Consider the following 115,343-nt stretch of genomic DNA (forward strand, 5'->3'; position numbering starts at 1 on the left):
TGAAAAACGTTTTCCAAAAAAAGGATCTAAAATGGATAAAACAATCAATAAATGCTTTTTGCCATCGTATGCGTTGCTTGATAAAATCCTTCCAGTTTTCAGGTAATTCTGTATAACAAACAGCTTCTGGTACAAAAACAATCTTCTTTTTTTTCTGTCCAGATATGTACCTATGAATGCGCAGTGTTATATCAATATCTTCTCCTATTGTTGTTCGATAACCTCCTACATCAACAAGAGCTTGTTTTGTAAAAATACCAAATGCTCCGGATATGATGGCTAATGCATGAAAGCGTGCAAGAGATACTTTTGTAATATAGAATGCTTTTAGGAAATCCAACATTTGGACACGAACTAGCATATTTGTATGAAGTAAAGACAAATATCTCAAAGGATTAGATGTTTTCGTTTGCAAAACATGCACCATACCACCTGCAGCCACTACATCCTTATCCTCAAATGTGTTGTTAACAATTGATAAGGCCCGCTCTGTCAAAATGGTGTCAGCATCTAATGTTACAATCAAACCTTGACTGGAATATTCAATACCTGCATTTAAGGAATCAGCTTTTCCCCCATTCTTTTTATCTATAACGTAGATATTGGGATAAAGTTTGGATTGATAAAAATTTTCTACTTTCTTATGGGAAAGCTTTCTAAGTGCAGATTTTGAACATGGCTTTAACTTTAGAAATTTATGGAAGAGAATCATAGTCTTATCATCTGAACCATCATTGATATAAATGACCTCAAACTGTGAATAAGCTAATGATTTCATACTCTTAATGGAGGTTTCTATAATTCCCTGCTCATTGTAACAAGGAACTAGAATACTAATTCCTTTTTCCTTTGCAAGATTTTGTTTAATCCCTTCGCTTTGTTCACGAAACCAAGGTAAACAATGGAACAAATGAAGTAAAGAAAAAACAATAGATAAACAGAACAAAATTACGATAAAAATACCCAATAAAACAATCCTCCTTAAAAGAATAGCAAAATAATATTGCTTTCTCTCAATATAATTCAAGAGGAATGTAGCTTTTTTGAGGGTAAATAAGAAAATGGATATATACTCCACGTATTTCAGGGAAATCCAAAAACACGTAATGGATTCTTTTATAGATACTAGAACTGTATTTGCGGTACCCCTATAAGAAAATTCCTGTCCTGGTATTTTCATAAAATAAAATAATTGCACACCTATTAGTCATGTATAATAAACTTGTTTTTATCCTTCTACACCTGTTACTTTTAAATTTTGATATAACTGCTTGAATAAACAAAAAAGCCATACCTTTTAAGGCATAGCTCTCATTTAAAAGAAAATAAGGTAGTCCTGCCTGCTATTTCTTTTAAATCTATTTCGCTATAATCGACTGAACCCCATTATGCACCATTGCATAATTTGTTACGCATTTAAGCATATTTGTTTGTTATTCTGGATCAGTGAAGATGATTTCACCGTCCATGATGGTCATTTTCACTTTCGTATCAGGACATCGTAACCATTCTCATTCCGTTACTGATTTAATTCTGCAGCCCTTCCTCCGCTCTCTTTTTATCATTCTTATTGTCCGACTGAACCGTTTTTTTCGGATATCTAAAAATAAAGAAACATTCAATGCAAAGGTAGCAGAGCCGGTTATTATTTTACTAATGAATTCCCCTGAACATAAACTACGTGTCCATCAACAATCGTTTTATTAATCTATCCTTCTTTTAAATTGGCTGTTTTCGCTTACTTTGTTGCTATTTTCCAAGTAAAGCGGTGCGGTTGATTTCCCCTCCAGATACTCGCTTTCCGTGGGGCGGGCGGTGAGCCTCCTCGGCGTAAACGCCTGTGGGGTCTCACCTGTCCCGCTGCTCCCGCAGGAGTCTCGCACTTGCGCTCCAATCAACCTTAAATCGTTTCGTTTTAAAAACAACAATCTTTACGAAAAGAGCCTTTAAATTTCAGGCCAAGTTGAGAAGAAGGATTGCGTAAGCCTTAATTACGATGTGGTAAGCCTAAAATAAGACAGCAATCCCTACTTTAAAAACAAATTCAGCTTGCATGTGATGCGACCTGATAAGAGAAATTACCTGCTTTATTTTTAATGATTAACGGAACAGCGCTTTGTTTGTTCCCTTTTTTGAAGGGGATGGGGTCGGGAGTATTTCTTTTTGCAATATAGGGCCGTATGTATCGACACGACGGTCTCTAAAGAATTGCAGGATTTTTCTAGTCTCTTCTATTTCTTTTAAATCAATCTCTTGTACGATAATCCCTTCTTCCTCATCAAGTGAAGCTAAAATATTCCCGAATGTATCGCTAATGAATGAACCGCCGTAAAAATTCATGTCCTTTTCCTGGCCCACTCGATTTGTCGCAGCAACAAATACACCATTCGAAATGCCATGAGCGGAAATTGCCTTTTCCCAGGATGATCTTGTCGATATCTCGGGATGATCTGGCTCTGAACCAATGGCGGAAGGATAGAATAATATCTCTGCACCTTGTAAACTCAAAATTCGGGCAACTTCTGGATACCACTCGTCCCAACAAATCCCGACTCCTATTTTTCCATAAGCCGTTTCATAGACTGGATATCCAGTATTGCCTGGAACGAAATAGTATTTTTCATGATACTGGGGACCATCCGGAATATGATTTTTTCTAGTGATCCCTAAACATTCTCCATCAGCATCAAATACAGCTGCACTATTGAAATAAATGCCAGCACCTGCTCTTTCGTAAAAAGGCACAATCAAGACAATGGCCAATTCCTTTGCTAATTCGCCCATTTCCGCTAATGTACCGCTATCTGCATCTTCAGCTAAATCATAATTTTTCACACTGACCGTTTGCGGAAAATATTGCGAAGAAAATAATTCCTGCAGGCAAACGATTTGTGCACCTTGACTTACTGTTTCTTTTATTTTCTCTATCGTTTTTTGAATATTTTGCTCAATGAATTCCCCACAATGAATTTGAATAAGACCAACTTTCACTTTTGACATTTTCTCACTACCTGCCTTTTTATATTTTTTTATCTTATACAGTTGTGACGACCTGGTTCTCATAAATGATCTTTCCATCCATGATCGTCATCTGCACTTCTGTTTCAAGAATTTCCTCTGTTGATATGCTAAATAAATTTTTATTCAAGACTGCGATATCCGCTATCTTCCCTTCTTCCAATGTGCCTAATTCTTTTTCTCTAAAAGACCCGAATGCCGGTGTAGCCGTGTAGTACTTTAACGCCTGTGCCAATGTTACTCCTTCCGACTCTTGCCACGCCTTCCCGGTTAAATCTTTTCTGGTGATCGCCTGATAAATGCCCATCATGGGATTTAGGGGCACTACAGGAAAATCTGTACCAAAGGCGATTTTAGAACCAGTATCCACTAGTGTTTTGATAGGATAATAGAGAGGTTGTTGTGTTTCACTGATTCTGGCTGTATATGCCTCACTTTCCATCAATTCAATATGTTTAGGCTGAAAGGAAGCGATTACATCTAATTCCTTAAAGCGGTGAACATCGTCCGGATGCAATACCTCTACATGTTCTATGACATGTCTAGCATCTCTTTCTCCATTTTCGCTTCTCGCCTCTTCAAATGCATCCAATGCTAAGCGGACAGCACCGTTACCTATAGCATGGAAACGAATTTGAAATTTTTCCTTATCTGCCTTTTTTACTAATTGTTTAATTGTTTCAGTTGGATAAGTAGTTCCGCCTTTTGTTTCAGGACGGTCTTTGTAATGATCCAATAAAAAAGCAGTATGACTTGTCACAACACCATCTATAAATTGTTTTAATCCAGAAAAGGTGAGCCTGTCTGACTGATAATTTCTTTGTAATTCCTTTGCGGCAGCTAAATCCATTTTTAACTCCGGCGAAAAGTGAATTCTGGTTGTAAGTAATCCTTCTCTCTCAAACTCCTTGAAAATTTCAAGATCGTCTAATGGATTTGGCGCAATTTTAGCTCCGTATAAATCATTAACGGATGTGATTCCCAATCTTTTTGTTTCATTAAGAAAACCTTGGAATAGGTTTACACGTTTATCTTTCGGTAATTTATATGCATGTTCTGATGCATACCCAATTGCCTGTTCAAATAGAAGGCCTGTCAGTTCCCCATTTTCATCTTTTCCAATTTCTCCATAGTCCGGATCTTCGGTATCCTTCGTTAATTGAATCACTTCCATTGCTTTACTATTGATCCAAGCGTAATGCACTTCTGCATTGAATAATAAAACAGGACGATCACTAATATATTCATCTAGTGTTTTTCTATGTGGCAGAACTTTGTCCTTCCAATTGGTATGATCCCAACCAACACCGAATATCCACTCATCATTTGGTCTCGTTTCAGCAAATTCACCCACTATTTTGGCTGCATCTTCTGCTGAAGCTGCATCAAATAATTTGGCACTATCCTTCTGTAAAATGCTTCCCATCATAATGTGCATATGAAAATCATGAAATCCCGGAATGATTAGTCCGTCTTCCATGTCATACACCTTTGTTTGATCTCCTAGGAATGACATTATCTCTTCTTTAGAACCGATTTTAATAATTTTATTATCTTTAATGGCGATAGCTGCTTTTATTGGCTCATCTTGCAGCCCAGTAAAAACATGTTGACCAGAAAGAACGATATCTGCACTTACCATTTTTATCCTCCTTGATGATGGCTTTTATGCCTGAATTTCTTTTTCAATCGCACTATCAATAGAAAGCTCTGGCGGCCGCTTGCTAAACAATTTCGTATTTGAAAGCAGCATGATGAAACCAATCCCAAACCATCCTAGTCCGAGTAAGAGTGCCTTGGAATCAAGGCTAGTCCATAACCAAATTGTGAAACTAGTGCCAATCAGCGGCAGTATTAAGTATTTTAGTGCATTAATTCCGTTGCGCCGTTTTTCTCTAATAAAATAATGCGAAATAACCGATAGATTAACAAATGTAAATGCAACGAGCGCCCCGAAGTTAATAAAGGATGAGGCTGTCACTAAATCAACAAATAAAGCAGACAAAGCAAAAATACCCACTAAGGTGATGTTGTGTGTTGGAGTTTGAAATTTTGGATGAATATAACCAAATATTTTCTTTGGAAGAACTCCATCCCTCCCCATCGCATACAAAAGTCGCGAAACACTTGCATGAGCTGATAAACCAGATGCCAGCCCCCCCGTAATATAACCTGCTAGAAAAATAGATTGAAATAAATTTCCCCCGATGTACAGAGCAATTTCCAAGGAAGCGGAATCCGGATCTTTAAAGGCTTGGAAATTTGGGTAAACAAGGTGACTGATATATGAGATGGTGACGAACAGACCTCCTCCTATTAATGCGACGAGGAATATGGCCTTGGGTATTATTTTTTTCGGATTGATGGTCTCCTCCGAAAATGTGGTAACAGCATCAAATCCTAAAAAGGATAGACATAAAACAGAAGATCCTGCTAGTACCAAAGATAGCGGTATATCTCCATTCATGAATGGAGAACTCATGAATAATGTTCCTGAACCCATTCCGTTAAGTAACCCTTTAATTGAGAGGAATGTAAATATAACTATTATTAAGAATTGACAGGCAACTAATAAAAGATTTATTTTTGTTGCTATTTTTACTCCAATTATATTTACAATGGTGATTGAAATGACAAAGGCAATTAGCCAGGCGGAAAAAGGAACGGAAGGAAAATATGCGTTTAAGTAGATAGCGATAAGTAATCCATTGATCATTGGCAAAAATAAATAGTCCAATAGGATAACCCAGCCCACTAAGAATCCAAGGTGAGGATTAAATGCCTTTTGAGTGAATGTATATGCAGAACCGGCAACAGGGTAGGCCTTGACCATTTGACCATAACTGTAGGCTGTAAATAACATACCAACCAAAGCTATGATATAAGCAGCAGGCACCATCCCTTTCGTTATTTCCGCAACAACCCCATATGTAGAAAAAACTGTTGTAGGTGCCATATAAGCCAATCCAAATAGCACTAAAGGAAACACTGTTAACGAACGTCTTAATTTTGCATTCTCCATGTATCACTCCACCCTTATTCGTGATTAATTAACTAATATGCAAATACCATACCAAGTGGGGATTAATGTTATTTTCCCAACATTTTCAATATGCAGATAATTCAATAAATTTAGCGAGTTTATGCAATCTTACATTAATTATTTAAAATTGCATAATTAGTCTTTAGTCGAGTTGTCTCACCGCGTATACCGGTTGATCAGAATAAGGTACGAAATAAGCTATGAGCCGTAATCGCGACAGAGTTCCATTTCAATTCATGCCCCTAAGAAAGGCGGTTCATCTATTGGATTATAATTTCCCGAATTCCCTTTCCAATTTCCTTTGGGGGTTCATTAAATAGTACCCTGCGCTCATTCAGATAGTGATAATGTTGTCTGCTCTCATGAACAAGCGACATGTTTATAGATGCTGATAACACCTCTTCTTCACGTCCCGCTTCAGCAATTACCCTTCCATATGGATCAACAACAACGCTCTCTCCACAAAACGCAGTTCCCCCTTGCTGCCCAACTAGGTTTGCCATGACGACAAACATTTGATTCTCTTGTGCTCTGGCTTTAATGGCAAGGCGGTGTACCGGACCATCCCAATTTCCATCTGTCAACACCAATAGCTCTGTTCCCATACTGGCAACTGCACGTGCTGTTTCTGGAAATTCGATATCGTAGCAAATGAGCAGTCCGATCTTTGTTCCTTGCCAGCTGCAGCTCCGATAATAATTTCCGGCTTTAACGGCTGAAGATTCACCTGCCCACAAATGGGTTTTACGATAAGTGAGCAATAATCCTGTCGGACCAACCAGAACAGTTGTGTTATAAAGGTTTTCTCCCTCCAATTCGTATAAACCAACAACAATTGAGGTATTAGCTTTCCTCGCTTGGCGTTCTAAATGTTTAACAATTGGTCCATTTAATGGCTCGGCTAATGTACGGCAAACCTCCGGTGAAAGAAATCCCGTGATAAATGTCTCAGGAAACACAATGAGATCATGAGAATGACCATATTCATCAACGACATTATCTAAACGAGTAAGATTGTTCTCAACTTCCCCTACTTCACAACTAAGTTGTGCCAAAGCAATATTTACCTTCTTCATAATAAAAGCCTCTCCTTTATTCGATGATAAAACCTAAAAATAATACAATTATTGTGCCAATTGAAAAATCAAATAAGGAAAAAAGGCATTCCTTTAAGATGCGCCTGGTCATGGCTATTAATCGAGATAGAAGCATTTTTCCCTTTCAAATGTGTCGATCCTTTGTAAGCTGCAGCTCCCCCGCCACTGCCAACGTAAATAATCTATTCTTCACCAGCCGTGTAAACGCTACCATTATTAAAGATAATTCGCCATTTGAATCGAGTCCCTTTTAGAAAAAGTCAATCCATCACCCGATTATTTGATTTTCTTTATCCTTTTCGTCCATCGTCCCATTTTCAGAGAAAGGAATACTTGTACTTTGACTATTTCGGACAAAAAATACTGAGATAAGAGATGCAATACAAAGAAATACTAAAAATGATGATAGTGGAATCCAAGAATTATTGTAAGCGCCGACTAATATGGTCGCAATCATTGGAGCAGTTCCGCCAAATAATGCCGAGCCTGTTTGATAACCAAGTGTTATTCCTGTATAACCAACATTCGTACTAAACATTTCAGTAAACATTGTACCAATAGTCGCCGCTATTGGAGGCCATAGAACTCCTAAGCCTACTATTGAAATAACGTATAACAAAGGGGTAGATTGTAAGGACAATAAATAAAAGTATGGAAAGGCAAAAAGAGTTATTCCGATTGTACCAATAAGAAAAACACGTTTACGGCCAATTTTATCAGATAACATTCCCATAAACGGCATGCAAATCGCAGTAACAATTGTTGCTGCAGTAACTACATTTAAAGCCGTAGTCCTTGAAAAACCATGTGTTTCCGTAGCATATGATATAAAAAATGTGGAAAATAAGTAGAATGGGCCCACTTCAACACATTTTGCACCTAAAGAAATCAATACCGCTTTCCAATGAAATCGCAATGTCTCAAAAAGTGGGATCTTTACGACATTTCCCTTTTCTTTCTCTTCCTTGAATGCTGATGTTTCCTCAATCCCTTTTCGTATCCAAATACCGATAACAACCAAAATGGCACTTAGGATAAATGGCACTCTCCAGCCCCATGAAAGAAATTGAGATTCAGGAAGTAGACTCATTAATGAAATAGAGAATGTCCCAAGTAACATCCCAAGAGGGATTCCCATTGCGGGAAAACTTCCAAAAAAGCCACGTCTTTCTTTAGGTGCGGATTCAACCGCTAAGAGGATTGCCCCTCCCCATTCTCCACCAAGTCCGATACCTTGAACAAGACGAAAAAAAACAAGGAGGATTGGTGCCCAAAGCCCTATCATGTTATATGTTGGAAGGAGTCCGATACAAACTGTAGAAACTCCCATTAATAAAAGTGAAAGCACGAGAGTATTTTTCCTGCCAAACTTGTCACCCAAATGACTAAAAACAAGCCCGCCAAGAGGCCGTATAAAAAATGTAATTCCAAATGATGCATAAGCAAGCAATAAACTTACAAACGGATCGTCACTGGGAAAATACAATTTATTAAATACAAGTGCAGCAACGGTTCCATAAAGAAAGAAATCATAAAATTCAATAGTACTGCCAAGTAAACTCGCAAATAATATCTTTCTTGATTTCTTGTCCAGTTTCTTTTTCCCACTCAATTAACACACCTCCAAATTAGTTACATTTCTGGATGTGCTTTCTTAGATGCTGAAGAATTATCATTCTCTACATTTTCTTTAAAAGAAGATAATGACGAATGAGCTTTTAATTCCATAGGTATTGTGTATAATGCATTGTGTATACACAATACATTATACAATTACCTTCAAAAAGACAAAAATCGTTCTGGTGAAAAAGCCGTCGCAATTTGTTCTCAAGCGTGGACATATTGATATATCAGCCTAAGCAAAGATGTTTATCGGTATATCCATATTTCCGTGAAATTTCGAGTGCTGCACCCTGAATCTTTTCAACCAATGGAGGCAACATCTCCTTTCGGAAATTCACCTCAAGACCTGCAACACTAATCCCCGCTATGATATAACCTTTGTAATCAAAAATAGGGGCGGCTACCGCAGATATATACTTTTCAAGTTCTGAGTGACTGACCGCAAATCCCGTTTTTCGAGACTCCTCTAGAAGTATACGAAGTCTCTCTTTACCTGTAACCGTTCCAGATGCGATCGACTTCAGTTCGGATTGTTCCAAATATTGTTCCTGCTCATCATGTGGCAGAAAAGCGAGAATAACACGTGAACACGCTCCGGCATATAGCGGCATTCTCCGGCCGATAGCCGTATAATGCCTCACATGCTGTTCTTTATCCAGCTTTTCGATGCAGATTGCTTCTTTTCCATCTTGTACGATGAGATTAACAGATTCCCCTACCTTATCATGAAGTTTTTGCATAATCGGCAAAGCTACCTTCCGAATATCGAGGCGTTCAGCTACTAAATGGCCAAACCGAAGAAATAACAGGCCAAGTGAATACTTTCCATCTTTATCTTTATCGAGCAGGCCCATCTCTTCAAGTGACATTACCATTCGAAAAACGGATGTTTTCGGTATCCCTGAAAAATGTACGATTTCATTGAAACTTATCTTTGAATGAGTTAAGAAGAGAGTAAGGATATCCATTGATCTGACGACTGTCTTATTTTTGCTTTGCATGAGTTTCTCCTCCTTAACCACAATAAAAGCACTTTTTTGAAAGCTCACGCAGCTTTACCTATCAAACTTAAAGAATATTCCAGCCATAAGTTTAGCTGAGTATTTTGCCATACTTCCCTTCATAAAAGGCTAGTGGTGCCCCTTCCTCAATGACGATATCAGTTACTTCCCCAATAAAAAGTGTATGGTCCCCAGCTATTTGTTTACTATGGACCTTACATACGATGTTTGCTAGAGCATTTTTTATTACGGGCAGTTCATTTATCCAGCCAAATTCAATCTGACGGTTATCTTTAATCTGCCCCGCAAAATGCATGGATAACTCTTTTTGAGCATCAGACAATATATTTACAGCAAATTTTCCAGACTCATTAATTTTATCTAGCATTTTTGCTTTTTCGCCTATGGATATTAAGACCAATCTTGGATGAAGGGAAACTGACATAAATGCATTAGCCGTCATACCGTGTGCTTCATCTTCTAAAAGTGATGTAATGACTGTTACTCCTGTAGCAAATTTCCCCATCGCATTTCTAAAATTTCTATCATCCATCAGTTTGTAACCTCCTTAAAATTTGAACGATACTGGGACAATGACTCAAAAGGTAATTGTTTTAAGAATTTGACTGTCAATTCTTCCACAACACCTCCCTTCAGCCCTTCTGTAATTTGACCGCTAATTTCATCATTTCCCTTGCTGGACCCATATCTTATAAATAACCCCTGACAAGTTTTGTTCTCATTTTTGATTTCTACACTATATACACCTGGTTTTGGCAGGATATACTTATTTTCGATATGAATTCCCACATTTTCCCCATTCTCATGTTTATGTCTATTTGAACTATAAACGATCCCTTTAATTTCAAAATGATGTCCCAAATAGTAAGGTACAAGGTGGACATCTCCATCCGTTACTATTTTTCTAATTAAAGTTGAACTTATTTTTTCGTCATTATGTACCTGCTTTGAAATGACGGTTACATCAAAGGGGTTATTTTTGCTCACTTTTTGCAAATAATCAACCGTACCCTGAGCTTTATTACCAAAGGTGAAATCAAATCCCACAACTAAGTGTTTAGCTTGAAGACCTATAACATATTGATTAATAAAGTCAGAAGGCTGAAGGGAAGCAAATGATGAATTAAACTTTATGACAAAGAGTTTATCCACTCCAATAGCAGTCATTCTTTCAATCTTTAAAGCTAGAGGAGTTAAATACCTCAAATCTTTCTCCAATTTGATTACTTCATTTGGATGTGGATCGAAGGTCATCGCCGTGAATTTAAGATTTTTCTTTTCGGCTATTTTCTTGGTTTGCATCAACAGTGATTGATGACCTAAATGAACACCGTCAAAAAAACCTAATGCCATTACGTGAGGTTCCCTTGGATATATGGATCCCTTTAGTGGATTTGTTAAATGGTAAACTTCCAACTTGCTTCACCTTCTCCGTCATCAAGATAATAATTTTTGTCAAAGGGGAATAATTGTGTTGTCGATTTATTTAATGTAATATTGGACTTCAAAAACCTTGCATCCGTTTGGTCGCCAAGTTTCGTTTCCGGTGACGGGCATCAACCATTCATGTGGTACATTTTCCAAGTCAGCAAAATAACTTTCCAAAAATCTTGATTGTGCACTCATTGTTTAACGATTAAGGGTTTCTGTGTAATGAATTGTGTATACATCATTCATTACACGGAAAATTCAGATAACCACACCCTGAGATAATCCAATTATCAATTTTAGCAATCAGAACTTGGTTCCTGAGTAAGACTGTACCGGAGATAAAAGGCTCCTCGTTGTTTGATGTCACGAGAAGCCATTTGATAGATTACCATATTCGTATAGGAATGCAGGAGCTTATTCGTTTCAAAACATATCTGTTCATTGTTCGTTGGAGTAGTAACGGACCTCGAAGATCTTACAGCCATCTGGCGATTTCCATGGTCCATGTTCCATTCCTGGAGGACGGCAAGCAACCATTCCTGCTGTAAATTCCTCATTTAGACGTAAATCGATTAAAGATCCTTCAATAATATATAATTCTTCCCAAAAATCATGGACTTGCACTCCATTAGGAGAAGTATCTGTCCCTGGTCCGTTATGAAGAATTCTTGTAGCGACTCCAGTAGTAGGGTCAGAAGCAATGATTCTTTCAGAAAGGCTCTTAACCTTACTGAAAGGCTGCGCTTCAAAAGTGTTATGATCGACAAATTCATGCTCTTCTTTTTTCTGATCTGCATAATAGCGAACTTCAAAAATCCTGCAACCATTAGGTGATTTCCATGGTCCATGCTCCATCCCAGGTGGACGGCAAGCAACCATTCCTGCTGTAAATTCCTCATTTAGACGTAAATCGATCAAGGATCCTTCAATAATATATAATTCTTCCCAAAAATCATGGACTTGTATTCCATCCGGGGATGTATCAGTACCTGCCTCCAGTTCAAGAATGCGGGTTGCTACATTGGTATCTGGAATCTGTGCTATAATTCGTTGGGATGCACCTTCTACAGTTTTTGAAGGAACAGCTTCAAAAGCTTTATACTCAATAAATTCAATTTCCGGTTTTCTAACAATTTTCATTTCTGATTTTTCCATGTCATACTACCTCCGCATCCATTAAAATATGAACCTGATAATTTAATTGAATTTTATTATCTGTTAAACGATCATATAATTCTGCTGAAAAAGCTTCCCCAAAAATAAATTCACCATTTTTAATCGGTAATGTTCCGCAAAACACAATCATATCCTCACTATCATATCCGCGTTCCTCTATGATTTTGAGCAATTCTTTAGGATGCAGGAATTCTCCCAGTTTGCCTGTTTGGTACTCCTTTTTCACCCCATCTACAACCATCCAGCTTCTCATTTCAATGTCATCCCATCGATCCTTTACATCATCCAAGGACCAAAATTGTGTTGAAACAGGCTTGCTGCACACTTGTTTGGATTTCTGAATAGACACTTTTTCAAGCCCGCGGTCGGTGTGATCACTACCTAGTCCTAAATACCATTTCCCATCAATTTTCATGATGACCACTTCCGCTTCTCCGCTGCTGCTTTCTTGTATAACTGAAATTGACTTATTTGTCGTAATAAGATTTGTTGAAAGATCATAAATCATCGGGACTTGAGGAGGAGCTGGAACGCCTATCTCCTTCAATTCATCAATATGTTTTTTTACAGATTCCTGGTCTTTTCCCGTATAGCCGGCTATAAGCAATCGTTTAGGGTCTGCGACAATATTTCTTCCACGAACATTAATATTTATCAACTGAATTCCTCCTGTCCATCTAAGACTCTGTGCTTCAAATTAGGGAATACATCACGAATTTTAGTAACCTGGGATGGATCAATCTCTGTTTTTATAATCGTTTCTTCATCTCCTCCAGCAGCCACAACAATCCCCCATGGATCAACCACTTGACTATGACCAGCTAAAAGGACGTCATTAGTATTACCAACACAATTACTCGAAATCAAGAAACACTGGTTTTCTAATGCCCGAACTGAATTGAATAATTTCCAATGCTCCAGCCTTCTATGTGGCCAAGCAGATGTAACAAGAAGGAATTCTGCTCCTAAATTCACTTCTGCACGGTACAATTCAGGAAATCGCAAATCATAGCAAGTGGATAAGCCTACTTTCCCGAATTCTGTATCCGCTACAGTTGTTTCATTTCCTCTCGTCAATATTTGACCTTCTTTTGAACCATAACGAAATAAATGCATTTTTCGATAGGTTCCTATAAGGGTCCCATCTGGAGAAAATAGAACACTTGTGTTGTAGTATTTTCCATTATTCTTTTCTATAAAACTACCTGCGAATATATATGAATGAACTTCTTTCGCCTTTGAGGAGAAACGTTGTACAAAATTCCCATTCAATTCTTCCGATTCTTCAATATAACGATCAAAAGAAAAGTACCCCGTTGCCCACGTTTCCGGTAAAACTATTAAATCTTGTCCTTTTAATCCGTCAATCATTGACTCCACACGATCTATGCGAGCATTTTTAGATTCACTATCTTTAATCTCTAACTGTATTGATGCAATTTTCATTTCTTCTACCATCCTTTTATTTATTTTCCCTATATTAGTTCTTTCACCTGAGTTGGAAGAGAATAGCTTTCTAAAAATTTATCCACCATTTGAACCGGCTCATCATATCCGTAATTTCTAAATGAAAAGCCTTTCGTGACGAAAGGTGCACCATTATAGAACATTTCATACTGTTGATGCCTGCCGCCGAATTCTGAACCAATGATATCCCACACTAACTTAAATAATTTAACTTTTTCCTCAGCCCCAACCCCCGTAGAACGTATATATTGATACATATCATCTTTCGTTTCAGGATTGATGAGTTCTTTATATGATGATGGTAATTGTAAAACACCTCCACCGCATAACTCCCTTAAAATTTTTATAGTGGAAGCATAAATAGTTTCCTGTTGACCTACTACACCATAAAGAAAACGTGGATTCGGTCGTGCCACACCGTTTTTGTCCATGATACAATTATATTCAGAAGCTAAAAGATTACCTTCCACAGAAGCCGCAATAGAAGCAAGTTCCCCTAGCTTCTCTTGGACTGAAGGGATTTTATCGATTCCATTCATCGCAGTAACTTTTCTAGCAGCACCAATCAAAAATTTCAATTTATTGCTAAACCTTATTTGTGCTTGATTATTGCCCAAGATATGGGCTGGTGTTTCATGGAACTGAGCTCTCACGATGTCAATATTTTTGTAAACAAAGATATCTTTCCAAGGAATAAATACATCGTCAAAAACAACTAATGAATCACTTTCATCAAAACGAGAGGATAATGGGTAATCAAATGTGCTTGGTGATTTTTCAGCATAACCAGGTCTTGCATAAAATTTTAATCCTTTTGCATGAATCGGCAGTACAAAAGACAAAGCATAATCTTCATCACCAGGTCTGAGTGGTGTAAGGCAACTTACAAATAAGTAATCCGATACTGCTGAGGCGGTCCCGAGCATCTGGGAACCTCGAACAATAATTCCATCGGCTCTTTCTTCGTACACTCCAACTGGGAGAAATTTATCTTCCTGCTCATGGGCTGCTTTACTTCGATCAATCTGTGGCGGAATAATAACGTATGTTACATATAGATCCCCATCCCGTACATGTTTATAAAAATTCAAAACATTATTCCCATAACCTTCTCCTCCACGATCAAACACTTCGGGGGAACTGGCAAAGGCAGCTAAAAAGCTGGCGACGTGATCAGGGCTTCTTCCGACAAAACCACAAGTTGCTTCAGACCATTTAGAAATCGCCAATCTTCTCTCTTCAAGTTCTTCCCGACTCCTTGGAATCATATAAATTTTATTTGCCAGTGTACCGTCCTCAGTTTTGTATGTCATATTCTGAGATTCATCTGATGCTAAATCGTATAAGCCTGCAATGGTATCCGTAATTCCTGTAAAAGCTGGGTGGGTCGTCACATCCTGTACTCGTTCCCCATTTATGTAGATCGCCCGATCATCTTTCAATGTCTGTAGATATTCTTTACCTGTTCTAACCATACCTGATTCCTCCCTATGTTTGAATAAGTACATGTTTTAAAAATAAGAAACAATTTAACAGCTTAACAGCGACCCTTAATTGTGTTATGTGTGGTGTATTATGTATTATGTATTATGTATACATTAAAAGTCCTGGATTGCCATTCATGTAATTAAGGTAATGACATTACCTTTTAATTTCATGTTTATATCCTTTTACTTGATGGATGCTACCTTAAGCTTTTTAATGAATTGTGATTTGCGCTCAAAACTAAATGTCATGAAGCTTTTCCACCACTCCTTCAATAAGGTGGAAATACCCTTCGAGCCAGCGGGTAAACGCTTTCATTTCCAATAAGTTATAAACTTACCTCTAATTGATCTCTCATTGTTTCAACAACAATACTTACAATTAAGCAAAAACTCAGGTAAAGGCTTTCGAAAGAATGTTTCCAAGACTTTTGCCATAAACGTGACAAAAGACTTGGTTTGACCTTGCAGTATATCTTCTATTTCATAGGCTGAAGTTGATTCTAAACCCTTAGTTTTTGTCCTTGGAGATGCAGTAAACTACCTTTTGCTAGGAGCAATCCCCCCCCTTCAAGCATTTGATAGAAAATCAGGAATTATCAACAATGATTAAGGTTTCTTTTGTTTTTTCTAAATGATTTAAAATAGCCTGTGAAGCTAGTTCGGGATTTTTTTCTTCTAAAGCCTGGATAATCTGATTATGTTCCATCAAAACTTTCTTCATTCTCCCATGTTTACTGACTGCTTTTAAACCCATAAGCTGAGTAAGGTTGTGCAGATTGTTTAAAACTTGCTCTATTATGGTGAAGTTCGCTAGTCTTGTCAGCGAGAGATGAAACTCATGGTCTAGACTTATAAAACTAATGGCATCATCATTTTGCAATGCTTCTTCTTGTTGCTTCAGAATTAATTTAAGTACCTTCAGTTGTTCAGGTGATGTAATTTCTTCTGTTAGCTTTTTGACCGATTCAACCTCAATAGCACTTCTTAGTAAAAAGATTTCATCTTGTTCCTCTGGTGTAATCTTTCTTACCGTTAATCCCTTCCTTGGAATAGAAACAAGTAATCCTTCCTTCACCAAATCTTGAATAGCTGCCCTTACCGGCGTTCTTGAAGTATTTAACCTTTCCGCTAATTGAACTTCTGTAAATATTTCATCACCGGTAATACCACCAAATAAAATCGCCTTTTTAATTTGCTTATACACTTTATCTTGCGTTGTTCTTTCCTTTTCGATTGGTTTTAAATGGATTCCTGCCATGTTAATCCGTCCTTTTTGATAAGTCTTTTCATATGAATCATCGGAATCTATATGATTGGTTAAAACTCAATATGTGTTATGTATACATAATACATAAAACTCAAAACATAAGTCAATAATATTTTTTATATTTTTCTGAATTTTAAAAACCACCCTATATCAAGAATCAAATGCTGCCTATCGACGGCCATCATTTGGGACAACTCAAGGCTCTAAGTTTGATCAATTAATGCAAATGCCCTTGATAAATATATTGAAAGAGCAAACAGACCATTATGTCATCTATCCAATTAACCTATTTGTTAGCAATAAATTTCCAAACGGTTAATACTGCAAAATATATGAAGGGAAATCTGATGCTTTGCTGAAACATTATATCACCGACTTCAACTAACCTGGCCGATAGTTCTGAAAAAGAGCTGCCAATTTCAATAATATGATATTTTTAAGAAAACTTGGAATTTGAGTTGTTGTATATTAAGATAGTGTATGATCAATATTTTCCATATATAGGAGGAGACATATGAAAAAGAAAATTCTACATACGGTACTTTCTATCGCAGTAGGAGCAGGGATTTTGTCCGTTGGTGGTGTTCCTATCCAAGCTAAGAGTCAAAATCAGGAGATGAATGACACATACGCAATAGCTTTTAAAAGTGGATTACCGGAGAATTATCAAGAAGTAATACGGAAAGCTGGTGGTACAGTAACCAAAGTACTTCCCGAAGTTGGAGGAATAGAAGCTCAATCTGACGATCCTTCTTTTCTAAAAAAACTAAAAGGTAATTCTTCAATAGAAGCTGCTAACAGAGAAATTCCCCTAACCTTGGACAAAACAGCAGTCAGCCCTTATAACTATGAGTCTAGTATCATCAGCCAGCAAAATTCAGAGAGTTATTGGGACTCCCAATGGGATATTCAAAGGGTGACCAACGACGGGAAATCATATGATATAGAAACAGGCGGATATAAAAATAAAGATGGCAGTATTACTCATAAAGCAGTGGTGGGAGTGATCGATACCGGAATTGATGTGTCTCATCCTGACTTAAAAAATAATATAATAGGTGGTCGTAATCTTGTTCCTGCTGGAATGGATGAATCTGAAACAGGTGACCCTACTGATATAAAAGATCGCAATGGGCACGGTACTCACGTTGCCGGGATCATTGGAGCAAATGGTAAAGTAACCGGTGTAGGACCAGATTTAGGAATCCGATCCTATCGCGTATTATACTCAGAGCAAGCCATTGGATTACCAGCTTGGATCATAGATGGAATTATTGCAGCAACAAATGACAAGGTAGATGTTATTAATATGTCTCTTCGTTTCTATAATAATACCAAAATGACAATCGAGGGAGAAAGTTATAAATCAGTCGCTGAAACGTTACTTTGGAAGAGAGCCATTCAATATGCAGTAAAGAATGGAGTAACTGTAGTAGCCGGTAGTGGTAATGAAAGTTTGAATTTAGATGACAAGAAGGAAGTAAACGAATTTTTAAATAAATTGTATGAACCATATGGAATGAACGTGAATGGGCCTGCAACTGTAGTACCAGCACAAATGCCAGGAGTCATTAATGTGTCTGCCTCCACAAGCTGGTCAACTCAACAGCTTGCTTTCTACTCTAATTATGGAAACAGTGCTATTGACGTGGCAGCTCCCGGTGGAGATTTTGGGCCTAAATATGCAGAAACCAATGATCCTGCGACGGCTGATCCAAGTAACTTGATCCTAAGTACTTGGCCTACCTATTTAGGTACTTCATATGAGTATAATGCTGGTACTTCTATGGCCACTCCTCAAGTAGCTGGAATTGCAGGAGTTATTAAGGCAGCTCATCCGGAGTATAAACCCGCCCAAGTCTCAGCACGTATTAAGCAAACAGCTCTTGACTATGGAAAGAAAGGACAAGATGCTTTATATGGTTCAGGAGAAGCAAATGCTTATAGAGCATTAGAAAATATTAAGAAGTAGCTAATGTTTCTAAATAAGATGAAATATTGAAAGTACAAGAAAAGGAAATTATCTTTTCAAAATAAAGATGGAGGCTACTGAATAGGTGAGTAGCCTCCATCTTTAACTCTTTCTTCCGTTAGTTCAATGCTATATTCTTTCATTTCCCAAGACAAACATCCATTTCCGGACGACTAAAAAATTTTTCATCCCACCTTTCCCCAAAACATTCTTCAATTTATTCTTGTTATATCATAATCCTTTAATATCTTTTTCTTATTCAACTATCCTTCTCCTCTAGTTCCATTAGAAAAGAGCTGCCTTAAAGACAGCCCCGATCTTCTATGTATCTTTAGTGTGGGCTATATTACCTAAAAGGAGATTATTTATAAAATATTTACACAATTGATAATGAAAATCGTTTTCAACCATGTTATTATATCTCCTAGTCATTATTTTTTAATTATAGGGAGGAAAAGTATGTTTATTGATCTTTTAAAGCGTAACAAAAATGTCTCCATTCTTTTGGCTGTGTTGCGTGTGTATCTCGGATATACGTGGATTATGGCTGGCCTGGGGAAGTTAACAGGCGGACAATTTGATGCTTCTGGATTCTTACAGGGTGCGTTGGCAAATTCAACTGGAGAGCATCCGGCTGTTCAGGGATGGTGGGTTGCATTCCTTGAAAATGTAGCCATTCCTAATGTCGAGATATTCAATACGTTAGTACCTTGGGGAGAGCTCCTCGTCGGGATAGGATTATTGCTGGGTTGTTTCACTAAAACAGCTGTCTTTTTTGGTCTAGTTATGAACTTCTCTTATCTGTTTAGTGGGACGACAAGTACCAATCCACAACTTGTTCTATTATCTATGTTTATCCTTGTTTCTGCTATGAATGCAGGAAGGTATGGGGTGGATGGTATGATTTTACCCACTCTTAAAGAAAAACTGTTTACAAACAGAACAATAGAGGAAAAAAATGTAGCTTAACAAAAAGTAGAGTATAAAAAAAGAGGTTGGGATAAATGATCCCGCCCTCTTTTTTGCCGATAATCGTGATTTTGTAAAGTATTTCTGCATCCCACATTAATATCTCTTTAATAAATGTGATAATTATTTTGGATGGTATTCAGCCTAGTCTTTCATAAACTCTCCTGAACCTTTAGTTGCATATGAAAAAGCTATCTTAAAGACAGCTCTGAATTTAGCTTAAGCACCCGTTAGCTGAAGTACAGTTCTTCACAAACTTGTACTTTTACACACTTGTTTCACCATTATCCGCTTAGGATAAAAGAATCAATTCCTACCCTCTCTAAATTTGACCAAGTTATACCAGCTTGCTCCACCATGTTTTGATTCAGACATGCCATGGCTAACAAATCCAAATTTTCCATAAAAAGAAACTAATTCCTGTTTACATGTTAAAGTGATTCCTTCTCTTTCATTTTCTTCTACAAGTTCTTCCATTTTCTCAATTAAAATCTTTGCAATTCCTTGATTTCTAGCATGTTTGGACACTGCTAACCCTAAAATACTCTGATATCCTCCTCTTTTCGGATTCTCTTTGATTTCCTCAAAAAGATCATCAGTTATATAAGGCTGATTAATAATAGGACCATTAATATAACCAAGTATTTCACCTTCCTTTTCTGCCACAATAAAGGTATCGGCTATCAACTGAATCCTCTCCAAAAAAGCTTCTTTTGTGGCAGCTTCTTCTATTGAAAAGCCTTCATTCTCAATAAATAACAGCTGTTCTAAATCTGTAGTTTGAACATTTCTTAAAGAAATCATCCTGACTAAAACCCCTTTCCTAACTGGATTGACCTAAAAACATGAGTCAGTAATAATTTTATGTACTTAACTATTAGTGCAAAAAAATGTTTAGATTCTAAACAATAAATAGTTTAGTACCTAAACGATAACTTGTCAAGAAAGCTTTAATTTATGACTTACTTCTACATCTTTTTTATTTTATATCAGGCTTATCCAACAACTCGGTATACCTTTGCATAACTTTATAAAATAGATTAATTTCTTCAGGAGTAAAACTCTTACGCAATGTTTTATCTGCCCAAGTGAGTTCTTTAATATCATAATCTTTATGTGCTTTACTTAGAAGTCTTCCTTTATCAGTGACATACAAATGTACATTCTTGGCATTCCCAGCTTCTTTTTTTCGTATAATCAAACCTCGCTTTTCTAATTTAGTAATAATCTGTGAAACAGCACCTTTTGTTCGATTCCACTCCAACGCTACCTCGGTAACAGTGATTCCCGGATTCTCTTCAATGACAGTAAGAGTATGTACTTCAACCATATTAATGATTTCCCCTGTACCATAATCACGAGCTGTTTTTATATAATCATTGTAATTCATAACAAATTTATAGATAATATTCGCCTTTGCATCTAATTCATGATATTTAGCATTTGTTTGGATCACATTTTCAGTATCTTTCATTTCGCCTCACAACCTTTCGACTATAACAGTAAATTACACAGTAATAGTTTATTTATTATATCATTATGTATTAATGTATTAATCTTTTAGTATTTCTACTTTATCCTCTATGTGGTCTTAATTTAACTTCATCATTTTTTGACCAAGTTCATTTAATCACTAGACTGGATAATCAAAGGTTCTTCTCCATTGAAATTTCCTTCTAAAGCCAACCTGCCCCGTTATTTTAAGTATTTTCCTTTAAATTCTAATACCTATTATTAATCAAATTCGGCTACCTAATGACTTTCTTCGAATACAGTACCACTATTGAAACGCACACACAAAGCATAAAACCAATAATGAGGAGTCTTATGCTTAGTTTTGTAATATACGTTGACCGACCCAGCTCCTTGCAATCGAATGACCTCCTAAGAATCCAGACACCGGTCAATAAGCTAATGAATAATATTTTTTGCTTACCGTGTGGAACTCCCTTTTCTTCCATAAGAAAAGGAGCTGCAAGTCAGCTCCTCAAGCAAAGTACCTTTTAGGTAAAGATCGGTTATTTATACAAGATATCATCTCTTAATGAAGCAACTTTAGCTAAAGCTGTATCTATGTCTGCTTCATTCACTCCAAAGTGAGCAAGTGCATCGTTTAGATGTTTTACAATGGCATCAAAATGAGCTGGCTGCAAATTCAATCCATGGTGAGCTTTTGCCATGGATTGTCCAGAATATTGTTTTGGGCCACCTAATGCAAAACTAATAAATTTCGTCTGATGACGGCGTTGTTTTTCCATATCCGTCTTTTCAAAAAAATGTTTAACTGTATCATCCTTAAGAACCAACTCGGAGTAAAAATAGTCCACAACTTTTGCTATCGCTTCTTCTCCGCCAACTTTTTCATAAAGTGTTTGTTCCATATATACACTCCTATTTTGTAGTTAATAGAAGTATTTTCTGTAGATTATTACGTTTTTATTCCTTATCTTTCATCAAATCCCTTTAATTGAAAAAATGGGCCGCTCAGCCATCCTGACCCTTTTCCTGAATAAAAACTCGGTTATATTCAACATGTTGCCACTAAGTTGTTGAAAATGCATAATTGATTTAGTGAATTCCATTTATTACATTAACTGTTTACTTCATTTTACCTATTTAAATGGTAATGTGACAAAATTGTAATCTTACTTCCTGTTACATCTATGGTGGGGAAAGGGATGAATTTTATAGTATGTAACATGAGGAGGAGATTTACGTTGAAAAAGGTATTACAAACGAAAAACTTATCTAAATCCTATGGAAAGACACAGGTTTTAAAGAATATTGATTTGACTGTAACCTCGGGTGAATTTACGGCCATAATGGGGCCTTCCGGTTCAGGAAAAACAACACTGATGAATGTGTTATCGACGATTGATAAATTTTCCGCCGGGGAAGTCTGGCTTGAAGAACAGGCTTTGTTGGATTTAAACAAAAAAGCATTGCGCACATTCCGCCAAGAACGGATGGGTTTCATCTTTCAAGATTACAACTTGCTTGATACGCTAACGATTAAAGAGAATATTCTTCTGCCCCTTTCATTAAGGAAATTTTCTGCGGATGAGATGGAAAGACGTTTAAGACCAATCATCCAGGCATTGAATATTGAAGAAATTCAGGATAAATACCCCACAGAAGTTTCTGGTGGCCAGAAACAACGGGCCTCATCTGCGCGTGCCATCATTACAAATCCTGCGATTGTCTTTGCAGATGAACCTACAGGCGCTCTTGATTCCAGATCAGCAACACAATTATTGGAACAGTTAGCGAGCTTAAATGAAACGTTTCAAACGACCATTCTTATGATTACACACGACTCCTATGCAGCAAGCTTTTGTAAAAGGGTGATCTTCTTGCGTGATGGGGGAATCGTAAACGAGCTTTATAAAGGCGACCAAAGTCAAAGCGACTTCTTTGATCGAATCCTTCACATCCAGAGTGCCATGGGAGGGAATCAAAGGTGAACTTACTGAATATCACGTTGCGGAACGTTCAGCGTAATTTCCGTGTTTATACGATTTATCTGTTCGCCATGATTACTGGTGTCATGATCCATTTCACCTTCTCATCACTGATGTATAACCAGGATATATTGGATGTACTCAAAAATAAGGAGAGTTTTCAAACGGGGGTGTCGATTGCCTCAGTGGTCATCTTCCTCTTTATCATCTTCTTTATTCTTTATGCTAACTCTTTCTTCATGAAGCAAAGAAAAAAGGAGTTTGGTCTCTATTTGCTTCTTGGCATGAAAGAAAGCCAGATTACACGAATGGTTTTCGTTGAAAATTTGATCATTGGATCATTCTCGCTTGTAATTGGAATACTTCTCGGCGGTCTACTTTCCAAGTTTTTCGGTATGGCATTAATGAACTTAATGCAATACGACAATGTCATTTCGCTAAATTTTCCATATCAAGCGATCGGCTCGACAATCATCCTATTTCTCTTGTTAGCGATCATTGCAAGTATCCAAAGTTTCTTCATGATCGGTCGCGTACAACTCGTGGAGTTGTTTCATGCCAAAGAAAAAATGGAAAAACCCATACCTTCTTCGTTCATTATGGCAGGTTTGTCGTTAGTGTTATTAGCAACGGAATTCTTTCTGATCAGCCGGGGCAAAGAATCAAGCATATGGCAAGAACATACAACTTTTGCCTTTATTTCTGTTACAGTCGGCATGATCGGTGGAACGTATTTGTTCTTCCGTCAGTTTTCCGGCTGGCTGCTGCAAAAGATCAGCCAGAAGCATAATTTCCATGAAGACAATCGGGTATTGTGGATTTCGTCATTGCGCTTCCAAATAAGGTCGAATACGTTAAACCTTACCTTCATCTCTTTGTTCAGTGCGACCATTATTTTCTTGATAGGATTCGTTTCGATCAATTACGCTGTCCAGTTTGAAGCTGTCGGCAGGAATTTACCCAATGATATTGCATTCCAGTCATTGGATAAGGAAACAAACGATAAAATTGATGCGAAGATAAAAAACTCCAATCACTCAATAGAGTATCACAAAACTTTAGTAGCCTTAGTAGGTAAGCCAAATACAAACATGGACCTTGCTTTTGAGAACCCTGAGTATTTTTCAAGGGACGTTTTTCTTTTCCCAGAAAACGCATATAACGAAATCATCTCATTGCGTGGAAATCAGGAGGAAATCCATTTAGAAGATATGGAAGCTGTATCCCTGTCACAAGGAACGGATTACCCAAAATCTTTCCCCTCTGATCAAATGCCACGTTTTAAAGTGAATGTAAATGAAGATATCACGCTAAAACTGGTAGAGAAGAAAGATTACGCATTAATAGGCTGGGCCAGCGACCCTGTTCAATCCATGTTATTAAAGCCCGCAGTCCTGATTATTTCAGATGAGGCTTATCAAAACTTAAAAAGCACAGCCAAATCGATCCCTTTTGAAATTTATGAAATCGAAAATGAGAAGCAAGCTGACTCCTTATCAAGTGAAATACATGCCATTGTCACGAAGGAACCAGATACTTACTATTCTTCGTTTGCTGATGTGTATTCAAAGCAAATAGAAGGTTCTTCTTTAATGTTATTTGCAGCTGCTTTCCTGGCTGTGATTGCACTGTTTGCATTGGCTAGCGTTATTTACTTTAAACAATTGCGGGAAGCGACGGAAGATCAGAGACAGTATTCCATTTTGCGAAAGATTGGTACCGCAGACCGTGAATTGAAAAGCGTGATTCGTAAACAACTTCTCTTTGTTTTCTTCCCTCCGCTAGTTTTAGGCATTTTGCACAGCTGGATCATCTTAAAATACTATATCCTTGATTCAGTACAAGATTTTCCGCAGCTCACTTCGATGCTCTGGTTCATCTTTGCTGTATACTTTGTGATTTATGTATTGTTTTATCTGTCTTCTGCGAATCTCTACTACAAAATCGTAAATCAGAAATATTAATAAAAAAACGCAATGGCCTTCATCAAGGTCTCATTGCGTTTTTTTGCATAATGAAATAGGGATCGACATTTTTGGGGAAGTGCATGACAAATTCAGTATACAATCCTGTTTCAGAGGTGCATGTGATATAGTGACCGAGTTTATTGGATAATTGCTGTGCTAAATATAACCCCATCCCTGTAGATTTTGTGTAGGTACGCCCATTGGATCCTGTAAAACCCCTATTGAATATCCGTGGTAAATCAGTCTTTTCTATCCCAATTCCATTATCTCTAATAATCAGCTGCTTTTCTTTTAAATCAGAAACTGTCTCAATCTTTATTTCCCCTTCTTCTTCCGTATACTTCAAACAATTTGAAATTAATTGATTCAGGATGAATTGCAGCCATTTGGGATCACTTTGGATGAAGGTAGGCTCTATCTGTAAAGACAGGTGGATTTTCTTGGAAATAAACGTTTTGGAATGGTTTTTTATGACCTCTTTCACCAATTGGCCCAAATCACAATTCTTGATGTCATAGTCTTGATTGAAGTTATCCAACTTTGCATAATAAAGTGCCTGATCCACATAATGCTCTATCCTTGATACCTCATCATGAAGGCTCTTGGCATCGACCTCAGTCTGCTGCATCAATCGCAGCACCGAGATTGGTGTTTTAATTTCATGAAACCACGATACAATAAAATCGTAATACTCATTTTGTTTCTCTTGAATCCGATTGAGGGACCTTATTTGCTCTCTTTCCTTCTCTTCTATCAACTGCTGTAAGGAGGCTGCCTCTAAAGAAAGGTTTTCATGATCTTCGTCATCCCTGGCCCGGATTGCGCGTAAATTTTGCTGATACCGATACAAAAAGAAAATAATCAATACGAAAAGAGTCAATACCCCAGCATATAGAAAAGTGTCCAAGTTCCATGTCATATTGGGATCAGTGTAAAACACGGCAGAAACCATACAATAGACAAAAACGACTAAAAAAATATAAGGCCTCTCATGTTTTAAAAATCGCATGAACCTCATTCGATCAAATACCCCATTCCTTTACGTGTCACAATAAAGTCTTCCAAGCCAATTCCAGAGATTTTACGCCTTAAACGATTTACATTAACAGTCAGTGTATTATCATCGACAAACTGTTCATCATTCCAAAGAGCTTGCATCAAGTCATCTCTGGATACAATATTCCCTATTTTGCGCATCATCAATTGCAAAATGATAAACTCATTACGTGAAAGTTCAATGGACCGTTCTTCAAATTGAATGGTTGAGTTCGTTACATTCAAAGACAAGTTCCGGTGCGTTAACTTTAGGTTATGCCCATTTTGATACGTATAATTCCGGCGTAACAATGCACTGATTTTTGCCACAAGAACATCTAAATCAAATGGCTTCTGGATAAAATCATCCCCTCCCATATTAATGGCCATGATGATGTCCATGTTTTGATTTCGGGAGGAAAGGAACAGTATCGGGACACTTGAGAGTGCACGAATTTGCTGACACCAATAAAAGCCATCAAAGGTTGGCAAGTTTATATCCAATAGTACTAAATCAGGCTGGTATTTCTCAAAATCATCTAAAATGTGGTCAAACTCCATAACCTCCACAACTTCATATCTCCACTTTGTTAGGGTATCAGCCACTATATTTCTAATTTTTTCATCATCTTCAATTATCATAATTTTAAACATAACAATCTCCTATTCATGGACTGAATCAATAAAGGCTCAATTGTTCTTTAATATCATTATGCTAATTATTCCAAACTCCTGTCATTTGTACAACACATCACTCCAGAATATGTCCCAATGAAACAAACTCGAAAATTCAGAAGAAAGGTTATGGATTTCTACAAAAAAGGAATGTGGACTACGCCTTTCATCGCTTCCCTCTCCTTTTCTACGCAAAGAATCCTAACTTGAACAATGGATATTCATTTTAAGATAAAAAGTTACCAGCTTGTCCAAAAAATAAGTATAAGAATGTAATAGATTGGATAAACTAATAAAAAAGGAGTGGGAGAATATGGAGACTAAGATTAAAGAAGGAACAAAAGAAATGTGGAGCGAAATTAATGAATGTATAACTCGGAAAATTAATGAAAAACATGATTTATCTTTTCAAAAAAAGAGCAATGATAATTATATGAATCTATACATTCAAACGGCAGTATTACACACCTTATTTGAACTATCAGATGAATTCAGGAAAATCGAACGAAAATATAACGGATTGTGATGCTACTGGAAAGGTCATGCCCTAAAAAATTCAAGTTAATGGTGGATTAGGATTAAACTCTTAAAGGGAGCCTTTTAATCTTAATCCACGTTTTTTCTTTAACATCATTCCTGCACCATTTGCTTCCCTTCCCTATAAATCCCTCTTTTCATTCCAACTGGAATCCATTTTTCAATTCTACATTAAAATAAATGCAAAGATTATTCGTCAACCAAGACAGTTCACGAAAGCTTAAACATGATAAAACCCCACCTTTTCCTTTAGCAAACGGTGGGGTTTTTCTACATCTACTTCAACCGGGAGGTCCCTCTTTTGCAAACACGCCTGATAAATTGGCTTCAATATGTAAAGTGTTTTTATGTACAAACTTCCTTGATTTTCAACGGAGTGTTTTCCAATCATACGCTATGTCAAAACTATTATTTGTTGTTTTATAAATAACTAAAATCTTGTATATTTAATATAACTTACTGATTATTGAATCGAATGATCGGTTACAGCTTAGAATAGCTTGATAATTAACTAAAATCATTAAAACCAATATTTTTGAAAGAGAGCTGAAAGCTGATGTTGCGGTCACCGCTATTCGAAAATGATGTACCTGCAGTTATTCTTCCTTAACGGTAGAAAATTGCATCTCCGTTAAGGACTGGGAATGTTTAGTTAAAACGGAGGGTACAAAATGAAAAACACTATATTAGGTTCTTTATATTTATCACTCGCCGCTAGCATTTGGGGCGGGATGTATGTTGTGGTAAAAGTTGTGGTAGACGTTGTTCCACCACTTGAATTAGTATTATTACGATATGTAATCGCGATTTTAGCTTTGCTGACAATTGGTGTTATAACAAAACAATCTTGGCGGATTGAAAAACGAGACTGGCTTTTGGTTTTCATTATAGGACTTGTTGGAAACACAATTTCAATCGTAACCCAGGAAGTCGGTACGCTGCTATCCACTGCACAAATGGGGGCCATCATTACTTCGACGACACCTGCATTTATGGTGATATTTGCACGTATCGTTTTAAAAGAAAAGATCACTTTTAAAAAATCAATTTCTGTTATTTTAGCGACGATCGGTGTAGGCATCATTGTCGGAAATGCACATATCGGATCATCTCACCAACTTGGGGGCTTATCACTGCTTATTGCTGCATTAACTTGGGCACTTATGTCAGTTCTAATTAAACGTATACCTGGGCAATATTCACAAATTGTTATAACGACCTATGCAGTGCTTGTGGCAATTGTCTTTTTAACACCTGTTACGATTGGTCGATTAGATGAGCTTGATTTTCAAGCGGTCATGCATCCATCCATATGGGGCGGCCTTTTATACTTGGGCGTCATTTCCACAGCATGTGCCTTTTTATTGTGGAATCGCGGACTGCAAATGCTTACCGCATCAAGTGGCGGATTATTTTTCTTTTTACAACCTATAGTGGGTACTTTTTTAGGTTGGTTAATACTAGGTGAACAAATCGGCTTGTCTTTTTGGATAGGTACAATATTAATTTTTATTGGTGTGTTATTAGTCATTCGGGAAGAATAACCCACATTAAAAGGTTTGTTAAAGTTATCTTTTAAAAAGTACCCTATAGAGCAGCCACTTTAAGAAGGTCTGCCTATAGGGTACTTTTTATATTTTTCTTGCTTGTTTTTCTTGCGTATTCCCATTTCTATTCCTTAAGACAAAAAGATGTTTTTTTTATTTTTCTTCAACCTATTGCATTGAAAAATACCTTTTATACATTCATTACGTAATTATCATCATAATTTCATATACATTTCGAAAGTGCATTTGTTATCATTAATTCATAATCATGGAAAATAATTCTAAAACCTAGGAGGAATCGTTCTTGAAAAATCCATATACGGAATTGACGATCGGGATGATGAGAACGGGGATTTTAGGTTTCGGCGGCGGACCATCTGTCATCCCGCTCATCCGCCACGAAGCAGTATCCCGTTATCACTGGCTCGACGATGATGAATTTGGGGACACTTTGGCGATTGCCAATACACTCCCAGGACCTATTGCCACTAAGATGGCAGCATATCTTGGTTATAAATTAAAAGGCTGGCCTGGCGCCATCGTCAGCGTGGCCGCTCACGTTTTACCCTCATGCATTGCAATGGTTTTCTTGATTGCATTCATTAATGTATTAAGTAATTCGGCAAGGATCAGTAATATGATCGCTGCTGTATTACCGGTTGTCGCTGTCATGCTTGGTCAAATGGCTTATGAGTTTGGCGAGAAGGCGGTAAAAGGGTTAGGAAAGGTGCTCGGAATCACCTTTTTTGCGATTTCCTTTTTGCTTTTGCAGGTCATTTCCCTGCATCCGGGTATCGTCATTATGATTTTCCTTTTATATGGGGCGTTCCATTTTAAATTAAAGGATCGATTGAAAGATAAAAAGGTTAATAGGAAGGAGGAATCCGGTTAATGGGTCTTATTATCCCAATAGGAATGGCTGTTTTTCTGGCGTTTTTCATTGCCAATATTCTTGGTTACGGCGGAGGTCCAGCCTCGATTCCGCTTATGTATGATCAAATCGTCACCCGTTATGGCTGGCTTGATAATGCCGAGTTCTCACAAATGCTTGCGTTAGGAAATTCACTCCCAGGACCTATCGCCACGAAAATAGCCGCATATGTCGGATATGATGTATATGGCTGGCCAGGATTTATAGCCGCATTGGCAGGTACGATCATCCCTTCAGCCGTGGCTTTGATATATTTATTAAAAATCCTGCGAAAATACAAGCAATCGCCTATCGTAAAAGGCATGTCCCTGCTAGTACAGCCTGTGATTGCGATCATGATGTTATTGCTCACCTGGAATATGGCCGAAGATGCCGTCAGTTCCATCGGCTACATCCATTCAATCATCATCGCTGGATTAGCCTTTTTGGCCCTAGGTAAATTCAAGATTCACCCCGCCTTCGTAATCATTCTTGCCTTTGCGTACGGCGGCTTTATCATCCCGCTCACATAATAAGAAAAATCCACCTATATAGGGGGATTTTTTCATTTAAAGCTTCATGCCCATCCGGCTTTTATAACGTTTAATGAGAATTTGGCAATCAACGCTGACAACACCGACGACCGCATACAGCTTCTCATTGAGAAATCGTTCCATCTCCTGGTTATCAATAAAGATTCCGTGCATATGGAGTTTACTCGGACCGGTCATATGATATAAACTCGTTACTGCCGGTTCACTTTCTAATTGCTGTGCGACTGATTCCAGATATTTAGGCTCAACCTCAACGTTAAAGAATGCCGAAACGTGGATGCCGACCTTAGCTGGATTTATGACCGCAGTGAACCTCTCGATCACACCGTTTTCAACAAGATGATTGATTCTCATCTGAACAGCAACCCTGGAGAGCTCCACTTTCTTCGCTAAGTCGGTATACGAAATTCGCGCATCTTCATGTAAAACCGATATGATTTTCCTATCGATCCCATCAACTTTCAAGCTGGGAATCTTAAAGTCCTCTGCCATCCTGCGTAACTCCTTTTCGATTTCTTTACTCCATTATCGCAGAGAACACCAGCGGATCACAACAATCTTCCTTTTCACTTTTTAACCTTAAAAACGGCAGGAATTAAGCGATAGCCAAAATATATGGCCTGTCGGTTTTCAATAGTTACCCTCCAATTTGCGCATGATCGTCCATCATATATGTAGTTTTTAAACTTAGGTTACATCATTTCATCCAGCTGTATAATTAAAAACGAAACCGTCAAACAGATGAAATCCGATATCTGGGCGGGACAAATGGACGGCATCGGCGACATCCCCTTGAGAGACAATAAGGGAAACTATCCTCCTCCGTAATTAATGGGAGCAAAAGAGTTCCTGCCAGACTGGAATCCCCCCTCCTAAAAAAATTGAAAGGCGGGGGTTTTACAGACCGTTTAATGCAGGATGAAAGTTTATGAATTGATTCAATGGGCACTTCCTCAATCCTTTGTTTGAAAAGTCTTTGCGATGTTTTTATATTCCTCATCATTGAGAATGCCCATTTTTTTAAATAATGCGGAATAAGCGATTATTTTTTTCTGTGTACGGTTTGTACAATTCATTTGGTTCAGCTCCTTTTTTTACATAGTATTCACTTACGACAAAATGTTTCCTTAATACAAAACATTTCGAATGAACTAAATCAAAAAACTACCCAATTTCCTGGCAGTTTCATATTGTTATAGCTGATTAAAAAAAGATCAGTATACCTACATTCAAGTAAATGAATAAGCATCTATTTTTTTGCTGACAACGGGATGCAAATTGAAACATCTTGAATTGATTGGCAGTTTTATACGTTAATGAACACGTAACCGCTCACTCCAGCTTTAAACTGATGACCTCGCCAATTTATTGGCTTGTTCCGTTTGAAAACCGTATTATTGATTAAGAAGCTGCGAAGAAATTGAAAAAACTGCATACTTTCTTCATATTTTCTCGCTAAACTGTCTTTATTCTATAAGAAGGTGAATGCTCCTGAAAATCTCATTTAAGCTCGGACTATCTATATTTGTTTGCATTTTTTTGATGGAAACCGTTTCCATGGTTTACTTGCATAATAAAGTGATCCATTCCCGTGTCAATCAGGAATTGGATTCACTGAAGGCCCGTGGCAATAGTCATCGTGATGTATTGGAAATTACGTATTCCGGCTCAACCCTTCAGCATATCGGGCTGATGGAATCACATACCGATACAGATGTCGTGATTACCGATACAAGAGGAGATATTCTGCTATCTTCCGAAAAGGTAAATGGGGGAATGGAAAAGATCCTAGCAAAAAACCTACCGCAGGTACCCCGAAAAGGTCTGATCATCCAATCGAGATGGAAGGATGAAAGATATATAGCCACCGTTACGCCATTTATCAGCGATGAAGAAAACAAAGGCTTTGTTTATATGTTCAAAAATACAAGAGATGTGGAGGATTTAATCGCACAATTGAATAAGCATTTCCTTCTTGCGACTGCTTTGCTCCTTTTCTTCATGCTTGTCACCATTTATTTTCTATCGAAGGCTTTGACTAGACCACTGATAGCGATGAAGGAAGCGACAACCAAGCTCAGCAATGGGAATTTTTCAGTTGCTTTGCCAGTACGGTCTCATGATGAACTAGGGGAGCTTGCCCAATCCATTCAAAGCTTGGCTGATGAATTGAACTATTTAAAAAAGGAACGCAATGAATTCTTGGCAAGTATCTCTCATGAACTGCGCACGCCCCTCACTTATATAAAGGGATATGCTGATGTTGCCCGGCGGAAAGATTTGGATGAATCCGAACGATCAAGATACTTAGAAATCATCCATGATGAATCCGAACGATTAAACAGATTATTGGACGAACTATTCAATATGGCTAGAATGGATCTAAATACATTCACCATATCAAAAGAAACCGTCCAGCTCTCTTCATTCCTGCGGAACATTCACGAAAAAGTTTTACCGGCTTTTACAAATGAAAGAATTCAATTGAATCTGGAATGTAAGGATGATTTATTTATAGATATAGATCCCTCTAGGTTTGAGCAAGTCATTCTTAACCTGCTGGATAATGCGCTGAAGTACTCGAATGAATATACAGTCACCACCATCAAGGCCACTGAATGCCTTGGCAGGATTTCCATCTCCATAATCGATCAAGGGGTTGGCATCCCCCCTGAAGATATCCCCCATATCTTTGATCGTTTATATCGTGTCGAGAAATCACGCGCCAGAGATACCGGTGGATTCGGATTGGGACTTTCGATCGTCAAGCAATTAGTGGAGATACAAGGAGGAACCATTTCGGTTATAAGCAACTTGAAGCAAGGAACGTGCTTCACTATCACATTTAAGGAGATAACAAATGAAGACAGTAGTTCTGGTTGATGATGAACTGAGAATGCTTGATTTATTAGAGCTATACATTAAACCTCACGGATATACATGCATGAAGATTGAATCTGGATATGAAGCCATACAGTTCTTAAAGAATAAACATGCGGACATGGTACTTCTTGATGTAATGATGCCTGGGATGGATGGGTGGGAAACGTGCGAAAGGATCCGTGCGTTTTCCAATATTCCAATAATCATGCTAACCGCCCGGGATGCTGCACAAGAAATGGTGAAAGGGTTGAAAAAGGGCGCAGACGATTATATTACGAAACCCTTTAATGAAGATGTTTTACTTGCCAGGATCGAAGCGGTCACACGGCGGGTGCATAAACAGGATGATCATGTGTTCTTTAGGGGGTTAAAATTAAATGAATCTGCTTATGAAGCACATTATGATACGAAAACAATCCCATTAACACCAAAAGAGTTCTCACTGTTGTCCTTGTTTTTAAAATCCCCAGATCAAGTGTACTCCAGAGACCACCTCCTTTCGACCATATGGGGATTTAAAACGGATACGGAAGATCGGACAATCGATTCCCATATTCGAAATATTAGAGAGAAATTGCGTCATGCCGGTTTTCCAGCAGATCAACATTTGAAAACGGTCTGGGGCATCGGATATAAATGGAGTTCCGTAAATTGATATGAATTTCATTTCTGAGGCATTACTATCGAGCGGCCCTTTTTCCATTGCTGTAAGTGTAGCATTCAATATATTGATTAGCGTGCTTGGTTTTATTCCAAGCGTATTCATCACGGCTGCCAATATCACCGTATTTGGATTTGAAAAGGGATTGATCCTTTCTTATGTGGGGGAGATTGCCGGCGCAGCGGTCAGCTTTTGGTTATATCGAAAGGGCTTTCAAACATTCAAACCAAAGTTCATGAAGAACCGGTGGATCATGAAGCTGCAAAAGTCACAAGGATTTCATGCATTTTGGATGATCCTGATGCTGAGGCTCCTTCCTTTTATTCCATCCGGCGTGATCAACCTTACAGCAGCATTAAGCAAGACGGGAATGGTGACTTTCTTTCTCGCGACATCCATCGGAAAACTGCCTGCCCTCCTTGCCGAAGCGTATTCGGTAACACAAGTATTGAAGGCATCGGACGATGTAAGGATTGTTTTGGTACTGCTGATTCTGGTAATCGCAGTCATTTATTTTTTTAATAGAAACAAGAACAAAGGAAGGTAGTAAAAAGGCTTCTCTACGTTTAGGGTAAATTGGTTTTCTTTGATAAGGAGCCGTTCCCCCTTGATCTCCAAGAGTTAACGTCCAGATCCAGACCACCCGATTATATCGGATAAGATATTCGACGAGTTCGTCGTTTAATATATCCCTGTGCTGCGAACGGTTTCGAAACCTTTTTTATGTGCCGCCTTTTCATTAAAATAACAAAAGAAAGACACCACGATGGATGGGTCGAAATGCTTTCCATTTTGTTCATTTATGAAAGATAAAGCCCGCTCCACTGACCAGGAATCTTTGTACGGCCTTCTGCTGGTCAATGCATCGAACACATCCACAATGGCAACGATTCTAGCCTCCAATGGGATGTCCTCACCTTTCAAACGATGTGGATACCCAGTTCCATCCCATTTTTCATGATGATGGAGGATGATTTTTTCAGCCACTTCCAGGCTGCTGATCACATCATGGTTTATTTCCCTTGAAATCTTATTCAAAATATCGGATCCCATTAACGGATGCATCTCGATGATTTTTCGTTCATATGGAGATAACGGGCCAGGTTTGTATAATATCCCCTCAGGAATCTCCGCTTTCCCGATATCATGCAGAATACTTGAATGAACGATATGATTCATATAGCTTTTAGATAGTTCCAGCTGGCATCTTCGATTATGAACCATGACTAGCTGCTCGGTTAGGTTTTGAACTCTCAATAAATGCTCTTCAATGCCTGGATCACGGATTTCGCAAGAAATGGCGAGGACCTTTAACAATTCCCTTTGAGTCTCTGCCCTTTTCTTTTCCGAAAGGTAAATCCCTTCTTTCAATTGTTCCAGTTCACGGAAAATCCCTACAAAATACCACTTCCCCTCTAGATGAATAGGGGTAATCGTGATAGAGGAATGCCAAATTTCACCCGATTTCTTTCGATTGGTGAAGACCCCTGACCAAGGATTTCCCTTCCTTAACTCGTTTTTCAGGGAGGTGTATGTATTCAAAGGTGTTATCCCTGACTTTAGGAATCCAGCTTTGAACCCAATGATACTGTTCCTTGAATATCCTGTCGTCCTTTCATAATAAGCATTGATATCAAGTATGCGATGATCTTGATCCGTAATGATGACGGCATCCCCCAACTTTAAATACCCCGCCAATTCAAATGGCAGCCTTGATTCCAAAATCTATACCTCCAATAGCTGGATTTCCAATCCTGTCTCTTTGTTTCCCTTTTCTCATTGTCACGGCTCACTCGTTCTTGAGTAAAATTCTCAACATATAGGTTAAATGAACTACATTCAGATGATAAGGTATATAATACCATAGAAATTTTAGATACAATAGTTACTAAGCATTGTTTTGTGTATAACGATAGATTACAAGTTTCAGTCTGCACCACGTTTCAGCCTATGCATTCCTTTTAAGCTTATTTCATGACGAAGGGTAAATTGGTTCATTTCCGCGAATATTACACTTATCTAATGAGATAAGGCCTATACTATCTTCCTGTTTTCTGGAAAAAAGAATGAATATATTGTGTTTTAATGGGAAATTCCTTTATAATGCGCATTAGATGATTTTTTAGCATTGAATACGAGAGGAGACTGAAATATGAAGAAACTATTGTACCCAATCATCATTGGATTATTGGCAGTTGTTCTAACGGCTTGTGGTTCGAACGATGAAGCTGATAAGAAAAATGACGAGAAAGAGACTAAAACAACTGAGAAAGAAACAGCTAAAGCAACTGAGGAACAGCAAAAACAGATGGAAGAAATGCAGAAGAAACTAGACAAGCAAAAGGTGGATGAAAAGAAAACGGTGGCCATCGTCAATGACGAAAAAATTTCTGGTGCGGAATATAATACCGTGCTGTCTACCACACAAATGCAAATGCAGCAATTCGGACAAGACCCAACAACCAAGGAGGGTGCCAAACAAATTAAAGAGCAAACGCTCAACTCTTTAGTGGGGCAAAAATTACTGCTTCAAGCAGCTGATAAAAAGGGCTACACAGCTTCCAAGGCCGAAATCGAAAAGCAACTTGCCGAAATCAAAAAGCAATATGAGAGTGAAGAGAAATTCAAGGAAGCGATGAAGCAAGCAGGCCTGAATACGGAAACGCTGAATGCTCAAATCGCAGAAAACATCCCATATACGAAGTACGTTGAAAAAGAGATTAAAGTGGAAGAAGCAACTGATGAAGAAATCCAAAAGTATTACGACCAGGTTGCAGAGCAAGCTAAAACAAGCGGACAAAAGGTACAAAAACTCGAAGAAATGAAGCCACAAATCAAGGAACAACTAGAGCAGCAAAAGAAACAAGAAAAGCTTGTGAAGCATGTGGAAGAACTTCAGAAAAATGCTAAGGTCGATATTAAGATATAATGATGAAAAGAGCTGCCAAAATTGGCAGCTCTATCTTTATGGTCTTTTGTCCGCCTGCTAACACCCACGGCTTTTCAAGTTTATTTATTCACCCGTTTTAGAGAATCGTGCAATCCTTTCTCCTATTTCATCACGGACACGTTGAAAGGTTGCCCATTTTTCTTCATCTGTACCTTCTGCTTTTGCCGGGTCATCAAAGCCCCAATGTTCACGTTTAACATGAAGCGGCGTCATTGGACACTTGTCCGCCGCATCACCACATAATGTAACGACAAAATCAGAATTATTCAATATGTAAGGGTCGATGATATCCGATGTTTGATTGGAGATGTCCAATCCAACTTCATTCATTGCTTTCACAGCATTCGGATTCAAGCCATGTGCTTCAATTCCTGCACTTAGCACTTGCCATTCATCTCCCAGATATTTCTTCCCCCACGCCTCTGCCATTTGACTTCTGCAAGAGTTACCAGTACATAAGAAGTATAGTGTTTTTTTTGTCATGCTTTCTCTCCTTAGTTAGTAAAGTAGGTGTTTAATGCATGATTTGCAACCATATATACAGGCCGACTAATGTGATGAACAATGTTGGAATCGTTAAGATGATTCCTGTTTTGAAGTAGGTTGCCCATGAGATTTTCACACCTTTTAAAGAAAGGACATGCAGCCACAGTAATGTTGCCAAAGAACCGATCGGTGTAATTTTCGGTCCCAAGTCCGAACCGATGACATTTGCATAAATAAGGGCCTCCCTGATTGCCCCTGTTGTATGGGTGTCAGATATGGCAAGAGCATCAATCATCACGGTTGGCAGGTTATTCATAAGTGATGACAGAATGGCGGCGATGAAGCCCATTCCCATCGTTGCGGCAAATAACCCTTGATCAGCGGTAACTTGGATCAAATCCGTTAAAACGTTCGTCAATCCAACATTTCTCAGGCTGTAAACCACTACATACATCCCAATAGAGAAAAAGACGATTGCCCATGGTGCTCCTTTAATAACGGTTTTCGTGTTGACCTCTGGACTCCTCCTAGCCATCATGAGGAAGAAAATAGCGACAATGCCTGCAATGATGGATACAGGAACCCCAATAAACTCACTTGTAAAATAGCCAACCAGCAAAATTCCTAATACGATCCAGGACAGCCTAAACATACTTTGGTCTTGAATGGCTTCCACTGGTTTTTTAAGCTGTGATACATCGTAATTTTTCGGTATGCTTTTACGGAAAAATAAATATAAAACCAAGACGCTAGCAACAAATGCAAAGATGTCCGGTACAATCATTCTTGAAGCAAACTCGGAAAAACCGATATTGAAAAAGTCTGCAGATACAATGTTTACAAGGTTACTCACCACCAAAGGTAGTGAGGTCGTATCAGCAATGAACCCACTGGCGATGATAAACGGGAAAATCATTTTATCACTAAATTTCAAGGCACGTACCATTGCTAATACAATGGGTGTAAGGATGAGTGCGGCACCATCGTTTGCAAAAAAAGCAGCCACAAGAGCACCGAGGATACTCACATAGACAAACATCCTTACTCCATTTCCCTTGGCCGCCCTAGCCATATGCAGTGCTGCCCATTCAAAAAATCCTATCTCATCCAAAATAAGCGAGATGATGATGATGGCGATGAAGGTGAGTGTCGCGTTCCAGACTATCGATGTTACGTCTATGACATCAGAAAAATCCACGACGCCAACAAGTAAGGCCAAAACCGCACCGCCACAAGCTGACCATCCGATCGACAATCCCTTTGGCTGCCAGATGACGAGAATGAGTGTTAATAAAAAGATGATAACTGCCAAAATAACCGATCCCACTGAAGTTGTACCTCCTAGTTAATCACAACAAATCCGTTTTCCTTGTGCTGTTAATTCTTCTAATTTAAAGTTTTGACTTGGTAAGTCCTTGATGACCGTCAGAATAAATGAGTAATGGGAAGAAGACGGGTTTAACGAGTAAAAAATCCATTGTCCCCTCCTTGCTTCATTCACGATCCCGCTATCCTTCAACTTTCGTAAATGTTGGCTGATAGCCGGCTGGCTCATCTTGAATAAGCCCACAAATTCACAGACACAGCATTCATGCTCAGTCATGATCTTAACCATGCTCAACCGTGTTTTATCACCCAGTAATTTAAGAATGTTTGCCGTGGTTTCTAAATCCAATGCTTCATTCGTTTGCATTTCATCCCTCCTGGCACAATCAAATAAATAAGAATATGCTTATACGGTTATACAACATCATTGTATAAGCATATTCTTATATAATCAAGATTTAAAGATTCAACTTAATAATGTTCCGTTTTAGTCTGCTAAAAATTGATTTTAAATAACTCCGACTACGGAGAACATGGCCTGCACGCCCCCTCGACTTGTGCGGTGAAATATATAATAATGCCTATCCAAAGTAATTTAATCTTTAATACCGCATCTCCAAAAGGCATCAATATAAAAACAAGAAAACTGCCGAGTGATCGGCAGTTTTTTCTCTTTATAAATATTTCCGGTGAATCCCTTTTCCATCATAGGAAAACAGGACTTCTTTTCCTTCAATGACTGATTCCATATGAACGGAGCGGCCCCAGAGCTGATGAATATATGGCATGACTTTTTCGAGGTACTTCAGATCCAGTTCAATATCTTCATACCAATGTTTTAGATAAAGTTCACCATTACGCATGAAGTCCCCATCATTTACTGTGATATAAGGGAAACCGCCGTTGACCCTCATACTCACGAGTTGGTCACGAACATGTTCCCATGCCTTATCGACGATTTTATAATCTTTGCCTTGCTTTTGGAATAAGTACATATCCTCCCGCATGACCAGATCTTTCGTCAAATAATTGCGGAGAAAGGAAATATCCGACTCGATTTCCCTGACTTCGAACATCTTTTCCCGCCCAGATCCAGGCTTGACGCCCATCTTGATCATTTCTTCAGTTGGATTATCATAGCGCTCTTCAATATCTTCAAGCACTTTCAATCCAAGATAATAAGGATTGATGCTGGTCCGTGATGGCTGAACGACACCTGCGTTCAGTTTTGCGAATTCAATGGCTTCCCCTGAGGATAGATCCAATTCACGGATTATGCGCTGATGCCAGTAGGATGCCCAGCCTTCGTTCATGATTTTCGTTTCCAGCTGCGGCCAGAAATACAGCATCTCTTCCCTGATCATCGTCATGATATCCCGTTGCCAATCGGTTAAATCCCTGCTGTACTGTTCTATGAAAAGCATAATATCCTTTTCAGGCCTTGGCGGGAATTTTTTTCTCTTTTTAATGTTCGTTTGCTTCGGTTTATCCTTTTTATCAAGATTCCATAAATCATCGTATTGTGTGGCTGTCGGTTTTATTTCCTCTTCTTCTTCCTCATCTTCCATCGTCCAGGCAAGTTTCGGTCTCATCAGCGACGGATCGATATGTTCTTCAATGGCTAAAAGTGCATCGAGGAAGGTTTCCACTTCCTTTTTGCCATGCAGGATTTCATATTCACGGATTCTTTCTGCCGTTGCCGACATACTTTCAACCATATCCCTCTTAGTATTATTGAAACGGATATTATTCTTAAAGAAGTCACAATGCGCTAAAACGTGGGCAACAATCAATTTATTTTGTACAAGAGAATTGGAGTCCAGCAGAAAAGCGTAACAAGGATCAGAGTTAATGACCAGTTCATAGATCTTACTTAAACCAAAGTCGTACTGCAGCTTCATTTTATGAAATTGCTTTCCAAAGCTCCAATGAGAAAAACGGGTAGGCATCCCATAGGCACCAAATGTATAAATGATTTCTGAAGGGCAAATTTCATAACGCATCGGGTAAAAATCCAACCCGAACCCAGTTGCTATTTCTGTAATTTCACTAATGGCATATTCCAGAGCCTTTTGCTCCGATTCATTCATCCGATATCCCCCTTGTCTTCCGCCTTTAAACTAATGTATGAAAAAAAGGAGGAAAAATGCCGCGATCATGAGTAAAGGTCCTCGATAACAAAAAAAACACCTTCATGAAGAAGATGTCAGGCCAAATGTTTCATGCAGTTCTGCATTCAAACCTATTGATATCATTTCGCTAATTCCGTATTCACAGCCTCTTTTTTCGTTTTTGAACGGATCCAGGAAATGATGAGTGCTGCAATGATTACAAAACCTAAGTATCCTGTGATTGGGTATACACTCCCAACCAATTCAATAAAGCCTACGAAACTTGCAAGGAAAGCGAGGACCCCGACCATGATCACCGATATTTTAAAGCGTTTCGTTTCGGCACGTACCAACCTGGCGGTGAATGCATACAGCATCCCTACAGCGGTATTATAAATCATGCCTAAAAGGATGATGGATAGGAGATATCCCAACCATGGAGAAATCTGGTTCGCTAAATGAAGGGTAGGCATACCTGAGCCTTCTATGCCCTTCAAGTCGGACATCATCCCCAAATTGATCAGGAATAGCAAGATCCCCAATCCGATACCTCCTAGAATCCCTCCCATGCCAGCCTCTTTCTTGTTCTTGAAGGTCCCTCCCATTACGGCTAGCATGGCAATTCCGGCAGTCATATTATATGAAACATAAAGTAAGGAACCCATCATCCAATTTCCGGTTGCAGCGGTCCCTTTACTTGAAGATGAGATGATTTGATTGAAACTTAGATCGGATGTAAAAAATGAATAACCTGAAATAATGATCATGATAACAAATAAAAACGGTGTTACGGCACTTATGATGGACATTATTTTGTTAACATTAAGTAATAGAGTACCAATCGTGAGCACCGTCATGACGATTGCACCAACTATACCCGGAATCCCGAATTGTTCTTCAAAAATCGTTCCGGAACCGGCAATCATGATGACTGTAACGCCAAACAAGAAAAATGTGATAATAATATCGACCGCCCTGCCTACATAGGGGCCACAAATATGATTGATGATGCTTTTATGGGAGCGTGTTTGGAGAGTGCTCCCCAATTGAGTAACTTGCATGCCTAAAAACGCGAATAGAACTGTTGCCACCAAAATTCCCAATACACTGTAGATTCCAAAACTCGTGAAGAACTGTAATACTTCTTGTCCTGAGGCGAAGCCTGCTCCAATGATGATTCCTATATATGCACCTGCAAGGTTTACACTGTTTTTCATATCACATACCACCTTAATTATATGATTATTCTGACAATTTAAGTTATAAGAAATATCTTCCCTATCATCAATCTGTTCTTTAATCCCCTCCCAGCTTCAAGTTAACGGGCCGAAGCCCATGAAGCTGGGAGGCTCTTTTATTCACAACTCTTGTACATTTATCATTTGGTATATCTTTTACTATAGGAAGTGAATTCATCGACCGCAGCGTAATCGACTTCATAGCCAATGCCTGCCGCCTTTGGAACGGTTATGACCCCACCTTCCACTGTAACCTCTGGTTGGATGATGTCTTTATGCCAATAATTCGCGGATGCTGCCGTATCACCAGGCATCGTGAAGTTATCAAGTGTTGTCAATGCGATATTATGGGCACGCCCCACACCAGATTCCAACATGCCTCCGCACCATACCGGTACATTCCTTTCTTTACATAATTCATGAATTTTCATCGCTTCCGTTAGACCGCCAACCCTGCCGATCTTAATATTAATGATTTTGCAGCTTCCCAATTCAAGGGCTTTTCTTGCATCTTCCACGGAATGTATACTTTCATCCAAGCAAATCGGTGTTTTGATTTCCGCTTGTAATGTGGCGTGATCGACAATATCATCTGATGACAAAGGCTGCTCGATCATCATTAAATCAAATTGATCAAGCTGTTTCAGTAATTCGATGTCTTTCAGGCGGTAAGCGGAGTTTGCATCTGCCATGATCGGGACATCGGGATATCGATTGCGCACTTCCCTGATTACATCTACATCCCAACCTGGTTGGATTTTCATTTTTATTCTTTTATACCCATCCTTCAATCCAGCTTCGATCTTCGCCAATAATTCAGGTACCGTTTTTTGGATGCCGATACTGATTCCAACATCGATTTTTTCCAGTTCCCCGCCTAAAGCCATACTTAATGGGATATTATTTTCTTTTGCGTATAAATCCCAGATGGCTCCCTCGATAGCCGATTTTGCCATATTATTCTTACGAATATGCGAGAACATATCCGATACATCACGGGGATGCTCTATTTCTTTATCCAATACAAGCGGTATCAGGAAATCCTCCAGCATGGTCCAATTGGTTTTTATCGTTTCTTCGTTATACCAAGGTGCTGAAAACGCCACAGATTCAGCCCAACCTGAAAGCCCTTCTCCATTTTTCACTTCCACAAGAATGAACTCCTTATCCACAAACGTTCCAAAGCTTGTTGTAAAGGGAGCTACCAAATCCATATTTAAATGACGTAAACGCACTTCTGTTATTTTCATCCCGATTCCCCTCTTATTCTTGTTTTTTTAATAAATAGTTTTGAATATTTTCACCTTGTTCCCGTTCAATCCCGGCTGCAACATACCCTTTGGCAAAAAGCGTTTTGAATAATTCTCCGGTTTTTAACCGCCAATCAATCGCCAGGCTGAGATCAACTTTTTTGATTTGTTGAATATCTGTCGGAATGGGTATGGCGATCACCTCTGCATTCGTCTCAAAATGATAATCCTTGATGTAAGGGAATCCTTGGTCATTCATTCCTGTCGTTACGATGTGTATGGCTTTATCTGCAAGCGGAGCCTCTTCCTTTGCTTCCTGGCGTATATACCATTCCACCATGAATCGATCAGTGGACAATCCTTCATTGAGGGTATCCTTCATATTTCCATAACAATCATCCATATATGTAGAGCAAACAGCTTTTAGTTTACCGATGTTCAAGTTTGCATTCACGCTTTCCAATGGATCATACGTCCATGTGATCAAGTCGTAACCTTTTTTGAGTGCTTCTTTTTTTTGGGCAAGTTTAAGCAATCTGCCGTAACCCTTCTTTTGATGATCCGGATGGATTGCTAACATATGTGAACAAAGATATGCCCTTCCGTCTTTGAATCCCGGGAAACTATATTGAAACCCGACTAACTGACCATTGATGTAGCCGCCTAAAACAAGCCCGCCGTTTTTGACTGCCGTAATCGTCTGATGGATGGGGACGCAATCCATGCCCCATACTAGAACTTCCAGTCGCTGCACTTCTTGTAAATCCTCAAGTGTTGATAGGGATTTAATGATTAATTCATCAGTCATGTAAGTGTCCCCCCTCCCCATATTTCTCGAAAGTCAGTATGATGGCTTTGGTCAGGATTTCAATTCCCGATAACAAAGCATCTTTGTTGAACGTCATGTTCGGATGATGGAGCCCTGGTGCCAAATCACAGCCCAATCCTAGCATCGTCGCTTTGAGTTCAGGTCTTTTCAACGTATAAAAATGAAAATCCTCTCCTCCAGTCGTAATGACAGGCGCTACCAGATTTTCCTCCCCGAGTGTATCGGCTATCGCTTCAGACATTATTTCCTGGGCTTGATCGTTCACGGTTGCTGCAGCAACATTGGTTCCCGGTTCGAGTTTCACTTCGACTCCATGTACAATGGCCAAAGATTCTGCAACCTTTTCCACCTTTTTGGTGAGCTCTTCCATCATTGCATTATCCTGTGCCCGTAAATCCAATGTGAAAGTGGCTCTCCCAGGGATGATATTGGAGCTTTCGCCGCCAGCAAAAAACTGCGTCATTTTTGCCGAATAAGGGATGGATGGATTGAGATGGATACCATTTAATAAAGTGATGAATGCAGCTCCTATCTCGATGGCATTTTGCCCTTGATGCGGTCTGGCTCCATGTGCATCGGTCCCCGCTATTTCTCCTTTAATGAACTGGGCTGCACCATGGACAATGGCTGGTGCCGCTTGCCCATCCTTCACTTCCTCAACCGGTCTTAAGTGCACCCCATAAAGGAAATCGACATCATCCAATACTTTTTCTTCAATCATCTTTAAGGCGCCCGTACCTTTTTCTTCAGCAGGCTGAAAAATGAATTTAAGTTTGCCTCTTGGACGGAAGTCCATTTCTTTCAATACCAGGAATACTCCAAGTGCCAAGGTCATATGCCCATCGTGTCCACAGGAATGATTGGCTTGAAACGTCCCATGCACCTCCTGCCAAAGTGCATCGATGTCCGATCGCAACCCTACCGTGAAATTCCCATCCCCGATTTCCCCAATCACTCCTGTACAGTCCTTGAATGTTTTCACCGTACACTGATTTTCCGTTAAAATATCGGAAATGAAAGCTGTCGTATTCACTTCATTCCAACTCGTTTCAGGATGTGCGTGTAAATGGTCAAAGATATCGAGTATACGAGGCCTTAATTTTTCGATAGATTGTGTGATATCCATTTCTGTCTCCCCCTTGTATCCCGGTTTAATAGGCTTTTTCACCAAACTGATGGAAATTGAATCTCAAAAGAAAAATTCATCTTGATTGAACGCATCATATATAGCTTTTCTTTCTTTGAAACCCTGTTCGTCCTTAATCGATACTCCAGCTACTAAACTATTCAATAATGAGAATAAAACCGGTGCCGTATCGATAGTGGAAGTCCTAGGTGCTGAAATGGGCAATAATATGTCAGCGTATTCAGCAATTGGAGCCAATTCAGAATCCGTAACACCAATTACAAATGCACCCGCTTTTTTGGCCATTTCCGTGATTTTCACAGTCTCTTTAACATAGCGGTGAAAAGAAATTGAAACAAAAACGGAATTTTCAGTCATTTTATTCAACAGTAAAAAAATATCATCCGTATCAGGCCTATATAAATGGACCTCTTCCCTAACAAGCCTCAGCGTAAAAGTTAACCAATGTGCTGCCGAAAATGATAACCGGTGTCCGGATATCAAAACATTGTCAGCTGCCGCCAATTTGTCGACTGTTTTGGAGAAATCTTCATTTGATAGATTATTCATTGTCTTTTCGATGCTGATGATATCTTGCCCCATCACTTGAGCCATGAAGTTTGGCTGATTCGCGGCTTCAAGTTTTGAAGAATGATATTCATTCAAACTGCTGCTCTCGTATATCAACTGATTGCGAATTAGTTTTTGAAGTTCCGCATATCCACTTAACCCCAATGAATAGCAAAAACGGATGATGGTCGTTTCACTTACCCCTATATCTTTTCCGAGCTTTTGAGCTGAAGTGACTGCAAATGTATGTGAATGCACTAACAAGTATTTCGCGACCTTCTTTTGACCAGTGGATAAACCAGGGAATACTTCTTTAACTTTTTGCTGTAAATCCATAAAACATCCCCTCTGAAGCAAGATATGAATCCAATACTTTTTATATGACAATATGAAGTTTTAACTTCATCAATAATAGAGAGTATTTTATCACGGGACTTTCAATAAAACAATAATATTCTGAATTTTTAATCAAAAATAAGAGGGGCAAAATCATTCATCACACAAAAAAAACACGAAGATCCGTGGTTTCAGTTTGGCGACAAAATAGGATTCGAAGTCCGAATGGTGAAGGTCAAAGAAATTCGTGAACGGTAGAATATAGTATTCCGGTCTTTAAAGTTTTTGACCCTAATCCTCATGGGATTGAAGAAATTTGCGACACTCCTGCCGAATTACTGGCTAGCCAAGACACCACAGGCGCCTGCTTTGATGAGGCTTGGCAGACAGTCGGCGGAAAGGGAGCGGATTTCTGAAATCAACTGAACTTTTAAATAAAAAACTGCAGGCAAACTGAGTTTTCATAGAGTTTGCCTACAGCCAAAAACCACGAAGATGGACTCCGTGGTTTCAGTTAATCTTATTTTTTATGACGCTTTGCATAGCCGCAACGTTTGCATAATTCTTCAACTGCACATCTTCTCGAGAAACCATCGTACATATTTTTAGCCCGCTCACCATTTAAAATGTCTTCAAGTGATGTTTCGAATATATTTCCAAGCGGTATTTTCCCTTCACTATCCAAGCAACAAGGTACCACTGTACCATCCACCAAGATGCCCAACTGATCTCTAAGGGCATAGCAGAAAATATTTTCATCGATAATGTCACGATCCAATTCCGGCCACTCGAATTTTTCGGCCATATTTATATAAACCCGGTCCTTCAACTTAATATTATTCTTTTGCTGAAGAGCTTCACTTAAGCGAATGTCCAATGAAAGCTTCTCCTCCAGCATGCTAAGGATATCGTCGTTCAGTCCATTACTGGCTTTTAATTCAGCCGTATCCATATTCCATAAACGAATGGCACAAATCACTTCGCTTTTTTCATTTGCTTCATTTATGAAATCGGCAATATTACTGACATAAGAATCAAGACTGTTGCTTGTATCGTTTGCCTCAAAGCTATGAAGTGAAATATTCACCTGTCGAAGGGCTTTTTTGGATAGCAGCTTGTCTTTGACCTTTTGAATCAAGGTACCGTTCGTAGTAATATTCACCTTCAGGTCATTTTCAGCACTGATATCCAGGAATGTACCCAAATTTTTATTTAAAAATGGTTCACCCATCAGGTGAAAATAAATATGATCGGTGTGTGGTTTGATTTTCTTGATTACATCCGTAAACCCTTCAGGATCCATGAACTTCAGGGTCCTTTGCAAGCTGGAACTTGGACAAAAATTACACTTCAAATTACATATATTCGTAATTTCCACATAAACTTTCTTAAACTTTCTCATTTCTAATACCCCTACAATCAAGCTTATTGTTTCAATCTGATTCTAACTATACTGGTTAGCTGCTCATAAATGCAATGAAAACTTCATGGCAGCTAAACGGATGGGTATCACTTTCGATTGGCAACTAATCCGGTATCCACCATTTTTTGGACAACCTATAAAAGAAATCAGAAAAAAACATCTTCCCTAGGTGAAGATGTTCGGTAAGATGCATACCTTTTCCGCTTGTTCTGAAATCACTTTCCTTTTTGCTCCGTAACCTTCAAACTTAGTAATTTTTCATTTTTCAGATCATGTTGTACGGTCACGATGACATTGAATTGCTGACCTTTATCATCGACCAAAAATCTGAAATCGTCTTCGACGAGATTGTTCGATACAGTTTTTCTGCCCTTATATTCGTAATCATTAATCTTAACTTCAGGATAATCTGCCTGCACAACTGTAATGGCAATCTTTCCGTATTTTTCGTAATCGGGTTTTTGGGCCTGTGCTGAAATGGCCCCTGTTTGTATGATCAAAAAAATTCCCATTAGCATCACGATGACTTTTTTCAAAACCTTTTCCTCCTCATACTTTCCGCTTACTATTATTATGTAAAATTGTTCAGTTGTTATACAGCTGCTTCGCTTCTTTTACAAGCATGATACCCACCAATCGATTCCTCTCCCATTCCTCTGGAAACACAGTCAACGGCGGGTTGGTTTCATCCACTAAATAACTAAGTTCGATCGTCATTCCCGGGCGGCGGAATTCAGTTATGAACCAATCCGTAAATCCGCTTCCTACCGCTTCTTTTTCCGGAAAGGTCAATTCATATCCAGTCAATTCTGCAGTCTTTTTGGCAATTCCATAATCCCTCGCCATATATTTCCGTTTATTTTTATAATGCCAAAAGATTTCCCTTCCTGAGGTATGGTAGGAAACAGCGATAAGGGGATCGATCTCCTTCGTGAAATGAGTGAGCGCTTTCACTTCAGCTGCTTCCAATGGTTTTAGGCCTTTATAAAATTGATACGTTGGTTTTGTTTCATCACTCATGACTTCTTTCCATCCAGCCGGATACTGCCTATTTAAATCAATGCCTTCGGCGTTGGCTTTCCAGCGGGACCAATTTCTGCTAAATTGGTTCATTTTCCATACTGCAGCCTTTTCAAAAACATTTAAGTGGGAGAGATCTCCTTGCTGAATGCTTACTCCATCTGGATTCAGCATCGGGATGAACCAGATGCTCACTTCATCCAATGATTCCGTTCGATATTCTCCAACAGGTTTGCCTGCTCGATAGGCGGCTGCATATTCTTCAAGCATGCGCATTAAAAGTATGGAACTAAGCCATTCCCGTCCATGGTGTGATCCCACCAGCAAAATCGATCTTTTTCCTTTTCCTAATTTGATTGCCTTGATATTTTTCCCCTTTTCAGTTTGCCCGATTATTTTTACATCTAATTCATACTGCTTTTGGATTCCTTGCAAATCCATTTCCATCTGTTCAGGGGAATACACTTCTGCCGCCAGCGATGGTTCAGGGAAAAAAAGCAGCACCAATATTCCAATTACCATTATTTTTCTCATGTACTCACCTTTTATTTTTATTCAGGAAAAAAGCAACAACCGCGGTCCCAATACATCGCCACTTATTGTAAGGAAAAGTTCTGTCATATCTGAACAAAATATAAATAGCTCCTTATTAAGGGGGAGAAGAACATGAGGATTGCGGATTATGATCAGGCATTGTTTCACACACACCGTTCTGATTGGGACAGCTTGTTAGTATTGATGGTTCGAACGAAAGATCACTTTCTTTCGAAGAAAATAGAACATTTTTTGCACGCTTACAGGTTTGAGCATGATTATCAAATCGTTCAATCCCAGCTGTATGCACTGCTTCGCTATCTGGATCATGCGGCAGAAAAAACAAGTGATTATTTAAGTGAACTTCCAAGCTAAAATCAACTATAGTTTTTGCAAGACGGGAAAATTTATACAAGAGGATTAAGTATCGGGGATATAACTTTGGCTGGTGAAACCCTATAAAAACAAGGAAGGGTCAGGTATTAAATACCTGACCCCCATTTCATTATTTTTTCATTGCAGTATATGCAGTTGCATACATTTTAAGCTCTTCAATCATGCCTTCTACAAGTACGGCAGACTCTTCAAATAAACCATCATTTTCGTAATCGAAGCAATGTGGATCCAGTACCAATTGTTTAGCGATTACATTTGCATAAAGGCTTCGGCCCACTGTCCTCATGGAATTCAAGGCGTTGATTCCGCCTTTACCTCCGCCGGAAACAGCCAATAGTGCAACCGGTTTATGCGTGAATTGCTCACTGCTTAGAAAATCCAAGGCATTTTTCAAGGCCCCGCTCATGGAACCATGATATTCCGGAGTGGTCAGAATTACGCCATCGGCTTCCTCGATGCTTTTCCGAAGACCTTGAATCACATCCAATTGATATTGCTCACCTTCACCTGAATATAAAGGGATTTCACTATTGCTTAAATCGATAAGTTCCGCCCCGTATTTCTTGGATATGTAGCGAGAGGCTATCCCCGTACGCCCTTGTTTACGCGGTGAACCATTAATGATTACTAATTTCATGAATTTATACCTCCATTATTCCCGTTGTTTTCCGAGATCAGTCGCCAATACAGTATACCAAATCGGAAACGGAATTTCCTAGAATTTTGATCATTCATACTGCTGAAGAATTGCCATCAAAAAAACGAAAGACCATAGAAGGTCTTTCGTTAAGCTTTCATACATTTATACTAACGCTTCAATCTTGCTCATGAAATCTTCCATGACTCCCGATAACTTGGACTCTGCTTCTGGCATTGATTTACCCTGGACACCGAAATAGAATTTAATTTTCGGTTCAGTTCCAGATGGACGGAGGCAAACCCATGTACCATCTTCAAGGAAATACTTCAATACATTTGATTTCGGAAGCTCGATCAATTCTTCATTATTTGAAAGTAATGTACGTTTTTTGCTGCGTTGATAATCTTCTTCAGCAACTACCGGAATGCCTGCTATTCGGGATGGAGGATTTTGACGGAATTGATTCAATATTCCAGAAATCTGTTTCGCCCCCTCAATGCCCTTTAAAGTCATTGAACGCAATCCTTCCAAGTAAAAGCCGTATTTTTCAAACACATTCAGTAACCCTTCATATAGTGTCAATCCCTGCTTTTTATAATGAGCACAGACCTCAACTGCCAGCACTGCGGCTTGAATGGCATCTTTATCACGTGCAAAGTCTTTAATCAGGTAACCGTAGCTTTCTTCATATCCGAACAAAAAGCTATTTTCCCCGCTTGCATGATACTGATTTATTTTCTCGGCGATGAACTTAAACCCGGTAAGTACATCTACTGTCTTCAAGTCATATGACTCGGCAATCGCCCGCCCGATTTCTGAAGTGACGATGGTTTTTAAGACGACTCCATTTTGAGGAATCTTCCCTTTTTCTTTTTTCTGGGACAGTAAATAGTCCAGGAAAAGTGCACCTGTTTGATTTCCAGTCAGGACAACATATTGACCTACCTCGTTTTTCACGGCAATTCCAAGCCGATCGGCATCTGGGTCCGTGGCTATCAATAAGTCCGCTTCAACTTTGTTCCCAAGTTCGATGGCCATTTCAAATGCAGCTGGTTCCTCCGGATTTGGTGACTTAACTGTCGAAAAATCCGGATCGGGCAATTCCTGCTCTTTAACGATATGCAAATTTTGATATCCTAAACTTTGCAGTGCCCGCCTGACGGATTTATTGGCCGTTCCATGAAGCGGTGTAAAGACGATTGACACATCTATTTCCTCGGCAAGCTGCGGATTCTCGGGAACTGTGAGCAATTCACGATTATATGCGATATCCAATTCCTCCCCGACCATTTCGATGAGGCCCTTTCCTTTGAGGATATCAGCTTCTTCAATCTGAATTTCAAGCTCATTTTCAATGGCATTCACGTAGCTGATCACTTGATCGGCTGCTTCCGGTGGCAATTGTGCCCCATCCTGTCCATAAACCTTGTAACCATTATATTCAGGCGGATTGTGGCTTGCCGTGATGACGATCCCGGCAAAAGCATTCAGCTCGCGAACCGCAAATGACAATTCCGGAGTTGGACGCAGTTCATCGAATAAATAAGCCTTCACCCCAAATGTAGCCAAGGTCTTAGCTGCTTCGAGTGCAAACTCCGGGGACTTATGTCTCGAATCATAAGCGATCACAGCCCCTCTTCCTTTAGCCTCTTCCCCAAACGAAGAGATATATTGAGCCAACCCAACCGTAGCCTTCCTTACAGTGTAAAGATTCATCCGGTTCGTTCCCGCTCCGATTTCCCCACGCATTCCACCTGTTCCAAATTCTAAATTTTTATAAAAGGCATCTTCGAGTTTTGCTTCATCCCGCTGCATTTCCTCAAGGAGGACACGTAATTCCCCATTTAAATTCTGGTACCCTGCCCAAGTGGTGTATAAAGATTTCCAGCCCATCTCCAACATCTCCTCCAAAACGCCTAATTTGTAATTATTATGTATCTGCCTTACATATACAAAATTATCATATTTATTCCAATAAATGAAGTAAAGGCTCGTAATGAAAAGAACCAAATCTAGCGTTCTAACATCACGAGCTCTTTTACCTCATTATTTTTCGCCATCTTTATAATGCAGATTGTATATATCATGGCGGCGATCTTTCAATTGCCTTACAGTACCAGACTGACGCTCCCGCCTTAAAATCTCCAAATCAACATCGCCAATCAAGACCATTTCAAGGTTCGGGCTGGTTTCCCCGACAATGCCGTCACGCGCAAATTCGAAATCCGATGGAGCGAATATTCCCGATTGGGCATACTGAATATCCATATTTTCCGTTTGCGGAAGATTCCCGACCGTTCCGGAAATGACGGTATAAATTTGGTTTTCCACAGCACGGGCCTGAGCACAATAACGAACTCGCAGGTAGCCTTGCCTGTCTTCCGTACAAAATGGAGTGAATATGATTTTGGCACCCATATCGGTAGCAATTCGGGCGAGTTCCGGAAACTCAATATCATAACAAATTTGTATGGCGATTTTTCCACAGTCCGTATCAAAGACTCGAACGCGGTCACCTGCGTTAATACCCCACCATTTTCTTTCATTTGGTGTGATATGAATTTTATATTGCTTTTCAATCGTCCCATCGCGGCGGAATAAATAAGCGATATTATAGATATTGTCATCATCTTCTTTTACGAAATGGGAACCGCCGATGATATTGACGTTATACCTTACAGCTAAAGTGGTAAACAATTCAATGTACTGCTCCGTGAAATCCGACAGTTTCCGTACAGCCAAGCTTGGTGATCTTTCATTCAAGAAAGACATCAACTGGGTGGTGAATAATTCCGGGAACACGGCAAAATCCGCATTAGCATCCGAAGCAACGTCAGTGAAATACTCGACTTGGTTAGCGAAGTCTTCGAATGAATCGATTTTACGCAGCATGTATTGCACGACGCAGATCCTCACTGGTTCTGATGTTTTGTAATAACGTTTTGTTTTCGGTTGATAATCGACGTTATTCCACTCCATGAGCGTAGCATACTTATTTGATTGCAGATCATCCGGTAAATAATTCGGATTGATCCTCATAAGCGTGAACCCATTTAAAAGCTGGAACGAAAGAACCGGATCATATATTTTATGCAATTGCACCTCTTTCACATATTCCCTTGGTAACAGTTCATCCGCATGTTTATGGTAATTGGGGATCCTGCCGCCGATAATGATGCTTTTTAAATTCAAATGGGCAACAAGTTCTTTTCTTGAATCATAAAGTCTTTGACCAATTTTCATCCTGCGGAATTTAGGATGGACCATGACCTCGATCCCATATAAATTATAACCGTCGGGATTATGATTCGTGATGTAGCCATTATCTGTTACATCATCCCATGTATGTCGGTCATCATATTCGTCAAAATTAATAATGAGACTGGAACATGAGCCAATCACTTTTCCATCATATTCAGCCACAAACTGTCCTTCCGGAAAAATTGCCAGATGACTCTCAAGCTGATCTCTCTTCCAGGGAACCATTCCAGGAAAGCAACTCGACTGCAAAGCAATTATTTCATCTATGTCTCCTAGCCTCATATTACGTATTTCCATTATTTTTTCATATTTATGCAGGTCCAAATTCGGCATTTTCCTCAGACTCCTTTAATCTCTTCCATAAGAATTATACCCCTTATTCAAAAATTAAAACAACTGAACCTACCTATGGATTTCAAAATTGCATGGATAAAAACCATACTTAATATCCGGTAAAAAGAATATATATTTTACAGACCCCGTCCATACATACTATACTTTTCATGAGAGCAAAAAGAGATGGGGAAGAGGAACCATGTACAAGACTATTTGCAATGGGGAAAACTTATTAACTGTGGCCTCGGCTACTCCATCATCGCTATGTTTGAAAGCTTTTTTACTCTGAAATGAAGCAAAATGAACCGTTTGCGCCCTGTTGGTATCAGCAGATCATCACATATCCTTTTACAATTCCAGGAATTGCAATCATTCGATAAGATCTTTGGATTTGCGTTTATACCATGATAGTAACAGCCATCGGTGCATACATTTCCATGTATCATTATTTGTAAAGGCTTCATTCCATGTACAGGACACTTTATAAACGTATGGGTTTCATCACCATCACGTTCTAGCCTTGACTGCATTCGTCATTATTTATTACATCGTATGGACAAGATCCAAGGAGGTTGCAGCTTAATGAAGAAAATGGCTATATTTTTAGTGATAATCGTCGCCCTTTTTGTCCTGCTGGGCGTTTTTACAAACATGAAAAAAGAAGAAAAATCAAAAGGAAATCCATACGGCAAGGATAAACTTAAACCTGCCACTGTCGATCAGCTGGATGACCCCAATTATCAAAATCTGATCCTTCCTGTCGAGTTGGAGAAGGACCTCCAAGATAGTAAAGAAGTGACCGTTTATTTCTATAGTCCTACGAATTCAATCAGTCAAAAAACCACACCAGTCGTGGCACCTTTGGCAGAGAAATTGGGTATTGATCTTGTTCAATTCAATCTTTTGGAGTTTGAACAAGGATGGAGCGATTATGGCATCAAAAAGACCCCGACCATCGTTCACTATAAAAATGGTGAAGAACAAGAACGAATCGTCGGCTTTAAAGATGAAGGAACCTTCGAGAAATGGTTCGAGGACCATGATATTAATTAAGGATGGAAAAAAATGAGCCGGCCCTAACGGAAATGCCTCCCCCGTTATAGCCGGCTCATTATTTTTGCCTTATACTAAATATTGATTCGCCACCTGGATGTCCATCATCTGCATATCATTATTCGCTTCATCATGATTTATACTTGAAAAATGGTCATAATAAAAGGGGAAGAAAATTCCGCATTCATTCAATAGAGTGATGTTATGTTGGAACAATTCTTCGGATTTAGATTCCATCACCATCAAATCTTCACTCTTCTGTTTGTCTAATATCGACATAAGGACTTGTAGACATGTCATTACTTGAAATGCGTCTCTTAATGTTGCCAAGTAAGTAACAGAACTTTGATTGGGCTCTAAAACGCCAATCTCGCGAAAATGAAGGATTTCACTTTCCGTAAAGTATTTGGGAAATACAGATTCGTAGAAACGAGAAACGAGACTCGCTATTTCTTGCTCTTGTTCTTCAGTTGAAGAAAAGACCGTCTTCACTAAAAAAACCACCTTTTTTCAGATCCGTTAGACCTATCTATTATATGTATATTCTAGGACAAGCGATTTCTTTCCTCATAGAATAACATAAATTTTGTAAAAAATATGTGGTAATTTCCACCACGGAATTTTCAGCAATAGGTCCAAGGTTACTTTTTTCATGACTCATCTTTAATTATTATATATTTTTTTCATTTAATTAAAACCAAAGTAGTCGAAAGTAGGAGTTCAATTGGAAAATTTTCAAATAACTAACCAACATTTAATAATAGACGTTCTCCAAAGTTGGAATGGATTAACATTGGAAAATCTTTTTAGGGAGCTGTGGAAGGCCCCAAAGAAATTAGTCCATGAATGGAGGATGAGTAAAAAAGTGACAGTGAACGGAAATTCCGTCACATGGTCAACCATTCTTAATGAAGGTGATACGATCAGCATCCCTTTATTGGATCACGCTGAGAATGAAACAGTTCAAGCGACAGACTTAGGAATTTCCATCATATATGAAGATGATGTGTTGTTGATAGCCAATAAACCGGCTGGAATGGATACTCACCCTTCTCAACCAGGTGAAGCCCATTCCCTCATCAATGGAGTGGCGCACCATCTTCAAAAAACCGGTCAGTCCTGCATGATCAAACATATTCATAGGCTTGATAAAGATACCACCGGTGCGGTCCTTTTTGCCAAAAACCGCCTCATTGGATCCATGCTGGATAGAATGTTGGAAGAAAGGGAAATCAAACGGACATATCTGGCTTTAGTCGAAGGAAACATTAAAAAGAACGAAGGCGAAATCAAAGAAAAGATTGGCCGCGACCGACACCATGCCACGAGACGAAGGGTTTCCCCTACAGGCCAGACGGCAGTCACCCATTATAAGGTACTCAATCGCGATCCCAAGAAAAACCTGACACTTGTCAGCTGCACGCTGGAAAGCGGCCGGACCCACCAAATCAGGGTACATTTCAGTCATTTGAATCATCCCTTGGCCGGAGATACCTTATACGGCGGAAAAAAGACATTTCCACGTCAAGCCCTGCATGCAGGAAAAATCGAATTCACCCACCCCATTTCAGAAAAAAAAATGAGCATTGAAGCTCCTTTCATTGATAAACCTGAAATATTCAATGTCACCATTCAAACTGAATAAACACCGTTCCTAAATGGAACCGTGCTCTTATTTCTTCCATTCATAAGATTTTCTGCATTTGGGCCGAATTGATGGTTTAAATACATGTTGGGACGAAATAAGTTCATTTTGACATAAAAAATAGCTGGCCACTTGGGCCAGCTTAATTTCCTCATTTATGAAGCTTTTCTCATGCCTTTTAAGATAAGGCTTAAGACAAAGACAAAAACGATAGCACCAATCAATGCTGGAATTATAGCGAAATCTGCTACTGAAGGTCCCCAGTTCCCAAGAATTAATGAACCTAACCATGCACCAACAAAACCAGCGATAATGTTACCGATAATTCCAAATGGTACGTCACGTCCAACGATCATACCCGCTAACCAACCAATGATACCTCCGATAATTAATGACCATAAAAATCCCATAATATATTTCCTCCTTAAAATTAGTTATTTTTTCAAACCTGCAGCAGACTCCAAGAAATCAAATCACTTCCATATTGTCATGCCTTTTTTCAGTTATTTTTACCTTTTACATTCAAATGGTATGATGCCGATTACGCACAATAACTAATGAATGTGAATGTTTTAGTTATTGGGTAGAGTTAGCTAGCTATAGCCCCTGAGTAACTGATTGGACAATCTCATGTTAGTGAATTTTTTCTTTTTGTTTGCCGCTGTACTCATTATTTTCCCCGTTTAATTAATCTAAAACCTAAATTTTTTTAAAATATTTGGCAACGAAAACAGGATTATAAGACATATTAAACGGGTATATCATAGGCTTAACTTTGTCACATAGTTAGTATAAGCAATAACTGTCTCAATTATGTTCATGAGGAAAAAGAAAAAGGATGCCCCATTCGGGACACCCTCCTATCATTTGCAGTATTCTTTTTAGAACAAAAGTTCATCAGGATTGCTGCCGAACCGTTCATTTTTGTTCAAGGCATCTATTTGATTCATTTCATTCAGGCTTAATGAAAAGTCAAATACCTCTGCGTTTTCCTCGATACGGGACGGCGTAATCGATTTAGGTATTACAACTAGATCATGTTGTAGATGCCATCTAATCAGCACTTGTGCTGAACTTTTCCCGTGCTTCTTCGCTATATGATTGATTGTCGGCTCTTCCAATAGGTTTCCTCTGCCTAGCGGGCTCCAAGATTCTACCTTTATTTCATGTTTTGCACAGTAATCACGAATTTCGACTTGAGTCAATAGTGGATGCAATTCAATTTGATTGACGACCGGTTTCACTTCACTGTTTGCAAGTAGATTCTCCAAATGATGAACATGAAAATTACTTACACCGATTGATTTCACCTTTCCATCCTTATAAAGCTTTTCCAATGCCCTCCAGGTTTCCAGATATTTATCTTTACCCGGCCAGTGGATCAGGTATAAATCCAAGTATTCCAAACCAAGGCGATTTATACTATCATCAAATGCCTGGAGCGTCGTTTCGTATCCTTGCTCTGTATTCCACACTTTAGATGTAATGAACAATTCTTCACGGGGCACTCCGCATTCCCTAATCGCCTGACCAACACCTTCTTCATTTTCATAAATGGCCGCCGTATCAATTGCACGATAACCAACTTCGATCGCTTTCTTGACGGACTCAACCGTTTCATTGCCGCTTTTCACTTTAAATACACCGAAGCCTAACTGTGGCATTTTAACTCCATTATGTAAGGTGATCGTTTCCCCAATATTTGAAATCATTCCATCATTCCCCCTTACTTTTATTTACCAATTATACATCTCCCCACCTCCTATTTCTAACCATAAGCCTCGGGATTTATAGACACCTTTTAGCGCCAAAATTCCCCTTAAATACCATTTATATATATTAGAGGGGGGCATTTTATCTTTTTAATCATTCACTAAGTTAAATATTTTGTAAAAAAAAGACGAAACATCTATCCTTATAGGTATGAAATTCGTTACAATTGAATAGTTCGACTTACAACCAAGTAAAAAAGAAGGTGCCAAATTTAAGAATAATCAAATGTAAAACTCCCATTCTAAATATAGAGGAGTTGCAAACTGTCCTGCCCAGTCATTGGTGACAATCCATATACACTTTACATACTTGAAATTAAGGGAGTCCTCCATGTATGAATAGCATTCTCATCTTAACCGCGCTAATTATTATTTTTGCTTTGGTCTTTGACTTTATCAATGGTTTCCATGATACGGCCAACGCCATCGCTACAGCAGTATCAACCAAGGCGCTTAAACCACGTCATGCCATCATCATGGCTGCGGTCATGAATTTATTAGGAGCACTGACCTTTACCGGTGTAGCGCATACCATTACGAAGGATATCGTTGATCCTTTCACATTGAACAATGGTTCTTATGTAATCCTTGCTGCACTGCTTTCGGCAATTATATGGAATTTAATCACTTGGTATTTTGGCATTCCAAGCAGTTCCTCCCATGCAATTATTGGTTCAATAGCGGGAGCTGCCATTGTGGCTAGTGGATTCGATGCGATTAAATGGAGTGGATTCACTAAAATTGTACAAGCATTGATTCTATCCCCTATCCTTGCCTTCACGCTTGGGTTCATTGTATACAGTATTTTCAAGGTGGTATTCAAAAATAATAATTTAGGGAAAACCAATAAGCGTTTCAGGAGAATACAAATTCTCACGGCGGCCATCCAATCTTATACACATGGAACGAATGATGCTCAAAAATCCATGGGTATCATCACGATGGCTTTAATCGCTAACGGATATGCCTCTACGTCTGAAGTTCCTTTCTGGGTACAACTATCCTGTGCAATAGCCATGGCGCTTGGTACATCAATCGGGGGTTGGAAGATCATCAAAACTGTTGGCGGTAAAATCATGAAAATCCGCCCAGTTAACGGAGTGGCTGCCGATATGACTGGAGCAGCCATCATTTTCGGTGCAACCTTCTTGCATATGCCGGTCAGCACGACACATGTTATTTCTTCTTCCATACTTGGGGTCGGTTCTGCACACCGCATCAAAGGTGTAAAGTGGGGAACCGCAAAAAATATGTTGATCACTTGGTTCATTACATTGCCAATTTCCGCTTCCTTAGCTGGTATCATTTACTATTTAATTGCATTATTTTTATAAAACCCTTTGCCTTTCCATATTGGAAAGGCTTTTTATATACAAATTTCCCCTTATAATTGTAGGATTTTTCCCATTTTTTAATTTTGCTTGTGTTTTTATATAAAGTTTTATTAAGATTTTGTAAATTTTCGTCGAAAAACCTTCCCGAATACTATGTGAATTCGTTACAATCATTTTGTTAATACTAAGCGTACGACTAAAGTGCGTAAATTTTGCATGACTAATTGGGAGGCTTTAACATGGCTTTTAAATCAAAAAAAGACAAATTCGCAGTAATGCTTTTTAACATCGCTCAAAACCTTAAAGAAGGTGCTGACTATTTCGCGGATTATAAACTCAAAAACATCTCCGATCTCAAAGTATTTTCAGATACGATGAAAGACTATGAGCATAAAGGCGATTCAATGGTTCATAATGTGATTAAAGAGCTGAACAATGCCTTCATCACTCCTATCGAACGGGAAGATATACTTGAATTGACCATGAGAATGGATGATGTCATAGACGGTTTGGAACACTGTGCGGCATTATTCGAAATGTACTCAATCGTCAATGCAGATGAGTATATGCTTAAGTTTGTGGATGCAATCAAACAGTGTACGTATGAGATTGAAAATGCCGTCGATACACTATCCACTAAAAAATTGCCAATGATTCGTGAACATGCAATCAAAATTAAAGATCTTGAATCCGTATGTGACGGAATCCAACGTCAATCAATCAAAAACTTGTTTACAGTTGAAAAAGACCCAATCAGGATCATTCAATATAAAGAAATTTATGAAAGCCTTGAAGACATTGCCGATCACTGTCAAGCAGTGGCCAATACACTTGAAACAATCATAATGAAAAACGCCTAAGGAGTACCCCAATAAATGGATACTTTATTAATTATAACAATATTAATCGTTTTCTTTGCTTTAGCATTTGACTTCATCAATGGTTTTCATGATACAGCAAATGCAATAGCGACTGCTGTTTCAACAAAGGCCTTGAAGCCTAGGCATGCCATCATCATGGCAGCTGTCATGAATTTCGTCGGAGCCATGACATTTACTGGAGTGGCGAAGACAATAACGAAGGATATCGTGGATCCGTTCACGCTTCCGAATGGTTCATATGTAATTATGGCTGCTCTACTTGCCGCTATCATATGGAACCTTCTAACCTGGTATTACGGAATACCAAGCAGTTCCTCCCATGCATTGATTGGTTCGATTGCTGGTGCAGCCATTGCTGCAGCAGGATTCGCTGGGATTAACTGGGGAGGATTCTTGAAAATTCTTCAAGCTTTGATCTTCTCCCCGCTAATTGCTTTTGCAATCGGGTTTATCGTATACAGCATCTTTAAAGTTGTCTTTAAAAACAATAACCTGACAAAAACAAACCAAAAATTCCGGACTATACAGATTGCTACTGCAGCACTTCAATCGTATACCCACGGAACGAACGATGCACAAAAAGCGATGGGTATCATCACGATGGCCCTTATTGCAAATGGTTATGCATCAAGTACCGATATCGCCTTCTGGGTTCAATTCTCCTGTGCGTTAGCAATGGGACTTGGAACTTCGGTCGGCGGTTGGAAGATCATTAAAACCGTTGGCGGCAAAATCATGAAAATCCGTCCGGTAAATGGTGTAGCAGCGGATTTAACCGGAGCCTTTATCATTTTCGGTGCGACTATAATACACATGCCAGTCAGTACAACCCATGTTATTTCGTCTTCAATCCTTGGGGTTGGATCAGCGCATCGTGTCAAGGGCGTAAAATGGGGAACGGCACAAAGAATGATCATCACTTGGTTCATTACCATTCCCATCTCGGCAACATTAGCTGGTTTGCTTTATCTTTTAATTAACTTCCTATTCTAAAATAAAATCCCTTCCGGTTTCCATCGGTAGGGATTTTCTGTTTTAACAAAGGATTTATCTATGCTTATTAATAGGAAATCGTTTAAAATTCAAGGAGAAGGAATTTTTTTAGTGAGGGGCAAAAAAAATGAAGGAATTCGAAAAAAATAGAGATATTTTTAAAGACCTTTATGGAGATATGATGGAGTTTGCCGATAGAATCAGTTCTGTTTTAGGTTGCCCCATTACGATCGAGGACGGTAACCACCGCTTACTTGCATATAGCACACATGATGATACGACGGATCAGGCTCGTATCATGACCATAATCGGAAGACGAGTCCCTGAAAAGGTCATCAATAGTTTATGGAAAGATGGCTTCATCCCCGCGTTATTGAAAGAAGATGCCCCCATTAAAATCGGGGCCATCAATGATGTCGGTCTGGGTAACAGGGTTGCAGTTTCCATCCGGAAAAATAATGAAGTTCTAGGGTTCATTTGGGCTTTGGAAGTAAATGAACCTTTCTCCGAAGAAGATATGAAATTTCTGCAATTCGCTGCCAAGGAGGCGAAGAACCAGTTACAGCAATTGCAATTGAAAAAGAAAAGGAAAGAAGCAGGTCATCAAGAGTTCCTTTGGCGCATGTTGACCGGACACTACCAAGAAGAATCGGAAATAATTGAAAACTATAAGAAATTTGCCATCCACGTTCCAATGGTTTTTTCCATATTGGTATTCGAATTTCCTAAAGAAATCAATCGCGAAGTGGAGCGCTACATTTCATACATGTTAACGACCACTCAAAAGATAAACAGTTCCTTATTTGCCATTGACCATAACAAGCTCATTCTTTTGGCGGGAGGCAACCAGGAAAACAGCCCTTCTTTCACTTCATCGATTTATGAGTTCATTCCTTTTTTCATCCTGGAGATGAAACGGCGTTTTGGTGTTGAGCATATCCTTGGAACGGCTGGCAATATGTATAAAAACTTAACGGATGTCAAATCAAGTTACGAAGAAGCTCAATACACCCTTAAAATGAAGAATATTTTTCCAGATGACATGAAACTCATATTACATTATGAAGAACTTGGCATGTTTCAAATGATTGAAACACTCGCAAGCAACAAACAGCGTCGTGTTCATCCTTCCATCCTTAAGCTAAAAGCATACGACATGAAAAACCAGACGGAATTGCTGCAAACACTCACTGTCTATCTAGAGAAAGACTGTAATCCAAATGAAGCTTCAAGTAATCTTCATGTCCATGTGAATACATTGAATTACCGATTAAAAAGAATCGCTGAAGTGGGAAATATTCGGCTTAAAGACCCGATTCAAAAAATGACCCTCTTTCTTAACATTAAACTTAATCAATATGATGAATTTTACAAGAAAAATTAATGATATATTCCCTGATATGGAATACTAGAAGTGTGGAAAGGTTGATCATATGAAACTTGAAACAAAAGAAGATCTTAAAAAAGAATTAACCATCATTGAAAAATGGGAGAAAGATCAGAAAGGACTATGGTTTTGGGAACGGATCGGACGGATTCCCTTCAAGCTATTGGATAAGTTGACACCGGATTTTATTCAGAAAAAATTGGGTGTCATGCTCGATGAAATCGGCAGCTACATTCAGAATGGCGGAAAATATTTAACGAAAGAAGCTCATATTCTAAGTCAGCTGCAAGCCAAGGTTCCCGAGTTGGATATTAACGCCTTGGAAGATGTTTCGAGCATACCCCTCCATATCATGGATAGCGTGAGTCAGGATATTAAAAATTCAGGCAGCAAAATGGCAACGGTCCAAGGTGCCACTACAGGGATTGGCGGAATCTTCACCTTGGCCATCGACATCCCCCTTCTTCTCGGCATGTCGATCAAAACGCTTCAGGATATCGCCATCACATATGGATTCAATCCTAGAGACCGGCAAGAACGTATTTTCATCGTCAAATGTTTGCAATTCACAACATCGGATGTTGTCGGCAAAAAGGCTCTATTAAATGAATTGTCAAAAATGAACCAGACCGATTCCCAATCAAAAAGGGAAATAGCATCCGAACTTCAAGGTTGGCGGGAAGTCGTTTATACATACCGTGATCAGTTTGGTTGGAAAAAGCTTTTGCAAATGGTTCCTGTTGCCGGAATCATCTTTGGCGCCCTTACAAATCGTTCCATGATTGCCGATATAGCCGATACAGGAATCATGCTATATAAGAAAAGAAGGATTTTAGAGCGCATTCAAGAACCTACTGCAAAGAATTGAATTCAGTTTTAAAAAGGTTTTGTTCCTGTCGAGCCCATATTTTATGATACTGCGTTTGTGGAATTCCACAAATACACCTTTTTCAATTTTCTGATTTCCACATACTAACTATTCCTTTTTCCAACTATACTTGTGATACAAATAGTAAAAACATATTATTGGAGGGATTAAGATGAGAATAGGAATTCCAAAAGAGATTAAAAACAATGAAAACCGTGTAGCTATCACTCCAGCTGGGGTTGTGGCATTAGTCAATGCAGGTCACGAAGTATTAATCGAAATGAACGCAGGTCTAGGAAGCAGTTTTACAAATGAATCATATCAAGAAGCTGGTGCTGTTATAGTCGAGGACGCTGCTAGCGTTTGGTCAAGCACAGAAATGATCATGAAAGTAAAAGAACCTATCTCATCTGAATATAAATATTTCCGAAAAGATTTAATCCTTTTCACATATTTACATCTTGCCGCTGAACCGGCACTAGCTCAGGCCCTAAAAGAAAGCGGTGTCTTGGCCATTGCTTATGAAACGGTTGCAGTAAACCGCACACTTCCTTTATTGACACCAATGAGTGAAGTTGCAGGACGCATGGCTGCACAAATCGGTGCTCAGTTCCTTGAAAAAAATAACGGCGGCAAAGGAATACTCTTAAGCGGAGTTCCTGGAGTTAAACGTGGTAAAGTCGCTGTTGTCGGCGGTGGTATGGTTGGTACGAATGCTGCTAAAATCGCTATTGGATTAGGCGCAGATGTTACCATCCTTGACTTAAGCCCTGACCGTCTTCGTCAGCTAGATGACATTTTCGGAAATGAGCTGACTACACTTATCTCCAACCCTTATAATATTGCGGAAGCAGTCAAAGATGCCGATTTAGTGATCGGTGCTGTATTGATTCCAGGTGCTAAAGCTCCTAAGCTCGTTACTGAAGAAATGGTTAAATCGATGTCTCCTGGTTCAGTCATTGTCGATGTTGCAATCGACCAAGGCGGTATCTTTGAAACGGTCGACCACATAACAACACATGATAACCCTACTTATGTTAAACATGGAGTAGTGCATTATGCAGTGGCGAATATGCCAGGAGCAGTGCCTCAAACTTCTACAGTTGCATTAACTAACGTAACCGTACCATTTGCACTTCAAATTGCCAACAAAGGTGCCATCAAAGCAATCCTTGAAAATGATGCACTCGCCAAAGGCGTCAATGTAGCGAACGGTGAAATTACGTTCGAAGCAGTTGCCACAGACCTTGGCTACAACTATGTAAGTGTTGAAAATGCCTTGAATTCAAATAACATTAACGCTTAATAAAAAAATAAGACTCCAGACGCAATCTTGTCTGGAGTCTTATTTTTTTGGACGAGAATCTCGTTGAAGCTGTACTTCATCGAACAATATCTGGTCCAGGCCAGATTATCCGGCACTACTGGAATTTAACTTGCATAACGGCCGAATTATCAGCTCGGCCGGACCATTTTTCCGATTATAGCCCGAATTAAAGACGAAAATGATTTTAACGCGAATATATGCTTAAATTCCGTGATATGTAATTGGTATTTTGTCGACTTGGCCCCATATAATAGGCAAGATTTCCACTATATTTTATATGGGATCAAGTCTGTTTGTTCTTATTACCAATCTACTAAATAGAATATTCCTCTTAATCTATGAAGATTTTCCCAGGATTCATTATTCCTTTCGGATCCAATGCCTGTTTGATCGTTTTCATCACTTCGTAAGCTCCTCCATGCTCCCTTCGCTGATATTTCGATTTTCCAAGTCCTACCCCATGTTCACCCGTACATGTACCACCTTTTGTTAATGCATATTCCACGATTTCTTCATTTAACCTCTTCGCTTCTTTAACTTCTTCTGGATTTTTCAGATCAATCATGAACAATACGTGATAATTCCCGTCACCTACATGTCCTACAATTGCCCCCTCCACTTTGGATTGTTCGACTTTCTCCCTTGTATCCAATATGGCATTCGATAATTCATGAAGGGGCACACTTACGTCGGTCACCATCAGCTTTTTTCCAGGTGCGCTGTGAATGAATGCGTATGCGAGGTTATGGCGCGCTTCCCATAAGGCATTTCGTGCTTTTGAATCGGTTTCAAACTGTATATCGCCACAGCCATAATCACTTACGATTTCCTTGGCAAATTTGACGTCCTGTTCCAGTCCGGCAAAATTCCCATGAAACTCGAGGAATAAAGTTGGTTGGACATCATAGGATTTGTCCATGAATTGATTAACTTTTTTTATGGACTCGGCATCGACCAATTCAATTCGGGCAATCGGGATTCCAGCTAGCATGATCCCATTAACCGCAGATACTGCCTGTTCGACGGTTGGAAATGAGGCCCTCCCAGCCATTATGACTTCAGGAATGCCATATACTTTTAATGTCAGTTCAGTAAATACACCTAGCGTACCTTCCGAGCCGACAAACAAGCCATTCAAATGAATGCCTGAAGATGATTTTGTCGCTAAACTTCCAGAATGAATCACTTCACCGTTTGCTAAAACCACTTCCAAATCCCTGACTTGATCGCGCATGATCCCATATTTGACCGAGGTCGTCCCACTTGCATTCGTAGCTGCCATCCCTCCCAATGTAGCATCGGCACCAGGATCGACGGAAAAGAACAAACCGTATTTTTTTAATTCTTTATTGAGTTGCGTCCTTGTCACACCTGGTTGGACCTTCACAAGGAAATCATTTTCCCTGATTTCCAATATTTGATTCATCAAGGACAAATCCAGGGAAATTCCCCCTTTGACCGGAACGACATGCCCCTCCAAACTTGATCCCAATCCAAAAGGAATGACCGGAATTTCATGCTCATTCGCATACCGCATGACTGCACTCACTTCCTCAGTATCTCTTGGGTATATGACCATATCCGGTAAATGCGGAGTGTGGTAGGATTCATCATGGCTGTGCTGTTCCAATAAAGTTTCATTCACCGTTACTTGTTCTTCCGTGAGTATCTTCCTTAATTCTTCTATATGACCATTCATTATGCCGCCCCCTCTTTTTACCAAACATTCTGAAAATATCACACGAGATGAGATTGCCCCCTAATAGGCAATCCACCGTTCTTCACTTACCGAAACCTTTCGTTTTATCCGTGCAGGCCTTCATTGCTTGCAATATGCTGGATCTTAGCTGATTCTCTTCTAAAGACGCTACCGCAGCTATCGTTGAACCGCCCGGCGTGCAGACATCATCCTTTAAAGCAGCAGGATGTCTTTCCGTTTCCAGTACCATTTTAGCAGCTCCCATTACAGCTTGTGCTGCCATTCGATATGCTTGTTTCCGTGGAATGCCATCACGGACCCCTCCATCAGCCAGCGCCTCGATGAACATGTATACATAAGCAGGCGACGAACCGCTGATGGCCGGTACTGCGTCCATCAAATCTTCATGCAGGATTTCCGTTTTACCGAAACTATTCAGCAGTGCAGTCACATCCTCTATATCAGCATCGGTAATTTCAGCATTGATGCTCATGGCCGTCATGCCTTCACCGACAAGCGAAGGAGTGTTTGGCATCGTCCGGACAACCTTCACTTTTTTTCCGAAGCTGCCCTCAACTAAAGATATCGTGATCCCAGCTGCCATGGTAATGATCACAGCGTCTTCTTTCACATGATTCTTCACTTCTTCAAGCACTTGCTTATGCATGGCAGGTTGGATCCCTAGAAAGAGAAAGTCGGCAAAACCGGCAACCTCTATATTATCCAAAGTGCCTTTAACGTTATATTTCGTGGTGATTTTAGTTTTGGTTTCCACACTCGCAGTACTGACCATGATCCCTTCAGGTGAAATGACCTCTGAAAGCAACATGCCCTCAAGCATTGCCTCACCCATTTTGCCGCATCCAATAAACCCGATTTTTTTATTCATACCTTACACTTCCAATCATAAGTTCATCTATATTCCTTATTATATCGAATATCATAAACGGAAACACGTTGGAGATATTAATAAGGAAGGATTTGGTGGTTTCTGGTCGAATTACTTAGGTGTTATGGATGAACCTTTGGTATCCGCCTTTTTGCAAATGAAATTTTCAGTAAAAAAAACCGTTGACTAAATGGTCATTTCAGATTTATAATTTTGACCTACGAGTCACAAACGAAAAAGGAATATAGTTCCAGGAATGGAGAAATCGTATGCAAACGGAAAAAAGAGCGGTCAATACTAAGCTAGTCTTAACAGGATTGATCATTGGAATGTTTTTCAGTTCATTGGAACAGTCGATCGTCGGTACGACCATGCCGACAATTATCGGGGAATTGAATGGTTTTACCATCTTTGCATGGGTGACGACTGCCTATTTAATAGCCTCAACGACTGTTGTACCGATCGTTGGAAAGCTATCTGATTTATATGGGAGACGTTCCCTTTATCTGCTTGGTACGATCATTTTTACGATTGGTTCGTTTTTATGTGCCACAGCCACTTCGATGGAGCAATTGATCATTTATAGAGGGCTGCAGGGAATCGGCGGCGGGATGATCATGCCTTTATCGCAAACGATAATCGGCGATATATTCTCTGCCGAACAAAGAGCCAAATGGCAAGGTGTATTTGGAGCACTTTTTGGTTTAAGTTCCGTCATTGGTCCTTTTCTGGGCGGTCTGATCGTTGACCATATCAGCTGGCATTGGATCTTTTTGATCAATGTACCGACTGGCTTACTTTCTGCCATTTTGATTTATGTAGGATTGAAACATGAAGCCATAAGGAAAGCAGAGAAAGTGAATATCGATTATCTGGGGATTTTCACCTTGATTCCTGGTATTGTGCTGTTACTGCTGGGCTTGACCTTCGGTGGTGATAAATTTGAATGGTTATCACTGGAATCTCTCTTGATTTTCGGCAGTACCATTGTCTTCATTGCCCTATTCATCATTTTTGAAAGAAGAGCAGTCGAACCGATCCTTGATCTATCCCTTTTTAAAAACAGAGTTTTTTCAACTACGAATATTTTAGGATTCCTGCTTGGCCTTGGCATGTTCGGGGCGATCATGTTCGTACCGCTGTTCATGCAAGGCGTACTGGGAGTTTCACCAACAAAGGCGGGGTCGACCATGACTCCGATGATGATCGGTATGATTCTTTCCAGCATCATTGGCGGGCGGTTACTATTGAAATTCCGTTTTCGTACCGTGCTTACCTTTGGAATGGCCATTGCAACGCTTGGCTTCTTCCTAATGAGCATGATGGACGGCAGTACGACTATATTCACTGCGTATTCATTCATGGCCATCCTTGGAATAGGAATGGGTCTTGTCATGCCGACATTGATGATTGCCGTTCAAAACGAGTTTCCAAAATCCCAGCTAGGTTCGGTTACAGCTGCTTCGACATTCTTCCGATCCATAGGAGGAACGATGGGCATCACGATTTTGAACGCTGTCATGAATCACAATCTCCAGCAAAATATGGATGATGCGGTCGTAAGCCAAAAGGACCCTATATTGCATGAGGCACTGAAAGCATTAGCCGATAAAACGGATGCGCTATTCAATATCATGCTTTATCCGGAAAACCTTAAAATGCCGGCAGAAGTCAGCAATGCCCTTGTGAAAACGATTGAAAATGCTTGGATTGATGCATTCTCCAGCGTTTTCATCACCGGTATCTTTTTTGTTTCGGCGGGGATATTAGTGGCACTTTCCGTGGGTTCAGGCCGAATCAAAAGAGATCAAGAAACGGAAAAAGAATTAGGCTAAAAGTGTATGCCCGGAACCGGCTGATATATTCAGCCGGTCTTTTTAATCCCTTCATGTTTCTTTTTCATTGATAAGGGAATTTTACCTGTATGAGACTAAATGGAGTGATACGATAATGAACCATTCAATTTTACCTGCAGATTTTTATCAGCGGCCCACGCTTGAACTGGCAAAATCCCTTCTTGGCTGCCTCATTGTAAAAGAAACAGCGGAGGGAACCGCTTCTGGATTCATCGTTGAAACAGAGGCCTATATTGGACCTGGGGACAGGGCCGCACATAGTTTTGGAAATAGAAGGACAAAACGGACGGAAGTGATGTTCGGTAATTCCGGATTGATATATACATACGTCATGCACACACATACACTGGTCAATGTTGTAAGCGGCGGGCCTGAAAATCCGGAGGCCATTTTAATCCGGGCGGTTGAACCCTATTCCGGGCTTGAGTTAATGCAAGAAAGACGGGGAATTGCCGATATTCGAAAATGGACCGATGGACCTGGGAAGCTAACAAAGGCACTAGGCATCACCATGAATGATTATGGTCGATCTTTTACGGATTCCCCGCTATATCTTGCTGCCGGAAAAAAGCCCCAACACATATCCAGCGGTCCCCGCGTCGGAATCGACAACTCGGGGGCAGCAAAAGATTATCCTTGGCGTTTCTGGGTAACCGACAATCCGTTTATATCCCGTAAAAACCTAATTAATAAAGCTGTACAAAAAAATAAATCATGATTTTATCCCCTCTAAGTGAACTGTGTAAATTCCTTGGGTGTTACACAGTTCACTTAGAGGGGATTTTAGTTTGTCCGTAAGCATCCCGAAATCCATATCAACAAGTCGTGTATGATGCATGATGAATATTGCTAATCCTCAAAATGAACGGGGCTTAAACTGAAGCAAAGCTTAATTTTCCGAAAATTTTACATTGGATTATCCGAGTTCCATCCATATCCCATAATTCAACTCTCAGCCTATTACCCCGGTAATAATAAATTGACTTCCCTCCATTACGAACCTAATATAGTTAAGTCAGCAATATGGAAGGTGGTTTACGATGAACGTTCAGTCCCTTTTGCAAATGAATACAATTTTTATTAGTATCCTAATTGAATCCCTTCCCTTCATTTTACTGGGAGTCCTTATATCTGGAATCATCCAAATGTTTGTGTCAGAAGAAATGATTGCAAAGATCCTTCCGAAAAATCCAATTTTATCTGTTCTATCCGCAATAGGTGCAGGAGTCTTTTTTCTTGCCTGCGAGTGCGGGATCGTACCGATTACCCGCCGTTTGATCGCTAAAGGGGTTCCTCTTTCAGCGGCCATTGCCTTCATGCTTTCTGCACCCATTCTCAATCCGATCGTCCTGTTTTCTACCTATATAGCGTTTGGTAATAGCTGGAGCATGGTTTTCTATCGTGGCGGAATTGCATTCTTGGTCGTCCTGATCATTGCATGCACCCTTTCTTTTCAATTCAAGACAAATCAGCTTAAACAGGAACATATCGAACATATACATCAACATAAACTTACATTTAAAGACAAAATATCGGGGATGTTCAAACACTCGATTGAAGAGTTCTTTTCTGTTGGAAAATACTTGATCATTGGTGCTTTGCTGGCAGCTGCCATTCAAACCTTTTTGAAAACATCCCTATTGCTTGAAATCGGTCAAGGAAAACTATCCGGGAATGCAGTCATGATGGCTTTGTCCTATGTCATGTCTTTGTGTTCCCAAGCGGACGCCTTTGTTGCAAGTTCTTTTAGAAGTACCTTCTCGCCCTCTTCACTAGTTGCTTTTCTTGTATTTGGGGCCATGTTTGATATTAAAAATACGATCATGCTTTTAGGTACCTTCAAAACAAAATTCGTTTTATGTTTGATGGCCTATATATTTATTTCCGTCCTAGGCCTAACTTTATTGTTTATTTCTTAAAGAGGGTGTTTTATATGGGAAGATTATTCATATTACTTGGACTTACTTTTTTATTCATGCACTTACACGCCTCAGGGAATATATCGAAATACATTAATATGGAATATTCATATGTTTCACAAATTGCCATATTTATACTGGCACTCTTCACGTTAATGGGATCTTACTTATATTTTAAGGAAGGTAATCAAGAAGAAAGTGTTGATTGTCAGTGCGGACATGATCACTCACAGGAAAATAAGAAATGGAAAAGGAACCTTACCTACTTCCTATACTTCATTCCCATTTTAACCGGTCTCTTTTTGCCTGTTGCCACTATGGATTCCAATATTGTAGAAAAAAAAGGTTTTCATTTCCCAGTATATGAAGACTCAGATGAATATAGCCAGCATCAATTTCTGCAGCCGGATACGAGTCTTTATTATGGCAAGGATGACTATTTAACTTTAATGGATCATTCTCTCAAAGGCTTGGTTGATCGTGATAATCTTCAATTAACAGACGAAAACTACCTAACCGATTTAGAAGCCATCTATTACTCTCCTGGAAAGTTCACTGGCAAGCAAATAACGTTAACCGGGTTTTCGTACAATTCAAATGAGCTAGCCAAAAATCAGGTATTCCTGTTTCGTTTTGGGGTCATTCACTGTGTTGCGGACTCTGGGGTATTCGGTATGCTAATCGAATTTCCTGAAGGGATGCATCCTAAAAATGATGAGTGGTATTCCGTGACAGGTGAATTGGAATCCATTTATTATCAGCCATTCAAGAAAACCATTCCCCTGCTCAAAGTATCATCACATACTAAAATCGCTGAACCGGATGATCCCTACGTTTATAGACAATATTAAAAAAAGAATCATGGAAAGGTAAGGATATGTTATCCTTACCTTTCTTTTCAATTTCCTCGAATTCCCATTTAATGAAATGCTCTTTTTATCCATTTATGTGAATTTACAGAATGACCCTCTTGCATTCCAGCCAAAAACCGATAAACTTCCATTCCTCGGCAGCAAGATTACTAGAAAAATGGCGAAAAAGTTGAATTTTATTTATATGGGTCATGTTTTTTATATTCCATACCCTTATAATATAAATGCTACATATTTTTTTACCACATCAGGAGGAACTTTCCTAAATGAACAATTGTAAAAACTCTTTCATTCTTGCAGGTACTATTATAGGTACCCTAGTGGCGGGCACTTCCGCTTATGCCGGTTCTTATCAAGTTAAATCTGGGGACACCCTTGATGGAATCTCTAAAGCTAATCATACAACTGTCCAAGCATTAAAATCTCAAAACCATTTGACTAGTAACCTTATTTTTCCCGGCCAAGTCTTGAAGGTTAATAACCTTAACAACCATGCAGATAAAAATATAGATAAAACCGAAAAATATGTGGTTAAGCTGGGGGATACTTTATCAAAAATCGCTAAAAAGTATAACCTTTCCCTTAGTGCCTTGCTTAAATTAAACACTGATATTTCTAATTCGGATCGCATTTATATTGGCCAATCCATCCGTGTTTCCGGAAAAGCCCCTGCATCCAGCTCTACGGCTAAAAACAGCCCTTCCAGTACTACATATAATGTCAAATCCGGTGACAACCTGGACAAAATTGCTAGAGTCAATAATATGACTGTCAAACAATTAAAGTCTTTAAACCATTTGACTAGTAATCTTATTTTTCCCGGCCAGGTCTTGAAGGTTAATACCATTAATAACTATGCGAGTACGAATAATAGTAAAAATACAACAGAAGTTTATGTGGTTAAATTAGGGGATTCCTTATCAACAATCGCTAAAAGATATAACCTTTCCCTTAGTGCCTTACTTAAAATGAACCCTACTATTTCTAATTCAAATCGCATTCGTATCGGCCAATCCATCCGTGTTTCCGGGAAAACCTCGGCATCTGCAATTAACAAACCGTCCAAATCGACCAAGGCGGATCAAGTTTTGGCTGCTGGCGCTAAATATATGGGAGCCAGGTATGTTTACGGTGCGAGCACTTCACGCACCGATGCATTTGATTGCTCTTCATTCACATTAAGGGCATTCCAAAGTGCAGGTATTTCCTTGCCTCGAAATTCAGTGGCACAATCACACGTTGGCACCACTGTATCTTCAAAATCCCTCCAAAAAGGGGATTTAGTATTTTTCGATACCAACAATGATGGTGTAATCAATCATGTGGGAATTTATGCCGGTAATGGTCAAATGCTGAACGCTTCCACATCTAAAGGTGTCTCCTACGCTAACATCAACAGTTCTTACTGGGGACCTAGCTTTGTTAAGGCAGTTCGTGTACTTAACTAAATATTGATGGCAATAACCAATTGTTGGCTAAAAAATTAACTCTATAGACTCTGACAAAAGAGCAAAAAAGCGTGTTTTGATAAACTATCATAAACGCTTTTTTGCGTATAATAATGTCAAATAGACGCCAACTGGTATTATGAATTATTACCATTCGCATTTTTGGAATCCTATTCGCGCATTAACCTTTGCATTTCCACAATCGCATAATTGAGTTGATTACTGACACGGACTCCTTCCAAGCTTGATAACTCCTTTCGTTGGGCTATTTCATCCTTCTTTTTTCTATGATAGACAATTGTTTGTTGTAAGAACCAAGCTTTTCTTAATAACATTTTCATCACCCTGCTTTGACACATGTCTTCCTGTATTTCCACTTGCTACTTTTTCTTCAATATGATCTATGAATATTTGATTATTGTTGAGATTTTCTTTATTCGATTCTATTAACTGCGCTAATGATACATTTTTACGCATATTCATGCCCCCTTATCTACAGAAATTCCGACCGCAAAAAGAATACTTAGAAGAAATACATATTTCCCATTACTTCGTGACATCTTCATAATACTCTTGATTTAATCATTCTCGATTTCAATTTTGAAATGACATTGATCAATTTTGGTATTATCATTCTGGATATATCCTGATTAAACTTCCCATTTTTTTCTTGATCAGGCCATATAGATCTATAATAAGTACTACCTGTACCAATAAAAAAAGGCCTTCATAACAGAAGACCTTTCTTTAAAAATCTGAACGTTCTATTTTAACAAACCATGAAGGATAAGCAGTTTTCTTTTTAAACATGGTTCGGCGTGAGAACATTTCGAACATGGCATTACATTAGTTTCTCTTGCTTTTCAAGATACTGCCTCATTTTTTGCAAATATTCCGGGGCATCCATTTGATCTTTCACGACCAATTCTATAAGGCAAAGTTTATCGGCGTTCTGAGCATTTGTAATGGCATCATCCAATTCACCATTCGTCTCGACTCTTGCAGTAAATGCCTCTTGACCAAACGCTTCAGCCAGTTTTGTATAATCCCACTCTGGTATCTCGTTGTATTTCTGCTTTTCTATATCGACTTTTACGTTCAAGAATTTTTCTATCGTGTACCCGTTATTGTTGAGAATAAACACGATGGGTTTGCAGCCGTTCTCCAGCATCGAGCTTATTTCCTGTGCTGTCAGCTGTATCGAGCCGTCCCCGGTAAACAAAAGAACACGCCGGTTTCTATCCGCTATACACGCACCGAAAGCTGCGGGCGTGGCATAACCGATGCTTTGCCAGCCTCCTTGAGCTATGTAGGTCGCCCCTTTCGGCAACCTGACCTGTGCCATGCCATAAGAGAATGTTCCTGTTTCCGTGACCACAATGTCATTTTCTTTCAACATTTGCTGAATTCGAGGATAATAGGAAGCCGCCTTCAGTGGTGCTGATGGGTCTTCCACCATTGTGTCATACGGAAACGAGATGTTCCCAGCAGGCTCGTTCTGCCGGTAACCAATGTCCTGGAGCGCATTTAGAATTTCCTCCGCCCTGACATTCATATAACTGGCTTCCCCCACTTTTAATGTGTCAGGTTGAATTTCCACCATTTTCAACGGGTTAAGCTTTGCTGTCCCTTTGGAAGTATTGACGTCTGACCAAACAGCACCAACGGCTATGATGAAATCCGCTTCTTCAACAGTCTGAGTTACATCCTTACTTCCGAAAGCTCCGCCGTATACACCAATATACTGGGGATGGCTCTCATCAAACCCGCTTTTTCCCTGCATTAACGAAGCAACTGGAATATTTAACCTCTCAGCGAGCTGCAGTACGGGTTTCTGCAAGTTATATCGAAGTGTTTTCGCGTCGACAAGCAGAACCGCTTTATTTACATGTTCTAACATCCCTTTTATATGCTTCACTGCTGACTGCAGCGCATCTACATTCGTTTTGGCCGCATTTTCAGAAGTTTCACCGTGAGAAAGCAACGGTTTTTCAACAAGATCGATGGCCACTACCAAATAAACGGGCTTTTTCTTTTCTTTCGCGATTCGGATTGCAGCCGGTATCTCCCTAGCTGCGTTTTCTGGGGTAAGAATTGCCGTATAACTGGTGATATGCTCATAAACCTTACGGAAAACATCAAAATCTCCATTCATTAACGTATGATGGGCAAGCTCCTTCTCCTGTTGCATCATGGACTTTGGCGAGCCGACAATATGTATGAGCGGCACATTTTCACTGTACGCGCCAGCAATTGCATTACATGCGCTCATTTCACCGACACCAAAAGTCGTGATGAGTGCCGAAATCCCCTTCACACGGGCATAAGCGTCCGCAGCGTATCCTGCATTGAGTTCATTTCGTCCATTAATAAACTCAATCCCATCGTAATCTTCCAAAGTATCTAGCAATGAGAAATTATAGTCTCCAGGCACACCAAAAATCTCTGTAATGCCTTCTGCTTTTAAGCAATTGTATAAATATCGTCCCAAGGTTCTTTTTTCAGCCAAGTCAATCACTCCTTCAATCGATTACTCTCTACTTTATTTATACCCAAACATAAGCAGGTTAACCGTAAATATCCATATAGGTGGGTTCACTACTCTATTACTCTAGTTTTAGCTTTGATGAATGAAGTGAGTGAGTGAGTGAGACTCTCTCAGGCAGGGCTCTTATAAAAAATGATTCAATTCCAAATCGAGATATCTGAAAATTCTTGATTCCACCCCTAATTTTGATTTATATTTGAATCACCGGAAAAGTGGATAAGGGGGAAAATGATGAGTGATAACAATGTCAAAAGAGTTTTGGAATGCATCATCAACACATCCAATAATAATATTACCGTGACCGATGAAAAAGGATTTATTTTATTCACGAATCCTAACCATTGGTGGATATATGGAATCGAACCGGAACATTATCTTGGAAAATCCGTTTACCAGCTCGAAACGGAAGGAATCCTTTCACCTTCGATTTCCGCCATGGTATTGAAAGAGAAAACACCTGTCCAGATCATGCAGCATACGAATACGGGAAAAATCGTCATGTCGACAGCCTATCCCATCTTTGATGATGATGGTGAATTGATTCGTGTCGTCAGCTATGCCCAAGATCAAACTGAAATCAGGAACCTCCAGGATCAGTACGGTCAATTGGAGAAAAAGATTCAAGAATACCAATCGGAGGTCGAGGAACTTAGGGAACAAGAAGAGCTGATCTATCGCAGCAAGGAAATGCGGCAAATCGCCAAAACGATACACCGTGTTTCCAAAACGGATGCGACAGTCATGCTTCTTGGTGAATCAGGTGTGGGAAAAAGCGTATTTGCCCGTCGGCTTCACAATCAGAGTTACCGCAGCAAAGAGCCATTCATCGAAGTCAACTGCAGTACCATCCCTGAGAGTCTCTTTGAATCTGAAATGTTTGGATATGAAGCGGGATCCTTCACCGGAGCGCAGAAGCAGGGGAAGCAAGGGCTGGTAGAACAAGCAGATAATGGGACCTTGTTTCTGGATGAAATCGGGGAGCTTCCGCTGGATATGCAAGTTAAATTATTAAATGTCCTGCAAGAGAAGACTTTTAAAAGAGTGGGCGGAAAAAAAGAGCATAAGATAGACTTTCGGCTTGTAACGGCAACCAATCAAAACCTTGAGGAAATGGTGGAAAAGGGAACATTCAGGCTTGATTTGTATTATCGCTTAAATGTGATTCCCATCCAAATACCGCCATTACGAGAAAGAAAAGAAGATATTGCCATCTTAATCAATCATAATCTCGATATCATCAACAAGAAATACAAATCAGATAAGAAATTGCACCCCTCCACTTACGAAATACTGATCCAGCATAAATGGTCAGGAAACGTGCGTGAATTGGAAAACCTGATTGAACGGCTCATCTTGACCTCGGAAGACTCCATCATTTTCCCTGGCTTTCTCCCCTCCCATTTCCATGGACAAGAATCTTTTGAGAAAATAGATGATACCCTAATGATTGACGATATGTTGGTTGATGATACTGACCTCAATACCGCCCTCGAGCAAGTGGAAAAATGGATGATGATGAAAGCGAGCAAACAATGTAAGTCCACATATGAAATGGCTAAATTCTTAGGGATCAGCCAGCCTTCCGTCGTCAGGAAAATGAAGAAATATAAAGGTCATCTGCCCATTAAGTAAAAGTGAACTGAAAGAAACCATGAAAATAGGAGACCATCGCATGAAGGTCTCCTATTTCTTACTTATTTGATACGCCTGCAGATTCAAATGTTGCCATTTCTTTAATGACCAATGTCGCTGCTTTAAGGATGGGGTATGAAAGGGCAGCCCCTGTTCCTTCCCCGATTCTCATTCCCACATCGAGGATCGGCTCCTTGCCAAGCAGTTCTATGGCCGTTCTATGACCAGGTTCTGCAGATCGATGTCCGACGAACATATAATCGGCTGCACGTCCGGAAATCAAGTTTGCCAATACAGCAGCCGTGGTTGTAATGAAACCATCAACGAGAATGGGTATACGGTTATTCGCTGCAGCTAGCATGGCCCCTGACATACCTGCAATTTCGAACCCGCCGATTTTCATCAAAATATTGATTGGATCATCCGGATCAGGGTTTCTTAGTGAAATCGCCTCCTCAATTATTTTTCGCTTATGTATAATGCCTTCTGACTTCAATCCTGTTCCCTGCCCCACTAGTGATTCGACGCTTTTCCCGCTTACTATGGAGATGATGGCGGTACTGGAAGTCGTATTTCCGATTCCCATTTCACCAAGAATCAGGCAGTTCGCACCACGGGCAATCATGTTCTGTGCACGGTCATATCCAATTTCAAGCGCTTGAATCACTTCTTCCTTTGACATCGCCTCTTCCTTATAAAAGTTTCTCGTTCCATTGCGGATTTTTCTAGAAGTTAACCCCGGTGCTTCGATATCTGCATCGATCCCTATATCGACAATGTCCAAGTAAGCATCTATTGCGCGGCTTAATACATTGATGGCAGCACCGTCATTCAGGAAATTAAGTGCCATTTGTTCCGTCACTTCTTTTGGATAAGCCGAAATCCCTTCTTCCGTAATTCCATGGTCGGCCGCAAACACGATCACCCCCGGTTTCGAAATGTCCGGAAATGCCTCTCCTGTCATTTTGGCCAGTTCGATTATCCATTCTTCAAGCTTTCCTAAGCTTCCCTGAGGAACAGTCAGTGAATCGACATGTCCTTTAACCTGCCGTCCCATTTCTTCATCCAGCTTCGGGATGGAGATGGCAGCTAACCCATTCATCATATTAATCCCCCACAATCCAAAATCAAAAACCTTAACCACAGGAAAAGGTTCTTATCCATCATCTGCTATAAATACAACTTAGTCCATATCATAATTATCCTCTTGGTTTTCCTTTTACTTCGGCACTCCCATTTCATTTAATGGGTAGATACGAAATTTCACTTTGCCCACAAGTGATTTTTCAGAAATGAAACCAAATCTCCTTCCATCCCAACTATTCCTTCGATTATCCCCCATGACAAATAAATGACCGGCAGGTACCCTGGATTTCCCAAGTAAATCACTAAGGGTGAAATTCTCCGTCAGATTTTCTTCAGGTGGAATTTCCCTTTTTTTTGTTTTCAAATATGGCTCTGTATACTTTTTCCCGTTGATATATAAAACATCATTTTTCATTTCAACGCTGTCACCGGGTAAACCGATCACCCTTTTTATATAATTCTCTTCCGCATCCGGAGCATAAAATACGACCATATCGAAGCGCTCCGGTTTTCCGATTTTAGCTACCACTATCCGGTCATCATTTTCATAAGTCGGTTCCATTGATTCACCTTTTACCGTAACTGGTGAAAATAAAAACTGTTGGCAAATGAACACGATCATTAAAGCGAATAAGATAGATTTCAACCATGAGAACACTTCACTTTTCATATTCTTCATAAGGACTCCCCCCATCCATTGTGAACGGCTTTACCAACTGTAATTGTTATATTTCTTGAAGCCCCAAAATAATTCTTTAGCTCTCTTCATCCATTATGCTTGAGTTTGCATTCGGTGATTTTTGAGGAGATATTCCGAAAGAAATATGTGGAAAAATTGTATCATATCATTTTATCGCTTGCGAGAATAATCATTTTTACTAAAAGGAGTAGAGAGCAGTTCTCAAGTCATGAAAAAAGGATAGCGAGTTTTAGCTATCCTTTTAACAAAGTACAAATATTGTTCCAAAACCTTAGTATTTATTCCAAGTCAAAACAGTATCAAGTGGCAAACGGACTTTTTCAAAGCCGGCTTTAGTTCCTTTTCCAATGGAAATTAACATGACAGGTTTGAAGTTTTCCGGTACATTGAATGCATTCACAAATTTGGCTTCATCGAACCCACCCATTGGGACTGTATCGTATCCTTTCGCTTTGGCAGCTAACATGATCTGCATGGAAACCAAGCCGCCGTCAATCATGGCTACACTTAAAGCCTTTTCAGCGGAAAAGTTGCCGTAATTATGCATAATTGAGGCTACATATGGCTCTTTGATTTCATTCTTCATGATCCCTTTAGTGACTAATTCACCATAAATCCGCTCTGCATTTTTATAACCTTCTATGTCAGCTAAAACGGCAATGACAGCAGATGCATCGACGATTTGTTGTTGGTTATTGGCAATGGGGAGCAATTCTTGTTGTGTTTGCTTATCTTGGATCACAAGGAATCTCCATGGCTGTAAGTTGGAAGAAGACGGTGCTTGGATCGCAATATCAAGGATTTCGCGAATTTCCTCTTCAGTCATCACGTATTCAGCATCGTATTGGCGAACAGATCTCCGTTCTTTTGCTACCGTAATGAAGTCCGTATCATTAAGGACTTTGGGCTTTTCAAGCGGTATATTCAATTCTTTCGATTTATTTAGGTACTCTTCCTTACTCATTATATTTTTTGTCATTTATAATGACCTCCATTTAACTGTAATTAATACAGGAACAGTATATAACGCATACTGTTCTTTTGTCAAATACAGTTTAAGAAAAACGAAACCATGCCAGTTTCGTTTTTCACATTATGATTTTGAAAGTAAATCAGCAATCGTCTTCTGCTCCAAGCCTTGTATAATCCAGCTCTCCATCTCATTTTTCAATCCGCATAAAGCTTCACGAGAAGATGGTTGAAAGCATTTCTTATCATTCACATCAAGAAAGCCCTTTGAAAAAGGTTCGGATTTAATTGCAGCGTATATATCCGCAAGAATGATTTGTTCGGGATTTTTGGCAAGTGAATATCCCCCATCCCTGCCTTCCTTTGCTTTAATCAGCCCTGCCTTCACTAAATTACTTAATATTTTTCTTAGAAAACCTGACTCCGAATCAAGCTTATCAGCCAATTTATTACTATTGCATAATCCATCATGATCAGCAAGAACAAGCAGTGCTTGTACCGCAAGACTAAACCACATTATACTGGAAACCTTTTCTGACATTTCTTTCACCTCTCCCCTCTACTTTAAACTATTTTTCGATGAATATACAACGCTGCATCGAACAAACCTGCCAAAAACTCTTTTTAATGAACAAAATCGGGAAGACCCTTTTTGGAACGATGAATCCGTCACCAAATCTATCCATACGATACATTCTTTTCCCCACGCCGAAAAAATAAATAGACAATTTACTTGTCTTACAAATTATTTCTTTAGAAATATGGTAAACTTACTTAATAGAATATCTCAGGAAGTGGATGAATGATGTTGAAAACAATAAATGAACAAATGGATAAAATCATGCCCCTCATCACTCCGTTAAGCGTGGTGATTGGGGTGCTATTGGCCGAACATTTAATGGATTACACCTTTCTTGTTCCATGGATATTCGCCTTCATAACATTTTCCGGAAGTTTAGGCTCCAACTTTAAATCTTTGCAACAGGCCGTCACCCACCCTTTACCTGTTTTCATCGTATTGCTCATCCTTCATATGCTCATGCCTATTTGGGCTTTTGGTCTCGGCCACCTAGTGTTTCGTGGCGATGCTTTCACGATTACCGGCCTAGTCCTGGCTGTAGTGATTCCAACCGGTGTCACCAGTATGATCTGGGTATCCATTTATAAAGGGAATGCCATACTTGCCCTAACCATCATCTTGATCGACACCCTACTCTCGCCATTCATAGTTCCTTACAGTGTCTCCCTTTTTGGAGGCGGTTCGATCGAAATGGATCTGGGGTCGATTGTGAAAGGATTAATTGGTATGGTCGTTCTTCCCTCCATGCTTGCCATGTTCTTGAATCAGGCTACAAAAGGGAAAATACAATATACACTTTCCCCCCGCTTAGCTCCATTTTCCAAGATAAGCGTTGGAATCGTAGTCATATTGAACAGTTCAAAAATTGCTCCTTACTTAACCCATTTCGATAAGAAATTAATGATCATGGCCTTCCTGGTTTTGTTCATAGCTGCTTCAGGGTATGCCCTTTCTTGGATGGTCGGTGCATATTTAAGATGGGATAAGGAGGATATCATCACCTTGACATTTACAGGCGGTATGCGGAACATCAGTGCTGGAGCCGTTCTTGCAACTGCCTATTTCCCTGCTGCCGTGGCTGTTCCCGTTGTACTTGGCATGCTGTTTCAACAAATGCTTGCCTCCTTTTTTGGCTATGTCATGGAAAGGCATTTCCATCGTGGTGTGAATGAAGGGTAAACCCCAGAATGATCATTTCCCAAGCATCCTTTTTCCCTTTCATTTATATTCCCATTATAATAGGTAAGTGGAACATATTTACATGATTATCCATTACAAATCTTGGAGGTAATGAGGATGAAAGTTGTTGCAATAGTGGGAAGTATTCGTAAGGAGTCTTACAACCTTAAGCTAGCAAAATATATTAAAACTAGATATCAAGATCGGTTTGATCTCGAAATCTTGAACATTCGGGATTTACCTTTTTATGATCAAGATATTGAAAATGACCCTCCATTGGTTGTAAAAGAATTTAAAAGCAAAGTGGCCGATGCAGATGCGGTCTTGTGGGTAACACCTGAATACAATGGTACGATTCCAGGGGTATTGGGCAATGCAATCGATTGGTTATCACGCGTTGATAAAGTCTTGATCGGCAAACCTTCATGGATCATGGGTGCGTCAATGGGGCAATTAGGAACGGTTAAAGCTCAATTGCATCTGCGTGAGATCCTATTCGCTTTAGGCATCTCCTCCCCGCTCCTTCCCGGAAATGAAGTGTATGTTGGTGCAGTGCATGAAAAAATCGATAACGAAGGCAGGCTCACACATGAGTCGACTGTCCAGTTTATCGATACGGTCGTCGATAACTTCATCAGCTGGTATAATCATCACACTCGTTAATGCTTTTTCAACAAGAATCCCAGCAGGAATGATCCTGCTGGGATTCTTGTTGCATCAAATTAAACTAAATTCATCCTCTTCCAGCTTGGAATGCAGGGTATTTTGTCATTCCTCCGTCAGCGAATAGAGTGATGCCCGTTACATAACTGGACTCTGAAGATGCCAGCCATGCAGCAACAGCGGCAATTTCTTCGGGCTTTCCGATATACCCCATCGGAATCATGCTTTCAAGATCTTTTTTCTTTTCGGGATCTTCAAGCTTGTCGGCATTTATAGGCGTGGCGATGGCTCCAGGACCAATGCTGTTCACACGGATTCCTTTTGGCGCATATTCAAGAGCAAGGGTTTCCGTAAGCAGCTTCACCCCGCCCTTGCTTGCCGCATAGTGAACGAATAAAGGCCAGGGAATCATCTCATGTACACTGGACATGTTTATAACATTCCCTTTAATATCGTTTTCGACAAAATACTTGATTGCTTCACGGCACCCCAGAAAATTTCCGGTTAAGTTGGTATTGATCACCCTATTCCAGTCGCTTAACGGCATCTCGTGAGAAGGAACCGGATTTTCAATCCCTGCATTATTGATGAATATATCTAGTTTCCCGAAATTCTTTATCGCTGATTGAACAAGGTTCATCACATCTTCTTCAATGGTGACATCGCCTTTTACTGCAATGGCTTCCCCACCATTTGTTTTGATTTCTTCCATTACACTATCCGCTTCCTCTAATTCAGTACGATAATTAACCACGACCTTTGCCTTTTCCTTAGCAAAGCGAATGGCCATCGCTTTGCCTAAACCAGTGGATGAACCCGTTATAACAACGACCTTGCCTTCTAAATCTGTATACATATAATCACCCTCCAATTAACTTTTTGCCAACCCGAGCATAATCCCAGCTATGATGATCAAGATAATTCCAATCACAATTCCAATTAGTTGGCGCTTCGTTTTCTTTTCACGTAAAATGATGATCCCGCCAATAGTTGAGATGACTATGCCCATTTGCGAAAGGGAAAAACTAGTAGCCACACCCACACGGGGCTGGGATATGAATAAAAACATGTTCCCTGCTGCCCATATCAATCCCGGAATGATATTGCGAATCGTATATTTGTTAAACGGTTTATGTTTAAAAGTCAATAACAGACCGCCTATCACCATCCCTATCGCTTGAGGGAACAACGCTGACCACCCGTCAACATCAAAAAGACGGGCCACGACCACATAAACCAAATAACCGAATGTCGAGATGAGGAGAATAATGATTCCTTTTTTCAAGTTTCCCGACTTGCCCTCTTTCGATTCTTTATCTTCCAAGGAGGTCAAGACGATTCCAATAATAATGAAGACTAAAGCCAAAACACCTAAAATAATCGCCTTCATTGTAGACCATTCGTTAAAAACTATGACCCCGAATAAAGTGGTTGAAATGAGCTGCAATCCTGTTGATATTGGCATGGTTTTGGAAACTCCCATTAAATCAATGCTCTTAAGCTGATTAGCTTGTCCAACGGCCCAAAACAATCCAGATACGACTCCGACTCCAAACACCAGGAGTGACAACTTAATATCTGCGAAAATATAAACACCGATTGAAAAAATCAAGGCGCCAATTGTTGTCCCTAATGTTTGACTATAGGGCCCACCCCCGAGTTTCACATTAAATAAAACGATGCTTCCCCAGAATAATGCCGGCAAGAGAGCTAATAATATATCCATTTACAACCCCCATATATGTAAGTTCAAAACTAAGCAGGAAATTTCATTATGTCTTCTTAATATGTTCGCATTATTTGAATTGACCCTTGGTAATTTTATGAAGGTTTCCCCTAAATTAGTGTTCAACACAAAAAAAAGGGCTGCAGACGCAGCCCTTTTTAATGATACCGATTGATGCTAACCACCATGTTGGTGATGTTGCATGTCCATTTCCGAATCATCAGCGACTTTGAAATAATCACTTTCCCAAACAGCCGTCGTTCGGATAATGTTGATGGAGAACAGGAGGGTCAGATAAAAAGGAGCAAATCCCCTCCCACTATCGGATTCTTCTACACCTCACTTTTTATATAAAAAGTCACAAAGAATATACTGGCAAGGTAAATCAGATCCATCGAAACTAGCATGAAAGTTTGTGAATGAAGAGGCAGCATGGCTCCCATCAGAGTTGTTGATAGAGACTCCATAACTGCTGTTAAACTGAATGGCCTTCCGAGGATTGATGCCGCCACTGCACATATTCTGATGGATAGGACGGTTACTAGGCTTTTTCAAAAGCCGGAAAGGTTTAATTCTTAATGGCTTTCTTCTTTACACCGATTATTTCAATATGTCCATCTTCCAACCTTCACCCTCAATGAAGATCATTTTAAACCCTTTGACCGTATCCGGCTGAATAATTTCCCGAATTTTGCCAATCTATCAAGTGATTTTAATTACCATGATTTTTGATCCGGCATTCAGTAGATTCCAATACCGAATCAAATAATGATCTTGCTAACCTCACAACCGCAGCATGCCAAGGTCCCTTATAGGTATCTATTCTTTATAATAATTGAATTTTTCCTTGGAAGATTTAAGCAAAAATCCATTCGATAATGGATCGTCTCGATGAATATAAAACTCATGTTTCCCCAGATATAGGCATTGCCGGTAACCTCAGGTATAACTGCTTTGAAATGACCTACTGTTGTTTCCTCTAACAAACGTCCTTTAAAAGCAGTTTCAATTATGCCTTCCGTTACAAATTCCTCATTCAATGAAAGCTGTTCAATTGCGTACATTCGTGCCAATTGCGCCGATAATCCGGTCCCACAGGCTGACCGCGCAACCTGACCGTCGCCAAAGATGGCTACATTCTTGGTGTGAACTCCCTCATTATTTGACCCATCTAGAAACAGAACCAAATCCACCTTGTTAATTTCGTTTTTTAGCGGATGCTCCACCTTGATCTGTTGGTTGATTGCATCTCGAATTTTTTTCCCTAGTTCCCCCAGTTTATCTGCATTTTCCGGAACTAAGTCCAACCCAATATTATTGCAATAGACAAACCCAAAGAAGCTTCCGCCGAAAGAAATATCCACATAAATATCGCCAAGCTCTTCTACAAACACCTTTATTTCCTCTCCCCAATAGAAAGCTGGGACATTCACAAATGATACGCTTTCCACCCTGTTGTTTTTCCGCTTTGCACAAACCTTTACCAATCCTGCAGGAGTGTCAAGTGTCAGAAAGACTTCGTCCCCCTCTTTTTCTATAATTCCCGTTTCCAATAGGGCAGTGGTCACCCCAATGGTGCCATGACCGCACATATTTAGGTAGGCTTGGGTATCCATAAATACCACTCCAATATCTGCAGCAGGATTAACAGGCTCTAATAACACAGCGCCAAACATATCCCTATGGCCTCTTGGCTCGAGGATTATGCTCGATCGGATATAATCACATTCATCGATTAGTTTCTTCTTTTTTTCCAACATGGTTCTGCCTTCTATTTTTGGGAGCCCTTCCACAACAATTCTGGTTGGATCACCCATTGTATGTGTATCAATCGTTTTGACGATTAAAACGTTTTCATTTTCCATCATGCTTATTCCTCCTTCTTACTTGCTTCATTAGTATAGAACGACTACTTATAACTACTTTTCGAACTTTACCCTGAATCCAAAAAGGAATCTTTATACCTTTTGTATTTAAATAATAAAGGCATGGAGAAGCGTTTATTTGCTTTGTCCATACCTTATCTTTTGAATATTGCAAAATAACTTTATATTCTAACGATATTTTTACCAGATTCTTGATTTGTTGAATCGAGGTTTTTCGAATGTCTTTTCCCTAATTCAATGAAAATCGCCGCTACCAATGCAATGATCGGTATGAAGGTAAAGTGTTTTTCACTTGGTTTTACCTTTAGTATGACGTTGGTAAAAACGGGAATTGGACATGGCAAATAACCGGGACATGAAGAAGCCTTTACTCTGACCAACACACTTGGTTTTCTTCCGGAGTATGTCTAGCTCTTACTCCCTGTCACATTACAATGCTCCTTCTGAATAGATACTACTTTTATTAATGGGTTATTTCACATCTTTCCACTAATTTAGTGTAAACAGCAATAGAAAGTGCGATATCTAAGACACCGGATCCGACGCTTTCATAGAGCGTGATTTCTTGTTCATTTTCTCTTTTTGAAATTTTTCCAGCTAGCACATCTCCCACCGTACCTGACACTTTGTCTTTGGTAATCTTTCCTTGTTCGAATGGAATCAAAATATCACCGGCTGCTTCCCATAAACCCTCAACGTGTTCCGTAATTACTTTATCCGATTTCAGTACTGTTTCTGTATCAATTTCCTGCATAAAAGAAGTAAAAGAACCAATCGCGTTGATATGTGTACCTGGTATGACTGAACTTCCTTTAAAAACAGGAGTGAGTGAGGTAGTACAAGTACAGATGATATCAGAGGATGACACGCACTCGTCAGCCGTTTTAGCCGCAATGATTTTATATGGCCGATTTTTGATCTTTTCAATTCTTTCAATAAAACTTTCTACTCGTTCAGGATTAATATCATACACGTAAAGTTCCTCAATAGGTCTAATTTCTTGGATAGCCAATACTTGAGAGAACGCTTGAAGTCCTGAGCCGATAACTCCTAGTTTGTTGGCATCTTCTCTTGCCATTAGGTCAGTAGCGATTGCTGCACTGCCGCCTGTTTTGATGGCAGTCAGATAGTTCGCATCAATCAGTGCTTGAAGTTCGCCAGTTTCAGCTGAATATAAACTGATTTTAGAGATTGTACTAGGCAGACCTTTTTTCAAATTCCCAGGGAAAACAGATGAGAATTTTGATCCGAAGAAAGGTTTGTTCGTACAATTAGCGACTAACCATTGTCCCACATTTTTTTCGCCGCGAATAGGCATAAAAATACGGTTTCCTGCATGAATTTCCCCTTTAACACAATCTTCATAAGCCTCCTTGATAACAGGGAGAACCAATTCCATCTCAAGTATATTTTGTACTTGTTCTTCTGTAATTTGTCGCATAATATCCTCCTTATATTTAAATAGTGTCTAATATAATATAAATTTTACTTTTTTGAAATTTGTATAACTATGAAGGATTTTGGTGAATTTATTATACAAAAACCAATTACTACTATTTATATAATCATTCTAATTTCTAAAAACTCCCTTATGCCCAAATATCTCCTATACTGAATCCGTTAGGAAAAGGATCCGTTGGATCAAGTACATAAGTGTTAAATCCAGTAATCCACGCCTGGCCTTTAACAGTTGGAACGACAGCTTTATAGTCACCAATTTTAACCTCATCAACAAGACGACCATTATATACTGTCCCTAATATCCCTTCGTGTCGGAACTCTTGATTTATTTTCAATTCACCCTTCGTATACAAGGTAGCCATCTTTGCACAAGTTCCAGTTCCGCAAGGACACCTATCCAAAGCACCTGTCCATGTAGAAGAGTCATTCCAGTCAAGATCTCCGGAAGCAACATTTACGACATTTTTCCAGTCTGCTTCCGGATTAGAAGAAGGCCCTGAAAGCTGGGAAATCGTTATTCCGACCCCTGGATAATCTGGATGTTCTACAGGTAATTGCTCCTGAGCTGCTTTACGTATCATAGATGAAATACGGGCAATTTCATGTCCATGTTCAGGAATAAGTTCAAGTCCTTCAAATTGACGAACATCAGCAATTACATAGAACATCCCTCCCCATCCTACATCCACCTTTACTTTTCCTAAATGAGGTACATCAATTTCTGCATCGATATATGGTGCAAAAGCCGGAACATTCTTAAATGTTACGTTCGTCACTTTACCATTTGAACATTCTGCTTTTACACGAATAAGTCCAGCAGGAGCTTCAAGTGTTAGCTCAGTAACTGGCTCCTTCATTGGCAGCATGCCCGTTTCCAAAAGTACTGTAACAACAGCGATGGTATTACCACCAGACATAACTGGATATTCAACCTGCTCCATAATAATGTAACCGGCATCCGCCTCTGGATGCTTAGGCGGTACGATAAGGTTACAACAAAGAGGAGGATACCCCCTAGGTTCCCTTAACATAAGCATTCTTAGCTGGTCATCGTTTTCCTGTAGCCAACGCATCTGTTCATAAACTGTATTTCCAGGTATATGAGGAACTCCTCCAGTAATTACACGCATTGGTTCACCTGAATGAGTATCTACTGCGTGAATCATTCTTTTAAAACTCATATCTAATCACTCCTATGCTTTTATTCCATATTCATTAAATATTAACTTCCTGACCAATCCCTAAATTTTCAGCTTTTTTATATACATAATTACCAATAGAGGCATCGAGCAAGGCCATTTTACCGGATTAAATAGAATAAGACTGTCATTTTTCAGTACTTTTGTTTGCTCAAATAATTAAATCGGATAATAGGATCACCTGATGATCTTTAACCCAACCTTTTTCCATCGAATCTATAATATCACCCATTCTATCTTTCCTTGTTCCGATTCAATATTATGATAAACGGCTTGCTCAAACAAAGTTTGCGGCAATTCTCTCATATTACTTTTGTGAGATCCTACCCATACAACTAACTGTTGCAGTAATAATGATTTCTAAAATTCGAACCAGCTCACTTTTATCTGTAACCGGTATAATTTCAACCTCTTTATTCTAAATAATTCGAAACTTTAGAATAATCAACTTTATTTTTTCCGAAGATCGATTATATAAATAAAATCTTTTTACAGAAGTTGCTTATTAAGCCTCAATAAGCTGGTACAATCCCTGCAGTCTAGTTCCTACTAAACCAGACTGTTTCAGCATTTTTCATAAGATTCCGCATAGCAACACCCGATACGGCAGCTGTTTTTAACGCTGTCAAAATTGTGCGTTTATTATAGATAATAAATTACCCGTTTCTCTATCATTTATTAACACTAAGCCATGTGTTACCGCACTATCGGTATTGTGATTTGATGGGTAGGAAGTGACTACTTTTAGTCCGATGCAGTAGTAAACAAAACAGGGCATTATCAGCAGATTATCTTCGCAATTTACTTCTGAAAAAGTGCGGGCTGGCATCACAAAATCTTTATTCGCATATTTAAAAAACGCCTCTTTACTACAACTAATCATTTAAACTGTCTCTCTCTTAGGATTAGGTTCATTGCCAGGTTTCCTGCTAGGTTTGTTTAAAGCACTTGTCTCGGCCAGAGTCATATTCCTGGTCTCTGGAGCCATCACAAATGAAATTAAAAACCCTATAAAAAACAGGGCTGCACAGCAGTACATGGTGACAGCAATCCCGTATGTACTCAAGATGAGTGGAAATAAGAATGTACTCAGAGAGGCACCAATCCGACTTACGCCGGTACCAAATCCAACAGCTGTTCCTCTAATTTTTGTTGGAAACAATTCATTTGGGTAAATCCATTGGTGGATATTCATACTAGTGTTGAAAATACCATAAATGACAAACAGCGAAATGGTGAAGGCAAATGACATCTGCCAGCTTGACGTGATCCCCAATATCACTAAAACAACCGCGGAGACTAAAAACGGCCAAATTAGCACTGGTCTTCTTCCGATTTTCTCTACCAGAAATACTGCCGGCAATAATCCGACTAAATAGAAAAGGCTCATAATAGCAGAACCCAGATACTCCTTGTTTCCATCCGCAAATCCAAATTCCCCTAATACTTGAGGGATGTAGGTTGCAATCGCAAAGGCAGGAGCCACTTGAAGCGTCCAAAATAGGGCGATGAATAGGGTCCATTTTCCATACCCATTTTTAAACATGTCCATAAATGACGTCTTTTCTTTCGTTTCCAAGGACTCGGAGAGGACCACACCTTTTCCAAAGACCCCTTGAATGATTGCGTTGGCTTCTTTTTCTTTTCCCTTACTTGCCAGCCAGAGAGGGGATTCTGGCATCTTTAATCGGCCAAGTAAAAGAATGAGCGCCGGAATGGCACTGCTTGCAAGCATCCAGCGCCAGCTATCCTCACCCAGACCCAGCATCCAATACCCCACCAAGAAGGATGCACCGTAGCCAACATACCACAGGGCAATTAGTCCGCCAAGCAAGGCTCCCCGCTGCTTGCGAGGGGCAAACTCCGCCATATACGTAGCGGAAATCGGATTATCAGCACCCACTGCAACCCCTAAAATAAAACGTAAAATGATAAGCTGTACCGGGTCATTCACAAAAAACTGGGGAATCGAGGCAAGGACAAAAACGGCTAAATCGAGAAGAAACATCGTCTTTCGTCCAATAAGATCCGTTAAGTAGCCCCCAATTATTCCGCCAAAAAACATCCCGACATACATAGCCATTGCGATCATCCCGACTACGGTTAACGACATATCGAACTGGGGCTGTAAAACCGCCAGGGCTACTGCAATGATACCAATAATGTACCCATCAATAAAGGCTCCGCCGCCGGTATAAAAAAACATTTGGTAGTGAAATTTACCTAAAGGCATTTCTTCAAGTGTGCGAACTTTATTCATAACTCCCCTCCAAAATTCAGAATATTTATTAAAAAAAACAAATTATTCATCAACCCATTTTTTCCAATTATTAAGAGTCTTTCAATATTTTGCTTTGGCAACCGGCAGCAGTTGGTCCAAGATGTCTTCCTGCTTGATCGTGCTTCAGGGGAGTACGTCATAAAGATGCTTACTTACCATTGATGATGTCTCCTAGATTAAGAACATCCTCCTTCAGATAAAACACCATCTCGTACTGCAGAGTAATTCACGTTAACTTCCGCGATGCTCCACATTTCCAAAATTACAAACGATAACTTTTCCATACTGAACCAATTCTTCTGAATCAGTTTCCCAAAAGGATTCTGGAAGGAAACGCCCCTTCCTTTAGCCACTCTCATTTTTCATATGGTAAAGTCGACATTGTCGCTGTAATAATGATATTCGAATCTTTACTTACTTTTTCTATATTGATAACGTTTACATTTAACTCAAGTTGCAGTCCTTTTGCGAACTGCTTCGTTATAAGTTTCCTTTTTAAATATGCTTGTTGCAGCCTGTAGCTAAATTTTATTTGGACACCTCCCCCGATGATTCCTATGCTGACTGAGGCAACGCTTGGTATAGCTGCAAAAACTCTTCAGTTTCACGCACTCCCAATTAATGACCAATTTAAAAGTTGGATTACTTCTTTGTGACGATTGTTCAAACGTTTCAAATGCACGATTCTATACCTTCAGCTTTAATTCTGTCCTCTAGTGAGATGTAAATAAAACCGATCCTTTTCACTTTGAGCTAGTTTTGCAAGCTTCTCAACTGTACTCATAACACCTCCTCTTTTATTTGAATTATCTAAAAATTTAACTTTAGGTGTATATTAGCACCAAATAGAATCAATGCAAACCTTTTTTTTATAAAAAGGTTTAATTATTCCTTTTTGATTTAAAAAAATATTACCTTATACGTTTCAAATGAAATCGACTAGGGGATGTAATATTTTTCTAATATACCTGAATTTCGTTAATTTACTATAATGTTATTATCTTTCAATGTTCTATCAAATTTTTATTTGTTTAGTATTGATGTCTCTTCTCTTTTCTAATCATAACTGCTTCAGCTTCCAGAATTGCAATAATTTGTATTATGATAAAATGCTTTTCACCGTCTCTACCTATTCAAATATTTTAGATTTTATTTTATTATCTATGGACGTATTAACTGTTTTTGATTTAGGCTGCTTAAGCTAATGTTGAGACAACACCGTCATTCCTCTTATAAAGGCCTCGGGATATGAAGGTTTTAGGGAATTTGGTAAGGAATTTCACCAAAAAACTATATTTAGTTTTTTCAACATGGTAGGATCACAAAAGTCGTTTTCGAGTGATAATAGTGAAACCTATTCATCAATAACATTAGCTGGAATGAAAATGAGAAATTGGGATACATTCAACAATTGCACCCTTTAATTGAATAACAAGATTTCAATTAACTGGTTTATTTAAGTAAAGAAAAAGCTGCCTTAAAGCAGCTAGATTTTAAGTTGCGCACTCTCTCGATTTTAATAAATTTCTCTAAATAAACTGTTTTCAATTAAGGTCTTTTTAAGTAAAGGAAAGTGACGAAATTAGGGTAAAATAATGTTTTAGCCATTTGAAAAACTTATTAAAATTAACAAGAAATTTATTCTTTAGTTTTGTTTCTTTCATGGCACTTTATATATTATAGTGAAATCTTTCAAGTAGTTACTAAAGTAGAACAATAATCACTAAAGTAAACCACTTCTGAAAGAATCTTACACCCCTTGATTTTGTCAAAAGCTTCTTTTGCTTCTTTTTCTTCAGCAAACTCAAACATTGTGGTATTATTTTTTTCTGAATAAACAGTGATTACCCACATCTTAAAAAATCCTCCAACTAATAATTGTAATCCTTTTTCTTTATCATCATTGACAAATTATACATGAAAGAGGTGATTTTTATATTTAGTTAGCAATTTGTCACTTATCAATCTAAAAATTCAATTTCTTCAGATCGGTTTATAAGGGAAATTGTAATGCTATTTCTATATTTAGTATCATGGAAGTTATACATTTGATTAGAAATAGATTAATTGAGACTAGTCTGTTATCCTACATAAACGCTTTACAAAGTTTATTAACTTTCCGCCATTCCCTATGTACCTACACCTAAAAGAAGGACTATTGTAGTGTTTTCTGCATACCTTCTTGAAGATATATCCCTTACTTTTATTAAATAATCTTTTTCCCTGAATTTGATTGGTAGCTAAGTTTATTGGTTCTTTTGTTTAATGTACTTGTTTCGGCTAAGCTCATATTTCGGGTCTCTGGCGCCATTACCAATGAAACTAGAAAACCTATAAAAAAGAGACCGGCACAGATATAGAGAGTGGCCCCCAATCCATACTTGCTTAATATCACCGGAAACAAAAATGTACTCAAAGAAGAACCAATGCGGCTTACACCTGTCCCAAATCCTAGGGCTGTTCCTCGAATCTTAGTTGGAAACAATTCATTGGGATAAATCCATTGGTGAATACTCATCCCGGTGTTAAAAATACCATAAATAACAAATAACATAATCGTAAATGCAAAGGACATATGCCAACTTGATGTAAGGCCGAGTGTAGTTAAAATAATCGCTGACACTAAGAAGGGCCAGATTAAGACCGGTCTTCTTCCGACTTTCTCGACTAAATAAAGGGCGGGGAATAAGCCCACTATATAAAACAGACTCATAATGGCCGAGCCTAAATATTCTTTGTTTCCATCCGCGAAGCCAAATAGACCCAATACTTCAGGGATATAGGTAGCGATCGCAAAGGAAGGGGCCACTTGAAGCGTCCAGAATAAGGCAATAAAGATGGTCCACTTGCCATACCCATTCTTAAACATATCCATAAAAGACGTCTTTTCTTCTGCTTCAAAGGACTCGGGGAGGACCACGTTTTTTCCAAAAATCCCTTGAACAATCCCTTTTGCCTCTTTTTCTCTTCCTTTACTCGCGAGCCAAAGAGGAGATTCTGGCATCTTTAAACGGGCGAGTAAAATAATAATGGCAGGAAGGGCGCTGCTCGCCAGCATCCAACGCCAGCTATCCTCACCTAGCTCCAACATAAAATATCCGACCAAGTAAGACACGCCGTAGCCCACATACCATAATGCAACTAGCCCACCAAGCAAAGCTCCCCGGTTCTTTTTAGGCGCAAACTCTGCCATATACGTGCCCGCAATTGGATAATCAGCACCAACCGCCAGGCCTAAAATAAAGCGTAAAATGATGAGTTGCATGGGGTCTTGTGCAAAATATTGGAGAACCGAGGCAATTACGAAAACCACTAAATCCAAAATAAACATCGTCTTTCGCCCAATCAAATCCGTTAAATATCCTCCAAGGACTCCGCCAAAAAACATGCCGACTAACGCCGCCATTCCTACCAGACCAACGGTTGTCAAGGACATGTCAAACTGTGGCTGCAAAACGGCTAAAGCAACTGCGATGATCCCAATGATGTACCCATCAATAAAGGCTCCACCGCTGGTGTAGAAAAACATTTGAAAATGAAATTTACGTAAAGGCATTTCTTCGAGTGTACGTATTTGATTCATAGTTCCCCTCCCAACTTTAGAAAATTAACCCATTATCTATTGGATGAAAAGCCTACTCCCCCCTACTATAAGGGAGGAAGGTAAGCTTTTCATTACCTTCTTAGTGTTGAATCGTGTGGAGCTTTCCTTGACTGAACAGTTTGAGGTAGTCATAACTGCCTGCTTTAGAATCCGTGCCGGATAAGTTAAACCCACCGAATGGATGAACACCGACCAGGGCACCGGTCACATTGCGGTTAATGTATAAGTTTCCGCAGTACATACGCTCAATCGCTTGGTTAATCCTTTCTTCGTTAGAGGAGAAGAAACCGCCTGTTAGGCCATATTCTGTATTATTGTAAATCTCAATTGCTTCTTCCCAATCTTTCGCTTTGGCAATCGTAAGGACAGGTCCGAAGATTTCTTCTTGCATAATCGTACTGTTTGGCTCGGCATCAATGAAAATGGTAGGTTGAATATAGTAACCTTCTTCACTACCTGTATCGCCACCTAATACTAACTTCGCCTCTTTTTTTCCAATCTCAATGTAATTAAGAATCGTATTAAAGGCTTTTTGATCAATAACTGGACCCACACAATAGTTTTCTTCTCCGTTTCCTAGTTTAAGCTCACTCGCTAACAGAATGACTTTCTGAATTAATTCATCATATACACTTTCTACAATAATCGCACGCGAGCCAGCTGAACATTTTTGTCCTTGGAAACTAAACGCGGAGGAAACAATGGATTTAGCAGCTGCCTCTAAGTCCGCCGTTTCATCGATTACAATGCCATCTTTCCCGCCCATTTCAGCATTGACGCGTTTGATCCATTTTTGTCCTTTTGCTGTTTTTCCAGCGAGTTCATTAATATGAAGACCGACATCTTTCGATCCAGTGAAACTAATAAAGCGTGTAAGAGGATGACCCGTGATATAGTCGCCCATGACAGATGAATCACCAGGTATAAAGTTGATTACCCCTTTAGGCAGGCCGATTTCTTCCATTAACTCCACAAATTTATAGGCAATAATTGGTGTCACAGAAGCCGGCTTTAGGAGCGTTGTATTTCCCGTTACAACAGCTGATACCGTTAAACCTGTACAAATGGCCAATGGGAAATTCCAAGGCGGAACAATAAAGCCGACCCCTAATGGGATATACGTCAGTCTATTTGTTTCAGCCGGGATTCGTTTTACATAATGTGTATCCTCTTCCAATTGGATCATAGATCTTCCGTAGTATTCCATAAAGTCAATGGCCTCTGAAACTTCTGCATCAGCTTCTTCGTAGTTTTTACCTGCTTCTACTATTAAAACAGCTGAGAATTCATGACGCTTTTTTCTCATTAAATCGGCGGCTTTGAATAAATAATCAGTGCGCTCCTCAGGACGTACTTGTTTCCACGTTCCGAAGGTGTTCGTTGCCGTTTGGATCGCTGTCTCTGCCATTTCACGGTCTACTTTACTCATATAACCGATGATTTCATCTGTCTTTCCTGGGTTAATCGAGGTAATCTTCTCATCCGTATAAATCTTTTCTCCCCCGATAATAACAGGATAGTCTTTTCCTAATTCTTGCCGGAAGGATAGGATTGCTTCTTTTAAAGCTTGGACCTCACGGTCTTTTGAAAAGTCTGTATTAGGTTCGTTTGTGAAGGTATCCAATTTTAGTGTTTGTAGCATATTTGACATGTTTTTTCCTCCTAAAGTGTTTTTTATTTAAAAGTATTTTTTAATACAAATGAGACATTTTCAGGTCGTTCCGCAAGTCTGCGCATAAAATAGCCGAACCAATCCGTCCCGTAAGGGACATATACACGCACTTTATACCCTAGATTAGCTAATTTCTTTTGAAGATCCGAACGAATCCCGTATAGCATTTGAAATTCAAACTGCGTTTTGGGAATGCCTTGTTGCTCGGTAAATTGAATCACTTTCTCCACCATGACATCATCATGAGTCGCAATGCCTGCATAGTTCCCATTTAACAAATGCGTTTTAATGATTTTTTCATAGTTTTTGTCCACGTCACTTTTTTTCGGAAAGGCCACACTGATGGGTTCTTTATAAGCCCCCTTGACTAACCGGAGGTTGGCATTGTATCGATTCAAGTCATGAATGTCTTCTTCTGTTCGATACAGATAAGCTTGAATAACGGTACCAATATTTTCGTACTCTTTTCTCAGTTCTTTATAAATATCCAATGTCAATTGACAATGCGAATAATCTTCCATTTCAATACGGACAAAGTTTCCATATTCTCGAGCTCGATCCAAAATCAGCTTGAGATTTTGAATACATAGGTCCTTACTGATATCTAATCCAAGTGATGTAATCTTGACGGAGAGATTACTGTCTATTCCACTCTCATGAATGGCATCAAGGGTCTTTAAACAATTTTCTGTTGCTTCCAATGCGGCTTCAACCGTGAACACATATTCACCTAGGTAGTTCAGCATGGCAACCATGCCATTTTGATTAATCTTACGCACACATTCAATCGCTTGTTCCGTGACATCTCCAGCCACAAAACGTTTAGCACCAAACTTAAGTCCATATTTTTTAGCCATCTTATTGGCCGTCTTATTCTTAGCAAGCGTCTGAAAAGTATTGCTTAACAATTTCTCCATTCTGCCCCCCCATTTCATATGCCCCCTTATTCAACTTTTACAGCCAATGTGGATGCTCCCATAAAGCTAAATCTTTACCAATGCCTTTTTCTTTAGCACTTTTGTAGACACGATATGCCTCCGAAACATCGTGGATTGACATCCCGATTGGATTAAATAATATTTTTTCCTTAGGACATTCTCTACCAGTAACTTTACCGTTGATGATGTCTCCTAGATTATGAACATCCTCTTCAGCCAGTACACCATCTCGTACTGCACGGTAACTTACGTCTACTCCGTGATGCTTCACATGTTCGAAATCATCCACGACGACTTTATCATAATGAACTAATTCTTTTGGATCAGTATCCCAGAAAGAAATTTCAGAGTGGAATGCTCCTTCTTTTAGCCACTCTCCTTTTACATAAGGGAAAGTTGACATTGTTGCCGTAATAATAATATCTGATTCTCGAATGGCTTCTTCTGCACTCGCTACGTTGACAACGTTTACATTTAGCTCTAATTCCATTTCTTTTGCGAATTGTTTTGTTTTCTCCTCATTCAAATCAAATACTTTAATTTGCTCAATTTGATTTTTAAACACGCCTGTTACAGCCATTAACTGTGTTCTACTTTGGACACCTGCACCAATAATACCTACTGTACGCGAATCCGGGTTAGCAAGATATTTCGCAGCTATTCCAGTTGCTGCTCCAGTTCTCATAGCGCTTACAATTGTTCCATCCATAATCGCAAGAGGAAAACCATTATGAGGGTCAGATAAAATAATGATGGCAGAAGCTCTCGGCTGTCCAATTTTTCTTGGATTTTCTGGCATACTCGGAATCCACTTCATTCCCGCTACATCAACCTCACCCCCAAGATAAGAAGGCATCGTCATTATTCTTCCTCTTGTCTCTTCTGTTTCAGGTCCTCCCCAGCGAATGACCGGTTTAGAAGGTTGGACTACCTCGTTGCGACCGTGTAATTCAAAAGACTTTTGAATCGCCTCAAGTGTACCATCCATGTCCAGACCACCAGCTTCGATGCAGTCTTCCTGTGAGAGATAGATAAAACCAACTCGTTTATTTTGCTGTACATTGTCTAGTATCTTAACTGTACTCATATTAACTCTCCTTTTTTTGAATTATTTGATAATTCGTATAATAGCACCGTTTAGATTTAATGTAAACCATTTTATTTAAAAAAGGTTCTTTTGTTCCTTTTTGGGGTTCAATTAACAAAAAAAAGACATTACATGTAAATTTCTAATGAAATTACAATAATAATGTCTTTTTTTATTAATCTACTATAACTTTCTTTTCTTTCAATGTTTCCACTAAGTTTGTTATTTGTTGAATTGATGTTTTCGAATTTCTTTTTCCTAATTCAACTACAATTGCTTCTACGAGAGCAATAATTGGCATTATTGTAAAATATTTTTCCCCAGTTTCGACTTTTAAAATAACCTTTGAAAATGTGGAGATAGGACACGACAAATAATCCGTAATTAATACAATGGGAATCCCTTGCTTGTAGGCTACACTTGCAGCATCAATTGTCCGTTGTGGATAAGGGGAGAACCCAAATACAATCATTACTTCGTTTTCTTTAAACTGTAATATTCGTTCAAACATCGACTCACTATCGTAGCTGAGCTGTCTTGTGTTTGAGTGAAATTCTTCGATGAGGAGTTCTAAGTAAATAGCAACTGCTTTATAAGGTCTTAATCCGAGTAAATTAATTCTCTCAGCATTTGCGATTAGGTCCATAGCATCTCTGAAATTTTCAACCAACTGAGGGTTAAGTGATTTATTTAGCAATTGAACTCCTTCTTGCCAAACATTCGATAGCGTCTTATAGTCTTTGTCTTCATCATTACCTCCAAAAGACGCCTGTACATTTTCCCACTTGTCAGAATAATCCCTTTGAATTTCATGAAACTGTTTTTTTAAGTCAAAAAAGCTATCGTAACCTAACGTCTTAACTAACCGTAAAACAGTTGTTGTACCTACATTGGCATTTCGGGCCAATTCCTTGACTGTAAACATTTCAATATCTTTATGATTTTGTAGTATGTAATCACATAACTGCTTCTGTTTATTTGGCAAGTTATCTTTTATAAAAATGATGTGTTCCAACACATTGTTGTTTTCCTGAACTTTATTCACTATTCCACCTACTTTCGTTGTAAAATTCCCCTCATAATCTTCATATAATTATCTATTATAAATTACTCATAGGTAATGTTTATTTAATCATAACATAGTATAAGCCTTTTCTTCATTAGGCATGCGACATTAACTGTAAACTCCAAATACTTTGTCGGACCTTTGAAGCAGGCTGAATTACAGTTGGCGGATCTGCCACATGCCTTAATGAACTAACGCACCCTTTAGTTTAAGTACATTTTTTCACATGTTAGTTCAAATAGAAGATAAATTAAAAAAGAGCAGATAATTTTTAGTTATCTGCCCTTCCTTTTTAACGGTTGGAATGACTATTGATTGCCTAGACTAGAACATTATCATTACGACCAAACGTCCAACATTATATCCCGCTAATACTATTGAAAATTCACCAAATATATAAATACTTACTTTAATAAAATTATTTTGGTCATTAATTTAATAAAGTTTTTAAATTGATTTTCAAGTTACCCCGTTTCCCCACAACTTACTTCAATCCTTTTTCTTATTTAGGTTTCATTGGCAATAATAGTTATTGTGAATTTAATGAGTTTTCAATTCATGTTCTTCTTCAACTATAGGGGGCGTTAGTTGAAGAAAATACAGCTGTAGGGCTGTCTTTTTATTTATAAGATCATAAATAAAGAAAACCATATTTAGATTATAGACATAAGGAGTTCGGAAAACGAATTTCATCCAATGATGTTCAGGAACCAACTGACCCGAAGCAAACCTTCAAATCCCCTGGTATGGTATCTAACTAAAATGCTTTAACCAAGTTGATTGGAACGGGTTTGCGAGACTCCTGCGGGAAAAGCGCGTTCAAAGGAGACCCCCGAAGGCGCAAGCGAGAGACCCCAGGACCGACCGCGGAAAGCGAGTGCTTGGAGCGGCGCCCAAGTTGTACAAGCAATAAAAAAACTGTAGACAAACCCGATTTCTTCGAATTTGCCTACAGTCTGGCTTCTATTTTTCTTAGATAATGGAACTTACTTCTTCAAATGATATGGTACAGTCGTAATAACCACATTTCTTTTATAAAGTAAGTAGGCACGGATCAGTAAACTTGATTGGTTATGAAGAATATTGTGCCAGCCCTTCTTCGGAATGAATTGGGGGATGATCACCGTAACTTTATAATTGGATTCACTCGCCTTATGTTCAACCGTATCCACAAATTTTGTTAATGGCTGAATGATGCTTCTGTAATAAGAATTCAGTGTAACTAGTCTGACATCCGGCTGCCACTTTTTCCACTTTTCCACGAATTTCTTTTCATCTTCTCTTTCAAAAGCAACATAAACGGCAATGACCTGATGCGCTGAAAGAGATTTTGCATAATTTAAAGAGTTCTCAACCACATGAGTTATCCCTGCCACAGGTACGATAATGATATTTCCTTCAATTGGCAAGATCGGCTCACATGTTGTAATCCTTAGTTGGTCACCAACTGCTTCATAATGCTTTCTGATTCGATGAAAAATGAACAGGATAATAGGTAGAAAAATCAAAACTGGCCAAACCTGAGTAAACTTAGTCAAGAAGAATATCATCGTGACGATAAAGCTAATAATGGCACCAATTGAATTAATGGTTAATTTCAACATCCAACCTTTTGGTTTTTCGCGAATCCATTTAACAATCATTCCGGTCTGTGACAGAGTGAATGGAATGAATACCCCTACGGCATAAAGCGGAATGAGATTTTCTGTATGTCCTCCAAATGAGACTATTAAGATGATCGATGCAAGTCCCAGTATGATTATTCCATTGGAATACCCTAATCGGTCCCCTCTAATCGTAAACGCCCTTGGTATGAATTTATCCTTCGCTAGATTTACCGCAAGCAGAGGGAAGGCAGAATAGCCAGTATTGGCCGCAAGTATCAAGATCAAGGCAGTCGTACCTTGAATGAAGAAATACATGAAATTCCGTCCAAAGATCTCTTCAGCAATCTGGGAGACGACCGTTACCTCTGCGCTAGGAACAATGCTTAAATAATAGGCCAAGTATACGATTCCCGTAAATAATACAGCTAGTAACGAACCCATCGCTATTAACGTTTTGGCCGCATTATTCGGGGCCGGATCTTTAAAGTTCGGGATTGCATTGGAAATAGCTTCGACTCCTGTCAATGCGGAGCTTCCTGATGCAAATGCCCTTAACAGGATGAATAAACTGATGCCCGCTACCGGAGTCCCAATGGGCGTGTGCAATTCCGGTGAAACTCCCCCTGTTAAAATCTTGTAAATCCCGACACCAATCAAGATGAACAATGCCAAAACGAATAGGTACACCGGATAAGCCAAAACAGAGGCCGACTCCGTAACCCCCCGGAGATTCAGGATTGTAAGCAGAATGACGAAAATGATGGCTATGATGACATTATATGAATGCAGGCCTGGAAAAGCGGACGTGATTGCATCCGTACCTGCAGAAACACTGACTGCGACGGTTAATATATAATCGACCAATAAGGATCCTCCAGCTATCAGCCCTGGATTGACTCCTAAATTTTTTTTTGAAACCACATATGCCCCCCCGCCATGCGGATAAGCGAAAATGATTTGTCTATAGGACAAAATCAAGGCGGTTAACAGGATCAATACTCCGATTGCGATAGGGATGGAATACCAGAATGCTGTAGCACCGACTGTAATCAGGACAATCAATATTTGCTCAGGTCCATAAGCAACCGAAGACAAAGCATCGGAAGATAATATCGCCAAAGCCTTTGTTTTGTTAAGCTTTTGTTCACCAAGTGCATTTGATTTTAAAGGTCTTCCAATCAAGAACCTTTTTAAGGATGATAACAATAACATCAAGTATTCACCACCATATTAAATTTATAAGTTTATGTTACCCAGCTGTAGCAAAAAACAAGAAGAAATAAAAAAATGCCTACAGGTCATAACTAAATAGACCTGTAGACATCAATTTTTTTGTCTAACAAGCTCCACCTTCCTTCTCCTATAACGCTTACGAGGTTAGCTGTCGGATTCGGACCTAAGAGTAGCCCTACCTTGAAAGGATTCACCCCCTGGATTGTAGTAACAATCCCAATACCGGGTCCCCCGCACCATAAGGTTTAAGCGATTTAGAAATATGAAACTGTTGATTATCATACTCCCGTGAAATGGAAAAGTAAATGAAAATTTTACACAGAAATTTAATATTTTTTGTATGCGGGGGTTTTATTCTTGACGTATATTACATAAGTCATGCAAATACATGGTCCGATGGGGGGAAAGGAGGCAATTAAACGTCCAAAAAGGAAAAAATCAAGGGGTCAATGAACAAAAGATGTCAGAAAAAGAAAAAATGATTGCCACATAAATCGTGCTGGACGAAGTGAAACGATTTGCTCCCAGCTTGAGTCATTTAACTTGCATTGGTTTTCGCTTTCCAATTCCACTTTAATTCCCGTCCAATCGGGGGCATTATCCCACTGATCCACCTTAATTAGTTCCTTCCTTCTTGAATTGGTCTCAAATTGTTTTTTTTAAAGACAAAGTATTTCTGGCCAATATAGTTAAGAATTGTGTAAAAAATTGCTCCTATCAGCACAGCTACATTTTTTTGTATGGGTAAATGAACAAATCCTTCCATTGATTCCGCAATAGCTTGGCCTAAAGAATATGCGGCGGAATAACAAATCAGGATGACGCAAAAGAAACGTGCAACTCCTCTCCGCCATTCTATATCGCTTTTAAAGGTAAAAGTCCTATTCAAAAGAAAACTCGTTACAGCTCCGGTACCATTACCGATAAAGGTGGAGACCCAGTAAGAGAATTCAAGAACATTCATGAGAAAAAGCATGATGGAAAGTCCAAGCGCTGTATTGACTATCCCAACCAATAAAAAGCGGATAAAGGAGTTAGTGTGTTTTAGATAGTTTCTCAATACTGTTCCGTTCATTGTCTAGTTGCTCCCGTTTTTTTAAATCGAGCGGATTAAATAGATCCAGATCAACTATATATTTAGGCCGGCGTTTGGATTCATTATAGATTTTACCGATATATTCCCCAATCAAGCCTACAGCAATCAACTGTAGTCCACCGATCAACCATATGGAGGTGATTAATGATGTCCATCCAGTTTCGGTCTGCCCATAAAACTTTAACCATAAAAAGTAAGACCCAAAAAGTAAGCTAATGAAAAAGGAAAGACATCCTAGCCATAATACAAGCCGAATCGGTGTAACTGAAAAGGAAGTAATGCCATCAAGCGCAAAAGCAACCATCTTCTTGAATGGATATTTCGTTTCCCCAGCCAATCTTTCTTTTCGGTCATAATAAACGGAGTCCGTCTTAAACCCAATGAGCGGTACAATCCCCCGTAAAAAAAGATTCGTTTCATCAAATCGTTCCAACTCCGCAATCGCCCTTTTACTCATTAGCCGGAAATCAGCATGATTATAGACAAGGTTAACCCCCATCTTGTTCATCATTTTATAAAAACCAGTTGCAGATGTTCGTTTGAAAAATGAATCAAGGTCCCTTTTCTGGCGAACACCGTAGACAATTTCACACCCTTCATTGAATTTCCGAATGAATTCAGGGATGACTTGAATATCATCCTGCAAATCTGCATCGATGGAAATCACACAATCGGAGGCTTCTTTGGCTGTAAACAATCCTGCCAGGAGTGCATTTTGATGTCCTGCATTCCGGGAAAGCTTTAACCCACGAACAAATTCATTATGAATCGTTTCCTTATAAATGATCTTCCATGTTTGGTCTTTACTTCCATCATCGATCAATAGAATTTTACTTTGACCAGAAACAACGTTTTCTTCGACCAACCCCCTCACCAATCCACAAAGCTGGGAAATGGTATCCTGCAATACGCTTTCTTCGTTATAACAAGGTACAACAATCGTAAGTATCGGTGAATTCACACTGTTCCCCCCTTTTCACATGACTCTGTATAAATAAATTTTCCATACGCTTCCTTTTTTCGTGAAAATCCTATCCAGTTCCAATCCATTTTCCTTCGCGTTGTTAATTGGTATGGCAGAAAATATATAATTGCCACCTAACCCTTTAAATGCTTCCATATTGAGGTCTAAATTTTTCAGCTCTTTCTTCGAGCTTTTCTTGAACATATAATGCTTCCCAAGCTCATCGGTAAATAGGTAACAACGTCCTCCCCATTCATCAAAGTAGATTCTGATGTTCTTATTCTTAGCCAATTCGTTTTCAATTATTTGACGAAATTGATGTTTGTAAGTGAGCGGATAGAAATTGTTATAGCTATCTAGCGTGTAAAATCCATTAAATTGTGCAATTGCGGGATGCAGCCCAATGCTGGCAACACGATATTCTTCCTGCGGCAGATCAATATGATCTTTTATTTCCCGAAAAAGACTTTCTGAATAGAACTCTTTAAAAGAAGGTTTCTTATTGTGAGTGATTTCTTCATTGAATCCCATTAAGATCATAATTTGAACGGCGATGAATATAGAAAGGGTTTTCTTAGCGTAATCACTGTGTTCCCAAATGATTTTTATCGCGAGGGCAAACCCTATGTAAATGACCATCGGCCTTAAAAAGTGAAATCTGGCAAAATTAAAGGTATCCAGGGTGTGAACTCTTTCCGTTAAAGGAAGCCAGCCTTTATAAAACCAAAATGCGTACCACGCTGAGAGGATAAAATTCAAGCCAAATAAAAAAACATATACCTTTTCCTGTCTCCACAGTTTTTTGGTCAGAATAAGATAAAACGCAAAAATGGTAATCGGCAGGATGATAAGCGCATGTACAGTCATGACATGCGTATGGCCAAGAACGAAATTTTTGAATGTGAGCTTAATGACCCACTCGAGGGGCAGCCTTGCGTGAAAATATTCATCTCTGCTGTTTGGCTCCGAATCAAAAATGAATGAAGCGACCAAACGGTACTCCACCAGTCCGAAAATGACGGTCATATACACGATTGAAAGAAGAAACGTTATATTCCACCCTTTTCTCCTGATTACATCCGTTAGCCAAAGAACCCCCATTGCAACAAGGAAAAAGAAAAAGCCAAGCACGATGCTTGAATAAAGCGGCAAAAGTGTTAGGACCAAATAATTCTTCCAAGAATGATCCTTGCTGCGAATATTCAAAAAAGCCCAAAGTGCAAGCGGCATCCCAAGTGTACTGAGCATTCCCGATGGCCAAAATGGGGTAAGGGCAAAGCCTAAGGATGTTCCAACCCTAATCCAACCTGATCGGCTCCCTGTAACCAAATGTTTTTTTAATAAGATATACATACCAAAGAATGCAATAAACCTTGTTAATGCCTGGCTTATTGCATATGCAACCATTGTCGGAAAAAATGAATGAAGCCACACGATAATACTGAACTCACTGCCAAAAGCATTTCGGGGCAGCCCATTCATAATCTGGGGAATTTGCGCGTCTATTGCACCGAATAACTCACCGCTTTCTGAAAGGACTTTATACCAGGCAAGGTTGGAATCCAAATTATCATGTACGCGAATATGCGCATTTTCCCCCAGGATGAATAAAGGAGAAAGATATAAAACAATGGCGAGTAAGGCAAAAAGGACTTGAACTCTCTCTTGATTTTCAATTGGCAACATATACACCTCTTGACCAAATTCATATATCCATAATATTTGCTTCATAGGGAAATCTATTCTATTTCAGGGATTTATTTTAACCTATTTTGAAATAGGTCAACCAATGACCACATAAAATGAAGGGTGGAACAAAAAGCATATTAAAGAACCATAAAAAGGGGCTGGGCTATGATAAAGAAAGCGGTGATTCCAGCAGCCGGTTTGGGAACGCGATTTTTACCTGCTACGAAAGCTCAACCAAAGGAAATGCTTCCGATCGTCGATAAGCCGACCATTCAATATATTATCGAGGAAGCGGTACAATCAGGGATTACAGATATTATCATCGTTACGGGGAAAAACAAACGTGCCATAGAAGATCATTTCGATAAATCAATTGAATTGGAAATGCTTCTGCAAATGAAAGGCCAAAATGAACTGCTTAAGATCGTGGAGAACATTTCCAACATGGTGGATATCCATTATGTAAGGCAAAAGGAACCTTTAGGTCTGGGGCATGCAGTTTTATGTGCCAAAACTTTTATCGGGGACGAACCTTTTGCCGTCCTATTAGGGGATGATATCGTAGATAGCCAGGTTCCAGCTTTGAAGCAGTTAATGGAACGGTATAACAAGGTTCGTACGAGCATTATCGGATGCAAGGAGGTGTCACCTGCCGATGTCTCCAAGTATGGAATCGTAAATTTCCAAGAACGATATGAGGATTTATTTCTGGTAAAAAACTTGGTGGAAAAGCCAAAAGTGGAGGATGCACCATCCACACAGGCGATTATTGGCCGATATATTTTATCACCTGCAATTTTTGAAATCCTTGAAACCGTTCAGCCCGATAGGAAGGGGGAAATCCAGCTTACCGAAGCTTTAGACCTTTTGTTAGAAAAGGAACCCTTATACTCCTATATCATCGAAGGAAATCGATATGACGTTGGCGATAAATTCGGCTTCCTCCACGCTTCATTAGATTTCGCCTTGAAACGACCTGAACTTCGTGATCGGCTAATAACCTATTTAAGGCAGCTGTTCCCTTAATGAAATGAATATAGCCCCCGCCCAATTACCTAGAGGTGATTGGGCTATTTCCGCATCGGATTCACCCATTTGGTTGTAAAATGATCCACTAATATACCCCCTTACCTACTCTCTGAGCAAAATATAACTGTTTATTATAAACGCTCCCGTGAAATGTAAAAGCAAGTAAAATGTTCGACATAGAATGAATAATTTATTTCCAGTGAGGTTATGTTGATAACGTATCTTTCATTATTGTCCCTAACGACAATATCCAGAAAGGGTTGTTGAAAACATATGCACAAAAAAACTAATAATCCAATAATATCCGATGACTTTTTAGATCAAGTGGTTAAGGAAATCAATGCACAATTTGGCGGGCCCATCACTGAAAAAAATGATCGTTTCCTGCATGGGGACGATGAAGAAAGATCCTGAACCCCACACCATTAATCCAACGCTTTCAAGGAAGACTCTGGCTCTATTCATCCAGGGTTTTTTTTGTTAACTTATGAAACTATAATTTCCCCATAGAATTATCTGTCCTTTCTTTAACAACTTGTCCAAACCGATTTAGCTTATCCTCATAGAATAATTACATGCAATTCTTTTTAAGAAAGGGGAAAAACTGCATTGAGCCAAGCTGATGATGTCTTTCGCACTTCTCCGAAGGTTCCAAAGGGAAGGCTGATTTCCGGACATACAAAGGAGTTTCAAACTGATCCCATTGGCTTTCTGACCCGTTTGACCAAGGAATATGGGGAAGTCGCTAAATTCCGTTTAGGTCCATTCCAAAATGTATACCACATTTTAAATCCTGATTTAATAAAACAAATACTCGTAACAAAACAAAAATCCTTCGTCAAATCCAGGGACTTCAATGTTTTAAAACCGCTTATCGGTGAAGGCCTGCTTACAAGCGAAAAAGACTTTCATATGCGACAGAGAAGGCTTATCCAACCATCCTTTAAAAAGACTCATATTAGCCAATACGCAAAAGATATGATTGATACCACAATGGATTTTATATCAACTTGGCAACATGATGATGAACGGATCATAACGAAGGATATGATGAACATCACTCTCGGGATAATCAGCAAGACCATGTTCAGCATGGAATTCAAGGATGGATATGAAATTGTTGGGAAACCGCTGGAAACTGCATTAAGAATAACAGTCAAAAGGATGAGAAAGATTTTCCGTATGCCATTATGGGTACCGACTGCAATCAACCGTGAATTTAAAAAAGCGATACAAAGGCTTGATCAAGTGATTTACGGCATAATTGAAAAACGAAAGAACGACCCAGTAAAACATCAAGACATGCTTGGGATCCTGATGGACGCCCGTGATGCCGAAGATGGATTGACGATGACAAGCCATCAGGTCCGAGATGAATTAATGACTATTTTTCTTGCTGGTCATGAAACGACAGCAACAGCTCTTTCCTGGGCACTGTATGAAATTTCGAAACATCCAGAAATTCAAGCCAAGCTTTTCAGTGAAGTAAATAGCATCATCGGTAACCGGACACCCAAGCCTGAAGATTTCATGAAATTACATTACACTCAAAATATCATTCATGAAACACTTCGCGTATACCCGCCACTGTATATTTTATCCCGTGATGTGGCGGAGGATGTCGTAATAGGAGGATATCGCTTCAAAAAGGGCGATATGATTTTAATAAGTTCTTATGTGATGCAGCATAATCCAGCGTATTTTGATCAACCTGAAACATTTATTCCTGAGCGATTTGAGAATAACTTTATGAAAAGCCTGCCTACGTTCGCTTACTTTCCATTTGGCGGAGGTCCTCGGGTATGTATTGGCAATCATTTTGCCATGATGGAAGCGGTGATTGTCCTGGCCTGCATTGCCCAACGATATAGGATAAAGCTTGCACCTGACCATCATGAAGTAACCCCTCTTCCTGCTCTTACACTCAGACCAAAGAATGGACTGCGCATGGTGATAGAAGAAAGGGATGCAGAAGCCTTCGAACCTGGAGCATCCAATTTTTGAAGTATTAAGTTATGATCTCATAAACATTCATTTTGGTTCGCTTAATTCCTATTAAAGGCCGGTCTATTCTTTTAGAAAGGAGGAATGAAAAAATGTATATGCTCCATTCACCACGGAAGGGAATCATCCACACCGATTTGCAATATTTAGGGATGGCCTCGCAGGTATATACCGGTTATCTGGAATTCATAAGCGAAATTGAACCGATACAAGAAACTGAAAACCTACAGCCTGCCCCTATCCTCTTTTTATATGAGAACGGATAGCCCCGTTGCTTTTCCTAAATTAAAGATAACCGGCCTTGAAAGTAACGGGTTCTGATTCCTATCCCAAACTATTTATTCGTTCAAAAAAATGAATGTTAAATTGCACCAAGTTTTGCGGTGATTCTAGTTTATTCATTAAAAAGAGCACAGTTCTTTAAACTGTGCTCTTCCTTATATTTATCTTCATTCACTTATTGTACTAAAGCTCACCGTTAGTTATATAAACTTCGAAGGTTTTCGTAAAAAAGTGCAGTTAAAAAAGGAAAGATGAGGAAAATTATTTTTTTTTATAATGAAGCATAGCAAGTTGACCTATTTTTTCCACTTTGGTTAATGTGTATTTTAAAGTAATATCATCTCCCATATAAAGGGAGATTCCTTTCCCTAAAATAATAGGTGCAATGGCTAGTTGGAATTCATCAATTAAATTTTCTTTAAAAAATTCATGGGCTAAGTTTCCTCCACCAATTAACCATATATCTTTACCAGGCTTTTGTTTTATATTTTTAATGAAAGTTTTGACATCTTCATCAATGAATGAAGCATATTCATCTGATCCACTAACAGATTTAGAAAATACATAATTTTCATACTCACTGTAAGGATAAGTTATATCAAATCCACGAATGACATCATAAGTTCCTTTGCCCATAACAACGGTGTCAATTCTCTCCAGAAGTGAATGATAACCGGAATCTCCTTCTACTTCTGTTGATTCTAACCACTCCAATGTACCATCATCATTTGCAATATAGCCATCAATTGAAGTACCAATGTAAAAAATAATGTTACGCTGTTTTTTCATCAACCAACTGATCCTCCTCGGAACTTAAACTTGATCATTCTCCTTATAAACCATCCTGCAATTCCATTGACACTTCCTCTAGGTAAGTACCATTCTTAACAAGATTAATTCTCCACTAAATTTAATTCCTCCTTCTTTTACTAACCTGCGTCGTTAGTCGAAACAGAAAAAGGTATACCATTGATAAAAAAAATGGACTTTTTTAGATTTATATAAATGGCGACTATCAGTCATAAATCATATCTTCCCAAGAATGCACCTTATCGGCAATTCCTAACGCCGAGCAGGTGTTTCTTTTGTTTCACCTGAATTAAATGGTTTGCAGCAGTTATAATATGTACTAAGGATTGCAATAGCCATTTGGGTAGGATCAACACCTAAGTATATATATTATTTTCCACATCATCCGGAAATTACTAATATTCTTATCAATAATGATTGCTGCTTTCAAAACCATATCATCATCGCTGAACATACGCCTCTTTTCCGTTTTTATCATCTGTTTAATTAAAAACAACTGGTCCATTGTCATATAAGCATGGTCAATGTGTGACGCATCCACACACCAAAAAAATCACCTATCAGTTTGCTTTTCGTATGATTCATTATAAGGTCCAAATAATTTCTGATAATAATTACTACACGTTCTTTTCTGATTAGGACTCTATTCCATTCCCCTGCCTAAATTGACATTTTCCCGATTCATGATATATTAATATAGTTACTTTAGTGCGGAAAAGCGTTCAATAACAGAAGAACTTTTCATCTTTATTTATAGACTATTTTATTAAAATAATGAATGAAAGGCATGAATAAAATGGAGAAGACTCATCAAGATTTAAAAAAGGGCCTATTGCCGCGGCATGTCCAGTTCATTGCTTTAGCAGGAATGATAGGAACAGGGATTTTTAAGGGGAGCTCCGATACATTAAATATGGCAGGTCCAAGTGTTGTAATAGCTTATATAATAGGGGGGCTATTGTTATTTATTGTAATGGCCGCATTAGGAGAGATGGCAACCGCTTTTCCTAATCTGAATGTACAACATCTCATTAATAAAGCTTTTGGGTTTCAACTATCCTTCATAGTCGGATGGCTCTATTGGTTTAATTGGATTATCGTAATCATTGTAGAAATAGTCGCTGCCGGCAGTTTTTTACAATATTGGTTTCCTACAGTGCCATTATGGCTGTTAAGCATACTTTGCGCTTCATTAATTATAGGAATTAATTTGTTTCAAGTAAAATACTATGGAGAACTCGAATTTTGGTTCGCAGGAATTAAAATAATAACCTTAATTGCCTTCATTATTTTAGGAGCTTTGATCCTGCTGGGACTTTTCCCTAGTTCGGCTTCATTGTCCAATTACACGGACCATGGTGGGTTTTTCCCCCAAGGAATTGACGGAATGTTAAGTGCACTTTTAGTGGTAATGTTTTCATATGGGGGCGCAGAATTAATTGGTGTAGCCGTCACGGAAACAAAAGATAGTCAGCGGGTCATACCAAAAATAATTAAAGGAACGGTATGGCGGGTGATCCTTTTCTATGTCTTGCCGATACTTATTATTTGTGGGGTAATACCTTGGAACCAGGTAAGCACTGAAGTAAGTCCTTTCGTTCAGGTTTTCAGCTTATCGGGTCTTCCCGGCGCAGCCGATATTATGAATTTCGTTCTATTAACCGCTGTCTTATCAGCTGCAAATTCAGGTATATACGCTACCTCAAGAACATTGTTCACCCTTTCCCAGAATGGGGAAGCGCCTAAGGCATTTTTAAAAACAACCAAAAAGGGTATCCCGCTTAATGGTATATTTTTAACTACATTATGTATATTGGCTGGTGTGTTTTTATCCTATTTAACACCCGACCTGATATTAAGCTACCTTATGGCCATTCCTGGATTCACAGTTTTATTATTATGGATCAGCATTTGTTCCGCGCAATTGAAGCTGCGTAATCAATACAGTGGTAAACCAGGTTTCCGGGTAAAATGGCACCCATATACAACCATATTAGCCATCACTGCTTTAAGCATTATCTTTATGGCATTTATCTTTAATAAGCAAAACATCATTGGGACCACAGTTTGTCTTGTCACGTTAGCAATATTCATCCTTCTCTCTTTTATTGTCAAACAAAAAAAGAGAAATATTATATAAAGATCCTGAATTTTAATAGCGTATTTATGACTGTAGGCATATTCGATGAAAGTCGAGTTTGCCTACAGTCTTTTTAGTGCTGGAACAATAACCCCTGCCGAATAACTGCTGGCCGATACTCCAAAGGCGCTTGCGCCGAGGAGCTTGGCAGACTGTCGGCGGAAAGGGAGCGGATTTTTGAAATCAACTGAAATTTTTTCTGAAGAATAAAAGGAAAACAAATCGGGATTTAAAATTCTCCGTATACCCCATTTTCAACATACATATGTTAAAATAACCAATGAACCAATCATCCTACAAATTTGAGGTGTGTTTATTGACCATATCTAAAACAAATCGCTTATCACTTGTAGAGCAAGTCGTTAACCAAATCGAATCGTTAATCGAATCAGGTGAATGGAAAATTGGAAGTCAAATCCCCCCTGAAATGGATTTGATCCAACAATTCGATGTAAGCAGAAATACATTAAGAGAAGCTGTACGGTCACTTGTTTATGCAGGTCTTTTAGTAACGAAACAAGGAAAAGGAACTTTCGTAAGGTCCTCAAGTGCATTGGGGGCTGCATTTGAAAGAAGGATCCAGCAGTCAAGTATATTAGAAACGTTAGAGGTCCGTCATGCCCTTGAAAGAGAGGGAGCCCAGTTAGCGGCATTAAGACGTAATCAAGTAGATATAGAACGATTGCGGTTTTATATATCAGCATGCAGTAAAGCTGCCGGGGAAAAGGATATCAAGGCTTACGAAGAAGCCGATATACAATTACATAAATCGATTATGGCTTCATCACATAATGATTTATTGATTGATTTGTACGAACATATGGAACACTCCCTGCATGAATCCATCCATCAGATAGTGGAGATGAGTTCTGATGTGAACTTTCATTTGAACATTCATTGCAATCTTGTAGATGCCATCATCGAACAAAATCCGGACCGGGCAATCGAAACGGTGAATGAATACATTGCACAATTCAAAAAATCTATAGAGTAAGTAAGGAGGAGATTATGGGCATTAATCAAGCGGCAAATCAACTTGAGCAAACAAAAATGGATATTAAACCAAAGGTTGGACTACTCATCATCGGAATCATTCTTCTTGGGGCAAACCTGAGGGCTCCCTTAACATCTGTTGGCCCCCTTGTCACTTCGATCCGTGATAACCTGGGGATATCCAATACATTATCAGGTTCATTAACGACATTGCCTTTGCTTTCTTTCGCTTTATTATCACCATTTGCACCTAGGATTGCACGGCGTTTTGGAATGGAGCTTACACTTCTCCTTTCCTTGATATTATTAACAATCGGGATTGGGGTACGCTCAGTTGGCGGAGTGCCGACATTGTTCATAGGGACCATTTTAATCGGGTTGGCCATTGCAATCGGCAATGTATTGTTACCAAGTCTGATTAAGCATAATTTTGCCAGGAATATCGGTTTGATGACAGGAACCTATGCTGTTTCCATGAATTTGTGTGGCGCAATAGGTTCCGGAATCAGCATTCCCCTTGCTTCTTCATCAGGATTGGGATGGGCTGGTGCCCTTGGATGTTGGGGAATCTTATCACTTATTACAGTTTTCTTATGGATGCCGCAATTAAGACGGCCATTCAAGTCAGGTATGGATGTACAAAAAGAACAAAAGGATAAAAAGATTAACTTATGGCGTTCCGGTTTAGCCTGGCAGGTGACATTCTTCATGGGATTGCAATCGTTTATTTTCTATACAGTAATTACCTGGATGCCGGAAATCCTGGAGCAAAAAGGCCTGAACGCTGATGAGGCTGGCTGGATGCTATCCATCATGCAGCTTGCCGTCATTCCCATAACATTCCTTGTGCCAATTTTAGCTGGTCGCCTACAAAGTCAGCGTCTGTTAGTGATCCCGCCTGTCGTCTTCCTTATCGCAGGGATATTTGGCATATTATATGGCAGCACTCTGTTCATACCAGTATGCATGATGTTGATCGGAATTGGAGTCGGAACCATATTCAGTTTATCCATGATGTTCTTTAGTCTTCGAACACAAAGCACCCATGAAGCGACCGAACTATCAGGAATGGCTCAATCATTCGGGTACCTCTTAGCAGCCATTGGACCAGTATTATTCGGCTTGCTTCATGACATTACACACAGCTGGACAGTTCCCTTATTGATGTTGGCCGCAATATCTGCACTTATTTTCATTGTTGGAATGCGTGCAGGAAATGATGAATATGTGACTGTTTCTGAGAAGATATAAAAAGTCTAACGGCTATGGCCCCGGTATCGTACCGGGGTCATTTTCTTAGCAGCCACTGATGGGCAGTACGACAGTTTTTGAACTGCCAACCCCCTAAGTTACTCCTTACCGAAAAGTTACCCTCCCCTTCACCGGCATCCTTTGTTCATCCTAAATTACCATTGTGGGTGAACTAAATAAATATGAAGGAAATAACGCAATCCCGTTTCGATCCGACTATAGCAGCCTGTTTCCCTCCATTTGAAGCTTATAAAAACCGGGAATCGGAAGCAGGTCAATGTTTTTTGCTCAGCTAACTATAGTCTAACCGATTTTAGATATCGTTTATAAAAGGCATCATTTCATGTTTTTAAATTTAAGAGAATGATTTGTGGTTTAAATTGAGAAGTGA

At 39.2% G+C, this 115,343-nt stretch carries 101 protein-coding genes and 1 riboswitch (1 of these 102 cut by a window edge); of the genes, 36 read left to right on the forward strand and 65 right to left on the reverse strand.

Annotated elements, in window-relative coordinates:
* From ACQKNS_RS07770 to ACQKNS_RS07835, 14 genes are all read right to left on the reverse strand, one after another.
* Positions 1-967: the 5' portion of a glycosyltransferase family 2 protein gene (locus ACQKNS_RS07770; RefSeq protein ID WP_427641897.1), read on the reverse strand. 392 nt of this gene lie to the left of the window's left edge; the window shows 967 of its 1,359 coding nt (coding positions 1-967); its start codon is at positions 965-967; the stop codon falls past the left edge of the window.
* A 1,133-nt stretch (positions 968-2,100) separates the two neighbouring features.
* Positions 2,101-3,000 carry a carbon-nitrogen hydrolase gene (locus ACQKNS_RS07775; protein ID WP_427641898.1) on the reverse strand — a complete coding sequence of 300 codons (900 nt, stop codon included), beginning with the start codon at positions 2,998-3,000 and terminating at the stop codon, positions 2,101-2,103.
* Positions 3,001-3,034: 34 nt separating this feature from the next.
* Complete coding sequence (locus tag ACQKNS_RS07780; RefSeq protein WP_427641899.1) at positions 3,035-4,660, reverse strand: amidohydrolase; 1,626 nt, start codon at positions 4,658-4,660, stop codon at positions 3,035-3,037.
* A gap of 24 nt (positions 4,661-4,684) precedes the next feature.
* Positions 4,685-6,040: an APC family permease gene (locus ACQKNS_RS07785; RefSeq protein ID WP_427641900.1), complete on the reverse strand. Its 1,356-nt coding sequence runs from the start codon at positions 6,038-6,040 to the stop codon at positions 4,685-4,687.
* Between the two features lie 281 nt (positions 6,041-6,321).
* Positions 6,322-7,137 carry a carbon-nitrogen hydrolase family protein gene (locus tag ACQKNS_RS07790; RefSeq protein WP_427641901.1) on the reverse strand — a complete coding sequence of 272 codons (816 nt, stop codon included), beginning with the start codon at positions 7,135-7,137 and terminating at the stop codon, positions 6,322-6,324.
* A 289-nt stretch (positions 7,138-7,426) separates the two neighbouring features.
* Entirely contained in the window at positions 7,427-8,770 is a 1,344-nt protein-coding gene (locus ACQKNS_RS07795; protein WP_427641902.1) for an MFS transporter, read from the reverse strand.
* Positions 8,771-9,008: 238 nt separating this feature from the next.
* Positions 9,009-9,782 (reverse strand): IclR family transcriptional regulator, encoded by a 774-nt coding sequence (locus ACQKNS_RS07800; protein WP_427641903.1) that lies wholly within the window; start codon positions 9,780-9,782, stop codon positions 9,009-9,011.
* 91 nt (positions 9,783-9,873) lie between these two features.
* The gene (locus ACQKNS_RS07805) at positions 9,874-10,335 is read right to left on the reverse strand and encodes a flavin reductase family protein (protein ID WP_427641904.1); all 462 of its coding nucleotides are present in this window, start codon (positions 10,333-10,335) and stop codon (positions 9,874-9,876) included.
* Entirely contained in the window at positions 10,335-11,156 is an 822-nt protein-coding gene (locus tag ACQKNS_RS07810) for a cytidyltransferase (RefSeq protein ID WP_427641905.1), read from the reverse strand. Before ACQKNS_RS07810 ends, ACQKNS_RS07805 begins: the two co-directional genes overlap by 1 nt.
* Before the next feature lie 516 nt (positions 11,157-11,672).
* On the reverse strand, positions 11,673-12,389 hold the full coding sequence (locus ACQKNS_RS07815) for a hypothetical protein (protein ID WP_427641906.1): 717 nt from the start codon (positions 12,387-12,389) through the stop codon (positions 11,673-11,675).
* Position 12,390: 1 nt separating this feature from the next.
* Complete coding sequence (locus tag ACQKNS_RS07820) at positions 12,391-13,068, reverse strand: DUF2848 family protein (protein ID WP_427641907.1); 678 nt, start codon at positions 13,066-13,068, stop codon at positions 12,391-12,393.
* Entirely contained in the window at positions 13,065-13,856 is a 792-nt protein-coding gene (locus tag ACQKNS_RS07825; protein WP_427641908.1) for a carbon-nitrogen family hydrolase, read from the reverse strand. The genes ACQKNS_RS07820 and ACQKNS_RS07825 overlap by 4 nt, the downstream gene beginning before the upstream one ends.
* A 29-nt stretch (positions 13,857-13,885) precedes the next feature.
* Positions 13,886-15,352, reverse strand: coding sequence for a 4-hydroxyphenylacetate 3-hydroxylase family protein (locus ACQKNS_RS07830; RefSeq protein WP_427641909.1), 1,467 nt, complete (start codon positions 15,350-15,352; stop codon positions 13,886-13,888).
* Between the two features lie 598 nt (positions 15,353-15,950).
* On the reverse strand, positions 15,951-16,622 hold the full coding sequence (locus ACQKNS_RS07835; protein WP_427641910.1) for a GntR family transcriptional regulator: 672 nt from the start codon (positions 16,620-16,622) through the stop codon (positions 15,951-15,953).
* Positions 16,623-17,145: 523 nt separating this feature from the next.
* Between ACQKNS_RS07835 and ACQKNS_RS07840 the strand changes: the two genes are divergently transcribed.
* On the forward strand, positions 17,146-18,603 hold the full coding sequence (locus ACQKNS_RS07840; RefSeq protein WP_427641911.1) for a S8 family serine peptidase: 1,458 nt from the start codon (positions 17,146-17,148) through the stop codon (positions 18,601-18,603).
* 459 nt (positions 18,604-19,062) lie between these two features.
* On the forward strand, positions 19,063-19,572 hold the full coding sequence (locus ACQKNS_RS07845) for a DoxX family membrane protein (RefSeq protein ID WP_427641912.1): 510 nt from the start codon (positions 19,063-19,065) through the stop codon (positions 19,570-19,572).
* Positions 19,573-19,878: 306 nt separating this feature from the next.
* On the opposite strand, the gene ACQKNS_RS07850 is transcribed toward ACQKNS_RS07845, so the two are convergent.
* The 3 genes from ACQKNS_RS07850 to ACQKNS_RS07860 all read right to left on the reverse strand — a co-directional run bounded on the left by ACQKNS_RS07850 (position 19,879) and on the right by ACQKNS_RS07860 (position 21,953).
* On the reverse strand, positions 19,879-20,376 hold the full coding sequence (locus ACQKNS_RS07850) for a GNAT family N-acetyltransferase (protein WP_427641913.1): 498 nt from the start codon (positions 20,374-20,376) through the stop codon (positions 19,879-19,881).
* Positions 20,377-20,551: 175 nt separating this feature from the next.
* Positions 20,552-21,046, reverse strand: a complete 495-nt coding sequence (locus tag ACQKNS_RS07855) for a MarR family winged helix-turn-helix transcriptional regulator (protein WP_427641914.1) — start codon at positions 21,044-21,046, stop codon at positions 20,552-20,554.
* 544 nt (positions 21,047-21,590) lie between these two features.
* Positions 21,591-21,953 carry a group I truncated hemoglobin gene (locus tag ACQKNS_RS07860; RefSeq protein WP_427641915.1) on the reverse strand — a complete coding sequence of 121 codons (363 nt, stop codon included), beginning with the start codon at positions 21,951-21,953 and terminating at the stop codon, positions 21,591-21,593.
* Between the two features lie 336 nt (positions 21,954-22,289).
* Between ACQKNS_RS07860 and ACQKNS_RS07865 the strand changes: the two genes are divergently transcribed.
* Positions 22,290-23,036, forward strand: coding sequence for an ABC transporter ATP-binding protein (locus ACQKNS_RS07865; RefSeq protein ID WP_427641916.1), 747 nt, complete (start codon positions 22,290-22,292; stop codon positions 23,034-23,036).
* The gene (locus ACQKNS_RS07870) at positions 23,033-24,997 is read left to right on the forward strand and encodes an FtsX-like permease family protein (RefSeq protein WP_427641917.1); all 1,965 of its coding nucleotides are present in this window, start codon (positions 23,033-23,035) and stop codon (positions 24,995-24,997) included. The genes ACQKNS_RS07865 and ACQKNS_RS07870 overlap by 4 nt, the downstream gene beginning before the upstream one ends.
* Before the next feature lie 22 nt (positions 24,998-25,019).
* Here the strand turns inward: ACQKNS_RS07870 and ACQKNS_RS07875 are convergent, their stop codons facing one another.
* Both ACQKNS_RS07875 and ACQKNS_RS07880 read right to left on the reverse strand, forming a co-directional pair.
* Complete coding sequence (locus ACQKNS_RS07875; RefSeq protein ID WP_427641918.1) at positions 25,020-26,018, reverse strand: sensor histidine kinase; 999 nt, start codon at positions 26,016-26,018, stop codon at positions 25,020-25,022.
* Complete coding sequence (locus ACQKNS_RS07880; protein ID WP_427641919.1) at positions 26,015-26,689, reverse strand: response regulator transcription factor; 675 nt, start codon at positions 26,687-26,689, stop codon at positions 26,015-26,017. Before ACQKNS_RS07880 ends, ACQKNS_RS07875 begins: the two co-directional genes overlap by 4 nt.
* Positions 26,690-27,023: 334 nt before the next feature.
* Here ACQKNS_RS07880 and ACQKNS_RS07885 point away from each other — a divergent pair, with 334 nt between their 5' ends.
* The 4 genes from ACQKNS_RS07885 (at position 27,024) to ACQKNS_RS07900 (ending at position 30,237) form a co-directional block, all read left to right on the forward strand.
* Positions 27,024-27,236, forward strand: coding sequence for a hypothetical protein (locus ACQKNS_RS07885; protein ID WP_214743397.1), 213 nt, complete (start codon positions 27,024-27,026; stop codon positions 27,234-27,236).
* 682 nt (positions 27,237-27,918) lie between these two features.
* A complete protein-coding gene (locus tag ACQKNS_RS07890) occupies positions 27,919-28,791 on the forward strand; it encodes a DMT family transporter (RefSeq protein WP_427641920.1) in 873 nt (290 codons plus the stop codon).
* A 307-nt stretch (positions 28,792-29,098) separates the two neighbouring features.
* On the forward strand, positions 29,099-29,686 hold the full coding sequence (locus ACQKNS_RS07895) for a chromate transporter (protein ID WP_427641921.1): 588 nt from the start codon (positions 29,099-29,101) through the stop codon (positions 29,684-29,686).
* The gene (locus ACQKNS_RS07900; RefSeq protein WP_427641922.1) at positions 29,686-30,237 is read left to right on the forward strand and encodes a chromate transporter; all 552 of its coding nucleotides are present in this window, start codon (positions 29,686-29,688) and stop codon (positions 30,235-30,237) included. Before ACQKNS_RS07895 ends, ACQKNS_RS07900 begins: the two co-directional genes overlap by 1 nt.
* 36 nt (positions 30,238-30,273) lie before the next feature.
* Here ACQKNS_RS07900 and ACQKNS_RS07905 read toward each other — a convergent pair whose 3' ends face one another.
* Entirely contained in the window at positions 30,274-30,750 is a 477-nt protein-coding gene (locus ACQKNS_RS07905; RefSeq protein ID WP_427641923.1) for an Lrp/AsnC family transcriptional regulator, read from the reverse strand.
* A 1,065-nt stretch (positions 30,751-31,815) separates the two neighbouring features.
* On the opposite strand from ACQKNS_RS07905, the gene ACQKNS_RS07910 reads away from it, so the two are divergent.
* Genes ACQKNS_RS07910 through ACQKNS_RS07920 form a run of 3 tightly spaced genes read left to right on the forward strand, consistent with a single transcriptional unit; the run spans position 31,816 to position 34,349 of the window.
* Positions 31,816-33,141: an ATP-binding protein gene (locus tag ACQKNS_RS07910; RefSeq protein ID WP_427641924.1), complete on the forward strand. Its 1,326-nt coding sequence runs from the start codon at positions 31,816-31,818 to the stop codon at positions 33,139-33,141.
* Entirely contained in the window at positions 33,119-33,796 is a 678-nt protein-coding gene (locus ACQKNS_RS07915; RefSeq protein ID WP_427641925.1) for a response regulator transcription factor, read from the forward strand. Before ACQKNS_RS07910 ends, ACQKNS_RS07915 begins: the two co-directional genes overlap by 23 nt.
* Position 33,797: 1 nt before the next feature.
* Positions 33,798-34,349 (forward strand): TVP38/TMEM64 family protein, encoded by a 552-nt coding sequence (locus tag ACQKNS_RS07920; protein WP_427641926.1) that lies wholly within the window; start codon positions 33,798-33,800, stop codon positions 34,347-34,349.
* A 134-nt stretch (positions 34,350-34,483) separates the two neighbouring features.
* Here ACQKNS_RS07920 and ACQKNS_RS07925 read toward each other — a convergent pair whose 3' ends face one another.
* A complete protein-coding gene (locus tag ACQKNS_RS07925; protein ID WP_427641927.1) occupies positions 34,484-35,524 on the reverse strand; it encodes an HD domain-containing phosphohydrolase in 1,041 nt (346 codons plus the stop codon).
* A gap of 430 nt (positions 35,525-35,954) precedes the next feature.
* On the opposite strand from ACQKNS_RS07925, the gene ACQKNS_RS07930 reads away from it, so the two are divergent.
* Entirely contained in the window at positions 35,955-36,731 is a 777-nt protein-coding gene (locus tag ACQKNS_RS07930) for a SurA N-terminal domain-containing protein (RefSeq protein WP_141992996.1), read from the forward strand.
* A gap of 84 nt (positions 36,732-36,815) precedes the next feature.
* On the opposite strand, the gene arsC is transcribed toward ACQKNS_RS07930, so the two are convergent.
* From arsC to ACQKNS_RS07990, 12 genes are all read right to left on the reverse strand, one after another.
* Complete coding sequence (gene arsC / locus ACQKNS_RS07935) at positions 36,816-37,235, reverse strand: arsenate reductase (thioredoxin) (RefSeq protein WP_427641928.1); 420 nt, start codon at positions 37,233-37,235, stop codon at positions 36,816-36,818.
* A gap of 31 nt (positions 37,236-37,266) precedes the next feature.
* Positions 37,267-38,565 carry an arsenic transporter gene (locus ACQKNS_RS07940; RefSeq protein WP_427641929.1) on the reverse strand — a complete coding sequence of 433 codons (1,299 nt, stop codon included), beginning with the start codon at positions 38,563-38,565 and terminating at the stop codon, positions 37,267-37,269.
* Between the two features lie 18 nt (positions 38,566-38,583).
* Positions 38,584-38,931 (reverse strand): ArsR/SmtB family transcription factor, encoded by a 348-nt coding sequence (locus tag ACQKNS_RS07945; protein ID WP_427641930.1) that lies wholly within the window; start codon positions 38,929-38,931, stop codon positions 38,584-38,586.
* Between the two features lie 307 nt (positions 38,932-39,238).
* The gene (locus ACQKNS_RS07950) at positions 39,239-40,654 is read right to left on the reverse strand and encodes a SpoVR family protein (RefSeq protein WP_427641931.1); all 1,416 of its coding nucleotides are present in this window, start codon (positions 40,652-40,654) and stop codon (positions 39,239-39,241) included.
* Positions 40,655-40,815: 161 nt separating this feature from the next.
* Positions 40,816-41,892, reverse strand: a complete 1,077-nt coding sequence (locus ACQKNS_RS07955) for a YkvI family membrane protein (protein ID WP_427641932.1) — start codon at positions 41,890-41,892, stop codon at positions 40,816-40,818.
* Between the two features lie 161 nt (positions 41,893-42,053).
* Positions 42,054-43,163, reverse strand: coding sequence for an o-succinylbenzoate synthase (menC, locus tag ACQKNS_RS07960; protein ID WP_427641933.1), 1,110 nt, complete (start codon positions 43,161-43,163; stop codon positions 42,054-42,056).
* A gap of 13 nt (positions 43,164-43,176) precedes the next feature.
* Positions 43,177-43,971, reverse strand: a complete 795-nt coding sequence (locus ACQKNS_RS07965; protein WP_427641934.1) for a GNAT family N-acetyltransferase — start codon at positions 43,969-43,971, stop codon at positions 43,177-43,179.
* Positions 43,964-45,118, reverse strand: a complete 1,155-nt coding sequence (locus ACQKNS_RS07970; RefSeq protein ID WP_427641935.1) for a M20 peptidase aminoacylase family protein — start codon at positions 45,116-45,118, stop codon at positions 43,964-43,966. The genes ACQKNS_RS07965 and ACQKNS_RS07970 overlap by 8 nt, the downstream gene beginning before the upstream one ends.
* Positions 45,119-45,181: 63 nt before the next feature.
* Positions 45,182-46,024 carry a MurR/RpiR family transcriptional regulator gene (locus ACQKNS_RS07975; RefSeq protein ID WP_427641936.1) on the reverse strand — a complete coding sequence of 281 codons (843 nt, stop codon included), beginning with the start codon at positions 46,022-46,024 and terminating at the stop codon, positions 45,182-45,184.
* A gap of 520 nt (positions 46,025-46,544) precedes the next feature.
* The gene (locus ACQKNS_RS07980; protein ID WP_076367611.1) at positions 46,545-47,426 is read right to left on the reverse strand and encodes a radical SAM/SPASM domain-containing protein; all 882 of its coding nucleotides are present in this window, start codon (positions 47,424-47,426) and stop codon (positions 46,545-46,547) included.
* Between the two features lie 236 nt (positions 47,427-47,662).
* The gene (locus ACQKNS_RS07985; RefSeq protein ID WP_427641937.1) at positions 47,663-47,983 is read right to left on the reverse strand and encodes a DUF3889 domain-containing protein; all 321 of its coding nucleotides are present in this window, start codon (positions 47,981-47,983) and stop codon (positions 47,663-47,665) included.
* A 49-nt stretch (positions 47,984-48,032) separates the two neighbouring features.
* Positions 48,033-49,001 carry a M14 family zinc carboxypeptidase gene (locus tag ACQKNS_RS07990; protein ID WP_427641938.1) on the reverse strand — a complete coding sequence of 323 codons (969 nt, stop codon included), beginning with the start codon at positions 48,999-49,001 and terminating at the stop codon, positions 48,033-48,035.
* A gap of 132 nt (positions 49,002-49,133) precedes the next feature.
* Here ACQKNS_RS07990 and ACQKNS_RS07995 point away from each other — a divergent pair, with 132 nt between their 5' ends.
* Positions 49,134-49,376 carry a YhdB family protein gene (locus tag ACQKNS_RS07995; protein ID WP_048689737.1) on the forward strand — a complete coding sequence of 81 codons (243 nt, stop codon included), beginning with the start codon at positions 49,134-49,136 and terminating at the stop codon, positions 49,374-49,376.
* A 130-nt stretch (positions 49,377-49,506) separates the two neighbouring features.
* On the opposite strand, the gene ACQKNS_RS08000 is transcribed toward ACQKNS_RS07995, so the two are convergent.
* From ACQKNS_RS08000 to ACQKNS_RS08010, 3 genes are all read right to left on the reverse strand, one after another.
* On the reverse strand, positions 49,507-50,034 hold the full coding sequence (locus ACQKNS_RS08000; protein ID WP_076367619.1) for an NADPH-dependent FMN reductase: 528 nt from the start codon (positions 50,032-50,034) through the stop codon (positions 49,507-49,509).
* 165 nt (positions 50,035-50,199) lie between these two features.
* Entirely contained in the window at positions 50,200-51,930 is a 1,731-nt protein-coding gene (locus ACQKNS_RS08005; protein WP_427641939.1) for a phospho-sugar mutase, read from the reverse strand.
* Between the two features lie 153 nt (positions 51,931-52,083).
* On the reverse strand, positions 52,084-53,631 hold the full coding sequence (locus tag ACQKNS_RS08010) for a GNAT family N-acetyltransferase (protein ID WP_427641940.1): 1,548 nt from the start codon (positions 53,629-53,631) through the stop codon (positions 52,084-52,086).
* 585 nt (positions 53,632-54,216) lie between these two features.
* Here ACQKNS_RS08010 and ACQKNS_RS08015 point away from each other — a divergent pair.
* Positions 54,217-54,687, forward strand: coding sequence for a thioredoxin family protein (locus ACQKNS_RS08015; protein WP_427641941.1), 471 nt, complete (start codon positions 54,217-54,219; stop codon positions 54,685-54,687).
* 69 nt (positions 54,688-54,756) lie between these two features.
* Here ACQKNS_RS08015 and ACQKNS_RS08020 read toward each other — a convergent pair whose 3' ends face one another.
* On the reverse strand, positions 54,757-55,179 hold the full coding sequence (locus tag ACQKNS_RS08020) for a DUF5365 family protein (RefSeq protein WP_427641942.1): 423 nt from the start codon (positions 55,177-55,179) through the stop codon (positions 54,757-54,759).
* A gap of 232 nt (positions 55,180-55,411) precedes the next feature.
* Between ACQKNS_RS08020 and ACQKNS_RS08025 the strand changes: the two genes are divergently transcribed.
* Positions 55,412-56,332, forward strand: coding sequence for an RluA family pseudouridine synthase (locus tag ACQKNS_RS08025; protein WP_427641943.1), 921 nt, complete (start codon positions 55,412-55,414; stop codon positions 56,330-56,332).
* 155 nt (positions 56,333-56,487) lie between these two features.
* Here ACQKNS_RS08025 and ACQKNS_RS08030 read toward each other — a convergent pair whose 3' ends face one another.
* Positions 56,488-56,742: a GlsB/YeaQ/YmgE family stress response membrane protein gene (locus ACQKNS_RS08030; protein ID WP_179086047.1), complete on the reverse strand. Its 255-nt coding sequence runs from the start codon at positions 56,740-56,742 to the stop codon at positions 56,488-56,490.
* A 471-nt stretch (positions 56,743-57,213) separates the two neighbouring features.
* Positions 57,214-58,044 (reverse strand): aldo/keto reductase, encoded by an 831-nt coding sequence (locus tag ACQKNS_RS08035; protein WP_427641944.1) that lies wholly within the window; start codon positions 58,042-58,044, stop codon positions 57,214-57,216.
* 395 nt (positions 58,045-58,439) lie between these two features.
* Here ACQKNS_RS08035 and ACQKNS_RS08040 point away from each other — a divergent pair, with 395 nt between their 5' ends.
* From ACQKNS_RS08040 to ald, 6 genes are all read left to right on the forward strand, one after another.
* Positions 58,440-59,438, forward strand: coding sequence for an inorganic phosphate transporter (locus ACQKNS_RS08040; RefSeq protein WP_283901094.1), 999 nt, complete (start codon positions 58,440-58,442; stop codon positions 59,436-59,438).
* A 239-nt stretch (positions 59,439-59,677) separates the two neighbouring features.
* Positions 59,678-60,298: a DUF47 domain-containing protein gene (locus ACQKNS_RS08045; protein WP_427641945.1), complete on the forward strand. Its 621-nt coding sequence runs from the start codon at positions 59,678-59,680 to the stop codon at positions 60,296-60,298.
* A 15-nt stretch (positions 60,299-60,313) separates the two neighbouring features.
* Complete coding sequence (locus ACQKNS_RS08050; RefSeq protein ID WP_427641946.1) at positions 60,314-61,312, forward strand: inorganic phosphate transporter; 999 nt, start codon at positions 60,314-60,316, stop codon at positions 61,310-61,312.
* A gap of 127 nt (positions 61,313-61,439) precedes the next feature.
* Positions 61,440-62,696 carry a PucR family transcriptional regulator gene (locus ACQKNS_RS08055; RefSeq protein WP_427641947.1) on the forward strand — a complete coding sequence of 419 codons (1,257 nt, stop codon included), beginning with the start codon at positions 61,440-61,442 and terminating at the stop codon, positions 62,694-62,696.
* Between the two features lie 49 nt (positions 62,697-62,745).
* Positions 62,746-63,567 carry an EcsC family protein gene (locus ACQKNS_RS08060; protein WP_427641948.1) on the forward strand — a complete coding sequence of 274 codons (822 nt, stop codon included), beginning with the start codon at positions 62,746-62,748 and terminating at the stop codon, positions 63,565-63,567.
* Between the two features lie 172 nt (positions 63,568-63,739).
* Positions 63,740-64,873 carry an alanine dehydrogenase gene (gene ald / locus ACQKNS_RS08065; RefSeq protein ID WP_076367639.1) on the forward strand — a complete coding sequence of 378 codons (1,134 nt, stop codon included), beginning with the start codon at positions 63,740-63,742 and terminating at the stop codon, positions 64,871-64,873.
* 352 nt (positions 64,874-65,225) lie between these two features.
* Here ald and ACQKNS_RS08070 read toward each other — a convergent pair whose 3' ends face one another.
* A complete protein-coding gene (locus tag ACQKNS_RS08070) occupies positions 65,226-66,593 on the reverse strand; it encodes an FAD-binding oxidoreductase (RefSeq protein WP_427641949.1) in 1,368 nt (455 codons plus the stop codon).
* A gap of 82 nt (positions 66,594-66,675) precedes the next feature.
* Positions 66,676-67,482, reverse strand: coding sequence for a pyrroline-5-carboxylate reductase (proC, locus tag ACQKNS_RS08075; RefSeq protein ID WP_427641950.1), 807 nt, complete (start codon positions 67,480-67,482; stop codon positions 66,676-66,678).
* A gap of 269 nt (positions 67,483-67,751) precedes the next feature.
* Here proC and ACQKNS_RS08080 point away from each other — a divergent pair, with 269 nt between their 5' ends.
* The 5 genes from ACQKNS_RS08080 to ACQKNS_RS08100 all read left to right on the forward strand — a co-directional run bounded on the left by ACQKNS_RS08080 (position 67,752) and on the right by ACQKNS_RS08100 (position 73,577).
* On the forward strand, positions 67,752-69,317 hold the full coding sequence (locus ACQKNS_RS08080) for an MDR family MFS transporter (RefSeq protein WP_427641951.1): 1,566 nt from the start codon (positions 67,752-67,754) through the stop codon (positions 69,315-69,317).
* 115 nt (positions 69,318-69,432) lie between these two features.
* Positions 69,433-70,056 carry a DNA-3-methyladenine glycosylase gene (locus tag ACQKNS_RS08085; protein WP_427641952.1) on the forward strand — a complete coding sequence of 208 codons (624 nt, stop codon included), beginning with the start codon at positions 69,433-69,435 and terminating at the stop codon, positions 70,054-70,056.
* Between the two features lie 322 nt (positions 70,057-70,378).
* The gene (locus ACQKNS_RS08090) at positions 70,379-71,257 is read left to right on the forward strand and encodes a permease (protein ID WP_427641953.1); all 879 of its coding nucleotides are present in this window, start codon (positions 70,379-70,381) and stop codon (positions 71,255-71,257) included.
* A gap of 14 nt (positions 71,258-71,271) precedes the next feature.
* Positions 71,272-72,108, forward strand: a complete 837-nt coding sequence (locus ACQKNS_RS08095) for a TIGR03943 family putative permease subunit (RefSeq protein ID WP_427641954.1) — start codon at positions 71,272-71,274, stop codon at positions 72,106-72,108.
* Between the two features lie 287 nt (positions 72,109-72,395).
* Positions 72,396-73,577, forward strand: coding sequence for a LysM peptidoglycan-binding domain-containing protein (locus tag ACQKNS_RS08100; RefSeq protein WP_427641955.1), 1,182 nt, complete (start codon positions 72,396-72,398; stop codon positions 73,575-73,577).
* Positions 73,578-73,862: 285 nt separating this feature from the next.
* Here the strand turns inward: ACQKNS_RS08100 and ACQKNS_RS08105 are convergent, their stop codons facing one another.
* Positions 73,863-74,054: an FbpB family small basic protein gene (locus tag ACQKNS_RS08105; RefSeq protein WP_427641956.1), complete on the reverse strand. Its 192-nt coding sequence runs from the start codon at positions 74,052-74,054 to the stop codon at positions 73,863-73,865.
* A gap of 364 nt (positions 74,055-74,418) precedes the next feature.
* Entirely contained in the window at positions 74,419-76,086 is a 1,668-nt protein-coding gene (locus tag ACQKNS_RS08110; protein ID WP_427641957.1) for an alpha-keto acid decarboxylase family protein, read from the reverse strand.
* A gap of 270 nt (positions 76,087-76,356) precedes the next feature.
* Here ACQKNS_RS08110 and ACQKNS_RS08115 point away from each other — a divergent pair, with 270 nt between their 5' ends.
* On the forward strand, positions 76,357-77,757 hold the full coding sequence (locus ACQKNS_RS08115) for a sigma-54 interaction domain-containing protein (RefSeq protein WP_427641958.1): 1,401 nt from the start codon (positions 76,357-76,359) through the stop codon (positions 77,755-77,757).
* Between the two features lie 58 nt (positions 77,758-77,815).
* Here ACQKNS_RS08115 and cobT read toward each other — a convergent pair whose 3' ends face one another.
* The 4 genes from cobT to ACQKNS_RS08135 all read right to left on the reverse strand — a co-directional run bounded on the left by cobT (position 77,816) and on the right by ACQKNS_RS08135 (position 81,053).
* Entirely contained in the window at positions 77,816-78,862 is a 1,047-nt protein-coding gene (gene cobT, locus ACQKNS_RS08120; RefSeq protein WP_427641959.1) for a nicotinate-nucleotide--dimethylbenzimidazole phosphoribosyltransferase, read from the reverse strand.
* Between the two features lie 114 nt (positions 78,863-78,976).
* Positions 78,977-79,522, reverse strand: coding sequence for a signal peptidase I (gene lepB / locus ACQKNS_RS08125; RefSeq protein ID WP_427641960.1), 546 nt, complete (start codon positions 79,520-79,522; stop codon positions 78,977-78,979).
* Positions 79,523-79,814: 292 nt separating this feature from the next.
* Positions 79,815-80,522, reverse strand: coding sequence for a nitroreductase family protein (locus tag ACQKNS_RS08130; protein WP_427641961.1), 708 nt, complete (start codon positions 80,520-80,522; stop codon positions 79,815-79,817).
* A 114-nt stretch (positions 80,523-80,636) separates the two neighbouring features.
* The gene (locus ACQKNS_RS08135; RefSeq protein WP_427641962.1) at positions 80,637-81,053 is read right to left on the reverse strand and encodes an Rrf2 family transcriptional regulator; all 417 of its coding nucleotides are present in this window, start codon (positions 81,051-81,053) and stop codon (positions 80,637-80,639) included.
* A gap of 264 nt (positions 81,054-81,317) precedes the next feature.
* Between ACQKNS_RS08135 and ACQKNS_RS08140 the strand changes: the two genes are divergently transcribed.
* Positions 81,318-82,271 (forward strand): bile acid:sodium symporter family protein, encoded by a 954-nt coding sequence (locus ACQKNS_RS08140; protein ID WP_427642170.1) that lies wholly within the window; start codon positions 81,318-81,320, stop codon positions 82,269-82,271.
* A 117-nt stretch (positions 82,272-82,388) separates the two neighbouring features.
* The gene (locus ACQKNS_RS08145; protein ID WP_427641963.1) at positions 82,389-82,934 is read left to right on the forward strand and encodes an NADPH-dependent FMN reductase; all 546 of its coding nucleotides are present in this window, start codon (positions 82,389-82,391) and stop codon (positions 82,932-82,934) included.
* A gap of 70 nt (positions 82,935-83,004) precedes the next feature.
* Here ACQKNS_RS08145 and ACQKNS_RS08150 read toward each other — a convergent pair whose 3' ends face one another.
* From ACQKNS_RS08150 to ACQKNS_RS08230, 17 genes are all read right to left on the reverse strand, one after another.
* Positions 83,005-83,790 carry an SDR family oxidoreductase gene (locus tag ACQKNS_RS08150; RefSeq protein WP_427641964.1) on the reverse strand — a complete coding sequence of 262 codons (786 nt, stop codon included), beginning with the start codon at positions 83,788-83,790 and terminating at the stop codon, positions 83,005-83,007.
* Between the two features lie 15 nt (positions 83,791-83,805).
* Positions 83,806-84,660, reverse strand: a complete 855-nt coding sequence (locus ACQKNS_RS08155; RefSeq protein WP_427641965.1) for a RhaT/GlcU family sugar-proton symporter — start codon at positions 84,658-84,660, stop codon at positions 83,806-83,808.
* 809 nt (positions 84,661-85,469) lie between these two features.
* Positions 85,470-86,528 carry a proline racemase family protein gene (locus ACQKNS_RS08160; RefSeq protein ID WP_427641966.1) on the reverse strand — a complete coding sequence of 353 codons (1,059 nt, stop codon included), beginning with the start codon at positions 86,526-86,528 and terminating at the stop codon, positions 85,470-85,472.
* A 481-nt stretch (positions 86,529-87,009) separates the two neighbouring features.
* Positions 87,010-87,987: an ornithine cyclodeaminase family protein gene (locus ACQKNS_RS08165; RefSeq protein WP_427641967.1), complete on the reverse strand. Its 978-nt coding sequence runs from the start codon at positions 87,985-87,987 to the stop codon at positions 87,010-87,012.
* 148 nt (positions 87,988-88,135) lie between these two features.
* The gene (locus tag ACQKNS_RS08170) at positions 88,136-89,188 is read right to left on the reverse strand and encodes a proline racemase family protein (RefSeq protein ID WP_427641968.1); all 1,053 of its coding nucleotides are present in this window, start codon (positions 89,186-89,188) and stop codon (positions 88,136-88,138) included.
* A 643-nt stretch (positions 89,189-89,831) separates the two neighbouring features.
* On the reverse strand, positions 89,832-90,089 hold the full coding sequence (locus tag ACQKNS_RS08175; protein WP_427641969.1) for a hypothetical protein: 258 nt from the start codon (positions 90,087-90,089) through the stop codon (positions 89,832-89,834).
* Positions 90,090-91,466, reverse strand: coding sequence for an MFS transporter (locus ACQKNS_RS08180; protein WP_427641970.1), 1,377 nt, complete (start codon positions 91,464-91,466; stop codon positions 90,090-90,092).
* A 1,713-nt stretch (positions 91,467-93,179) separates the two neighbouring features.
* A complete protein-coding gene (locus ACQKNS_RS08185) occupies positions 93,180-93,341 on the reverse strand; it encodes a hypothetical protein (RefSeq protein ID WP_179086048.1) in 162 nt (53 codons plus the stop codon).
* Between the two features lie 352 nt (positions 93,342-93,693).
* Positions 93,694-95,070 carry an MFS transporter gene (locus ACQKNS_RS08190; protein WP_427641971.1) on the reverse strand — a complete coding sequence of 459 codons (1,377 nt, stop codon included), beginning with the start codon at positions 95,068-95,070 and terminating at the stop codon, positions 93,694-93,696.
* A 100-nt stretch (positions 95,071-95,170) separates the two neighbouring features.
* Entirely contained in the window at positions 95,171-96,733 is a 1,563-nt protein-coding gene (gene pruA / locus ACQKNS_RS08195) for an L-glutamate gamma-semialdehyde dehydrogenase (protein WP_427642172.1), read from the reverse strand.
* A gap of 32 nt (positions 96,734-96,765) precedes the next feature.
* Entirely contained in the window at positions 96,766-97,680 is a 915-nt protein-coding gene (locus ACQKNS_RS08200) for a proline dehydrogenase family protein (protein WP_427641972.1), read from the reverse strand.
* A gap of 37 nt (positions 97,681-97,717) precedes the next feature.
* Positions 97,718-98,788 carry an ornithine cyclodeaminase family protein gene (locus tag ACQKNS_RS08205; protein ID WP_427641973.1) on the reverse strand — a complete coding sequence of 357 codons (1,071 nt, stop codon included), beginning with the start codon at positions 98,786-98,788 and terminating at the stop codon, positions 97,718-97,720.
* A gap of 175 nt (positions 98,789-98,963) precedes the next feature.
* Positions 98,964-99,833: a MurR/RpiR family transcriptional regulator gene (locus tag ACQKNS_RS08210; RefSeq protein WP_427641974.1), complete on the reverse strand. Its 870-nt coding sequence runs from the start codon at positions 99,831-99,833 to the stop codon at positions 98,964-98,966.
* A gap of 1,007 nt (positions 99,834-100,840) precedes the next feature.
* On the reverse strand, positions 100,841-102,667 hold the full coding sequence (locus ACQKNS_RS08215; RefSeq protein WP_427642174.1) for an APC family permease: 1,827 nt from the start codon (positions 102,665-102,667) through the stop codon (positions 100,841-100,843).
* A gap of 145 nt (positions 102,668-102,812) precedes the next feature.
* Positions 102,813-102,956: riboswitch (cyclic di-AMP (ydaO/yuaA leader) on the reverse strand.
* A gap of 357 nt (positions 102,957-103,313) precedes the next feature.
* Positions 103,314-103,769 carry a GtrA family protein gene (locus tag ACQKNS_RS08220; RefSeq protein WP_427641975.1) on the reverse strand — a complete coding sequence of 152 codons (456 nt, stop codon included), beginning with the start codon at positions 103,767-103,769 and terminating at the stop codon, positions 103,314-103,316.
* Positions 103,729-104,751 (reverse strand): glycosyltransferase family 2 protein, encoded by a 1,023-nt coding sequence (locus ACQKNS_RS08225; protein WP_427641976.1) that lies wholly within the window; start codon positions 104,749-104,751, stop codon positions 103,729-103,731. Before ACQKNS_RS08225 ends, ACQKNS_RS08220 begins: the two co-directional genes overlap by 41 nt.
* 15 nt (positions 104,752-104,766) lie before the next feature.
* On the reverse strand, positions 104,767-106,440 hold the full coding sequence (locus ACQKNS_RS08230) for a DUF6044 family protein (protein ID WP_427641977.1): 1,674 nt from the start codon (positions 106,438-106,440) through the stop codon (positions 104,767-104,769).
* A gap of 168 nt (positions 106,441-106,608) precedes the next feature.
* On the opposite strand from ACQKNS_RS08230, the gene galU reads away from it, so the two are divergent.
* The 4 genes from galU (at position 106,609) to ACQKNS_RS08250 (ending at position 109,742) form a co-directional block, all read left to right on the forward strand.
* On the forward strand, positions 106,609-107,469 hold the full coding sequence (gene galU, locus ACQKNS_RS08235) for a UTP--glucose-1-phosphate uridylyltransferase GalU (protein ID WP_427641978.1): 861 nt from the start codon (positions 106,609-106,611) through the stop codon (positions 107,467-107,469).
* A gap of 276 nt (positions 107,470-107,745) precedes the next feature.
* Entirely contained in the window at positions 107,746-107,886 is a 141-nt protein-coding gene (locus tag ACQKNS_RS08240; protein ID WP_427641979.1) for a bacitracin ABC transporter ATP-binding protein, read from the forward strand.
* Positions 107,887-108,081: 195 nt separating this feature from the next.
* A complete protein-coding gene (locus ACQKNS_RS08245) occupies positions 108,082-109,476 on the forward strand; it encodes a cytochrome P450 (protein ID WP_427641980.1) in 1,395 nt (464 codons plus the stop codon).
* A gap of 92 nt (positions 109,477-109,568) precedes the next feature.
* A complete protein-coding gene (locus ACQKNS_RS08250; protein WP_427641981.1) occupies positions 109,569-109,742 on the forward strand; it encodes a hypothetical protein in 174 nt (57 codons plus the stop codon).
* A 277-nt stretch (positions 109,743-110,019) separates the two neighbouring features.
* Here ACQKNS_RS08250 and ACQKNS_RS08255 read toward each other — a convergent pair whose 3' ends face one another.
* Complete coding sequence (locus ACQKNS_RS08255; protein WP_427642175.1) at positions 110,020-110,547, reverse strand: dihydrofolate reductase family protein; 528 nt, start codon at positions 110,545-110,547, stop codon at positions 110,020-110,022.
* A gap of 817 nt (positions 110,548-111,364) precedes the next feature.
* Here ACQKNS_RS08255 and ACQKNS_RS08260 point away from each other — a divergent pair.
* The 3 genes from ACQKNS_RS08260 to ACQKNS_RS08270 all read left to right on the forward strand — a co-directional run bounded on the left by ACQKNS_RS08260 (position 111,365) and on the right by ACQKNS_RS08270 (position 114,952).
* Positions 111,365-112,708, forward strand: a complete 1,344-nt coding sequence (locus ACQKNS_RS08260; RefSeq protein ID WP_427641982.1) for an amino acid permease — start codon at positions 111,365-111,367, stop codon at positions 112,706-112,708.
* 316 nt (positions 112,709-113,024) lie between these two features.
* Positions 113,025-113,702: a FadR/GntR family transcriptional regulator gene (locus tag ACQKNS_RS08265; protein WP_427641983.1), complete on the forward strand. Its 678-nt coding sequence runs from the start codon at positions 113,025-113,027 to the stop codon at positions 113,700-113,702.
* Between the two features lie 14 nt (positions 113,703-113,716).
* Positions 113,717-114,952 carry a CynX/NimT family MFS transporter gene (locus ACQKNS_RS08270; protein WP_427641984.1) on the forward strand — a complete coding sequence of 412 codons (1,236 nt, stop codon included), beginning with the start codon at positions 113,717-113,719 and terminating at the stop codon, positions 114,950-114,952.
* Positions 114,953-115,343 lie beyond the last annotated feature (391 nt).

Origin of the sequence: Peribacillus sp. NPDC094092, assembly GCF_050279365.1 — a bacterium.
GTDB lineage: Bacteria > Bacillota > Bacilli > Bacillales > DSM-1321 > Peribacillus.

What these genes read in the sequence shown, in the direction of transcription:
- ACQKNS_RS07775 (WP_427641898.1), bottom strand. Translation starts at nt 3,000, where the DNA reads ATGTCAAAAGTGAAAGTTGGTCTTATTCAAATTCATTGTGGGGAATTC.
- ACQKNS_RS07780 (WP_427641899.1), bottom strand. Translation starts at nt 4,660, where the DNA reads ATGGTAAGTGCAGATATCGTTCTTTCTGGTCAACATGTTTTTACTGGG.
- ACQKNS_RS07785 (WP_427641900.1), bottom strand. Translation starts at nt 6,040, where the DNA reads ATGGAGAATGCAAAATTAAGACGTTCGTTAACAGTGTTTCCTTTAGTG.
- ACQKNS_RS07790 (WP_427641901.1), bottom strand. Translation starts at nt 7,137, where the DNA reads ATGAAGAAGGTAAATATTGCTTTGGCACAACTTAGTTGTGAAGTAGGG.
- ACQKNS_RS07800 (WP_427641903.1), bottom strand. Translation starts at nt 9,782, where the DNA reads ATGCAAAGCAAAAATAAGACAGTCGTCAGATCAATGGATATCCTTACT.
- ACQKNS_RS07805 (WP_427641904.1), bottom strand. Translation starts at nt 10,335, where the DNA reads ATGGATGATAGAAATTTTAGAAATGCGATGGGGAAATTTGCTACAGGA.
- ACQKNS_RS07810 (WP_427641905.1), bottom strand. Translation starts at nt 11,156, where the DNA reads ATGGCATTAGGTTTTTTTGACGGTGTTCATTTAGGTCATCAATCACTG.
- ACQKNS_RS07815 (WP_427641906.1), bottom strand. Translation starts at nt 12,389, where the DNA reads ATGGAAAAATCAGAAATGAAAATTGTTAGAAAACCGGAAATTGAATTT.
- ACQKNS_RS07825 (WP_427641908.1), bottom strand. Translation starts at nt 13,856, where the DNA reads ATGAAAATTGCATCAATACAGTTAGAGATTAAAGATAGTGAATCTAAA.
- ACQKNS_RS07830 (WP_427641909.1), bottom strand. Translation starts at nt 15,352, where the DNA reads ATGGTTAGAACAGGTAAAGAATATCTACAGACATTGAAAGATGATCGG.
- ACQKNS_RS07835 (WP_427641910.1), bottom strand. Translation starts at nt 16,622, where the DNA reads ATGGCAGGAATCCATTTAAAACCAATCGAAAAGGAAAGAACAACGCAA.
- ACQKNS_RS07840 (WP_427641911.1), top strand. Translation starts at nt 17,146, where the DNA reads ATGAAAAAGAAAATTCTACATACGGTACTTTCTATCGCAGTAGGAGCA.
- ACQKNS_RS07845 (WP_427641912.1), top strand. Translation starts at nt 19,063, where the DNA reads ATGTTTATTGATCTTTTAAAGCGTAACAAAAATGTCTCCATTCTTTTG.
- ACQKNS_RS07850 (WP_427641913.1), bottom strand. Translation starts at nt 20,376, where the DNA reads ATGATTTCTTTAAGAAATGTTCAAACTACAGATTTAGAACAGCTGTTA.
- ACQKNS_RS07855 (WP_427641914.1), bottom strand. Translation starts at nt 21,046, where the DNA reads ATGAAAGATACTGAAAATGTGATCCAAACAAATGCTAAATATCATGAA.
- ACQKNS_RS07860 (WP_427641915.1), bottom strand. Translation starts at nt 21,953, where the DNA reads ATGGAACAAACACTTTATGAAAAAGTTGGCGGAGAAGAAGCGATAGCA.
- ACQKNS_RS07875 (WP_427641918.1), bottom strand. Translation starts at nt 26,018, where the DNA reads ATGAGGTTCATGCGATTTTTAAAACATGAGAGGCCTTATATTTTTTTA.
- ACQKNS_RS07880 (WP_427641919.1), bottom strand. Translation starts at nt 26,689, where the DNA reads ATGTTTAAAATTATGATAATTGAAGATGATGAAAAAATTAGAAATATA.
- ACQKNS_RS07885 (WP_214743397.1), top strand. Translation starts at nt 27,024, where the DNA reads ATGGAGACTAAGATTAAAGAAGGAACAAAAGAAATGTGGAGCGAAATT.
- ACQKNS_RS07890 (WP_427641920.1), top strand. Translation starts at nt 27,919, where the DNA reads ATGAAAAACACTATATTAGGTTCTTTATATTTATCACTCGCCGCTAGC.
- ACQKNS_RS07900 (WP_427641922.1), top strand. Translation starts at nt 29,686, where the DNA reads ATGGGTCTTATTATCCCAATAGGAATGGCTGTTTTTCTGGCGTTTTTC.
- ACQKNS_RS07905 (WP_427641923.1), bottom strand. Translation starts at nt 30,750, where the DNA reads ATGGCAGAGGACTTTAAGATTCCCAGCTTGAAAGTTGATGGGATCGAT.
- ACQKNS_RS07910 (WP_427641924.1), top strand. Translation starts at nt 31,816, where the DNA reads ATGGTTTACTTGCATAATAAAGTGATCCATTCCCGTGTCAATCAGGAA.
- ACQKNS_RS07915 (WP_427641925.1), top strand. Translation starts at nt 33,119, where the DNA reads ATGAAGACAGTAGTTCTGGTTGATGATGAACTGAGAATGCTTGATTTA.
- ACQKNS_RS07920 (WP_427641926.1), top strand. Translation starts at nt 33,798, where the DNA reads ATGAATTTCATTTCTGAGGCATTACTATCGAGCGGCCCTTTTTCCATT.
- ACQKNS_RS07930 (WP_141992996.1), top strand. Translation starts at nt 35,955, where the DNA reads ATGAAGAAACTATTGTACCCAATCATCATTGGATTATTGGCAGTTGTT.
- arsC (WP_427641928.1), bottom strand. Translation starts at nt 37,235, where the DNA reads ATGACAAAAAAAACACTATACTTCTTATGTACTGGTAACTCTTGCAGA.
- ACQKNS_RS07945 (WP_427641930.1), bottom strand. Translation starts at nt 38,931, where the DNA reads ATGCAAACGAATGAAGCATTGGATTTAGAAACCACGGCAAACATTCTT.
- ACQKNS_RS07950 (WP_427641931.1), bottom strand. Translation starts at nt 40,654, where the DNA reads ATGAATGAATCGGAGCAAAAGGCTCTGGAATATGCCATTAGTGAAATT.
- ACQKNS_RS07955 (WP_427641932.1), bottom strand. Translation starts at nt 41,892, where the DNA reads ATGAAAAACAGTGTAAACCTTGCAGGTGCATATATAGGAATCATCATT.
- menC (WP_427641933.1), bottom strand. Translation starts at nt 43,163, where the DNA reads ATGAAAATAACAGAAGTGCGTTTACGTCATTTAAATATGGATTTGGTA.
- ACQKNS_RS07965 (WP_427641934.1), bottom strand. Translation starts at nt 43,971, where the DNA reads ATGACTGATGAATTAATCATTAAATCCCTATCAACACTTGAGGATTTA.
- ACQKNS_RS07970 (WP_427641935.1), bottom strand. Translation starts at nt 45,118, where the DNA reads ATGGATATCACACAATCTATCGAAAAATTAAGGCCTCGTATACTCGAT.
- ACQKNS_RS07975 (WP_427641936.1), bottom strand. Translation starts at nt 46,024, where the DNA reads ATGGATTTACAGCAAAAAGTTAAAGAAGTATTCCCTGGTTTATCCACT.
- ACQKNS_RS07980 (WP_076367611.1), bottom strand. Translation starts at nt 47,426, where the DNA reads ATGAGAAAGTTTAAGAAAGTTTATGTGGAAATTACGAATATATGTAAT.
- ACQKNS_RS07990 (WP_427641938.1), bottom strand. Translation starts at nt 49,001, where the DNA reads ATGAGAAAAATAATGGTAATTGGAATATTGGTGCTGCTTTTTTTCCCT.
- ACQKNS_RS07995 (WP_048689737.1), top strand. Translation starts at nt 49,134, where the DNA reads ATGAGGATTGCGGATTATGATCAGGCATTGTTTCACACACACCGTTCT.
- ACQKNS_RS08000 (WP_076367619.1), bottom strand. Translation starts at nt 50,034, where the DNA reads ATGAAATTAGTAATCATTAATGGTTCACCGCGTAAACAAGGGCGTACG.
- ACQKNS_RS08005 (WP_427641939.1), bottom strand. Translation starts at nt 51,930, where the DNA reads ATGGGCTGGAAATCTTTATACACCACTTGGGCAGGGTACCAGAATTTA.
- ACQKNS_RS08010 (WP_427641940.1), bottom strand. Translation starts at nt 53,631, where the DNA reads ATGCCGAATTTGGACCTGCATAAATATGAAAAAATAATGGAAATACGT.
- ACQKNS_RS08015 (WP_427641941.1), top strand. Translation starts at nt 54,217, where the DNA reads ATGAAGAAAATGGCTATATTTTTAGTGATAATCGTCGCCCTTTTTGTC.
- ACQKNS_RS08030 (WP_179086047.1), bottom strand. Translation starts at nt 56,742, where the DNA reads ATGGGATTTTTATGGTCATTAATTATCGGAGGTATCATTGGTTGGTTA.
- ACQKNS_RS08035 (WP_427641944.1), bottom strand. Translation starts at nt 58,044, where the DNA reads ATGATTTCAAATATTGGGGAAACGATCACCTTACATAATGGAGTTAAA.
- ACQKNS_RS08040 (WP_283901094.1), top strand. Translation starts at nt 58,440, where the DNA reads ATGAATAGCATTCTCATCTTAACCGCGCTAATTATTATTTTTGCTTTG.
- ACQKNS_RS08045 (WP_427641945.1), top strand. Translation starts at nt 59,678, where the DNA reads ATGGCTTTTAAATCAAAAAAAGACAAATTCGCAGTAATGCTTTTTAAC.
- ACQKNS_RS08050 (WP_427641946.1), top strand. Translation starts at nt 60,314, where the DNA reads ATGGATACTTTATTAATTATAACAATATTAATCGTTTTCTTTGCTTTA.
- ACQKNS_RS08055 (WP_427641947.1), top strand. Translation starts at nt 61,440, where the DNA reads ATGAAGGAATTCGAAAAAAATAGAGATATTTTTAAAGACCTTTATGGA.
- ACQKNS_RS08060 (WP_427641948.1), top strand. Translation starts at nt 62,746, where the DNA reads ATGAAACTTGAAACAAAAGAAGATCTTAAAAAAGAATTAACCATCATT.
- ald (WP_076367639.1), top strand. Translation starts at nt 63,740, where the DNA reads ATGAGAATAGGAATTCCAAAAGAGATTAAAAACAATGAAAACCGTGTA.
- ACQKNS_RS08070 (WP_427641949.1), bottom strand. Translation starts at nt 66,593, where the DNA reads ATGAATGGTCATATAGAAGAATTAAGGAAGATACTCACGGAAGAACAA.
- proC (WP_427641950.1), bottom strand. Translation starts at nt 67,482, where the DNA reads ATGAATAAAAAAATCGGGTTTATTGGATGCGGCAAAATGGGTGAGGCA.
- ACQKNS_RS08080 (WP_427641951.1), top strand. Translation starts at nt 67,752, where the DNA reads ATGCAAACGGAAAAAAGAGCGGTCAATACTAAGCTAGTCTTAACAGGA.
- ACQKNS_RS08085 (WP_427641952.1), top strand. Translation starts at nt 69,433, where the DNA reads ATGAACCATTCAATTTTACCTGCAGATTTTTATCAGCGGCCCACGCTT.
- ACQKNS_RS08090 (WP_427641953.1), top strand. Translation starts at nt 70,379, where the DNA reads ATGAACGTTCAGTCCCTTTTGCAAATGAATACAATTTTTATTAGTATC.
- ACQKNS_RS08095 (WP_427641954.1), top strand. Translation starts at nt 71,272, where the DNA reads ATGGGAAGATTATTCATATTACTTGGACTTACTTTTTTATTCATGCAC.
- ACQKNS_RS08100 (WP_427641955.1), top strand. Translation starts at nt 72,396, where the DNA reads ATGAACAATTGTAAAAACTCTTTCATTCTTGCAGGTACTATTATAGGT.
- ACQKNS_RS08105 (WP_427641956.1), bottom strand. Translation starts at nt 74,054, where the DNA reads ATGCGTAAAAATGTATCATTAGCGCAGTTAATAGAATCGAATAAAGAA.
- ACQKNS_RS08115 (WP_427641958.1), top strand. Translation starts at nt 76,357, where the DNA reads ATGAGTGATAACAATGTCAAAAGAGTTTTGGAATGCATCATCAACACA.
- cobT (WP_427641959.1), bottom strand. Translation starts at nt 78,862, where the DNA reads ATGATGAATGGGTTAGCTGCCATCTCCATCCCGAAGCTGGATGAAGAA.
- lepB (WP_427641960.1), bottom strand. Translation starts at nt 79,522, where the DNA reads ATGAAGAATATGAAAAGTGAAGTGTTCTCATGGTTGAAATCTATCTTA.
- ACQKNS_RS08130 (WP_427641961.1), bottom strand. Translation starts at nt 80,522, where the DNA reads ATGACAAAAAATATAATGAGTAAGGAAGAGTACCTAAATAAATCGAAA.
- ACQKNS_RS08135 (WP_427641962.1), bottom strand. Translation starts at nt 81,053, where the DNA reads ATGTCAGAAAAGGTTTCCAGTATAATGTGGTTTAGTCTTGCGGTACAA.
- ACQKNS_RS08140 (WP_427642170.1), top strand. Translation starts at nt 81,318, where the DNA reads ATGTTGAAAACAATAAATGAACAAATGGATAAAATCATGCCCCTCATC.
- ACQKNS_RS08145 (WP_427641963.1), top strand. Translation starts at nt 82,389, where the DNA reads ATGAAAGTTGTTGCAATAGTGGGAAGTATTCGTAAGGAGTCTTACAAC.
- ACQKNS_RS08150 (WP_427641964.1), bottom strand. Translation starts at nt 83,790, where the DNA reads ATGTATACAGATTTAGAAGGCAAGGTCGTTGTTATAACGGGTTCATCC.
- ACQKNS_RS08155 (WP_427641965.1), bottom strand. Translation starts at nt 84,660, where the DNA reads ATGGATATATTATTAGCTCTCTTGCCGGCATTATTCTGGGGAAGCATC.
- ACQKNS_RS08160 (WP_427641966.1), bottom strand. Translation starts at nt 86,528, where the DNA reads ATGATGGAAAATGAAAACGTTTTAATCGTCAAAACGATTGATACACAT.
- ACQKNS_RS08165 (WP_427641967.1), bottom strand. Translation starts at nt 87,987, where the DNA reads ATGCGACAAATTACAGAAGAACAAGTACAAAATATACTTGAGATGGAA.
- ACQKNS_RS08170 (WP_427641968.1), bottom strand. Translation starts at nt 89,188, where the DNA reads ATGAGTTTTAAAAGAATGATTCACGCAGTAGATACTCATTCAGGTGAA.
- ACQKNS_RS08175 (WP_427641969.1), bottom strand. Translation starts at nt 90,089, where the DNA reads ATGATTAGTTGTAGTAAAGAGGCGTTTTTTAAATATGCGAATAAAGAT.
- ACQKNS_RS08180 (WP_427641970.1), bottom strand. Translation starts at nt 91,466, where the DNA reads ATGAATAAAGTTCGCACACTTGAAGAAATGCCTTTAGGTAAATTTCAC.
- ACQKNS_RS08185 (WP_179086048.1), bottom strand. Translation starts at nt 93,341, where the DNA reads ATGTGGGTAATCACTGTTTATTCAGAAAAAAATAATACCACAATGTTT.
- ACQKNS_RS08190 (WP_427641971.1), bottom strand. Translation starts at nt 95,070, where the DNA reads ATGAATCAAATACGTACACTCGAAGAAATGCCTTTACGTAAATTTCAT.
- pruA (WP_427642172.1), bottom strand. Translation starts at nt 96,733, where the DNA reads ATGCTACAAACACTAAAATTGGATACCTTCACAAACGAACCTAATACA.
- ACQKNS_RS08200 (WP_427641972.1), bottom strand. Translation starts at nt 97,680, where the DNA reads ATGGAGAAATTGTTAAGCAATACTTTTCAGACGCTTGCTAAGAATAAG.
- ACQKNS_RS08205 (WP_427641973.1), bottom strand. Translation starts at nt 98,788, where the DNA reads ATGAGTACAGTTAAGATACTAGACAATGTACAGCAAAATAAACGAGTT.
- ACQKNS_RS08220 (WP_427641975.1), bottom strand. Translation starts at nt 103,769, where the DNA reads ATGAACGGAACAGTATTGAGAAACTATCTAAAACACACTAACTCCTTT.
- ACQKNS_RS08230 (WP_427641977.1), bottom strand. Translation starts at nt 106,440, where the DNA reads ATGTTGCCAATTGAAAATCAAGAGAGAGTTCAAGTCCTTTTTGCCTTA.
- galU (WP_427641978.1), top strand. Translation starts at nt 106,609, where the DNA reads ATGATAAAGAAAGCGGTGATTCCAGCAGCCGGTTTGGGAACGCGATTT.
- ACQKNS_RS08240 (WP_427641979.1), top strand. Translation starts at nt 107,746, where the DNA reads ATGCACAAAAAAACTAATAATCCAATAATATCCGATGACTTTTTAGAT.
- ACQKNS_RS08250 (WP_427641981.1), top strand. Translation starts at nt 109,569, where the DNA reads ATGTATATGCTCCATTCACCACGGAAGGGAATCATCCACACCGATTTG.
- ACQKNS_RS08255 (WP_427642175.1), bottom strand. Translation starts at nt 110,547, where the DNA reads ATGAAAAAACAGCGTAACATTATTTTTTACATTGGTACTTCAATTGAT.
- ACQKNS_RS08260 (WP_427641982.1), top strand. Translation starts at nt 111,365, where the DNA reads ATGGAGAAGACTCATCAAGATTTAAAAAAGGGCCTATTGCCGCGGCAT.
- ACQKNS_RS08270 (WP_427641984.1), top strand. Translation starts at nt 113,717, where the DNA reads ATGGGCATTAATCAAGCGGCAAATCAACTTGAGCAAACAAAAATGGAT.